This window comes from Leifsonia sp. NPDC056665 (assembly GCF_042791795.1).
Lineage (GTDB): Bacteria > Actinomycetota > Actinomycetes > Actinomycetales > Microbacteriaceae > Leifsonia.
In genome coordinates this window covers 1-109,302 of sequence record NZ_JBHTXK010000008.1, presented here as the reverse complement: position 1 = coordinate 109,302, position 109,302 = coordinate 1, and the positions used below count along the sequence as shown (strand labels likewise).

Below are 109,302 nucleotides of genomic sequence, written 5' to 3'. Positions count from 1 at the left end.
ACGGACACCGATGGTGACGGAGTTGCCGGCGCTCGCGAGGATCTCGCGCTCGATCGGGACGACCGTCGTGCCGAACTTGACGCCGCCGTCGGTGACGTCGGCGGTGAACAGGTTCATGGCCGGGGAGCCGATGAAGCCGGCGACGAAGACGTTCCTCGGCTGCGCGTACAGGTCGCGCGGGGTGCCGACCTGCTGGAGCACGCCGTCCTTGAGGACCGCGATGCGGTCGCCCATCGTCAGCGCCTCGGTCTGGTCGTGGGTGACGTAGACCGTGGTGACGCCGAGGCGGCGGGTGAGGGATGCGATCTGGGTACGGGTCTGCACGCGGAGCTTGGCGTCGAGGTTCGACAGCGGCTCGTCCATGAGGAACACCTGGGGGGAGCGGACGATCGCGCGGCCCATCGCGACGCGCTGACGCTGACCACCCGAGAGCGCCTTCGGCTTGCGGCCGAGGTAGGGCTCCAGGTCGAGCAGCTTGGCGGCCTCGAGGACGCGGGAGGCGCGCTCGTCCTTGCCGACGCCGGCGATCTTGAGCGCGAAGCCCATGTTCTCGGCGACGGTCATGTGCGGGTACAGCGCGTAGTTCTGGAACACCATCGCGATGTCGCGGTCCTTCGGCGGGACGTCGGTGACGTTGCGCTCGCCGATGAAGATGTTGCCGTCGTTGACCTCTTCGAGGCCCGCGAGCATGCGGAGGGACGTGGACTTTCCGCAGCCGGACGGGCCGACCAGGACGAGGAACTCCCCGTCTGCGATGTCGAGGTCGAGGGCGTCGACCGCGGGGCGGTTGGAACCCGGATAGAGCCGGGTCGCCTTGTCATACGTGACAGTAGCCATTTTTCTTTTGTCTCCTTCACCGGCAGGTACGTGCCGGACGATCCGTAGTGAGGAATAGACGTGGCGTCGACGTCCAAGGGCGTCGATGCCACGACCCCCATAGTAAGGCATCCGAAGCGCTGCTCTTACCACGAGTATTCGGGAGGTCGCAGCGGGCCCGTGTGCCGCACTCGGGGGCCAACCCCCAGGTGGCGCTCGGGGCGTGAGCGGGGTATGTCTGGTCTATTCCCAGACTGCCGGAATATGGTCGTCTGGTTGCGTCTGCTCACGCCACACCCGGCGGCACGTCCCCCCGCGCGCCGCATCGCCTACCCCCGAGAGCCGATTCCCCCGAGATATGAGTTCCATGAAAGACCCCGACGAGAGCCGCAGCGGCGACGTCCGCGCGGCCGCGCGGGAGAAAGCCCGACAGCTCCGCACGAGCCAGAGCCGCAGGGACCGCAGGAACAAGACCCTGCTGGCCGGCGGCATCGTGGTCGGCGTCATCGCGGTCCTGGCCATCGTCGCGGTGGTCATCATGGGCGCGATCCGTCCCACCGTCCCGGGCCCGAAGAACATGGCGAGCGACGGCGTGGTCGTCGGCTCCGGCCTCACGGTCAAGACGACCCCGGCGCTCGCGGCCGACGCGAAGCCGATCGCCAGCGCGCCGGACCCGAACGGCAGCTCCGTGGACATCCGGATCTACGCCGACTACCTGTGCAAGCTGTGCGGCGACTTCCAGCGCACGAACCTGAAGCAGCTCCAGCCGCTGGTGAAGGACGGCGCGGTCACGGTCGAGATGCACCCGGTGGCGATCTACACCAGCCACTCGGCGGGCACCCGGTACTCGCTGCGCGCCGCGAACGCCGCGGCCTGCGTCGCGAACTACTCGCCGAGGTCGTTCTGGGCGTTCAATCAGTCGCTGTTCGAGAACCAGCCCGCCGACGGCGGTCCCGGCCTCAGCGACGACCAGCTCAAGAAGATCGCGGCCGCGTCGGGCGCCTCCCCGTCGGACATCGACTCCTGCGTGGACGACGGCCGGTTCAAGACCTGGGTCGGCTCCGCCAGCGACCGCGCGCTCAGCGGCCCGATCCCGAACTCCAGCGTGAAGAAGATGACGAACGCGCTGCTCGTGCTCGTCAACGGCAAGCCGTACACCGGCTCGCTGACGAACGCGGACGACTTCAAGGCGTTCGTCCTCCAGGCGCAGGGCGACGAGTACTCCTCGACCTCCACGCCGACGCCGTCGCCGAGCGCGGGGAGCTGAGTCAGCCCTCCCGTTCGGCACCAGGGCGCCCGCCGCCCATCCTCTAGGATGGTTCGCGACGGGCGTCCCGTCAGTTTCCCGCCGACTTAGCTCAGCTGGTAGAGCACTCGCCTTGTAAGCGAGCGGTCGCGAGTTCGAACCTCGCAGTCGGCTCCGTCTCCCTCCTCTTTCGCCCGTGCGCGCTGTTCGCCGCGCTTGCCGGTCGTGGTCGTGCGCTCTATTCTGGATGTGCGAAATCCGAACCAGTCGTTCGGATATAGAACACACGATCACGACGATGTGAGGAGCCTTCCCATGCAGTTCCACCACCACGGCTATGTGTCAGGCGACCCCCACGTGCTGCCCGCGGTCGGGCCGGCCTGGTCGCCCGAGCTGCCGGAGGTCATGGACGTGCTCATCGTCGGCTCCGGGCCGGCCGGGATGGTCACGGCGGCCCAGCTCGCGCAGTTCCCGGGCGTCAGCACGCGGCTCGTGGAGCGCCGCGGCGGGCGGCTGGAGATCGGGCAGGCGGACGGCATCCAGGCGCGCAGCGTCGAGACCTTCCAGGCGTTCGGGTTCGCGGAGCGGATCACCGCCGAGGCCTACCGGATCACCGAGATGGCGTTCTGGAAGCCGGACCCGGCCGACCCCACCCGGATCGTCCGGGCCGCGCGGGCGGTCGACGACCCGACCGGGATCAGCGAGTTCCCGCACCTGCTCGTCAACCAGGCGCGCGTGCTCGACTACTTCGCCGAGTTCATGACCAACGGCCCGACGCGGATGCGGCCGGACTACGGCTGGGAGTTCTGCGGGCTCCGCGTCGAGGACGAGGGCGAGTACCCCGTCGTCGTCACGCTCGCGCGCAGCGCGGGTGAGAACGTGGGCGAGGAGCGGGTGGTCCGTGCCAAGTACGTGGTCGGCGCCGACGGCGCGCGCAGCAAGGTGCGCGAGTCGATCGGCTGCACGCTCGCGGGCGACCAGGCCAACCACGCCTGGGGCGTGATGGATGTGCTCGCGGTCACCGATTTCCCCGACATTCGCACGAAGTGCTCGATCCAGTCGGAGTACGGCAACATCCTGCTCATCCCGCGCGAGGGCGGCCACCTGTTCCGGATGTACGTGGACCTCGGCTCGGTGGCTGACGACGACCACGGCGCGGTGCGGGCGACGAGCATGGAGCAGATCATCGCGAAGGCGAACGAGATCCTGCACCCGTACACGCTCGACGTGCGCAACGTCGCCTGGCACAGCGTCTACGAGGTCGGGCACCGGCTGACCGACCGGTTCGACGACGTCCCGCTCGACGTGCTCGGGTCGCGCACCCCGCGCGTGTTCATCGCCGGGGACGCCTGCCACACGCACAGCGCCAAGGCCGGGCAGGGGATGAACGTCTCCATCCAGGACGGCTTCAACCTCGGCTGGAAGCTCGGCCACGTGCTGCAGGGCCGCAGCCCGGAGTCGCTGCTGGCGACCTACTCGGCGGAGCGGCACGTGGTCGCCAAGAACCTGATCGACTTCGACAAGGTGTGGTCGACGCTGATGGCCACGAAGCCGGAGGACCTGAAGGACCCGTCCGAGCTGGAGGACTTCTACGTGCGCACGGCGGAGTTCCCCGCGGGGTTCCTGACCGAGTACGCGCCGTCGCTGATCGTCGGGGAGCCGGAGCACCAGGAGCTCGCGACCGGCTTCCCGATCGGCAAGCGGTTCAAGTCGCCGATCGTGGAGCGGGTCTGCGACGCGAACCCGGTGCACCTCGGGCACCACGCGACGGCGGACGGGCGCTGGCGGATCTACGTGTTCGCCGACGCGGCGGCGGCGGGGGAGGGCACGCTGGTGCCGGAGTACGCGGACTGGCTCACGACCTCCGCGGAGTCTCCGCTCGCCGCGACTCCGCAGGGCAGCGACATCGACGCCTGGTTCGACGTGAAGGTCGTCTACCAGCAGGACCACACCGGCGTCGACCTCGGCCGCGTGCCGGAGGCGTTCCTGCCGCGGACCGGGCCGTTCGACCTGGTCGACTACGAGAAGGTGTACGCGACGGCGCCGGGGGACGACGTGTTCGACGCCCGCGGGATCGATCGCGGCGGCGTGATCGTCGTCGTGCGGCCGGACCAGTACGTGGCGGAGGTGCTGCCGCTGGCGGGGTACGCGGAGCTCGGGCGGTTCTTCGCGCCGATCCTGCGGGTGGAGACGGCGGAGAGGGCGGCGGCCGTCTGACGGGTGGTCGCCGGCCGGCCCAGCGCAGCTCGCCGCTCAGCGCAGCTCGGCGCTCAGCGCAGCTCGGCGGCGACGGTCGCCGCCGCCCGGCCGAGCCGCGCGCCGATCGCGGCCACGTCCCGTCCGTTCGCCACGTACACCACCGCGAGCGCGGCGAGCGGCTGGCCGTGGACGACGAGCGGAACCGCCACCGACGCCAGGCCGGGGATGACCTCGTCGTGGCTGGTCGCGAAGCCGCGTCCGCGGGCCTCCAGCGCCTCGTCGCGCGGGTGACCGTCCGGCAGCTCGCCCCACTGCGCCTCGGTGAGCACCGACTGGAGGGCGATGCCCGGCGCGCCCGTGGTGATCGGGTGCCGGCTGCCCGGCCGCTGGGCGACGGCGGCGTGCGCGTGCGATGGCTCGATGCTGACCAGGGTGACGACCTCGCCGCGGTCGAGCACGGCGAGGAAGGCGGTCATCCCGAGCTCGTTGGCGACCGCGCCGAGTTCCGGGACGGCCGCGGCCTGGAGGTCGCGGGACACGGCGCGGGCGAGGGTCGCCATGCGCGGCCCGAGCAGCGCGGCCCCGGCGGGGTTGCGGACGACGAGACCGTGATCCTCCAGCGTGCGAAGGATGCGGTAGACGATCGAGCGGTGCACGCCGAGAGCAACGGCGAGCTCGGCGATGGTGAGCGGGCGGTCGGCGTCGGCCAGCGCCTCCAGCACGCGGATGCCGCGGGAGAGCGTTTGCGAGTGCGGGGCGGGTGTGCCGGCGTCGTGCGCCTCCGGTGCGCCCGCGTCGTCAGGTGTGCTCGCCATGCGCCCATTCTTTCGCATCCCGGACGGCCCGGCGGTGGCGGCCGCGGCTCACCCCGCTGCGGCGACGAACGCCCGGGAGTACGCCCAGCGCGGCTGGCTCGTCCCCGAGCACATATAAGCGGGGACGCCTGACGTGCACGGCTGGTCGCGGGTCAGCTCCCACCAGCTCAGGCCGGCGAGCCCGTTCGCCTTCGCGTAGCGTCCCACCGTCGTGGCGTCGGTCAGCGTGAACTGCTCGCCGGTGTCGTTCAGGCCGAACATCGGGGTCACCGCGATCAGACCGAGGCGCCGGGCGTCGGTCCACGACGCGTACGCGGCCACGCCCTTCAGTTGTCCGGCGGTCGCGGTGGCGGCGTCGATCGCGGCCTTTCCCATGTCCGTCACTCCGGTGCCGTAATCCATCGTCATCAGGTTCACGGCCGAGAGCTGGACGCCCGCGGCGGTGAACTCGGAGATCGTGCGGAGGCCGCTGGCGAGCAGGCCGTACGGCATCACCGGCAGCGTGAGCGTGACCTGCAGCGGGTGGCCGGCCGCGGCGCGCTGACGCTGGAGGGCCGCGACCGCGGTGGCGCGGCGGACGTTCGACGCGGAGTCGGAGACGTCGGCGCCCTCGATGTCGAAGTCCACGCGGTCGAGCGAGAACCGCGAGACGACCGTGCTGTAGGCGGCGAGCAGCTTGGCGGGGTCGGTGCAGACCCGGGCGAGCTCGTCGTTGGCCGCGCCGCCGAAGGAGGCGACGACCCGGCCGCCGTGGGACTGGAACGCCGTGACATCGGCGAGGAAGTCCTGGCTGCCGCCGATCGTGTACGCGGTGTAACCGGCCCAGGTGGGCGAGCAGGCGCTGCTGCGGTCGGCGACGATGAACGCCGCGGTGACGGCGCGCACGCCCGCCGACGACGCGAACGAGGTGAGGTCGGCGGTGGGCCAGAGGCCCATGTCGACGTAGGGGGCGATGAAGGGGGTGGAGGAGGGGCCGGGGGTGGGGGACGGTGAGGGTGTCGGTGTCGGTGTCGGTGTCGGTGTCTGAGTCGGCGTGGGCGTAGGCGCGGGCGTCGAGGTGGCGCCTCCGTTGATCGAACACGGGAGGTTCGCGCCGACCACCCGGCAGGTGGTCGGGACCAGCGGGGCGGCCGCCGCCTTCGCCGAGGTGAGGCCGAAGGTCGCGGTCGCGCCGGGAGCGAGCGTGGACGCGTACGACGGCGCGGTCACGCTGAAGCCGTCGCTCGTGCTTGCGGCCGTGCCATCCCAGAGGGTGACCACGCCATCGGCGGTCGTGAAGGCGAGCTGCCAGGGGGACACGGTCGTCTTCGAGGTGTTGGCGACCGCGACGGACGACTGGAAGCCGGAGGTCCACTCGGAGGTGACGGTCCAGGTGACGGCGAGGCCGGCGCCGGGAGATGGGGTTGGGGTCGAAGTCGGGGTGGCGGTCGGTGTGGGCGCGGTGGTCGGCGTCGGTGTCGGAGTGGGGGTCGGCGTGGGCGAGGTCGTCCCGCCGCCCGCTCCGCCGTTCACCGCGCACGGCACGCTCGCACCGGCCGGGAGTCCGACGATCGTGCACGACGTCGGCACGATCGCCGCCGTCCCGGCGCGGGTGGCGGTCAGGCCGAACTGGGCCGAGCCTCCCGGAGCCAGGCTCGTCGCCCAGGAGGGCGCGCCGACCGTGAGCGTCCCGGCGGGGGAGGTCGTGGAGACCGCCGACCAGATGCTGACCAGGGTGTGCGGGAGGTCGAACCGCACCTGCCACGGCTTCAGCGTCGTGCTGCTCCCATTGGCGACGGTCACCGCCGACTGGAAGCCGGTGGTCCACGAGTTCGCGGTCGTCCACGTGACGTTCACCTGCGGCGTCGCGGCGGCCAGCGCGCCGGAGGTCGCGAGAGCGCCGGCGCCGAGAAGGCCCGTGACGGCCAGCGCGGCGACGAACGCCTGCCGCCGATGCGACGTGCGGCGCCCGGGGCGGAACTGCCCGAGCAGCCGGCGGACGGCCGCCTGGACTCGGTGACCGGTCGCCCGGTGGCGTGCGGGACGGGACGCTGACTCGGGCATGGCACTCCTGACGACTTACGACGGAACGGCGAAGGGAGGTACGTCAGTCACTATCGGCCATCGGGGCGGTTCGGTCAGGGAGCCACGCAGTCACCCGTCACGAGTTCACCCGGATGATCTCCTCCTGATACGGGGCCACCACATCCCCCGAGATCCGCAGGTCCAGCAACAGGAACGGCCGCTCGGCCGCCGGGCGCGCCGCCCAGCGGGTCAGCGCCTCCAGGTCCGCCGGCGTCCGCACCACGACGCCCTCCGCGCCGACCGCCGCGCCGAGGCCGGCGAAGTCGACCTCCGGGATGCGCATCGGGCCCTGGGCGAGGCCCTTCAGGCCGTAGAGGTTGACCTCCGCGCCGTAGGCGGCGTCGTTCCAGACCACGCAGAGGCCGCGGCCTCCCGCGACCCGGACCGCGGACTCCAGGTCGGCCAGCGCCATCAGGCCGCCGCCGTCGCCCGTCGTGAGCACGATCGTCGACTCCGGGTGCGCGAGCGCGGCGCCGGCGACGCTCGGGAAGCCGAGGCCGATCGACTGGTAGGCGGTGCCGACCATGATCATCCGGTCGGGGGAGGCGACCGGCCAGTACATGTTCGCCCAGCCGATGAAGTGGCCGCCGTCGGAGACGACGACGCGGTCGGCGGGCAGCAGCTCGCCGATGCGGGCCGCGGCCGTGCGGGGGTCAAGGCGGCCGTCCGCGGCCAGGCCGTCGCCGGTCGGACGCGAGCGGAGTGCCGGGAGGTCGGCCGACTCGCGCCAGCCGGACGGTGCGGCGTCGAGGGTGCGCAGCTCCTCCAGCAGCGCCTCGGCGACCACGCGGGCGTCGCCGCGCAGGTAGGCGCCGACGTTCGGGTGCGTCGCGGCGGGGGCGACATCCACCTGGATGACGCGGGTGCCGGGCGCGAACAGGTCGCCGAAGCGCATCGTGAACTGGTTGAGGGAGGCGCCGAAGACGACCGCGACGTCGGCAGAGCGGACGGCCTCCATCGCTCCCTCCGCACCGAAGCCTCCGGTCACGCCGAGGTCGTAGCGGGCGTCGGGGAACACGCCGCGGCCGAGTGCGGTGCCCGCAGTGAGGGCGCCGGTCGCGTCGGCGAGGGCGCCGAGCGCGTCGCCGGCGCCGGCGATCCAGGCGCCGTGGCCCGCGAGCAGGAACGGTCGCTCCGCGCCGGCCAGCGCCGCGGCGGCGTCCACGATCGCGCCGCGCGCGAACGGGCCGGTGGGGGCGAGAGGTGCGGGGAGGGCGGGCGTCGGCGCCTCAGGCACAGGGCCGGCCTCCCGGGTGGCGACGTCGTAGGGGATCGCGAGCACGGTGGGCACCCGGTACGTGAGCGCGTGCTCGACCGCGATGGCCGTGGTCGCTGCGGCGTCGGTGCGGCCGACCGTGTAGGTGCGCGCGCCGACCGCGCTGGCCAGCGCGATCTGGTCGACGCCCCACGGGCGCGGGCCGGAGGTCGGCTCGTCGCCGACGACGAGGACGAGCGGGATGTGCGCCTGGCGGGCCTCCGCCAGCGCGGTCAGCGTGTTGGTGAACCCGGCGCCGTAGGTGGCGGTGGCGGCGGCGAGCCTGCCGGACGCGCGGTGGTAGGCGTCGGCGGCGACGACCGCTCCGGCCTCGTGGCGCATGGCGGTGTACGGGACCCGTCCCTCGCGCTCGATGGCGTCGAGGAAGTGGGCGTTGCCGTTGCCCATCACCCCGAAGACCTGGTCGACGTGACGGGCGAGGGTGGTGGCGACGTGCGCGGAGACGGAGGGCATGACGGTGCCTTTCGAGACGGGAACGGAGGTGCGATGATCCGTATGTGTCTCGCGCGCTGCCGTTTCGCCGAGCGCGGCTTCGTGCCCATTTTTCGAGCACCGGGCCGTTGGACGGCCGGACGTCAGCAGTATATCCGCTGTCGAAAACGGCTCCGCCCGTTCGACGTCCAGGTGTTCGGCATCCACGAAAGGGAGAGACATGACCGGCTATCTGATCCTCATCTACGGCGACGAGAGCCGCTGGGACGCGCTCGACCAGGAGGGGCGCGCCGCGGTCGACGAGGCCCACCGGGCATTCAACGAGAAGGCGGGCACGGGGGTGCGCGCCGCGGGGGAGCTGCAGACGTCGTCCACGGCGACGACGGTCCGCACCGGCCCGGACGGTGAGCCACGGCCCACCGACGGGCCGTTCTCCGAGTCCAAGGAGGTCGTCGGCGGGTTCTACCTGATCGAAGCGGACAGCCAGGAGGAGGCGGTCGCGATGGCGGCCTCGCTCGCGGAGGCGCGGCAGGGGCATGGGGGGATCGAGGTCAGGCCGCTGGTGGGGCGCAGCTGACGGCTGTTGTCAGGAGGCGGGCGGCGAGAGGAGGATGCGCTCATGACGGACACAGGGATCATCGGGGTCAACACGATCGGCATTCCGGTTGCGGACCAGGACAGGGGGCTGGCGTTCTACCGGGACGTGCTGGGGTTCGAGGTGCGGGTGGACGCGCCGCTGCCGAACGGAGGGCGCTGGATCATGCTGGCGCCGCCCGGATCGGCGGTGTCGGTGTCGCTCGTGGTCGCGAGCGAGGACGTCCCGGCCGGCATCGAGACGGGCATCCGGTTCGAGAGCGCGGACGCGGGGGCCACCCACGAGGAGCTGACCCGGCGCGGGGTGGATGCGGGGGCGCTGCTGCGCTGGCCCGGCGTCCCCGCGATGTTCCAGGCGCGGGACGCCGACGGCAACCGCTTCGAGGTGGTCGAGCGCGCGAGCTGACCGCCGAAGGGCACGTTGTTGTCACTTTTCGCGCGCGGAAGTGACAACAACGTGCCCCTCGGGCGCGCGAGAGCGCGGTCAGAGGCGGGTGCGCGCGAGGCGGGCGGGGTCGAAGAGCACGTCGAGGCCGCGGATGCGGCCGCGGTCAGCGGCAAGTAACCCCTTCCACCGGCCCTCGGGCGTCCGCTGAACGGCGGGCGCCCGAGGGAGGAGAGAGCACATGAGCACGTTCGAGATCGCCGGGGACGACTTCCTCCTCGACGGCCGCCCCCACCGCATCCTGTCGGGGGCGATCCACTACTTCCGCGTCCACCCCGACGACTGGGCCGACCGCATCCGCAAGGCGCGGCTGATGGGCCTGAACACCGTCGAGACGTACGTGCCGTGGAACGCCCACGAGCCGCTGCCCGGCGAGTGGACCGCGGAGGGCGCCCTCGACCTGGGGCGCTTCCTGCGCACGGTGCAGGCGGAGGGGATGCACGCGATCGTGCGGCCCGGTCCCTACATCTGTGCGGAGTGGGACAACGGCGGACTGCCCGCGTGGCTGTTCACGGACCCGGCGGTCGGCATCCGGCGCTCGGAGCCGGTGTTCCTGGCCGCGGTCACGGCGTTCCTGGAGCGGGTGCTCGCGATCGTCAGCCCGCTGCAGGTGACGGAGGGTGGCCCGGTGCTGCTGGTGCAGGTCGAGAATGAGTACGGCGCCTACGGCGACGACAAGGACTACCTCCGGCACCTCGTGGAGGTCTTCCAGGGCGCCGGGATCACCGTCCCGCTGACGACCGTCGACCAGCCAGAGCCGGCGATGCTCGAGAACGGCTCGCTGCCCGGCCTGCTCAAGACGGCCTCCTTCGGCTCCCGCTCCCGCGAACGGCTCGCCACCCTGCGCGAGCACCAGCCGACCGGGCCGCTGATGTGCTCCGAGTTCTGGGACGGCTGGTTCGACCACTGGGGCGCCCACCACCACACGACCCCGGTCGAGCAGTCCGCCGCCGACCTGGACGAGCTGCTCGCGCTCGGCGCCTCGGTCAACATCTACATGTTCCACGGCGGCACGAACTTCGGCTTCACGAACGGCGCCAACGACAAGGGCGTCTACCAGCCGATCGTCACGAGCTACGACTACGACGCCCCGCTGGATGAGGCGGGCGAGCCCACCGAGAAGTTCTGGGCGTTCCGCGACGTGATCGCCAAGCACGCGCCGGTCCCCGTCGAGGAGCCCGTCGTGGCCGCCGCCGCGCCCGCGTTCAGCGTGCCGTTCCTCGACGCCGTCCCGCTCTTCGCGGTCGCGTCGAAGCTGGGCGACTGGCGCCACACCGACGACCTCCCGACCTTCGACGCGCTCGGCCACTATGCAGGGCTCGGGCTCTACCGCACCGAGATCGACACGACGGAGCCCGCCGTGCTGGAGTTCGGGGAGGTGCGCGACCGCGCCTACGTCTTCGTCGGCTCCACCCGGGTCGGCGTGCTCGCCCGCGACCACCACGACAGCGCGATCACCCTCTCACCGAGCCGTGGCACGCTCACCGTGCTCGTGGAGGACCAGGGCCGCGTCGACTACGGCCCCCGGATCGGCGAGCCCAAGGGTCTGATCGGCCCGGTCCGGCTGAACGGCGACGGGCTTCGGCGCTGGAGCGTCCTCCCGCTGCGCCTGCCGTCGCTGGACGCCGTGCGCGCCGAGCTCGACGCCGCGGATACCGCCGTAGAGCGCGAACCGGAGCGGCTCGCCGGGCCGGTGTTCGCGCGCGCGGTCTTCGACCTGGAGGAGCAGGGAACCCTGTTCCTCGACACCACCGGATGGGGCAAGGGCGTCGCCTGGATCAACGGCTTCAACCTCGGCCGCTACTGGACCCGCGGCCCCCAGGAGACGCTGCACGTCCCCGCGCCGGTCACCCGCGCCGGGCGCAACGAGCTCGTGATCCTGGAGCTGGAGTCCGCCGCCGACGCCGTCGCATCGTTCGTCTCCGAGCCGCGCCTCGGCCACACGGATTTCTGACGACGAAGGGCACGTAAACGCCCCTAAAACGCGGTTTCAGGGGCGTGTACGTGCCCCTCGACGGTGGTCAGGAGGGGTTGGGGTCGGGGTCGAGGTCCCGGCGGCTGCGGAGCTCCGCCTCCAGCTGCCGGATGCGATCGTCCTCGATCTCCCGTTCGAGAGCGGCGAGCTGCTCCTCCGTCGACAGCGGGCGCGCCGCCGGCGCCGCCTGATCGCGGGCGACGTACGTCCCACGCGGGCGGCGGTACCCGGCGCCGCTGTACTCCCGCCCGACTGCGAACCAGAGGACGCCGCCGATCAGCGGCAGCAGGATCACGATGAAGATCCAGGCCACCTTCGGCAGGTGCTTCACCTGGCTGCTGTCGCGCAGGATGATGTCGATCAGCGCGACGACGAAGAAGACGAGGATCAGCAGGGGGACGACGGCCATTCGCCGAGTCTAGGGGGAAGCGCTCTCACTCCCAGACCATGAAGGGCCGCAGTTCCAACTGGCCATTGCGCGCCATCGGGTGCCGGGAGGCGATCTCGACGGCCTCGTCCAGGTCCTCGACCTCCAGGATGTCGAAGCCGCAGATGACCTCCTTGGTCTCGGTGAAGGGCCCGTCGGTCACGTAGCGCTTGCCGTCGCGCACGCGGACGACGCGCGACTCGGACTGCGGCTGGAGCACCTCCCCGATGATCCGCTTGCCGCTGGCGTCGAGCGGGTCCACCCAGAGGTCGACGTCGGACTCGTCGGTCTCGGTGTCCGGCTGGGAGTCGGTGATCACGAACATCATGTACTTCATCGCGGTGGGTCCTTTCGGAATCGGTTGTCGGTTCACTCGGACGTCGAACGGAGCGGCCGCCGCTCGACATTCCGTCGCTCGAGGATGAGCCGGTACACGACGTACTCCACGGTCCCCGCCACCAGGACGGCCCCGAGCGGCTCGCTGAACCAGCCGAGATACGTCGCCGGCGTGGTCAGCCAGAGCAGGACGTAGCCGACGTAGGCGACGACGAACGCGCTCGCCGTGGCGCAGACGTGCCGCCACCAGTGGATGCCGCCCGGCCGGGCGCGGGCGAACCAGGCGTAGTGCACGGCCGCGCTCACGAAGCCCACTCCTGCGGCGGCCGGGCCGTAGAGGAAGAGCTGCGGGCTGAGCAGCTCGCGCTTGGTGTCGCTGCCCAGCTCGTAGTCGATGATGTGCAGGAAGCCGACGGCGGCGCCCGCGAGCACGCCGGTGATCAGGATGACCAGGCGCGCGTCCCTCCCGAGCAGCGGGTGGTGGTGCGCAGTCGTCACGCGCCCGACGATACTGTGCGGGCGGCGGGGGCGTCCAGCGTGCCCCCAGCGGTCGTCCGGTCTGGTTAGTGTAGCCTTACCTTACTCGAACCCCCCGCCCCGCTCCCCGGCCCGAAGGGAACCGCTGTGCCCGTGCTCGCCCCGCCGCTGACCGCTCGTCCGGCATACCGGCCGTACCGCGCGGAGGTGCTGGCGATCCGGAGGCTGAGCCCGGGCTTCGCACGCGTGAGCCTCGGCTGCGACGACTTCGAGACCTTCGGCACCGAGCGGCTGGACCAGCGGATCAAGCTGGTCTTCCCACTGCCGGACGGCAGCTTCAGCCCGCTCGACGCGGGCGACTGGTACGGCCAGTGGCGTGCGCTGCCCGAGCACCTCCGCAACCCGTTCCGTACCTACACGGTGCGCGACGTCGACCCGCACGAGCGCCGCGTCGACGTGGACTTCGTCGTGCACGGCGACGGCGGCCCGGCCGCCCGCTGGCTGGCCTCCGCAGCACAGGGGGACGAGCTCGTGGTGATCGGGCCCGACGCGCTCAGCCCGCACTCCGGCGTCGGCATCGACTGGCGGCCGGGGGAGGCCACCGAGCTGCTCCTCGCGGGCGACGAGACCGCGGCGCCGGCGATCGCCTCGATCCTGGAGGCGCTGCCACCGACGCGCAGGGCGCACGCCTTCATCGAGGTCCCGACGGCGGCCGACGCCCTCCCGCTGCGGATCGGGCGGAACGTCGAGGTCACCTGGGTGGCGCGGGACGGCGGCGAGCACGGCTGCGCCCTCCTCCCGGCCGTGACCGGCTGGCTGGCCGCGCATCCGGACGTGGTCGCGGCGGCCGCGGCAGGACGCGCGCAGCGGCTGGAGGACGTCGACGTTGACGCGGACATCCTGTGGGACAGCCCCGAGGAGGCCGCCGGCGGGTTCTACGCCTGGATCGCGGGGGAGTCGGGGGTCGTCAAGACGCTCCGCAGGCTCCTCGTGCGCGGGCACGGGATCGACCGCGGGCGCGTCGCGTTCATGGGGTACTGGCGGCTCGGGCGGGCCGAGCAGGCGTAGCCCGCTACTTGCCCGTGACCTCGGTACCCGAGAAGGTCACGGGGTAGTTGCTCAGCCAGCTCCAGTGGCTCACCGGCCAGCTCACCACGAACGCGCGGCCGACCACGTCACCCATCGGCACGAAGCCCTTGGTCGGGTCGTCCATGTGGTACCGGGAGTCCGCCGAGTTGTACCTGTTGTCGCCCATGACCCAGATCTTGCCCGCGGGCACGGTCACGTCGAACGGCTTGGCCGACACGGCCTGCTGCCCGGCCGGCAGCAGCACATACGGCTCCTTGAGCGGCACCCCGTTCACGCTCATCTGACCGAGCGCGTTGCAGCAGGTGATGTGGTCGCCGGGGAGGCCGATCAGGCGCTTCACGAGGTGCTGGTCGCTGTCCGAGGCGCCGAGGCCGACGAAGTCGAGCACGGCTCCGACGCCCTGCTGGAGGGGGTTTCCGGTCTGCGGGGCCGCCGCGGGCAGCCAGCCGCCCGGGTCCTTGAAGACGACGACATCGCCGCGCGAGAGCGGGAAGACCGACGGCTGCAGCTCGTTGACGATGATCCGGTCGTTGATCTGCAGCGTGTTCTCCATCGACCCGGAGGGGATGTAGAACGAGCGGGCGACGAACGTCTTGATCAGGAACGAGACCAGCACCGCGATGACGAAGATGACCACGACGTCGCGGAGCAGGACTTTCCAGCCGGACTTGCGGGTGGCTCGACGGGGTCGCATGGTCTCGGTGCTGTCGGTCACAAGGCTTCACGCTAGCGTGCCCAGGCTGTGAGACGCATCCGACCCCCTGACGAGGGATTGTCCTCTGGCCCGGCGCGGTGACAGGATCAGAGGACGGGCCGACCCGACACCCGTCGGGGGCCCGCGTGATCATGCGGGATGCGTTGGCGCGCTTCAAACTGCTGACACGACGCGAACCTCCGCGCCGCGGCGATCGAGGCCGCACCCGTCGCGATCCGGCCCTCCTCGCCGGGGGTTCGCCGTCGTTTCCCGGTGGGCCGGCCGGGCTCCGCGGAGGCGCTCCGGGAGGTCCGCCTCCGGACAGCCGATCGGTCCTGAGGGTGCTGGCCCACGCGGCGGCGCTGCTCCTGGCGACCGGCCTCGTGCTCGCGCCGTTGCCTGCGTCGGCCGACGACTGCCAGGGCCAGGACTGCACCACCTCGACGCCGACGCCGCCGCCCGATCCGGACGATTCACCCCCTCCGACACCCTCTCCGACCCCGACGCCCACCCCGACGCCGAAACCAACTCCCACTCCGACCCCGACCCCGACCCCCACTCCGACTCCGACGCCCACTCCGACGCCGACCCGCACTCCGACCCCGACCCCGACGCCCACCCCGACCCCCGCACCCACCCTGGCCCCGACCGACGACATCCCACTGCTCGTCCCGCCCGACCTCGGCGGCACCGTGCAGTCCGACACCGCTCAGGTCGAGCAGGCGGCCCAGCTCGCCAGCGAGCTGGCCACCGCCCAGCAGACGCTCGCCGACGCCACCACTGCAAACCTCGGCGCGCAGCGCGAGCAGGCTCAGGCGCAGGCCTCGTCCGACGCGCTCGCTGCGCAGGCGAAGGCCGCGAAGAAGAAGGCCGAGGCCTCCGCCGCCTTCGCGACGGCGCTGATCCGCGCCGCCGGTTGGAAGGGCCTCGGCTCCGACCCGCTCGCGGCGGTGCTCGGGACGAACGGCGACCTCCTCACGAAGCTCGGCGCCGTCGACCGGCTGCGCACGCTCTCCGACGACCGGGTGACCGCGCTGCGCGACGCCACGGCCGACGCCAAGGCCGCGACCAGCCTGAGCGGCCAGGCGAAGCAGGCGGCCGACGCGCTCGCCGGCATCGACGTCGACGCCAGCCAGCAGGCGGTCACGGACGCACAGGCGCAGGTCGACTCGGACTCCGCCGCCCTCGCCCAGCTCCCCACCGTGCTCACCGCGGGGACGGGCTGGCAGGCGCTCACCGTCGACCCGTCCGCCATCGCGACCGGATGGACGCTCCCCGTGCACGGCCCGATGACCGACCCGTTCGGCCCGCGGCCATCGCGCCCGGCCGGGACGGCGCCCTTCCACCCCGGCGACGACATCGGCGCGGCCTGCGGCACGACCATCGTCGCGGCCGCGTCGGGCACCATCCTCGCCGCGGGCCCGAACGGGTCGTACGGGAACTTCATCCTGATCGACCACGGCGGCGGCGTCGAGACCGCCTACGGCCACATCCGCGACGGCGGGATCGGCGTGACCATCGGCGAGCACGTCGCGGTCGGGCAGCCCATCGCTCAGGTCGGCTCGACCGGAGCCTCAACGGGCTGCCACCTGCACCTGGAAGTCCGGGTGAACGGAGTGCAAATAGATCCGTACCCCTTCCTCGCGGCCAGGGGGGTCATCGTCGGAACGATCTGAGGGGCGTACGGTTCACACCATGACGGAACTGACGGAGCTGGTGGGCTCGTGGATGCGCCGCCAGCGCTGGTACTCGACCAAGGCGTTCGAACCGAGGCTGCGGCTCCTGGGCTCCTTCGAGCTGGAGCGGGCCCCCGAGAGCGCGGACGACGGATCCCGGATCGTGACCCATTTCTTCTGCGACGACGCGCCCCGCACGCCCCGCGTGTACCAGGTGCCGCTGGTCGCCCGCGTGCGCCGGGACGGCGACCCCGCCGGATTCGTGGGGGAGGCCGGCGGCCGGTACCTCTACGACGGGCCGGTCGAGGAGGCGTACGTCGCGGCGCTCGCGGCGCTGATGACCGGAGCGGGGGCGGCGGACGGCGAGCACGCCCGCGCGGGCGGCCACACGCTCGGCGAGCGCATCCCCGTGTTGTCGTCGCGGCGGCTCTCGGCGGAGCAGTCCAATACCTCCATCGTCGCCGAGCTGAGCGACCGGCTCGCGCTCGTGAAGGTCTTCCGGGTGGTGCAGGACGGCGAGAACCCGGACATCTCCACGCTCGCGGCGCTGACCGCGGGCGGCTCGGAGCGCACCCCCGCGCTGCTCGGCTGGCTGACCGGATCGTGGCCCGCGCCCGACGGTGCTGCGGCGGCCGGAGAGCTGGCGCTGATGCAGGATTTCGTCCCCGGCGCGGAGGACGGCTGGGAGCTGGCGGTCAGCGCGGCAGAGACGGGCGAGGACTTCACCGAGCGCGCCTTCGCCCTCGGCGCAGGCACGGCCGAGCTGCACCGCCAGCTCGCGGGCGTGCTGCCGACCAAGCGTGCAGAGCCCGACGACGTGCGCGTCGCGCTCGACGGGATGTTCCAGCGGCTCACGATCACGACCACGGAGGTCCCGGAGGTCGAGACGCTGCGCGCGGCGATCGCATCGGTCTACGAGGGGGCCGCGACGGCTCCGCTGCCGGTGCTGCAGCGCATCCACGGCGACCTGCACCTGGGCCAGGTGCTGTTCTCGCCCGATCGCGGCTGGCAGTTCATCGACTTCGAGGGCGAGCCGCTGCGGCCGCTCGCCGAGCGCGCCCTCCCCGACGCGACCATGCGCGACGTGGCCGGGATGCTGCGCTCCTTCGACTACGTCGCCGGCTCGCTCGCCCGGCGCGAGGACCCGATCGACGCCTCCCGGTGGGCGGCGGACGCCAGGAAGGCGTACCTGGAGGGCTACACGAGCGTGGCCGGGGACGTCCTGGACGAGTTCGCCGGGCTCCTGGCGGCGTTCGAGCTCGACAAGGCGGTCTACGAGATCACCTACGAGGCGCGGCACCGGCCGAGCTGGATCCCCATCCCGCGCTCGGCGGTCGACCGCCTGCTGGGCGACGCGGCCGGGGTCGCGCACTGAGGCCGGCGCCGGCCCGGACGGACGGCCGCGGCGCCTGGCGTGTTACCCGCACGCCGGGCGCCGCGTAGGCGGACATCTTTGAAGCCCATGCCCGCCGTGAGCGCATTGTGCGGCGCGCGCGGTGCCGCGGGGAGACAGACCATGCCGTCTACCCCGCGGCCCGTCTAATTCGGGGCCGCGCGGAGTGCGTCAGGCCGTGGCGGCCTTCGCGCCGATCCGGTACTTCGCCCCGCGGTGGCCCTCCGGGAGCCGGTCGCCGGCGCCGTGCAGCTTGTTGCGCAGCGTCCCCTCGGCGTACGCCTCCGGGTACGCTCCGCGCTTGCGCAGCTCGGGGATGACGAACTCGACGATGTCCTCGAACGTGCCCGGTGTGATCGCGTAGGCCAGGTTGAACCCGTCCACGTCGGTCTCCTCGACCCACTCCTGGAGCTGGTCGGCGATGCTGACCGCGCCGCCCACGATGAACGGGCCGAGGCCGCCGATGACGCCGTTGCGGCCGATGTCGCGGACGGTCCACTCGCCGCCCTCCGCGTTCGGCCGCTGGAAGTTCGCGACCGCCGACTGGATGGCGTTGCTCTTGACGTTGCCGATCGGCTCGTCCAGGTCGTACTGCGACAGGTCGACGCCCATCCAGCCCGACATGAAGACCAGCGCGCCCTCGTCGTTCGTGTACTGCAGGAAGTCCTCGAACTTCGCCTGCGCCTTCTCGTCGGTCTCGTCGGTGACGATCGTGAGCAGCGTGTAGATGCGGGCGGAGTAGCGGTCGCGGCCCGCGGCCTCCAGCGCGTCGCGGAGCTTGCCGACGGTCTCCTTCAGGCCCTCCTTGGTGGAGGCCGCGACGAAGATCGCCTCGGCGTTCTCTGCCGCGAAGGAGATGCCGCGCTTGGAGGCGCCGGCCTGGTAGATCACCGGCGTTCGCTGCGGGCTCGGCTCGGAGAGGTGGATGCCGGGGACCGTGAAGTGCTTGCCCTTGTGACCGATCTCGTGCACCTTCGCCGGGTCGGTGAAGACGCCGGACTCGCGGTCGCGGATGACGGCGTCGTCCTCCCAGGAGCCCTCCCACAGCTTGTAGAGCACCTCCAGGTACTCGTCGGCGTGGTCGTAGCGGTCGTCGTGCTGGAGCTGGTCGTCGTGGCCCATGTTGCGCGCGGCCGACGGCAGGTAGCCGGTGACGACGTTCCAGCCGACCCGGCCGTTGGTCAGGTGGTCGAGCGTCGACATCCGGCGCGCGAACGGGTAGGGGTGCTCGTAGGCGGTGCCCGCGGTGACGCCGAAGCCGAGGTTCTCGGTCACCAGCGCCATCGCGGAGACCAGGAGGAGCGGGTCGTTGACCGGGACCTGCGCGCCGTGCCGGATCGCGGCCTCGTTGCTGCCGCCGTACACGTCGTAGGTGCCGAGCACGTCGGCGATGAAGATCCCGTCGAAGGTGCCGCGCTCGAGGAGTTTCGCGAGCTCGGTCCAGTAGGTGAGGTCCTTGTATCGCCAGGCCTGGTCGTCGGGGTGGCGCCACATCCCGGAGGACTGGTGGGCGACGCAGTTCATGTCGAAAGCGTTGAATCGGATCTGCCGGGTCATGCGCTCAACAATGCATGCGTTCTTCGCCGCCCGCACCCCGCCCGCCACATTCCGTAACGCCCGCCCCGCCATCGTTTCCGGAGTTGTGTACGCTCCGCCGCGGCGTGTCGCGTACACAACTCCGGAACGGATGGAGTCAGTCGCCGCGGAAGAGTGGGCGACGCTTCTGCTGGAAGGCGGCGAAGCCCTCGTGGTAGTCGTGCGTGTCGCGGAGGGCGGCCTGGGCCGCGGTCTCGGCGTCGACGGACGACCAGAGGTCGAGCGAGCCGTCGCGCAGGCCGGCGATGATGCGCTTGCTCGCCAGGTACGCCTGGGTCGCGCCGCGGGAGGCGGCGGTTGCGGCCTCCGTCACGGCGGCCTCCACTTCGTCGCCGGGCAGCGCGCGGCTGAACAGCCCGCCCGCCACGGCCTCCGCACCGGAGATCAGCTTGCCGGAGTAGATGAGGTCGAGCGCGCGGTGCGGGCCGAGCCGCGACACCAGCAGCCAGTGGCCTCCCGAGTCGAGCGCGGCGCCCAGGGCGGCGAACGGCGAGCCGACCTTGGCGTCCTCGGCGACGTAGACGACGTCCGTGGCGACCAGGAGGCCGAGGCCGACGCCGAGGGCCGCGCCGCGCGCCGCCGCGAACGTCGGCGACGGGAAGGCACTCATCCGGCGCAGCAGCGGCGTCACCAGTCCGTCGAGGTAGCCGGCCACGTCGTCCGTCGCCGGGTCGACGCCGGCGATGTCGCGGCCGGCGCAGAACGAGCGGCCCTCGCCGCGCAGCACGAGCGCGCGCACCCCGGCGACCTCGGCCTCGGCGTACGCGGCGTCCAGCGCGCGGAGGTCGTCGGGCCCGAGCGCGTTGAGCCGCTCCGGCGCGTTCAGCGTGACGTGCGCGACGTCATCCTGGATGGTGAGCTCGATCACAGCGCCTCCTCGGATTTCACATGCACTCAAACGTCATAGTCCACAGCGACCTTCTCGGTCAGCGGGTGCGACTGGCAGGTGAGCACGTAGCCCCTCTCCAGTTCCTCCGGCTCGAGCGCGTAGTTCTCGGTCATCCGCACGTCGCCGAAGAGCAGCCGCGCGCGGCAGGTGCCGCAGACGCCGCCGGTGCAGGCGAACGGGACGTCCGGCCGCACCCGCAGCGCGGCGTTGAGCACCGACTCGTTCGCGTCCACCGGGGTCGTCACTATGGAGGTCTGCCCGTCGAGCGTGAACTGGATCTCCGCTGTCTTCTCTCCCTCGTGCACGACCACCGGGTGCCCGACGTCGCCGCGAACCTCGGTAGGTTCACCAGTCGTGAACAGCTCGAAGTGGACGCTGGACCGCGGCACGTCGTACGTCTCCAGCACGTCACGGCAGAGTTGGACGAGCTCGAACGGACCGCACAGGAACCACTGGTCGACGGTGTCCGGCGGCAGCAGTGCGTCGAGGATGGTGCGCAGCCGCTCCTCGTCGATCCGGCCGGAGAGCAGCGGCGCCGACCGCTGCTCGCGGGAGAGCACATGGTGCAGGGCGAGGCGCGACGGGTAGCGGTCCTTGAGGTCGGCCAGCTCCTCCAGGAACATCACGTCGATCGCCGTGCGGTTCGTGTAGACGAGGGTGAACGAGCTGGTGTCGGAGGCCGCCAGCACGCTGGAGGCCAGCGCCATCAGCGGCGTGATGCCCGACCCGGCCGCGATCCCGGCGACGTGCACGCCGTCGAGGGCGCCGAGGTCGATCGTGAAGGTGCCCTGCGGGCTCATCACGTCGATCCGGTCGCCCGTGCGCAGTTCGCTGATCGCCCAGGTGGAGAATGCGCCGCCCAGGTCGCGCTTGATCGCGACACTGATCCGGCCGGGCGACGGTGGGCGGCAGATCGAGTAGCTGCGCCGCAGCTCCTTGCCGTCGACCGTCGCGCGGAGGGCGACGTGCTGCCCCGGCAGGTAGTCGTACTCGCCGTGCAGGTCGTCGGGGACGGCGAACGTCACCTCGACGCTCGCGGCGGTCAGCGGGCGCACCTCTGCGACCGCGAGCGTGTGGAATCGCGCACGCGCCATCAGGGGAACCTCACAGAGCCTTGAAGTGGTCGAACGGCTCGCCGCACTCGTCGCAGACGTAGAGCGCCTTGCACGCAGTTGAGCCGAAGTGGGAGACCTCCCTGGTCTTCAGCGAGCTGCAGTGCGGGCACTTGATCGCGAGAGTGAGACGGACGGGGCCGGTGCCGGGAGGCGGTGCGATGCCGTAGTCGCGCAGCGCGGCCCGGCCGTGCTCGCTGATCCAGTCGGTCGTCCAGGCCGGGGCGAGCGCGAGGCTCACCCGCACGTCGCCGAAGCCCTCGGCGGCGAGGGCGCGCACGACGTCCTCCCGGATCGTGTCCATCGCGGGGCAGCCGGAGTAGGTCGGCGTGAGCACGACGTTCACTCCGGCGTCGGTCACGGTGACCTCGCGCAGCACGCCGAGGTCGTCGATGTTCAGCACGGGGACCTCCGGGTCGAGCACGGCGGCGGCGGCGGCCCAGGCCCGGCCGGCTTCGGCCGCGTGCCCGGTCACCAGGTCGCTCCGGGGTGCGAGCGCGTGAGCACCTGCATCTCGGCGAGCAGCGGTGCGAGGTGCTCGGAGTGCCGACCTTCGCGTCCGCCGCCGGCGGCGGTGAAGGTGCTCGGGAGCTCCAGCTCGGCCTCCGCCACGATCGGCGCGACGGCAGCGTCGAACGCCTCCCGCAGCGTCGACGGCCGCGGGGCCACGCCCTCCAGCCGGTCCATCAGCGGTTCGTCGCGGAACAGCTCCGCGACGTACGGCCACAGGTCGTGGAACGCGGTCAGCGTGCGGCGCCGGGACTCGTCGGTGCCGAGTGCCAGGCGCAGCACCCACTGGTCGGCGTGATCGCAGTGGTAGGCGACCTCCTTGACCGCCTTGCCCGCGATCGCCGCGAGCACCGGGTCCTCGGAGGCACGCAGCCGCTCGTAGAGCTCGAAGAGGTAGTGGGCGGCCGCGAACTGCCGCACGATCGTGTGCGCGAAGTCGCCGTTCGGCTGCTCGAAGAGGTGCGCCGAGCGGAAGTCCTGCTCGTCGCGCCAGTAGGCCAGGTCGTCCTCCGACCGCTCGGTGGCGCTGCCGGCGTAGCGCAGCAGAGCGCGGGCGTGGCCGAGCAGGTCGAGGGCGATGTTCCCGAGCGCGACGTCCTCCTCCAGCTCGGGCGCGCGGGAGATCCACCAGCCGAGCCGTTGGGCGAGCACGAGCGAGTCGTCGCCGAGCCAGAGCGCGTACTCAGCGGCGTCGGGGGAGGCCGTGACCTCGTCGGCGACGAACTCGGCCGACAGCGTCACGGTGCTGAGCTCGACGTGGCCGTGCTGGTCGTGGTCGTGGGCGTGGTCCGTCACAGGTGCTTCACCCCTTCGCTCTCCGTGTAGTACGTGGCGTGCCGGAAGTTCTTGCCCTCCGGGGAGGTGAAGAACGCGTCCTTGGCGTCGGGGTCGCTCGTGGTGATCGCGTCGGAGCGGACCACCCAGATCGAGACGCCCTCGCCGCGCCGGGTGTAGAGGTCGCGGGCGTTGCGCACCGCGAGCTCCTCATCGGGAGCGTGCAGCGAGCCGACGTGGACGTGGCTGAGGCCGCGGGAGGCGCGCACGAAGACCTCCCACAGGGGCCAGACCTCGTGGGAGGGCTTCTGCTGGGCGCTCATGCGGCGACCTCCTGCGTGCGGGTCTTCATGGCCTTCTTCTCTGCGTACGCTGCTGCCGCCTCGCGGACCCAGGCGCCGTCCTCGTGCGCGTCGCGGCGGCGCTGCAGCCGCTGCGCGTTGCACGGGCCGTCGCCGGCGATGACGCGCTGCAGCTCGCTCCAGTCGATCTCGCCGAGGTCGTACGCCTGGCGCTCGTCGTTCCAGCGCAGGTCGGGGTCGGGGACGGTCACGCCGAGCGCCTCGGCCTGCGGCACGAGCATCCCAACGAAGCGCTGCCGCAGCTCGTCGTTGGAGAACCGCTTGATCTTCCACGCCATCGACCGCGCCGAGTTGGGGGAGTCGCCGTCCGGCGGCCCGAACATCATCAGCGACGGCCAGTACCAGCGGTTCACGGCGTCCTGCGCCATCTTCTGCTGCTCCGGGGTGCCGCGCATGAGCGTCAGCAGGATCTCGAAGCCCTGGCGCTGGTGGAAGGACTCCTCCTTGCAGATCCGCACCATCGCGCGGCCGTACGGGGCGTAGGAGCAGCGGCAGAGCGGCACCTGGTTGCAGATGGCCGCGCCGTCGACCAGCCAGCCGATCGCGCCGATGTCGGCCCAGCTCAGCGTGGGGTAGTTGAAGATCGAGGAGTACTTGGCCGCGCCGCTGATGAGCTGCTCGGTCATCTCGTCGCGCGTGATGCCGAGGGTCTGCGTCGCGGAGTAGAGGTACAGCCCGTGGCCGGCCTCGTCCTGCACCTTGGCCATCAGGATGGCCTTGCGCTTGAGGCTCGGGGCGCGGCTGATCCAGTTGGCCTCCGGCTGCATGCCGATGATCTCGGAGTGCGCGTGCTGCGACATCTGCCGGATGAGGGTGCGCCGGTAGGCGTCGGGCATCCAGTCGCGCGGCTCGATGCGGGAGTCGGCGGCGAGGAGCTGTTCGAAGAGCGCCTCGCCGGCGGCGTCGTCGTCCGTGGGGGTGGTGGCTTCCGTCGTGTTCGCCATTGAACCAAGCTCTCCCATCAATACTTACTGATCGTTCGTTCAGTATATGCGAGCCGGGTGGGTTCGTGCCACACTTGCTGAGTGACCGACACCCGGACGGCCGAGCCTGAGCCGCTGCCCTTGCGCCGTGGCCGGCCCGGCTACGACCAGCGCGGCATCCTCGAGGTCGCCGTCGCCGCCTTCAACGAGCACGGCTACGACGCGACCTCCATCGGGATGCTCGCCGAGCGCCTCGGGCTGTCCAAATCGGCGATCTACCACCACGTCGCCTCCAAGGACGAGCTGCTCGCGCTCGCCCTCGACGAGGCGCTCGACGGCCTGGAGGGCGCACTGCGCTCGGCCGAGGAGACCACCGGGACCGCCGCCGAGCGGCTGGCCCAGGTGCTCCGCGAGGCCGTGCTGGTGCTGGCGGACCGCCTCCCGTACGTCACGCTGCTGCTGCGCGTGCGCGGCAACACCGAGGTGGAGCGGGCCGCGCTGCAGCGCCGGCGCGCTTTCGACCACGCGGTCGCGGCGCTGGTGGCGGAGGCCCGGGACGAGGGCTCACTGCGGGTGGACGCCGACCCGGCCGTGGTCGCCCGCCTCCTGTTCGGCATGATCAACTCCCTCACCGAGTGGTACGACCCCGCGGGCCCGGTCCCACCCGAGGCGCTCGCGGAAACCATCCTCGCCCTCGCCCTCCGTTCCTGACGCGGTTCCTAATGCGCGAGGGGCACGTAAACGCCCCTAAAACCGCGTTTTAGGGGCGTTTACGTGCCCTTCGACGGAGGGATTACTCCTTCGCGACGAGGGTGAGGACGTCGTAGGAGGCGACGAGCTCGTCCTTCTGGTTGAGGATCCGCGCGTCCCAGCGCACCTCGCCGTACTCGTCCGTCTCGCGCGGCGTGATCTGCTTGGCCGTCAGCGCCACCCGAATGCTGTCGCCGGGGGAGACCGGCGTCAGGAACCGCAGGTTCTCCAGCCCGTAGTTGGCCAGCACGGGGCCCGGGGCCGGGTCCACGAACAGGCCGGCCGCCCACGACACCAGCAGGTAGCCGTGCGCGACCCGCCCCGGGAAGAACGGGTTGGCGGCCGCGGCCTCCTCGTCCATGTGCGCGTAGAACGTGTCGCCGGTGAACGTCGCGAAGGTCTCGATGTCGTCCAGCGTCACCCGGCGCGACTCCGACTTCACCTGGTCGCCGATTCGCAGCGTCGCGAGCGACTTGCGGAACGGGTGCGGGCCGCCGGTCTCGGCCGCGGCGCCCTCGTGCCACACACCGGTCACGGCGGTGAGGAGGTCGGGCGAGCCCTGGATCGCCGTGCGCTGCATGTGGTGCAGCACTGCGCGGATGCCGCCCAGCTCCTCGCCGCCCCCCGCGCGGCCGGGGCCGCCGTGGACCAGGTGCGGCATCGGCGAGCCGTGCCCGGTGGAGGTGCGCGCGTCGTCGCGGTCGAGCAGCAGGATGCGGCCGTTGTACGCCGCTGTCGCCATGACGAGCTCGCGGGCGAAGTCCGGGTCATGCGTGGCCGCGCTGGTCACGAGGGAGCCGCCGCCGAGCGCGACGAGCTGCGCCGCCTCAGCGGCCGAGCCGTACGGCAGCACGGCCGCGACCGGTCCGAAGGCCTCCACGGAGTGCGCCGCCGGGGTGCGGGCGTCGGCGAACCGCAGCACGATCGGGGCGACGAACGCGCCCTCCAGCTCGACACCGAGGCTGCCGTCGCCACGCCGGACGCTCGGCTGGTCGAGGCCGCCGATGGCCAGCTCGCCGCCGGCCTCCACCAGCTTCGCCACCTGGCGCAGTACCTCTGCGCGCTGCTCGCGCGAGGCGAGCGGCCCCATCGTGACGCCCTCCGCGCGCGGGTCGCCGACCACGACGCGCTCCTCGATGCGCGAGCGCACCGCGGCGAGCAGGTCGTCGACGGCCGCGGCCGGGACGATCGCGCGGCGGATCGCCGTGCACTTCTGGCCGGCCTTGGCAGTCAGCTCGACCACGAGCTGCTTGACGTAGGCGTCGAACTCGGGCGTGCCCGGCAGGGCGTCCGGCCCGAGCACCGAGGCGTTGATGGAGTCCGTCTCACTCGTGAACCGCACGCCGCCGGTCTGCACCGAGTCGTGCGCGCGCAGCCGCTCCGCCGTGGACGCCGACCCGGTGAACGCCACCAGGTCGCCCAGCCGCAGGTGGTCGAACACCCCGGGCAGGCCGCCGCAGACGAGCTGCAGCGACCCGGCCGGCAGCAGCCCGGACTCGACCAGGATGCGCACCATCGCCTCCGCGACGTACGCGGTGGGCGTCGCGGGCTTCGCGAGGGTCGGCATCCCGGCGAGGAACGAGGGCGCGAACTTCTCCAGCAGCCCCCAGACCGGGAAGTTGAACGCGTTGATCTGCACGGCGACGCCGGGAAGCCGGGTGAAGATGTGCTGCCCGAGGAAGGAGCCGTCCTTCGCCAGCGACTCGGCGGGGCCGTCCACGACGACTTGCGCGTTCGGGAGCTCGCGGCGGCCCTTCGACGAGAAGGTGAACAGGGTGCCGATGCCGCCGTCCACGTCGATCCAGGAGTCCGCCCGGGTCGCGCCGGAGCGGGCGGAGAGGTCGTAGAGCTCCTGCTTGCGCTCGGTCAGCACCTGCGCCATCCGCTTGAGCAGGACCGCGCGCTGGTGGAAGGTCAGCTCGCCGAGCGAGGCCTGACCAACCGTGCGCGCGTACTCGAGCGCGCCGGCCAGGTCGGCGCCCTCCGCGCTGACGCGGGCGACGAGCTCGCCGGTGGAGGCGTCGCGCACCTCCGCCGCGCCCTCGTCGGACGCCGGGCTCCACCACTGGTCTTGCAGGTAGCTGGGCAGACTCATGATTCAGTTCCTCCCGGGAGGGTCGGGAGCGACGGCGCTCCGCTGGTTCGGACATAGGCTGGTGCAGTGGCCGATGAAGACTGGACGATCGAGCTCGGCGAGCTCGACGAGAAGATGGGCGTGCGCATCCTGGAGCAATCCGCGGAGCGCGTCGTCGCGACGATGCCGGTGGCGGGCAACCGCCAGTCGTTCGGGCTGCTGCACGGCGGCGCCTCTGTGGCGTTCGCCGAGGCGCTCGGCTCGTGGGCGGCCGTCATCCACGCCGGCCCCGGCCGCAGCGCGGTCGGGCTCGACATCAACGCGACGCACCACCGGTCCGCGCGCAGCGGCCTCGTGACCGGCGTCGCGACGGCGATCCGGCTGGGCAGGAAGGTCACCTCGCACGAGGTGGTCCTCACCGACGAGGAGGGCAACCGGCTCTGCACTGTGCGCATCACGAACCTCATCGTGGAGGCTCCGGAGCGCGTGTGAGCGGTGCTCCGCCCGCGGCGTCGCCGTCCCACTCGTAGAAGCCGCGCCCGGACTTGCGGCCGAGCAGGCCGTCCGCGACCATCCGGCGCAGCAGCGCAGGAGGCTCGAACCGTGGCCCCAGCTCGCTCGCGAGGTACTCCGCGATGTCGAGCCGCACGTCCAGCCCGACGATGTCGGTCAGCCGCAGCGGCCCGACCGGATGCTTGTAGCCGAGGGTCATCGCGGTGTCGATGGCCTCGGGGGACGCGACGCCCTCCTCGACCATCCGCACGGCCTCCAGCCCGAGCAGCACGCCGAGGCGGGACGAGGCGAAGCCGGGGGAGTCGCGGACCACGATCGGCGTCTTGCCGAGGGCCTCCACCCAGCCGGTCGCGAGGTCGACGGCGCCCGGCGCTGTCGCCTGCCCGGCCACGACCTCCACCAGCGCGGAGGCCGGAACGGGGTTGAAGAAGTGCATGCCGAGGAAGCCGCCCGGCCGCTTCAGGACCTCGGCGAGCCCGTCGATGGACAGCGAGGAGGTGTTGCTCGCCAGCACGGCGTCGGGCTCCAGGAGCTCCTCGGCGCGGCGGAGGGCGTCGTGCTTGAGCTCGGGGAGCTCCGGCACGGCCTCCACGACGAGGAAGGCGCCGCGCAGGGCGTCCCAGGAGGTCGTGGCGATCAGTCGCTCGGGCGCAGGGGCCGTCGCGCCGCGGCGCACGCTGCCGTCGATCGCGGCCTCCACGCGCTCACGGGCGGAGGCCGCCGACGCATCATCGCGCTCAACGACCGCGACGCGGGCGCCCGCCATCAGGAACGCGTGCGCGATGCCCGCGCCCATCCGGCCGCCGCCGATCACGCCGATCTTCTCGGGAACGCCTTTCTTCCGGTCGCTCATCGCCGCCTCCGCTCCAGGAACTCCGTCATCCGGCGCTGCTTCTCCGGGGATTCGAACAGGACGGCCTGCGCCTCCCGCTCCGCCCGTGGATGGTCGCCCAGCGGCGCGCGCAGGACGCGCTTGGTGTACTGGGTCGCCAGCGGGTCGTTCTTCGCGATCCGGTCGGCGAGGGCATGCGCGCCGGCGAGCAGCTCGCCCGGTTCGAACAGGTCGTTCACGAGCCCGGCGGCCAGCGCCTCCTCGCCGTTCAGCACGCGCCCGGCCATCGTGATCTCGGCGGCGAGCGGCTCGCCGACGAGCTGCGGCAGCCGCCAGAGCGCGCCGGCCGCGGCGATGATCCCGAGCGAGGTCTCCGGGTTGCCGATCCGCAGCCGCGGCGTGCCGAGCCGGAAGTCCGCCGCGTAGGCGAGCTCGGCGCCGCCGCCCAGCGCGTAGCCGTCGAGCGCGGCGATCACCGGCATGGGCAGTTCGGCGATGCGGACGAAGATCGTCGCGTTGATTGCGCGGCGGGCGTCGGCCGCGGTGCGCTCCCGCAGCTCGGCGATATCGGCGCCGGAGGCGAACACGCCCTCCGACCCGGTGAGGATGAGGATGCGCGGGTCGCGCTCCAGGTCTTCGCACAGCGCGTGAAGGTCGTCCACCATCCGCTGGTCGATCGCGTTGCGGACCTCTGGACGGTTCAGCGTCGCGACCACGCGGTCGGCGCTCTCGGCGATCAGCAGGGTCGTCGGCTCCGTCATCACAGCGCCTCCACGATCAGGGCCGCGCCCTGGCCGACCCCGACGCACATCGTCGCCAGGCCGTACCTGGACTGCTCGCGCTCCATCCGGCCGAGCAGCGTCACCAGGATGCGCGCGCCGCTCGACCCCAGCGCGTGCCCGAGCGCGATCGCGCCGCCGTCGGCGTTCACCCGCGCGCGGCCGCTGTCGTCGTCCAGCCCCAGTCGGCGCATGCAGGCGATCGACTGAGACGCGAACGCCTCGTTGAGCTCGATGCTGCCGATGTCGCCGAGCTCCAGTCCGGCGCGGTCGAGCGCGCGGTTGGTCGCGGGGACGGGGCCGAGCCCCATCACCTCCGGCGCGACACCGGCGCTCGCCGAGGCGACGATCCTGGCGCGCGGGCGGAGGCCGTAGCGCTGCACGGCGTCGCCGCTGGCGACCACGATCGCGGACGCGCCGTCGTTCAGCGGCGACGAGTTGCCCGCCGTGACGACGCTGCCTCCCGCGACGACCGGCCGCAGCGCCGCGAGGGCGGCGGTGTCGGTGTCGCGGCGGATGCTCTCATCGGCCGTGACCTCCCCGGCGGGCGTCGTGACCGGGAGGATCTCGTCGGCGAAGCGCCCCGCGTCGGTCGCCGCAGCGGCGCGCCGGTGGCTCTCCAGCGCGAACGCGTCGGCCTCCTCCCGGCTGATCCCGTCGAGGCGCGCGACCTCCTCCGCGGTCTCCGGCATCGAGTAGGTGGCCTTGTCGCGCTCCAGGAACCGCGGGTTCGTGAACCGCCAGCCGATGGAGGTGTCGAACTGCGGCCCCGGCTTCGCCCACGGCCGCGCTGGCTTGGCCTGCACCCAGGGCGCCCGCGTCATCGACTCGACGCCGCCCGCGACGATCAGGTCGGCGTCGCCCGCGCGGATCGCCTGACCGGCGAGGGTGACGGCGCTGAGGCCGGACGCGCACAGCCGGTTGACGGTGACGCCGGGGACGCTGTCCGGGAGGCCGGCGAGCAGCGCGGCCATGCGGGCCACGTTCCGGTTGTCCTCGCCTGCCTGATTGGCGGCTCCGAGCATGACGTCGTCGAGCGCCGAGCCGTCCACTGCCGCGCGGCGCACGGCCTCTGCGACCACCAGCGCCGCGAGGTCGTCTGGACGCACGCCCGCCAATGCTCCGCCGTAGCGTCCGACCGCCGTGCGCACACCGCCGACGAGGTAGGCCTCCGCCATCGCAGCTCCTTCGAAGCGAATTACCGAACGAACGTTCAGCTAGTAAATAGTCGCAGAACCCCGACCCGCGAGCAACCGCCGCGAGCGCGAGGCGAGCTCCGCCGACGTCACGACCACCCCCAGAATCACCACAGCGCAGCCGATGGCGACCGCGGCCGGCAGCCACAGCGCAGCGACAGCGAGGGCCGCGGACAGTCCGACCGCCGGCGTCGCCCAGCGCAGCACGACCCGCCACGGGTCGCCGTACCGGCGCGCGATGACCGCGTTCGTCAAATAGAACAGCGCGATCCCGCCGCCGAGCGACACCGCCAGCGCCGGCGGCAGCGGCTCGCCCGGGTGCGCGATCCCCTCGGCGAGCGCGCCCGACAGTGCGGTGACCCCGGCCAGCAGCAGGAATGGCAGGAACGCGACCGTGTCTCTGATCGTGCGTGCGTCGCCGGCCTCCAGCAGCCGCTCCAGCCCGCTCGCCATCACATCCACGCCGTAGAGGAAGAAAGACCACGCCAGCCCCGCGGTCAGCAGCAGCCCGAGCACACCGACGAGCCCGGCGGCGAGCGTCCAGGCGCCGGACACCGCGTCCACGATGCTCAGCACCGACTCGCCCAGCACGATGATGACGAGCAGCCCGAACCGCTCCGACAGGTGCTCGACGTTCAGCCGGTCGAGCGCGATCGCCGCCCAGCTCCCGGAGGTCGCCGTCAGCAGCACGACCTCCAGGACGATCGCGACCGCCCACAGCACGTAGTTCGCGGGCGCGGGGAGGGCGATCGACACCAGCCAGAGCACGGCGGTCAGCCCGTTGTAGGCGAGGATGCGGACCCGGGAGGCCCTCCCGTTCGACCAGGAGAAGCCGATCCACACCACCAGCAGCAGCACCCGCAGCAGCGCGTTTCCTGCCGCGAACAGCCAGGCCCGGTCGCCGACCGCCTCCGGCGCCGCCACTGCGAGCGCCCCGACGGCGAACATCGCGATCAGCATCACGATCGACAGTCGCCGCGCGCTGAGCTGCGGCGACACGTCGACCACGAAGGTCAGGTTGACCCACGACCACCAGACCGACGCGAACAGAGCCACGAACACGGCGAGCGCCCCGAACGACGGCGCGGTGTGGAGTCCGTGCGCGAGCTGCCCGACCAGCGCGACGAAGACCAGGTCGAAGAACAGCTCCATCCAGTGCGCCCGCGACGGGTCCCGGTCGCCGGCGACGGGGAGCCGGGGGAGCCTGCCGCCGCTCATCCGCGCCGGCCGGCCGAGAGGAACCCGTCGACCGCTGCCCGCACGCGCTCATCGTCGGCGTACCCGCTGAGGGTGATCCCGTCGAGCGCGCTCCATGCGGCCTGGCTGCCGAGCGCGGCGGCCCGGTCGCGGTCGGAGCGGAGGCGGTTCGCCCGCACGAGTAGCGCGGCGACGGCGAGGGCGACGGCCAGCACCACCACGATGGATGCGAGGACGACGACGATGGTGCTGCTCATCGGGGACCTCCCGGCGCGGGCGGCGTCGGCGGCACAGAGCGCAGCGCGAGCAGTTCGGCGAGGAGCCCCTGCGCGAGCACGAACGTCCGCTGGGCCCGCCGGGCGAGCAGGTAGAACACGCCCCCGCTGGCCATCGTGACCGTCCCGGCGACGAGCACCCACAGCCACGCGGCGACCGGCACCGGATTCACCGCCGGATTCGACTGCAGCACCGGAACCACGAGCGACAGGATCACTCCCGACCCCGCCGCGGCCAGCGCCTTGGCCAGCGTCATCGTGTGCTCGTAGCGCCAGGTGAGCGCCACCGTAAGGCCGTCCACCGCCGCACGGTCGTCCAGCCGGGCGAGGGCCATCAGATCCCCCACCGTCAACTCCGACGCGATCCCTCCCGCCATGCCCCGAGCGTATCGACTCCCACCCCACCACGCATCACCCGCGACATTCCGCACGAATGTCGCGTTTCGTCGCCGCTTTCGCGACACTCGGCACGAATGTCCGGGCGTCAGCGGAGGTCGTGGTCCTCGAACACGAGGGACGTCTTGGTGTCCCGCACCGACGGCATGGTGGTCAGCTCCTCCAGCACCACCCGCCGCAGGTCTTCGTTGTCCCGCGCCCGCACCAGCAGAATGACGTCGAAATCGCCGCCGACCAGAGCGAAGTGCTCCACCTCCGGGATGGCGCGCAGCCGCGCGCGGAGGTCGTGCCAGGCCGCCTGCTCCACGCGCATCGTCACGTAGGCCGACGACGCGCGGCCGGAGCGACGCGGGTCGACCTTCGCCGTGAAGCCCGTGATGACGCCCTCCTCGACCAGTCGGGAGACGCGGGCGTAGGCGTTGGCCCGGGAGACGTGCGCCGCCTCCGCGACGGCGGTGATGGAGGCGCGGCCGTCGGCGCGCAGCGCGTCCACGATACGGGTGTCGATGTCGTCCATGATGGGAGACAGTTTGGCATCGATAGTGCCGCTGCGCACCCGTTCGTCTCGAAAGTCTCACACATGTGGCAAAGCGGGTCCAGCGAAGTCATCCTGAGGATCAGCGACGTCTTTCGAAGGAGAAGCGATGCACGCCGACGACCTGATGCCGGGCGACACCCCGTTGCGGCTCATCGACGAGCAGGGCTCTGGCCACCCGCACGAGCACTACGCGTTCCCGACCACCGAGCAGCTCCGCGACGGCTACGGCCGCCTCGTGCAGGGCAGGCGGCTCAACGACCAGGCCGACGCCCTGGTGCGGCAGGGCAAGCTGGCGGTGTACCCGTCCTCCCACGGCCAGGAGGCCTGCCAGGTCGCCGCGGCGATGGTGCTCGGCGAACAGGACTGGCTGTTCCCCACCTACCGCGACTCGGTCGCCGTCCTCTCCCGGGGCGTCGACCCGTTCGAGGCGTTCCTCCTGCTGCGCGGCGACTGGCACTCCGGCTACGACCCGAACGAGTACCGCGTCGCCCCGCAGGCGACCCCGCTCGCCACCCAGCTCCTGCATGCGGTCGGCTTCGCCCACGCGGCCAGGATGCGCGGCGAGGACACCGTGGTCGTCGCCCTGTGCGGCGACGGCGCCACCAGCGAGGGCGACTTCCACGAGGCGCTCAACTTCGCGGCCGTGTTCCACCTCCCCGTCGTCTTCCTCGTCCAGAACAACGGCTACGCGATCTCCGTGCCGCTCAGCCGGCAGACCGCCGCGCCGAGCCTGGCGCACAAGGGCGTCGGCTACGGGATGCGCGGGCGCCTGGTCGACGGCAACGATCTCGCCGCGCTGCTCGCGGTGCTGGGGGAGGCTGTCACCGAGGCCCGCGAGGGCGGCGGCCCCACGCTGGTGGAGGCGCTCACCTACCGGATGAAGTCGCACACCAACGCCGACGACGCCACCCGCTACCGCACCTCCGCGGAGGTCGAGCCGTGGATCGCCCGCGACCCGCTGCTGCGCCTGCGCACCTGGCTGACGGCCGAGGGCGCGCTGACCGACGACGACGACGCCGAGTTCCGCGCCCAGGCCGATCGCGTCGCCGTCGACCTCCGCACCCGGATCATGGCGGACGCCGAGCCCCAGCCGATGGACCTGTTCGAGTACGTCTACGCCGAGCCGACGCCGCAGCTCCGGGAGCAGTCCGCGCTGCTGGCCGCCGAGCTCGCCGCGGAGACCCGGGCAGCGCAGTCCCGCACCGAGGAGGTCGCCCGATGACGATCATGCACGACGCCCCCGCCGACCGTCAGCCTGAGCCCGAGCAGCCGTCCGCGCCCGCCGTCGCCACCATGACGATGGCGCAGGCCCTCAACCGCGCTCTTGCCGACTCCCTCGCGGAAGACCCGGCGGTCCTCGTCTTCGGCGAGGACGTGGGCACGCTCGGCGGCGTCTTCCGCATCACCGACGGCCTGACCAAGCGCTTCGGCGAGCAGCGCTGCTTCGACACCCCGCTGGCCGAGTCCGGCATCGTCGGCACCGCCGTCGGGATGGCCATGAACGGGATGCGCCCGGTCGTCGAGATGCAGTTCGACGCGTTCGCCTACCCGGCGTTCGAGCAGATCGTGGACCACGTCGCCAAGATGGGCAACCGCACCCGCGGCAAGGTCCGGCTGCCGATGGTCATCCGCATCCCGTTCGCTGGCGGGATCGGCGGCGTCGAGCACCACTCCGACTCGTCTGAGGCCTACTACGTGCACACGCCCGGCCTGACCGTGGTGTCGCCGGCGACGCCGCAGGACGCCTACGGCCTGCTCCGCGCCGCGATCGCCTCCCCGGACCCGGTGGTCTTCATGGAGCCGAAGAAGCTGTACTGGTCGACCGGCGAGGTCGACACGACCGCGCCGCTGCCCGAGCTGGGTCGCGCGCGCGTCGCCAGGGAGGGCACCGACGCCACCCTGATCGCCTACGGCCCGACCGTGCCGGTGGCGCTCGCCGCCGCGGAGGCCGCGGCCGAGGAGGGCCGCAGCCTGGCCGTGATCGACGTGCGCACCCTGACCCCGTTCGACGACGAGACCGTCTGCGCCGCCGTCCGTGCGACCGGCCGCGCCGTTGTCGTGGCCGAGGCGCCAGGCTTCGCCAGCGTCGCCTCCGAGATCGCCGCCCGCGTCTCCGAGCGCTGCTTCCATTACCTGGAGGCGCCGGTGCGCCGGGTGACCGGCTTCGACACCCCGTTCGCGCCGCCGAAGCTGGAGCGCTACTACCTGCCGGGCGTGGACCGCGTGCTCGACGCCGTCGACAGCCTGCAGTGGGAGGACGCATGAAGGTCTTCACGCTGCCCGACCTGGGCGAGGGACTCGCCGACGCCGAACTGGTCCACTGGCTGGTCGCGGTCGGCGACACGGTGACCGTGGACCAGCCGATCGCCGAGGTGGAGACCGCCAAGTCGGTCGTCGAGGTGCCGTCGCCGTACGCCGGCGTCGTCGCCGTCTGCCACGGCGAGGAGGGCGAGACCATCCTGGTCGGCTCTCCGTTGCTGGAGGTGCGGGAGGACGCGGAGGTGGAGTCCGCAGTGGAGTCCGCCGCGGAGACCGTCGCCGCTGCGGACGCCTCCGAGCCGGAGCGGGAACCCGAACCCGTCGCGGCCGGCTCCGGCGCCGTGCTCGTCGGCTACGGCACCACCGACCACGCCACCGCCCGCCGCCGCGGCCGCGCCTCCCAGCACGGCACGGCCGTGACCGCCGGAGCGCCGAGCCGCATCGTCCCCGTCGTGTCGCCCGTCGTCCGGGCGCTCGCGCGGACGCACAGCATCGACCTCGCCTCGCTCACGCCGAGCGGCGTGGGCGGGGTCGTCACGCGGCACGATGTGGAGGCGGCGCTCGCCGCAGCCAAGGCCACTGCACCCAGCGCGCCGGCGGCACGTCCGGCGCCCGCCGCTGCCGAGCCGGGGACCGACCCCCGCACCGGCCTCGACATCGCCTCCGTCACCCCGTTCTCCCGCCTCCGCCGCACGGTCGCCGAGACCATGACGCGCAGCCGCTCCGAGATCCCGGAGGCGACCGTCTGGGTCGACGTCGACGCCACCGAGTTGTGGGAGGCCAGGCAGACCCTCGGAAAGTCGGGCAAGCCGCCGTCGCTGCTCGCCTTCATCTCGCGGTTCGCGCTCAGCGCGCTCGCGCGGCATCCCGAGCTCGCCGGCCGGGTCACCGCCGGCGGCGACGGCATCGAGGTGTTCGCGGGGGTGAACCTCGGCTTCGCCGCCGACACCCCGCGCGGCCTGCTGGTCCCGGTGATCCGCCGCGCCGACCGGTGCAGCGTCCGCGAGCTCGACGCCGAGCTCGGCCGCCTGTCCGCCGCCGCCCGCGACGGCGTGCTGCCGCCCGCGGACCTGACCGGCTCCACCTTCACCGTGAACAACTACGGGAGTCTCGGCGTCGACGGCAGCGCCGCGATCATCAACCACCCGGAGGTCGCCATCCTCGGCATCGGCCGCGTCATCGAGCGTCCGTGGGTGGTCGAGGGGGCCGTCGTCGCGCGCCGGATCGTGCAGCTCAGCCTGGTCTTCGACCACCGCGTCACCGACGGTGGAGTGGCTGCCCGGTTCCTGCGCGAGATCGCCGACGCCATCGAGTCGCCGATCGCCTTCCTCGCCGACGAGGCGCCGGGTACGGTGAGGGCATGACCGACAAGCGCGACGAAGAACAGCCGGACGACGCCGACAAGCCCGATGCCGTGGAGCAGGGCGACGACTACGACCTCGACTTCGAGAAGGACGTCGCGCCGGAGGAGAACATCCCCTGGCTCCCGCACCCGACGCCCACCGACGGCGACGCGCCCGCTCCCTGAGCATTTGCGCACACCCCTAGGCTCGGAGGAGTGACCTCCCGCTCCTTCCCCCTCTGGCTCGCGCTCGTCTGCGCGATCGTCTGCGGGGCCGGCGTCGCCCTGCAGTCGCGCATCAACGGCGAGCTGGGGCAGCGGCTGGACGACGGGGTCACCGCCGCCGTCATCTCCTTCGGCTCCGGCCTCGTCATCCTCCTCGTCGTGATGGCCGTCGCCCCGGCCGGGCGGCGCGGCTTCGGCCGGGTCGTCGCCGCGCTGCGCACCCGCGAACTGCCCTGGTGGTACGTCGCCGGCGGCGCCGCGGGCGCGTTCCTGGTGCTGTCGCAGGGCGTCGCCGCCGCGGTGCTCGGCGTCGCGCTGTTCACGGTCGCGGTCGTGGCCGGCCAGACCGTCAGCGGACTTGTCCTCGACCGGATCGGCCTGGGCCCCGGAGGCCGGCGCCCGATCACCCCCGCGCGGCTCGCCGGAGCCCTGATCGCCCTCGGCGCCGTGACCTGGGCGGTGTCCGCGCAGCTCGGCGGCTCCGTGCCGATCTGGCTGATGCTGCTCCCGTTGATCTCGGGCCTCGGCCTCGGCTGGCAGCAGGCCGTCAACGGACAGGTGCGGGTGGTCGCCGAGAGCGCCCTGACCGCGACCTTCATCAACTTCGTCGTCGGAACGACCGTCCTTCTGGTGATCATGGCTGTCGACTGGAGTCTGCGCGGCCTCCCGAAGCCGCTGCCGACCGAGCCGTGGCTCTACCTCGGCGGCGCGATCGGCTGCGTGTTCATCGCGGCCGCCGCGCTGCTCGTCCGGATCACGGGCGTGCTGCTGCTCGGCCTCGCGACCGTCGCCGGTCAGCTCGTGACCGCGCTCCTGCTCGACGTGCTCGCGCCGAGCTCGCCCGCTCCTGTCGCGTTCTCCACCGTCGGCGGGACGCTGCTCGCCCTCGTCGCCGTCGCCGTGGCGAGCGTCCGCTGGCGCCGCACTCGAACGAACTGACAGGACACGCCGCGTGGCATGCGGGCCACGCGGCGTGTCCTGTCCGGCAGTTCGTCAGTCGAGCGTGCTGAGGAAGCGCTCGGGGTCGATGGAGGTGCGGTGCGCCTCCTTGCCGTCGTCTGGCACGCCGCCGACGTAGAGCCAGCCCAGGAGGCGCTCGTTCTTGGCGAGAGCGTGCATCCGGTGCACGGCCTTCGACCTGGTGTGGTGGCCGGTGCGCCACATGACGCCCCAGCCGGCGTCGTGGAGCAGCAGGCTCAGGAGGTGCGCGACGCCCGAAGCGACCGCGTCCTGCTCCCAGCCCGGCACCTTCTCGCTCTTCGTGCGCACCGCGACGATCGCGAGCAGCAGCGACGAGCGCAGCGGCTTGGCCGCCAGCTTCTCTGCCTCCTCGCCGGTCGCCTTGGCGTCCTTCACGAACGCGCGGCCCAGCCGGATGCGCGCGTCGCCGCGCAGCTCGATGACCCGCCACGGGTGCAGCGCCGAGTGGTCGGCGACGCGGCCGGCGGCGGCCACGAGCGGCAGCAGCTCCTCGTGGGTCGGAGCCGCGGAGGTCACGCGGGAGTACGACCGGCGCGCGGCGACCCGCTCGACGAGCTCGGACATCAGGCCTCTGGCGAGAAGTTCAGCGAGATGGAGTTCATGCAGTAGCGGTCGCCGGTCGGGGTGCCGAAGCCGTCGGGGAACACGTGGCCCAGGTGCGAGCCGCAGTTCGCGCAGCGCACCTCGGTGCGCGCCATGCCCAGGCTGTCGTCCTCGAGGAGCTGTACGGCCTCCGGCCGGATCGACTCGTAGAAGCTCGGCCAGCCGCAGCCGCTGTCGAACTTGGTGCCCGACTTGAACAGCTCCGCTCCGCACGCGGCGCAGGTGTAGAGGCCCGCGCGGCCCTCGTCGAGCAGCTCGCCGGTCCACGGCCGCTCCGTGCCCGCCTCGCGCAGCACCGCGTACTGCTCCGGGCTGAGCTCGCGGCGCCACTCCTCGTCGGTCTTCTCGAGCCCGAACCCGTTGGGCGCTGCGGCGCCCTGCGCGGCCTCGTCGTGCGATGCGCTCATCGTGCGTTCCTTTCGTCGTCCGTCTCCAGCCTAAACGGCGGAACCTGTGCGGCTGTTCCCTGTTCGGCCTGCGACCTGCCGGGCGCAAACGGGCAACGCACAGGACACCGCCCCTAGGATGAGGCGCGAGCGCGGGGAAGGGCTGACTCGAAGACGGTGAGGGGAGGCGGTGCACGTGGCGGAGGCTGCGGACCACCGGATCCCTGCGCCGGACGCGACCGGCCTGACCGACCGTGAGGCGGCCATCCTCGCGTTCGAGCGTCAGTGGTGGCGGCATGCCGGCGCCAAGGAGCAGGCCATCCGCGAGGAGTTCGGTCTCTCCGCCGCCCGGTACTATCAACTCCTCGGAGCGCTGATCGACCGACCGGAGGCGCTCAAGCACGACCCCATGCTCGTCAAGCGCCTGCTCCGGCTGCGCGAGACCCGGCTGGCAGCACGGCGATCCCGGACACTCCCGTCCGGCGACTGACACCGCGAGGAATCACCTGTAGATGGCAGAGAAGTACCCGAGAGACCGGTTCGACGACATCCCAGACGGTCTGCAGCGCGTCGGTGCGCACCGGGCTCCCCGGCCGAAGGGCCGCGGCTGGATCGCGGTCGGCTGGGCGGCGCTCGCCGTCGTCGTCCTCGTGGTGGCGGGCATCTTCGGGCTCTCGCTGGTGAGCGGCTCCATCTCCTTCCACGGCTCGCCGAACTCCCCGAGCGGCACGCCCACGCCGACCGCGACGCCCACGCCGACGATCGTCCCGACCGTCGACCCGTCGCTGACCGTGAACGTGCTGAACGGCACCACGACCTCCGGCCTCGGCGGCAAGGTCAGCGACACTCTGACGAAGGCGGGCTGGAAGGTCGGCGCCGTCGCGAACGCCGACAAGCAGGACCTCTCGCAGACGATCGTCTACTACTCCGACGCCAAGAACCAGGCGGCGGCGCTCGGGGCGGCGCAGTCGCTCCCCGGCGCGACCATCGCGCTCACGCAGGACTTCGCGGCCAGCGGCGCCGACCTGACCGTGGTCGTCGGCAGCGACTACAAGGGCTGACACCGCGTCGTTCCGCGCGTGTACGCGCGCTCATCCCTTTGTTTCACGCGTGTTTAACTTTGGGCCGATTTGGTAACGGATTGGCCAAAAGACTGGCGGAGACGGCTATTGCAAGCATTAGGATCGGGAGTCAACGCGCGGCGCTGGACCACGCGAGCGACACAGCAATGGGAGTAATGCATGGCGAACGGGACCGTGAAGTGGTTCAACGCTGAAAAGGGCTACGGATTCATCACCGTCGATGATGGGGGACAGGACGTTTTCGTTCACTACTCCGCAATCGACATGAACGGCTACAAGGTTCTCGAAGAGGGCCAGCAGGTGCAGTTCGAGGTCGGCACGGGCAACAAGGGCCCTCAGGCCGAGTCGGTGCGTCCGCTGTAGTACGCAGCGATCGGCAAGACCATATAAGAGGAGCGCCGCCCTTCGGGGCGGCGCTCCTTTCTTTATGCCCGCAGTCGGGGACCGCACTCGCCTTGCACTCCCGTGGCGCGAGTGCCAGAATCGCTTTAGCACTCCGCCTGATCGAGTGCTAACACACCGAATCTTTCGCAGACGTCCGGGAGGGACGAGAAACACATGGCAAAGATCATTGCTTTCGACGAGGAAGCGCGTCGCGGCCTCGAGCGCGGCCTCAACATCCTGGCCGACACCGTCAAGGTGACGCTGGGCCCGCGCGGTCGCAACGTCGTCCTCGAGAAGAAGTGGGGCGCTCCCACCATCACGAACGACGGCGTCTCCATCGCGAAGGAGATCGAGCTCGACGACCCGTACGAGAAGATCGGCGCTGAGCTGGTCAAGGAGGTCGCCAAGAAGACCGACGACGTCGCGGGCGACGGCACCACCACCGCGACCGTGCTCGCTCAGGCGCTCGTCAAGGAGGGCCTCCGCAACGTGGCCGCCGGCGCCGACCCCATCACGCTGAAGCGCGGCATCGAGAAGGCCGTCGCGGCCGTGACCGAGGAGCTCATCGCCAGCGCCAAGGAGGTCGAGACCAAGGCCGAGATCGCCGCCACCGCGTCCATCTCCGCCGGCGACACCACCATCGGCGAGATCATCGCCGAGGCCATCGACAAGGTCGGCAAGGAGGGCGTCGTCACCGTCGAGGAGTCGAACACCTTCGGCACCGAGCTCGAGCTGACCGAGGGCATGCGCTTCGACAAGGGCTTCCTGTCGCAGTACTTCGTCACCGACCAGGACCGCCAGGAGGCGGTGTTCGAGGACACCTACATCCTCATCGCCAACCAGAAGATCTCCTCGATCAAGGACCTGCTCCCGATCGTCGACAAGGTCATCCAGGCCAACAAGCAGCTCCTCATCATCGCCGAGGACGTCGACGGGGAGGCCCTGGCCACCCTGATCGTCAACAAGATCCGCGGCATCTTCAAGTCCGTCGCCGTCAAGGCCCCGGGCTTCGGCGACCGCCGCAAGGCCATGCTGCAGGACATCGCGATCCTCACCGGCGGCCAGGTCATCTCCGAGGAGGTCGGCCTCAAGCTCGAGAACGTCACCCTCGACCTGCTCGGCCAGGCCCGCAAGGTCGTCATCACCAAGGACGAGACCACCATCGTCGAGGGCGCGGGCGACCCCGACGCCATCGCCGGCCGCGTGGCCCAGATCCGTGGCGAGATCGAGAACACCGACTCGGACTACGACCGTGAGAAGCTCCAGGAGCGCCTCGCGAAGCTCGCCGGCGGCGTCGCCGTCATCAAGGCGGGCGCGGCCACCGAGGTCGAGCTCAAGGAGCGCAAGCACCGCATCGAGGACGCCGTCCGCAACGCGAAGGCCGCCGTCGAGGAGGGCATCGTCGCCGGTGGTGGCGTCGCCCTCATCCAGGCCGGCAAGACCGCGTTCGAGAAGCTGTCGCTGACGGGCGACGAGGCGACCGGTGCGAACATCGTCCGCGTCGCCATCGAGGCTCCGCTGAAGCAGATCGCCATCAACGCGGGCCTCGAGGCCGGCGTCGTGGTCGCCAAGGTGCGCGAGCTCCCCGTTGGTCACGGCCTCAACGCCGCGACCGGCGAGTACGTCGACATGCTGGCCTCCGGCATCAACGACCCGGTGAAGGTCACCCGCTCGGCGCTGCAGAACGCCGCGTCCATCGCGGGCCTGTTCCTCACCACCGAGGCCGTCGTCGCCGACAAGCCCGAGCGTAACGCGGCGCCGGTCGGCGACCCGGGCGCCGGCATGGACTTCTGAGTCCGTCCGACACGCAGAAGAGGGCGTCTCCCGTTCGCGGGAGGCGCCCTCTTCGCCGTTCGCGGGGTGGTCGACGCGCGGCTCCCCGCCGAGCGACGGAAATGCGCGACCTGGATGTTATATTCATGCGACGGCTCTCAGCTGGAGACCGATTCCGTCGTGGGGGAACGCTTGTGAGGATCGTCCGTCGAACCGCTGTCGCAAGCGCCCTCGCCGTCCTGTTTCTCGCCGGCTGCACGCAGCCCCCGGCATCGCACACACCCGCACCCGCTGCGACGACAGACCGTCCGGTCGCCGCAGCGACACCGGCCCCGGTGCGAACGGGACCGGTCGCCTGCGCGGACCTCGCGCGACCCGAGTCCGTCGCCGCGCTCGTCGGCGGGGAGGGGACGCTCCAGCCCCTCGCCCATCTGCAACCGGGCTTCTCGCCCGCCGGCTCTCCGTTCGGGGTCGTCAACGCGAACGGCACCGTGTGCGGGTGGGGCGGTATGGGCGTCTTGACGATCGATCACCAGGGCGACCCTCAGGTCTTCCTCGAGATCGTTCCCGGTCTGGGCGCCGAGTGGGCGGCGCTCGCCTCGGCGAGCGCCCCGTCGGCCGGCAGCCATTACGACGGGGGCGTCTCCCTCGGCGGGTCGTGCCGCTCCGGCTACTGTTCGACGAACGTCCTCGTCCGCGGTGCGTGGCTCTCGGTGCGCGCCGTGGCCGTCGGTACTGCGTCATTCACCGAGCAGGCGTTCCACGATTTCGTGCAAGGGGTCGTGACCCGCTATCTCGCGGTCCCCGCCCCGACGCCGGTCGCGACGCACGCGCTGCGCGCCTGCACCGACCCTCGGCTCGCGCAGGCCCTGACCGGTACGTTCGGGAGCGCAGCGCCGATGGATGGCGGGCGGCCGGTGTTCGACCTCGACCTGGCGTTGAGCGGCGCCGGTCTGTCGACGTCGTGCAACTTCGACGACCCGCAGAACATCCGCAGGCTCAGTGGCACGGTCGCGGTGCTGGCCGATGTCGATCCTGCCGTGTTCGCGCAGTACCGCCAGGCCGTCGACCACCCCGGGGCGACGCCCATCGATGTGTCGGGGGTGCCGGGCACGGCGACGGGGCTCATCGAACCGACGGAGGACTCGACGCGGATCGTCGTTGACGTTCTGGACGGGCGGACGTGGCTGCAGGTCTCCACGTACCAGACGGACGACACGGCCGCGGTGAGGTTGTTCGCCGCGAAGCTGATCGCGAGCGGCTGGATCGGCTGAGCCGCCGCGAGGTCGGGCGGCGTCTGCCCGCCGGAAGCGTGAGCGCCCGACACGCAGTAACGGGCGTCTTCCGTTCGCGGGCGGCGCCCTCTTCGCTGTTATCGTCGTCACGATCGGGCGGAGGCGGAGCATGGCGGCGACACGGTGGTCCGGGACGGCGGCGGTCGCCGGCCTGGCTGCCGCACTGCTCTGCCTCTCGGGATGCCAGGCGCTCGGTCTGCCTGGCGCAGCGCCGACGACCCCGCACCCGAACTCCGCGCCCGCCGTTGACATCGCGCCGCCGCTCGACTGCTCGGCCTTCACCGCGACGCCCGCGGTGGAGGCCCTGCTCGGCGCCGCCGCTCCACTGGCGACGACCCCGGCGGACGCGCTCGCGACGCCGGCCGGGCGGGGGCCGTTCGGCGCCCAGGCGGCGGGTGGCGGCTGGTGCCGCTGGGGCGACGACCCTGCGGCCTCTTCCGCGGCCACCACCGCGCCGGTGCACCTGCTCTCCGTGCAGGTCCTGCCGCGCGCCACGGCGAGCTGGCAATGGCAGGCCGTGCAGTATGCCCAGACCGCGGCGACGGGCGCCCACTACGACGGCGGCGAGTCCCGCGGCGGCGACTGCGGCCGGGCGGCATCCGGGGCAGGGAGCAGCTGCCACACGAACGTGCTGGTCGGCGACTCCTGGCTGGCGGTCGACGCCGTGAGCAGCACCTCCGCCATCGACGAGAAGGCGTTCCACGTGCTCGTTCAATCGTTCGTCCCCACCGTGGCCGCGATCGATGCGCGCGACACGACGCCCGCCCCGGTGAAGCCGCTGTCCTGCGGCGACGCCGCCTGGCTGAAGGCCGTCGCCGGCGTCTACGGGCCGACCTCGGTGGCCGTCCTCGCTCCCGCCGCGACTTTCGGACTGCCGAACGCGCTCGTCGGGGATCCGCGGGTCGCGGTCTGCGCCTACCGCGCGGCCTCGGGGGACTCGTCGCTGATCGGCACCGTCTCCGTCCTCCGCGGCGCGGCCGCCGCGTACGCGACCTATCACGGCCTCGTCGTGGACCGTGACCCGGACGCCAGCGGCGGCACGATCCAGCTCGGCAGCACCGAGCTCGCCACACTGGTCCGCCACACCGACGCGTCAGGCTCGGCGCCCGCCGAGACGGTGATCGACGCCCTGGTCGGCGACGCCTGGATCCAGTTCGCCGCGGTGTCCGGCTCCGACGACCAGGCGGCCTCGGTCGTACAGTGGGTGGCCGGCCGGCTCTGACGCGGGCCGGCCTGAATTGGATGTTATATTCATGTGAAGGCGCTCAGGTTGAGGCCGGGTCCGGCTTGGGGGAACGCCTGTGGGCATCATTCAGCGCGTCGCGTGCATGTGCGCCGCGATCGTGACCGTCATGGCCGCGCTCTCGGGGTGCGCGGGGCAGGGCTCCCGCGGCGAGGTATCGCAGGATCGCCCGATCACGTCGCCGTCGCCCGCGCCCACGCCCGCCGGGTCGATGTCCCTCGACTGCGATCGGCTGTTCGCACCGGCGGAGCTCGCCGGCCTGCTCGGCCCGGTGCACACCGCGTCCGGCTCGACCTCGGAGCAGGGACTCGCCGCGCTGGCCGACGTCGACAGGGCCGCAGCCCGCGGGCCGTTGGCACTGATCGCCGTCGGCGGCGCAGAGTGCGTGTGGACGCACGGTGACAGCCGGCTCACCGTCCAGGTGCTCCCGCACGCAGCGGACTCGTGGGCGGGACTGGCCGACGCCTACGCGCACGCGGCGGCGCCGGGAGCCGCCTACGCCGGCGGTGAGTCCCGCGGCGGCGACTGCGTCGTCTTCGAGGGTGGCGGGATGTCCTGTCACACCAACGTCCTGGTCGGCGAGGCGTGGCTCGCCGTCGAGGTGTCCTCGGTGAGCGCACAGGGTGCGACCGAGGCGTCGTTCCACGATGCCGTGCAGCGGATGCTGCCGGCCGTGGCCGAGGCCGCGGCCTCCGCTCCCGCGGCGGCGACCGGGCCCGTGCCGGCCTGCGGCGCCGACGACCTGAGACGGCAGCAGGAGCAGGCTTTCGGCCGTCCCGCCATCACGAACATGGGGGTGGAGGAGACGTTCCGGATCGAGGCGGCCGTCCTCCAGGCCGGAGCGACCGGCCTCTGCGAATTCCAGCCGAGCGCCGACGGCTCGGGAGGCTGGTTCAGCGACGCGTCCGTGCTCCGGCGCGCGTCGAACGTCTTCGAGGCGCACACCGCAGCGGCCCGCGCGGTCGATCCCGCGGCGACCACTCGCACGATCACGGTCGGGGGCCGCTCCATCCCGGTGCTGCTGTGGCACCGCACCTTCGACATCACCCCTCTGACGACCGCCGACGCGCTCATCGACGGAGCGTGGCTCCAATACCGTACGGTCGATCCGAACGACGACGGCGCCGTGGCGATGATGGCCTGGCTGGCCGGGAGGATCTGACGGGAGCGCGGGCAGCGAGCGACCGGCTCGGTCGAGGCCGGTGCGCTGTCAGGCGCCCGGTCGCTGCGGCAGAGCGCCGGCCGGCGCCAGCGGCAGCGACACCCGGAACGTCGCCCCGCCGCCGTCGGTCTCCACGACCTCCACGGTGCCGTGGTGCGCGGCGATGATGGAGGACACGATCGCCAGCCCCAGGCCGCTGCCGCCGGTCTCGCGCGCACGGGAGGTGTCGGCGCGCCAGAAGCGCTGGAAGATCTTCTCGCGGATCTGCGGCGGGATGCCGTCGCCGTGGTCGCGCACCTCGATCAGCGCGCGGTCGGTGCGGTGGTCGACCTGCACCGCGATCTCGATCGGGCTGTCCTCCGGGGTGTAGCGCAGGGCGTTGCCCATCAGGTTGGTGACCACCTGGCGGAGCTTGTTCTCCTCGCCCATCACGATCGCGGGCTCGGCCGGGGGAGCTGCGAGGACGACGTGCTCGGCCGTGGTGACCGCGATCGGGCCTGTGGTGCCCCGGCGCCCGCGGCTGCTGCGGCGCAGCCGGGCCAGCGCCGAGCCGGCGAAGGCGATCGGGCCGGTGGCGCCTGCCGGGCGGGACAGGTCCTCCGGGAAGCTCATCGGCACCGTGTCGAGGCCAGGCTCGTCCGGGTCGGCCCTGTGCTCCGCGAGCACCGGGGAAGGCGTGAGCACGGTCACCCGTCGGCCCGGCGCGCCGGCCATGGCGTCCATCGCCGCGTCCTGGGCGATGCGCACCAGGTCGACCGGATGCAGGTCGAGCGGTTTGGTCTCGTCGAGGCGCGCCAGCTCCAGCAGGTCCTCGACCAGGAGGCCCATGCGAATGGCCTCCTTCTCGATGCGCTCCATCGCCTGGGCGACGTCCTCCGGCGTCTGCAACGCGCCCATCCGGTAGAGCTCGGCGTAGCCGCGCACCGAGACGAGCGGCGTCCTCAGCTCGTGGGAGGCGTCGCCCACGAAACGGCGCATCTGGTCGATCGTGCGCGCGCGGTCGTTGAATGCGCGGTCGATGCGGTTCAGCATCGTGTTGAGGGAGCGGCTCAGGCGGCCGACCTCGGTGTTCGGGGTCGCGCCGCCGAGGCGCTGGCTGAAGTCGCCGTCGGCGATCGCGGCGGCGGTCTGCTCGACCTCCCGCAGCGGCGAGAACGTCGTCGTCACCAGCATCCGGGTGAGTCCTGCTCCGACGATGATGACGATGACGCCGAAGCCGAGGAAGATCGCCAGGAAGCTCGCCATCACGGTGTCGATCTGGCTCGTCGTGGTGGCGACGATCGCCGTGGCGAGCTCACCGGTGGCGGCGAACGTCTGCGTCGTGACGAGTGCACGGTAGGCCGTGTGCCCGTCGTTGCTGTAGATGGTGACCCCGCCGGGGCCCATCGCCTTGGCGTCCGTCAGGCTGAGCTTCTCGGGGATGGCCGGCCGGTGGGCGAACGGGATATTGCTCCAGTTCGTCTTCACCAGGTTGCCGCTGGCGTCGTACAGCGCCGCGAAGTAGTCGGACGGGCTGGAGTCCGTCGCGATCTTGTCCTTGTCCGACGACGAGCCGAACAGATACGTGTTGACGTACGTCGCCCCCGACGCCGCCGAGAGCTGCGCGTCGAGCTGGTCGATCAGCACCGGCTTCAGCATCGACATCGTCCCGATGCCGGTCACCAGCAGCCCGAGCGTCAGCATGAGCACGGTCACCCCGGTGATCTTGGTCCGGAGGGAGATCGCGTTCCAGCGGTCGAGCAGGCGTGAGTGCATCAGGCCGCCAGTCTATGCAGACGGTGCTGAGCCGAGGATGTGAGCGCCGATCACGCCTTCGCGGCCTTGAGCATGTAACCGAAGCCGCGCTTGGTCTGGATGAGCGGCTCGCTGGAGTGCGCGTCCACCTTGCGGCGCAGGTAGGAGATGTAGGACTCCACGATGCCCGCGTCGCCGTTGAAGTCGTACTCCCAGACGTGGTCGAGGATCTGCGCCTTCGACAGCACGCGGTTGGGGTTGAGCATCAGGTAGCGCAGCAGCTTGAACTCTGTCGGGCTGAGCTCGATCGGGGTGTCGCCCACGTAGACCTCGTGGGTGTCCTGGTCCATCGTGAGCTCGCCTGCGCGGATGACGGCGTCCTCGTCGGCCTGCATCGTGCGGCGCAGGATGGCCTTGATGCGGGCGACGATCTCGTCGAGGCTGAACGGCTTGGTGACGTAGTCGTCGCCGCCGACCGTGAGGCCGGTGATCTTGTCCTCGGTGTCGTCCTTGGCGGTGAGGAACAGGATGGGCGCGGTGTAGCCGGCGCCGCGGAGCCGCTTGGTGACGCCGAACCCGTTCATGTCCGGGAGCATGACGTCGAGGATGATGAGGTCTGGCTCCTCTTCGAGGACCGCGGAGATCGCCTGGGCTCCGTTGCCGACCGCGCGCACGGCGAAGCCGGCGAAACGGAGGCTGGTGGTGAGGAGATCGCGGATGTTCGGCTCGTCGTCGACGATGAGAATGCGGGGTCCTGCGTTCATGCGAAACAGTATCTGCGCGTCTGCTGAATTCTGCCTGTGAGCAGACGGTGCGCGGTGAGTGTAAGGGGCTGGCGCAGGCAGTGTGAAGAGTGGATGCTGAGGAGACCAGCGAACGGAGCACTATGTCCAATCCCACCGTGGTCATCGTCGGAGCGGGTCTCGCCGGTGCGACGACCGCCGCCGAGCTGCGGTCCCGGGGCTTCGCGGGCCGCATCATGCTCCTCGGCGCGGAGGAGCACCATCCCTACATCCGCCCGCCGCTCTCCAAGGAGTACCTGAAGGGCGAATCCGCCCTGGACGACGCGTACGTGCAGCCCGCGGACTGGTACGCGGACAACGACGTGGAGTTCCTCCCCGGGTCGCAGGCCGGCTCGTTCGACCCCGCCGCGCACGAGTTGTTCCTCGCCGGCGGAGCCAGGATCACCTACGACAGCCTGGTGCTGGCGACCGGTTCGCACGCCCGCCCGCTCGGCGTCCCCGGCAGCGGCCACGGCGCCGTCTTCTCTCTGAGAACCATCGAGGATTCGCAATGGCTCCGGGCGGCCCTTGAGGTCGGTTCGCGGCGCGTCGTCGTCGTCGGCTCGGGCTGGATCGGCATGGAGGTCGCCGCCGCGGCACGCGGCTACGGCAACGACGTGACGGTGGTCGGGCGCGCGCACGTGCCGCTCGCTCCCGCGATCGGACCGGAGCTCGGCGGGGTGTTCGAACGGCTGCACCGCGACAACGGCGTGGTGTTCCGCAACGCGGCGCAGGTGTCGGCGGTGGAGGGCGGCGACGAGCAGGTCGTCGTGCTGGCGACGGGGGAGCGCATCCCGGCCGACGTGGTGGTCGCCGGCGTCGGGGCCGCTCCGAACACGCAGGTCGCCGAGCAGTCCGGCCTCGCGCTCGACAACGGAGTGCCCACCGACGAGGCGATGCGCACCGCGGTGGAGGACGTGTACGCCGTCGGGGACGTGGCGAACCCGCTGCTGCCGGCGATCGGGCAGCGCCTGCGCAACGAGCACTGGGCCAACGCCATCGCGGGCGGCACCGTCGCCGCGCGGGCGATCGCGGGGGAGGACGCGAGCTACGACGACATCCCGTACTTCTACTCCGACCAATACGATCTGGGCATGGAGTACTCCGGCTACGCACCCCTGGCCTCCGGTGCGCGCGTCGTCTTCCGCGGCGACGTGGCGGCGCGCGAGTTCATCGCGTTCTGGCTGCGCGACGACCGCGTGGTCGCCGGGATGAACGTGAACGTGTGGGACGTGCAGGAGCACATCCAGCGCCTGATCCGCGGCCGGGAGGCCGTCGACCCCGACCGGCTGACCGACGAGAGCGTGGATCTTGCAGAGCTCTGAGACCGGCGTCGCGATGTACCTGCCCCCGCTCCGCATCCCCGTGCGCACCATCGGCGCGCGCACCTTCGACTTCTCCCGCCGTGTCGCCGTGATGGCCGTGGTGAACCGAACGCCGGACTCCTTCTTCGACCAGGGCCGCACGTTCGCCCTCGACGCCGCGGTCGCCGCCTCTTTCGACGCCGTCGCGGCCGGAGCGGACTGGGTGGACATCGGCGGCGCCCCGTTCGCGCCCGGCGTGGCGATCCCGCCCGACGAGGAGGCCGACCGGGTGCTGCCCGTCGTCGCGGAGCTGCGCGCAGGGTCCGACGTCGTGATCTCGGTCGACACCTTCCATTCGGCCGTGGCGGCCAGGGCCATCGCGGCCGGCGCGACGGTCGTCAACGACACCACCGGGCTCAGCGACCCCGACCTCGCCCGCGTCGTCGCGGACAGCGCCGCGACCCTCGTGCTCACCCACAGCCTCGCCGCGCCGCGCACCTTCTACGCGCGGCCGGCGTACGGCGACATCGCGCGGGACATCGCGGACTTCCTCCTCGAGCGGGTCGAGCGCGCGGTCGCGGCCGGGGTGCCGGAGGAGCGCATCATCCTCGATCCGGGGCACGACCTCAACAAGAACACCCTGCAATCGCTGGAGCTCACCCGCCGGCTCTCCGAGATCGCGGACCTCGGCTATCCCACGCTCGCGGCGGTCTCGAACAAGGACTTCATCGGCGAGACCCTGGACGCGCCACGCTCGGAGCGCCGGGACGGCTCGATCGCCGCTGCGGTCGTCGCGATCGTCAACGGCGCGCGCATCATCCGGATGCACGACGTGGCGGGGTCGGTGGCCGCGGCGCGGATGACGGAGGCCATCCTGGGGCTGCGCGAGCCGGCCTACCTGAAGCACAACATGGGCGACGTGAATGAGTGAAGTCGCGATCGACCGGATCTCCCCGCTCCCCGCGGAGGAGGGGATCGGGGACGCGCGCATCGCCGAGCTGTACTCCGAGGGCGCAGGGAGCCCGTGGCTGCGCGTGAACTTCGTGTCCAGCATCGACGGCGCCGCCACCCGCCAGGGCCTCTCCGCCGGGCTCTCCGACGACGCCGACCACCGGGTGTTCGACATCCTGCGCCGGCTCTGCGACGTGGTGCTGATCGGGGCGGGCACCGTGCGCGCGGAGGGCTACGGCCCGATGCGCGTGGACGAGGCCTCCCAGCGGGCGCGCCGCGACGCCGGGATGACCGCGCACCCGGTCTTCGCGATCGTGTCGGCGAGCCTCGACCTCGACCCGGCGAGCCCGATCTTCCGGGACGCGCCCGAGCGCCCGATCGTCGTCACCACCGAGCTGTCCCGGCGCGACACCCGGGAGGCGCTCGCCGAGGTGGCCGACGTCGTGGTCTGCGGCGACGAGCGCGTCGAGCCCGCCCAGCTGGTGGCGGGGCTGGTCGAGCGCGGGCTGGGCCGCATCCACTGCGAGGGCGGACCGCACCTGTTCGGCGACCTCATCGCGGCCGGGGTCGTGGACGAGCTGTGCCTGACGGTCGCCGCGACGCTGGAGGCCGGGGTCGCCTCCCGCATCTCGGCCGGGGCCGCGCCCATCCTCCCGGCGGGGATGCGGCTCGCCCACGTGCTGCAGTCGGGCGACACGCTGCTGCTGCGGTACGTGAAGCGCGCGTGAACGATCGCGTACCGGTCGACGCGGCGCTGGTCCGGCGGCTGGTCGACGCCCAGTTCCCGGCCTACCGCTCGCTGCCGGTGCGGGACGTGGAGCTGAGCGGCTGGGACAACCGCACTTTCCGGCTCGGCGAGGAGCTCAGCGTGCGCCTCCCGAGCGCGCGCGGCTACGTCGAGCAGGTCGCGAAGGAGCACGAGTGGCTGCCGCGGCTCGCGCCGCAGCTCCCGCTCCCGATCCCGGAGCCGGTCGCGCAGGGGGAGCCCGGCGAGGGCTACCCGTTCGCGTGGTCGATCTACCGGTGGCTGCCGGGCAGCCCGCTCGGACTGGCGGACGACGTGGACACCGTGGTGCTGGCGGCCGAGCTCGGCGCCTTCCTGACAGCGCTCCGGCGCGTGGACGCGACGGGCGGCCCGGCGGCCGGGAGTCACAACTTCTACCGCGGCGCGCCGCCCGGGGTCTACCGGGAGGAAGCGCTCGCGGCGATGTCCGCCGGCGCGCCGACCATCGACCCGCGGCTGGCGCGACGGATCTGGGACGCCGCGGAGGCGTCGGAATGGGAGCAGCCGGGCGTGTGGCTGCACGGCGACGCGGCCCCCGGTAACCTCCTCGTCCGGAACGCACGGCTCTCCGCCGTCATCGACTTCGGCACCTCCGGGGTCGGCGACCCGGCCTGCGACCTCGTGCCCGCCTGGACGATGTTCGACGGCGACGCCCGGCGTGCCTTCCTCGACGCGATCGGCCTGGACGCGGCGACCGAGCAGCGGGCGCGCGCGTGGGCGCTCTGGAAAGCGCTGATCACCGTCCGCGACACCCCCGACGACGCCCCGTCTCGCCGCACCCTCGCCCGCCTCGCCGCCGACCCCGGCACCTGATCCTCCGTCGAGGGGCACGTAAACGCCCCTAAAACACGCTTTTAGGGGCGTTTACGTGCCCCTCGGCGTGCTTTTCTACGCCGCTGCGAGGGCGTGGGCGTCGAGGATCGTGTACGAGTACCCCTGCTCGGCCAGGAACCGCTGACGGTTCTGCGCGAAGTCCTGGTCCACGGTGTCGCGCGACACCAGCGTGTAGAAGTTCGCCGACAGCCCCGACTGCTTCGGGCGCAGCAGCCGGCCGAGGCGCTGCGCCTCCTCCTGCCGTGAGCCGTACGAGCCGGAGACCTGGATGGCGACCGTCGCCTCCGGGAGGTCGACCGAGAAGTTCGCGACCTTGCTGACCACCAGCACCGGTGTGATGCCCTCGCGGAACTCCTGGTACAGCCGCTCGCGCTCGTCCACCGGCGTCGCGCCCGTGAGCTGCGGCGCGCCGAGCGCCTCCGCGAGCTCGTCGATCTGGTCGAGGTACTGCCCGATGACGAGGATGCGCTCGCCCGCGTGCCTGTCCACGAGCTGCCGCACGACGTCCAGCTTCGCCGGGGCCGTCGCCGCGAGGCGGTAGCGTTCGTCGTCCGCCGCCGCGGCGTAGCTCAGCCGGTCGGAGGCCGGCAGGTCGATCCGCACCTCGAAGCAGGAGGCGGGGGAGATGAAGCCCTGCGACTCGATCTCCTTCCACGGCGCGTCGAAACGCTTCGGGCCGATCAGGCTGAACACGTCCCCCTCCCGGCCGTCCTCGCGCACCAGCGTCGCGGTCAGGCCCAGGCGGCGGCGCGCCTGCAGCTCGGCCGTCAGCTTGAACACGGGCGCGGGAAGCAGGTGCACCTCGTCGTACACGACCAGGCCCCAGTCCAGCGCGTCCAGCAGCGCCAGGTGCGCGTACTCGCCCTTCCGCTTGGCGGTGAGGATCTGGTAGGTCGCGATCGTGACCGGCCGGACCTCCTTGACCTGGCCCGAGTACTCGCCGATCTCCTCCGCGGTGAGGGAGGTGCGCTTGATCAGCTCGTCCCGCCATTGCCGCGCGGACACGGTGTTGGTCACCAGGATGAGCGTGGTGGTCTTGGCCGTGGCCATCGCGCCGGCCCCGACCAGGGTCTTGCCCGCGCCGCACGGGAGCACCACGACGCCCGAGCCGCCGTCGAAGAAGTTGCTGACCGCCTTGCGCTGGTAGTCGCGCAGCGCCCAATCGCGCTCGTCCAGCTCGATCGGGTGCGGGGTGCCCGGGGTGTACCCGGCCAGGTCCTCCGCCGGCCAGCCGAGCTTGACCAGCTCCTGCTTGAGCTGGCCGCGCGCCCAGGCCTCCACGGCGAACGTCGTCTCGTCGCGGCGCTCCAGCAGCAGCGGCGCGATCCGCTTGGCGGTCGCGACCTCCAGCAGCACCGGCCGGTCGGAGGAACGCAGCACCAGAGCGCCCTCGTCGTCGCGCTCGATGACCAGGCGGCCGTAGCGGGCGACGGTCTCCGAGACGTCCACCGTCACCGTCTGCGGGATCGGGAACTTGGAGTACTTCTCCAGCGTCCCGAGCATGTCCTCGGCCGTGTGCCCGGCCGCTCGGGCGTTCCACAGGCCGAGCCGCGTGATGCGGTAGGTGTGGATGTGCTCGGGCGCGCGCTCCAGCTCGGCGAAGACGGCGAGGTCGTGCCGGGCGTCCTCGGCCGCGGGATGCGCGACTTCGAGGAGGACGGTGCGGTCGCTCTGGACGATCAAGGGGCCATCGGACATGACCGCTCAGTCTACGCTGCGCAGCCCCTTGACGCTGGAGAGCGGCAGGGTCCGCTCGATGTCGGCGGCCCGGTCGCGCCCGCGCAGCCGCCCTCCACCGATTCCGGTCGGCTCCAGGAGGTAGTCGACCAGCCGGCCGTCCGGCATCGCGACCTGCACGACCACCGTCTGCCGCGCGCGGACCGCCTGGTCGAGCTGGCGGGCGAGCCACTGCTCTCCGGTGTCCTCCTCGGCGGGGTCCGCTGAGCGCAGCCGGGCGACGAGCTCGGCGGCGGTGTCGCGCGTCGCGGCGGCCGCTGTCCGCTCCGCGATCCTCCGGCGCTGCGGGGTCACGAGCGCGCCGGAGGCGTCCTCGGCGACCACCGGGTAGCGCGCGTCGCTGAGCGCCCAGTACACGACGTCGCGCGGGAAGCGGCTGACCAGCGTCCGCTCGTCGGCACGCAGCAGGCGCAGCGACGACAGCGACTGGTCGACCGCGATCGTGCCGAGCAGCGTGGCGTCGTCCGACCGCACCACCGCCTGGCCCTCCGCGCCTGGACCGGCATCGCGCACCCGCACCCGGCCGTGGCGCTCGACGGCGTCGGCGATCAGGTAGTCGAGCGGCTGCGGCACCCCGGTGAGCGAGACCGCCGCGAGGAAGTCGTGGATGCTCGCGGCCGTCTCGCCCGCGGTCACCGCCCGGTCGATGGAGGCCGCGGAGAACCGGAACGTGGAGGCCAGCGCCCGGCTCTCCAGGTCGGCCATCGTGCGCAACCGGGCCTCCACGTCGGGCGCGAGCGGGCCAGGCGAGATGACGCTCAGATCGTGCTGCAGGTACACCTGGGACACCTCGGCCGGGAAGTGCACGACCATTGCGACGGTGGCCGCCGCGGGCCCGGCCTCCAGGAGCAGGGCTCCCGCGTCGCCGGGGAACCTGCCGGCCGTGACGCCGAGCCACTCGGCCTCCCGGACGTACTGGTCGACGCGCTGCTCGGTCTCGTCGACCGCTGCCGGGTAGAGCCAGGCGAGGTGGGCGCGCAGCGACTCGCCCCACGGCGATCGGCTCCGCGCCGTGAGAAGCGCGCGGACGTCGCCGGGGAGGCCGGCGAGCCACGCTCCGGCGAGGTCGCGCCAGCGGTCCGCCGTCGTGGAGTGCTGCCAGGCGGCGACCGCGGCGGTCGGCAGCCAGAGCCCGTCCGCGACTGCGGCCAGCCCGGCGCGGGCGGCGACGGAGAGCGCGACGGGGACGACGGCGGCGTCGACGGCCAGCGCGTCCGCGAGGCGCTTGGCTGCAGGCAGCGCGAGACCGCCCTTCTGGAGCTCGCGCGCACCCTCCCGGCCCAGCTCGGTCAGCAACTCGGACACGCCGGCGACGGCCTCGAACGCGCGCTCGGCGGCGAGCCGTTCGGACGCGGCCAGCTCGGCGGGCGTGAGCGGTTCAGGGACGGCGGGAGGCGCGGTGTCGAGCAGCGCCGCCGGCCGGGGGAGGCCGAGCGCCGGCCAGGCGGCGAGCCGCGCGGTGACGGCGTCGTAGGCGGCGGCGCCGTCGTCCGCGGGATGCAGGAGGGCGAGGGCGGCGAGCGCGTCGACGGTGGCGCGGACGGCCTCCGTCGTCGTGCCGGCGGTCGCGGGATGCCCGCCGAGCCGGGTGGTGATCCCCTCGACGGTCTGGGCGCCGTCCGCCTCGCCGAGCACCGCGAGGGTGGCGAGCCGCAGCCGGTCGAGCGGGGCGAGCGCCCGCTGAACGGACTCCGGGTCCAGCAGCGCCTCGGCCAGGTCGAAGAAGTCGGAGATGCCCGCGCGGCGCACCGGACGGGCCCGGAGCAGGGCGGCGAGCTCGTCGTCCGGAAGCGCGCGGAGCCTCGCCGCCAGAGCGAGCGTCGTCGTCATCGCGGCGGTCCGGAGGGGGAGATCAGCGTCGGTCCTTGGGCCCGGCGGCGGCTTTCGCGGCCCGGCTGCGCTGGCGGCCGGTGACGATGATGATGACGATGACCAGAACGAAGGCGATCGGGAAGGCGATGAGGGGGAAGAGGAACACCGCGGGCCACAGTCCCTGGCCCGAGCCCTGCTGCGGCATCCCGCCGAGCGCGGACCCGATCAGGATCGCTGCGATGCACAGCAACGAGACGATCACGAGCGCCGCGGCGATGTAGGAGAGGACACGCTGGAGCCGCGATGCGGGCGGTGGGGTCTGCTGGGTCACGAAATCAAGGATAATTGAGGTTGGTCATTCGATCCCCCATGTGAAGTGAGGTTCCCATGCCAACCGGCAAGGTCAAGTTCTACGACGAAGAGAAGGGCTTCGGCTTCATCGCCACCGATGACGGCCAGGAGGTCTTCCTGCACGCCTCGGCGCTGCCCGCCGGCGCCGTCGTGAAGGCGGGGTCGCGGCTCGAGTTCGGCATCGCCGACGGCAAGCGCGGCGCGCAGGCGCTGTCGGTGCGCGTGCTGGAGGCCCCTCCGAGCCTCGTGAAGATGAAGCGCAAGTCCGCGGACGACATGGCGATCATCGTCGAGGACCTCGTGAAGCTGCTCGACGGCATCGGCGCCAACCTGCGCCGCGGCAAGTACCCCGACAAGGCGCACGGCGCCAAGATCGCGGCAGTGCTGCGCCGCGTTGCGGACGATCTGGATGCCTGAGGACCAGAGCACCGAGGAGCCGACGACGCAGGAGCCGACGTCGGGCGACGAGGCGGTCGAGGTCGAGCTCGAGGAGTCGGTCGAGATCGAGTCGACCGACGCTGAGTCGATCGACGCTGAGCCGACCGACGCGGAGCCGTCTGACGGCGAGGCCGAGGTCTCCCAGCCGGCCGTCGTCGAGCTGAGCGAGGCCGAGGTCGCCGACCTCCTGGCCGCGCTCCCGCTTGCGCGGGCAGGGCTGGCGGAGATCACCCCGGAGAGCACGATCGGCGAGCCCCTCGGGCACGTCGTCGAGCCCACCGGTGCGGTCTCGCTGCAGTTCGCCGCGCTGCTGGCGGGCTACCCGGGCTGGCACTGGACCGTCACGGTCGGGCGCGCCGACGGCGACACCGAGCCGACCGTCCTGGAGGCCGAGCTGATGCCGGGCGAGGACGCCCTCCTCGCGCCCGACTGGGTGCCGTGGTCGGAGCGTCTCGCCGAGTACCAGGCCGCCCAGGAGGCGCTCGCCGCCGAGGCCGAGGCGGCGGGAGCCGAGGGCGACGACGCCGACACGGAGGACGACGCCGACGACTACGAGGACGACGACGAGTACGACGACGAGGACTCCGACGAGTCCGACCTCGACGACGACTCGGACGACGACCGCGACGTCCACGACCTCCACGCCGACGACGACCTCGACGGCGTCGACATCGACTCGGTCGATGTGGCGTTCGACGAGGACACCGACGTTGACACGGAGCTCGACCTCGCGACCGAGGAGGCCGCGGCCCTCGCGGACGACAGCGCCGAGTCCGACGACGCCGAAGCCGACGAGACGGACGCCGACGAGACGGAATCCGACGAGGGCGAGGCCGTCAGCGACTCACCGGCGCCTGCGGACGCGTCTGATGCTGAGGTAGGCGAACCCGAGCAGGCCTAGCGCGATCCCGACGACCACCGTCCAGATCCACCAGCCGCCACCGGCGGCGGCGATCGGGCCGGCGAAGACGAGCGTCGGGATCAGCGCGAGCACCCAGAGCCCGATGCCGACGAGCACCGCCCTGCGGGGGTCCGTCGGCACGGGCACCGGGTCGGGACGGCGCTCGTCGTCGCGCAGCCACAGTCGCACGATCGGTCCGTCCCTTCGTCCTCGGTCTTGCGTCCGGCTCAGCCCAGTCGCTCGACCACGTACTCGACGCAGCCGATCAGCGCGCGCACGTCGTCCGGCTCGATGGCCGTGAACGTCGCGACGCGGAGCTGGTTGCGGCCCAGCTTGCGGTACGGCTCGGTGTCGACGACGCCGTTCGCACGGAGGGTCTTGGCGACCGCCGCCGCGTCGATCCGGTCGTCGAAGTCGATCGTGACGACCACCTGCGAGCGGTGCGCGGGGTCGGCGACGAACGGGGTCGCGTACTCGACACCCTCCGCCCACGTGTAGAGCGCGCTGGAGGACTCCTTGGTGCGCGCGTCAGCCCAGGCGAGGCCGCCGTTGCCGTTCATCCACTCGATCTGGTTCTCGAGCAGCACGAGCGTCGCGACCGCCGGGGTGTTCAGCGTCTGGTTGAGGCGCGAGTTGTCGATCGCGTTCTTGATGCTGAGGAACTCCGGGATGTAGCGGCCGCTCGCCGCGATCCGCTCGACACGCTCGATGGCGGCGGGGGAGAACAGCGCGAGCCAGAGGCCGCCGTCCGAGGCGAAGTTCTTCTGCGGCGCGAAGTAGTAGACGTCCGTCTCGCTCGCGTCGAAGTCGGCGCCGCCCGCCGCGCTGGTCGCGTCGATCACGGTCAGCGCGCCGTCGTCGCCGCGCACGCGCTTCACCGGCGCCATCACGCCGGTGGAGGTCTCGTTGTGCGTCCAGGCGTAGACGTCCACGCCCGCAACGGCCTCCGCCTCGGCCCGGGATCCCGCCGGAGCCTCGATGACGTGCGGGGCCTGCAGCCACGGGGTCGTCGCCGCCTTTGCGAACTTGCCGCCGAACTCGCCGAAGACCAGGTTCTGGCTGCGCTCCTCGATGAGCGAGAACGCCGCGGCGTCCCAGAACGCGCTGGAGCCGCCGTTGCCGAGGACGACCTCGTAGCCGTCCGGGAGGCGGAACAGCTCGCCGAGCCCCGAGCGCACGCGGCCGACCAGGTCCTTCACCGGCGCCTGACGGTGGGACGTGCCGAGCAGCTCCGCGCCGGGGCCGGCCAGGTAGGCGACCTGCTCCGGACGGACCTTGGACGGGCCGCAGCCGAATCGTCCGTCGGCGGGCAGGAGGTCGGTGGGAATGGTCACGTCCGGCATAACTGAAGTGTATTGGCTGTTGAACGGGTGAGGCGGGTCCATGACGGCGTCCTACGCGGGGTGCCGTCACCTCGGCGTCGCCTGCAGCAAGTAGGCTCGTATCCGCAGAATCGCGCGGCCTGCACGGAGGGGTTCATGACCGACCTGATCGACACGACAGAGATGTACCTTCGCACCATCCTGGAGCTGGAGGAGGACAACATCGTCCCGCTGCGCGCGCGCATCTCCGAGCGTCTCGGCCACTCGGGCCCGACCGTCTCCCAGACCGTGGGCCGGATGGAGCGCGACGGCCTCGTCGTCGTCTCCGGCGACCGCCACCTGGAGCTCACCGACGACGGCCGCCGGAAGGCCGTGCACGTCATGCGCAAGCACCGCCTCGCCGAGCGCCTGCTCAGCGACGTGATCGAGCTGGAGTGGGAGTACGTGCACGAGGAGGCGTGCCGCTGGGAGCACGTCATGAGCGAGCAGGTGGAGCGCAAGCTCATCACCATGCTCGGCCACCCCACCGAGTCCCCGTACGGCAACCCCATCCCCGGGCTCGCCGAACTGGGCGCCCCTGATGCTGCCTCCACTGAGAATCTGGTCAACCTCGTCGACGTCGTGCGCGGCCCCGATTCCGAGGTGACTGCCAGGATCCGCCGCCTGGGCGAGCCGGCGCAGGTCGACCCCGAGCTGCTCCTCCAGCTCAAGCAGGCCGGTGTGTTTCCCGGCTCGACCGGCACTTTCGCTGCGGCCGGCTCGTACGTCACCGTGCAGATCGAGGGCTTCGAGGCCGGACTCGAACTCCCGAACGAGCTCGCAGCGCACATCTTCGTCGAGGCCTGATCTCCGTTACCGTTTCGTTAAAAAGTGCACGAAACGAAGTGACAAACGCCGGGTGGTCCCGTAGTCTCTTACGAGTTCGAACGGGCCAGAAGCCGGCCCAATAGGACCCCGACCGGGACGCTCCAACCCCCCTGAAGCCCGTCTCCCAGGCCGGTGAACCGAATGCCGATCGCATCGGACGGGAGCAGCTCCCTAGTGCTGCTGGAGCGCAGGAGGTTGCACTTTGGCACACTCTGGTTCGTCCGATCCTGCCCAGGACCGGACCCCTGAAGACCCGGAAACCACTGCTTCGACGACATCGATGACGTCCGCGCCCGGGTCCCACCTCGTCTCCCGGCGGTCGCTCCGCACGGCGAAGGCGCCCGTCGCAGCGGCTCCCAAGGCTGTCGCGAAGGCACCCGCCCCGGCAACGAAGGAGTCCGCCAAGCCCGTCGCGAAGCGCAAGGGCGGCTGGATCCTCAACGTCGGCGTCATCACCGTCGCGACCGGCATCATCGCGACCATGTCGCTCCCCGCCTTCGCGTTCAATCCCAATGGTGCGGACTCCGCGAGCTTCGGCCCCAGCGCCGCCGACAGCATGAAGAAGGCGCAGGCGCAGTCCGTCGCCGTCGGCCAGGGGGTCACCGCCTCCACCGTCAGCCGCGACGCCGCCACCGCGACCAGCCAGCAGCAGCTCGACTCGGTGAAGGCCGCAGCCGCCGCCACCGCGGCCGCCGAGGCCGCCCGCCAGCGTGCAGCGGTCTCCCTCGCGAACTATGCGAGCTACACGGGCCCGACGGTCTCCGACTTCCTGGCCAACCCGCCCTACCCGAGCTTCAGCCTCGCGCAGGTGTTCTCGGTGGCGAAGCAGTACATCGGCACCCCGTACGTCTACGGCGGCTCCAGCCCGAGCGGCTTCGACTGCTCCGGCTACGTCATGTACGTCTACGCCCAGTTCGGCATCTCCCTCCCGCACTCGGTGTCGGGGGAGGCCGCCCGCGGCACGAAGATCTCGATCGCCGACGCCCAGCCCGGCGACCTGATCGTGATGCCCGGCCACATCGGCTTCTACGCCGGCAACGGGAACATCATGGACGCCCCCGACTCGGGCCGCTCGATTTCCATCCGCCCGATCTGGACCAGCGACTACTACGTCGTCCGGCTCGGTATCTGACAGCCGAACCCGCGGTGAACACTGCGGTCCACGCACCAGCGATGGCGTGCCACGAATAGGTGGCGCGCCATTTCTGCGTTACTCTGATGCCCTGGCGCACTGCCAGGCAGCCGTGCAGATCGGAGCTTCCGATGGCCGAGTCGACCACCGTGCGGTCACCGAGGGTGACCACCGGGGTGGGTTGCGGCCTCAGCGCCGAGCGCGAGCTGCTGCCGCGCCAGCGCGACTTCCTCGCCTGCCGCCACCATTTCGAGGCCTGCCAGCGCCACCACGTGGCCTGCCGCCACCATGCCGCCGTCTTCCAGGGCGCTGTCCGTTCGGACAGTGCCCTTTTTGTTTCCCTGGCACCCGTTCGCCCCGTCCACCCGAAAGGACGCAGATGAAGACACTGGTCCTCAACGCCGGCTACGAGCCCCTCGCGGTCGTCTCCTTCAAACGCGCCATCGTCCTGGTGATGAATCAGAAAGCGACAGTGCTGTCGACCGACGCGGCCCACCCGGTCTGGAGCATCTCGGGCCGCTACGACCGCCCGTCGGTGATCCTGCTGACCCGGTATGTGCGCATCCCGCACGGCCGGCAGGTGCCGGTCTCCCGCCGCGGTGTGCTGCGCCGAGACAGCCACCGCTGCGGCTACTGCGGCAAGACGGCGACGACGATCGACCACGTCCTCCCACGCTCCCGCGGCGGCGCCGACAGCTGGGAGAACTTGGTGGCCTGCTGCCTCCGCTGCAACAACGTCAAAGGCGACCGCACCCCGTCCGAGATGGGCTGGACCCTGAAGCTCACCCCCCGCGCCCCGCACGACAGCTCGTGGGTGGTGCGCGGCGTGGAGGGCGGCCAGGCGGACTGGCAGGACTACCTGGCGGCCTGACGCGACGTCGTTACGCCCTCGGGTAGGCTGGAAGGGCTGGCCTCTGTAGCTCAATGGAAGAGCTGCTCCGTCCTAAGGAGAAGGTTGGGGGTTCGAGTCCCTCCAGGGGCACAATGTGGTGAGTCGGGACATATGTTCCAGATGAGTCGCGACATTGGTTACTCAGAGAGAGCCCGGCCATCGGCCGGGCTCTTTCTGTTGGTTGCGCCAGTAGCTTCGGGTGGGGTCGATGGTGTGGGGGGCACCTCACCGGTGTGTAGGGCGATGACGGTGACGGTTGTGTCGTCGAGCATCGCGAGGATGCGGGTGCCGCGGTGGTTCGCGCCGATGCCGAGGTGGTGCATGCGGCCGTTGCGCACCTCCTCTGAGGCACGGTGCGGACTGGTTGCGGTACCCAGGATCGTTGTTTCGACAGCATCCAAGCCGCCCTCACGGTAACGTGTGAGAAGCCGATGCAGATGCTCGGCAGCGGCAGCGGCCGCGGAAACGGTGAGCTGCTTGGACACGACCTTCAACATGGCGACCCGGTTCTTCGACACGAGAGCGACTGTCGCCTATGACGCGACTCACGTGACACCCATCAACTGTCACCTACGTCGTTAACCCAGACACCTCCAGGGGCACATTTTATGCCGGGAATTCTGATCAGAAACGATTTCCGACGAGCCAGAATCGTGCGTTTGCGATTGGCCCTCAAGATGACTGGCTGGCGCACTAATGTTGTCTTCCCGGCGGTGCAACTCACGTCTATCCCACGAACCGGCTCTCACCGACTGCTTCTCGAGCTACTCGATTACCTGCGGCAGTTCGGCATTCCAAGTTGACCTCGGTGAGCGCGCTCGATACGACGTGCTTCTCTGCCGCGTCGAACGCCTCGGCGAAATGGACCTGCCACTTGTCCCAACTCTGGCAAGGTCCCAGCCGCTAGTGCCACGCCGACCTCATGATCTGGTAGGTCACCCTATCAAAGGAAGCACGAGCGCATCCGGTGCCTCCGGAACTAGACTTGTTACTTCCAATGTCAAAGCATGCGTCGGCATCTCGAACAACAAGCTTCGGCTTCCTTTCCGCCTCTTATGCGTTCTCTCTAGGCAGGAAGCGCATTCGACCATGCCGTGCACTCAAGCTGCAAAGGGATTCCAGATAGGAAGCAGGCAGCGCTCGATCGCCCTTTTGAGCGCTAGAAAATCCACCTTGCGTGAGGATTTGCCTGATCCGCGCTTCCGACTTGGCTGGGTTCCCTGGCCATAACATCGGCGCGCCGTTGCTTGAGCCAGACGCAGCTGACCGCTGCAAGTTCTCCGCGATGAGGGAATCGGCGTAGGCCGAGAAGTCGAGTCGCTCGATCGCCGCTTTGTCGAGCGATTGGACGAGTTGATGTCCTGCTTCAATAATCGAAGCAACTTCCTTGAACCGCGGCGGTTTTCCGTTGTCGGCCTCCTTGATGGCGCTTCGTATGTCCATACCTCGGTGTCTTTCGCGGATGGACTCAGCACGGGCCACAAGTCTCGCGGCAACCTGCCGATCTAGGGAGGAGCTAGCGGCGGAGTGGACCATTCTGTTCCGCCAGTGGATCCCGAGCCGTACCACGTCAAGCTCGACCGTGTCCACAACGCCGAGCTCCTTCGCCACCTCGCGGAGGCGAACCGCGCTCCCCGACAGTTTCGAGATGCGGTCCTTCGATAGGGAATCAAAGAGGTCGGGAAGGTCGAAGAGGGTATTTCGGTATCGGTCTACCATGTCGCTCGTCCAGCTCAGCGAGGTCTTGAGCGCATACTCTCGGCTCCTCGCGGCAGAGCTGCGGGCGTCTCTAGGGCTCCAGGAAGTGGAGAACTCCGGCTTGAGCACCGCGGTGCCATCCGCCACCGCATCCAAACCAACCAGCACCGTGATCAGGAAGTGGTTGTTGTGGCCGGAGTTCGTCTTGAATTCGCGGCGCCCTCGCGTGGCGCTCAAAGTAAGCGGTGAGTCAAACACGTACGCCGGCTCGGTTCGAACGAGCATCTCCTGCTTTAAAGACCCACTGTCGGGGTGATGAAGGCAGGCGCCTTACCGATTAGACCATCGGCGCAGCATGAGGGTACCGTCCGCTCGTTCTCTCCAAGCGGCAGTCGCCCCGCAAGCCGAAACTTGTTTTGGAATCAGTTCAATTCGTAAGATCTCCGAGTGAATTCCTCGACCTGATCCCACCTTGTGTCGTCGCTAACGCGCAGCTCGAGGTCGCCCGTGCCGAAGTGTCCGATCTTAGAAACGTCGCGACTAAATGAGTCTTCGAGCTGAACGGAGTGAGGGTCCAATTTCAGATAGATGAGCAGGTTGCCCGAGGACGGATGTACCTCCACGCAAGCGAAGTTCTTCAGCCGGCGGAAGGCGAAATAGAGTGATCGCTCGTTCTTTACGACATCGTCGCCGAGCGACAGCGCGAACTGCTCGAATCGCTTGTAAAGAGCCGAAAGCGCAGTATCCGCCTGCGCGAGGAGGTGGGCGACTCCCTTTGACCTCGTGCGCCCAGGCTGAATCGTAGATGTGCTTCGTATGGGTCCTGCTAGCCGACCGGGGGCCGCGTCGGCACTCACTGACGTGACAAGCTCGATCGCGAGCAGCCCTGACCCAAAGTCCCGGTATCGGACGAGCTCTACATTTCGGTTAATCTGACGCACCGCGTGTTCGTCGTACCGGGTGAAGTCGTTCGCGACACAGATCAGTCGCGGCGCTGACCAATCGATGGCTTCTGCGACGTTTGCGCCGAGTATCTTCAGCACCAGGAGTTGAAACTCTGCACGATGGTCCATCAACCAGTCCAGATAGAAGAGCCCTTGGTTGATGACGTTCTCGTTGGTCGTACGCTTGTACTCGAATGACCGGTGAGCCGTTTTCGTCGAGACCAAGGGAATCGATTCGCCCTCGATGGACTTTGCCGGTTGAGTACTCGGTCGCAAGGAATCGGACGGCGAACATCGTCGACATGTTCTGCTCGATTACGACCTGTAGGTCGCGTTCGAGCGCCACCGTCCCGGAGGCGAGTTCCACAGCCTTCCCTGCATCAAGCCGGAAGAGTTTTAGATCACTCACGAGGCTCGGTCAACTTCCGTGGCAGCTTCGCGCAGCTTTTCATAGAGGCCGGCGCGCAGCAGTATCCTCGCTAGCTGGTTGAGATCTTCGAGCTGAAGGACGGCGTTGCTGGCTCGTTCGAGGCCTTCCCCAGCGGTGTAGCGGATTTCGTCGAGTTGGGCCGGGATCGTCGGTGAGCTGGCGAAGTCGGCTTCGGTGTTCGACATTGCCTGGGCTTGTAGTCGAGGGTTGTTCACGGTGTGGCGGAAGAAGGACTCGAAGGCGGTCACCTGGTCTTCCTCCGCAAGCCCGGACCCGCTGAAGAGTTCGTTTATCTGGGAGATGATCTCGCTCAGCCACCCGTACTTCGTTTCCCGTGCCTGACCGGAACCGGCGCTGGCGAGCCCAGTCAATTCCCCAGCTTGTCCGGACCTGAGGTTCAGGCTGCGGGCGTCTTGGCGGCGGAGTCGGTAGTGGGTCAGCACGACGTCGTCAAGGTTGAGAACGCGGGCGTCGTCGGTGTCGTTCTCGATGACATTTCGGTAGACGCGGAGGAAGATCGCCCATTTTTCGACCCGGGTGTCGCCGTAGTTGATGATCTGAGAAAGGAAGTCGTACGCGCGCACGAACGCGTTGACGGTGCCGCGAAAGTCTTGCAACCGGGCGAGTTCGAGATCATCGTCCGCCTCTTCGGCGGCGCGCCACCGGTCCCAGAACACGTCGCGGGAGGCCTTCACGCGCGAGTAGAGGGTGTTGTGGCTGTTCTTGGTCAGCCATGCTTCGACGACTTGATCGACGTCGTGCTCGTCGATGATGTGCATGCCTTCGAGCTTGCCCAGCATGTCGTGGATAACGTCCGGGTCGGACGGGGTCTCGAGTTGCGCGTCCTCGTAGTACACCTGAAACGCTTCCAGGATGTCGGCAGGGTCGTTGACGAAGTCAACGATGTACGTGTTCTCCTTGCCCGGGATCACCCTGTTCAAACGGGAGAGCGTCTGCACTGCCGTGATGCCCGAGAGTTTCTTGTCGACGTACATGCCGACCAGCAATGGTTGGTCAAAGCCGGTCTGGAATTTATTCGCGACAATCATGACCTGGTACGTGTCGCCTGCGAATGCCTTTTCCAACGATCGGCCGAACAGACCCGGATTCAAGTTGGTTTCGGTGAACTCCTCCGGTCCAGAGTCTGGATCCAGCACGCTACCGGAGAACGCCACCAGGGTGCCAAGATTCTCGGCAAGCTCGTGCTCGGCCAGGTATTCGTCGATGGCCAGCTTGTACCGCACCGCTTCCTTCCGTGAGGCGGTGACCACCATCGCCTTCGCTCGGCCGCCGAGCTCGGATTGCACGTTCGCGCGGAAGTGCTCAACGATGACTGCGACCTTCTGCGCGATGTTGTACGGGTGCAACCGCACCCAACGCATCAGCTCACTATTCGCCTTCTGCTTGTCCACTTCCACATCGCCGCTCTCGGTCTTCGCGTGCGCGACGTTGAAGGCGAGGTCGTACGGCATGTAGTTCTTCAGCACGTCGAGGATGAAGCCTTCTTCGATCGCCTGCTTCATCGAATACAGGTCGAACGGGCCGGGCTGCCCGGTCGAAGGATCGGGGCGACCGAACAGCTCGAGCGTCTTGCCCTTCGGGGTGGCAGTAAACGCAAGGAACGAGATCGTGCCAACACCGACCTTGCGTGCCATCAGGTCCGTCAGGACATCCTCGGCGTCGACCTCGCCGTCATCGGACTCCGTGGCGCCGGCAGTCAGCAACTGCTTGAGCGATGCGGCCGCCTCTCCCGACTGGGACGAGTGCGCTTCGTCGGCAATGACCGCGTACTTCTTGCCGCTCAGGGTCTCGTTGCCGGCGATCGCGTCGAGCGAGTGCGGGAAGGTCTGCAACGTCACGCCGATGATCTGCTTGCTCGCAACTAGCGCCTCCGTGAGCTGCTTGGACTTGGACGCGTCGCCGCCGTTGGTGATCGGCTGGAACACACCGGGCGCCGTTTCGAGCTGCTCCACCGCACGACGCAACTGACCGTCCAGCACCTGGCGGTCGGAGACGACGATCACCCCGTCGAAGACCTTCGAGCCGTCCTCGCGATGCAGCGATGCCATCCGGTGCGCAGCCCACGCGATCGAGTCCGTCTTGCCCGACCCGGCGGAGTGCTGGATCAGGTAGTTGTGGCCTGGGCCTTCAGCGCGGGCAGCCATCTCGAGTTTGGTGACAGCGCGCCACTGGTGATACCTGGGGAACCGCAGCGACCTCGCGTAACTGATAGCGCCAGTAATCGGGTCCTGACGCTCCTCGAACCGGTAATGCACGAAGCGGCCAAGGATGTCCAACCAGGTGTCCCGCTGGAGGGTCACCTCCCAGAAGTACGCGGTCGGACTTGTGCCGGGGATCGGGGGGTTACCGGCGCCGTTGTTGCGCCCGCGGTTGAAAGGCAGGAAGAAGGTATTCGCTCCGTCGAGCTTGGTTGTCATATAGACGAGCTCGTTCGACACCACGAAATGCACGAGCGCGCCGCGACCGAACTCCAGCAACGGCTCGCCTGTGGGATGCCGATCCTGTGCATATTGCTTGAGCGCCGCCTTCGCGTTCTGCGTCAGATCCGTCTTCAACTCCACCGTCGCCACGGGGATGCCATTAAGGAACAACACAAGGTCCAGACGATTCCCGTTGCGACTCGAATACTCGACCTGCCGCATCACCCGTAACCGGTTCGCACCATAGCGGGCCTGCGTCGCCTCGTTGAACAATGTGGCCGGACTGCCCTGGAACAGGTTGAACTTCGCAGGTGTCACCGCCACCGACCGCTTGAGGATGTTAAGGGTTCCGCCAGAGTTCATCGGGTCCGTCGACGCAACTTTCGCCACTCGGTCGAGCAGACGTTCGACCGATTGGGAGCGTTGTGAGCCCGACGCATCGGGCTTCACGACCTTTGCGAACTCCTCGGGCTGCGTCTCGCTCAGCCAGTCGAGAAGGTCGGCAGGGAAGATAGCGCGCTGACGGTCATAGCCGTCGTCGTTTGGCGAGTAGAGCCAACCGTGCGCTGCCAGATGCTCGCAAAGCTCCGCCTCAAACGCATCTTCGTGCTGAACTCCCATTGGTTGCGCTCCCCTCGAGTACGTCAATCTTTCCGGTGACCGCGGCGGATATGAGGGCCGCCCTTCGCTCGCGTAACAACGCAATTGCCTCTCGCGCATCTGCGACCGATGCATCGATCTCGGCCGTTGCTGTGTCGAGGTACGCCGCAATGTCCTCTTGTTCTGTTATCGGAGGAATGCCAATTCGCTCATCGAAGTAGCTGCCTTGGTCAAGGTTTTGTATTCCAGTCGACTGTTTGATCGAACGCTGCGTGAGTCGCGCGGCGTAGAAGAATCTGTGAACGTAAGACCAGTATTTTGGGTGTTGCCCGGACCCCAGAACGATGCGAGCCACGAAATTGGAACAGATGGCTGGAGCGGACTTGTCGTAGAGGACGACGAATCCGACAGGCGACTTTTCGCCGCCGCCGGACTTTTCCAGCAACAAGTCGCCTTCGTGAAGAATCCTGCCCACGCGCTCACTCGGCAGCACGGACCTGTATGTAACGTTGTCGTCGCGGACTCGTTGAGACGGACGATCGAAATCGGCCACTCGCACGCACCGAATGTCGAATGCAGTGCCGGGCTCGCCTCCCCACACCCCGTTTCTGCTTGAGCGAACAGCATCGCGGAGGCGTCCCAGCCGCCAATGAGCGGGCATCTGCGGAAGCCACGCGATGCCGGTTTGCTTCAATAGCGCGTCTCGGTCGAGGCCTCTGGTCACGGCGCTGCTAATAGTCGCGTCGCGGCGCTCACTTAGAACGCGGATCAGTTCTTCTTGGTCCTCAATGAACGCGTCGATCTCGGCCGTCTCGCGGTCGAGAAAATCCGCGATCGCTCTTTGCTCCGCGATCGGGGGAAGGGGTAGTCCAACGGACTTGATGTGCTGAAGGTTCAACCCGTCCCGCAGATCACCGCCGGCGAGATTGCGAATAGAAGCGTAGTTCGCTGCGAGCCAGTACTGGACAAAACGATATTCGACAGCTGATGTGGGGACGACCGCTGCCAGGGACTGGTTGAGGGTCGTCTCCAATTCGACGCGGGCCGCCATGCCCTTGGTTCGTCCCTGTCCGGCGAGAGCCATAACAATTGAACGAGGCGGAACCCACCGAGTGCTGCTGCCCGCCAAAGCGAGTGGGGTAATGAGCTCAGAGGGCTCGGTAATAACCCAGTCGTTCACGGATCCTGAATTGAGCCACGGGATAGTGCCACCTTCCCAATAGGTAGGGTTTCCGCGGTCTGGAGTGCCGCCAGCATAAACAGTCGCGATTCGGCCGATCGTCGATTCGCTCCAGTGTTCTGGGAGTTCAGGCGCCCAAGCTAGCTTGCTCGTACGGAGCCGTCCATACGGTTGCAACCCTGTCATGCGCGAACGTTTTCCAGACGACTGCGGATTCGACCCAAGACAGCCTCCAGGTCCGCATCGATTTCAGCAAGCGGGCGCGGTGAAACGTATTCATAGAAGTGGCGGGTGAATGGGATTTCCGCGCCCTCCTTCGTCTTCGAGCTGTCAATCCAAGCGTCTGGGGCGAACGGGCGAACTTCCCGGTCGAAGTACTCGTATGCGTCCTCACCCCACGGAACGTTCTCGGTATCACGCAACATGCTGTCGGACTCGGGTCGACCCTTGAGGTCGGCGCAGACGTCTGCTGTTTCGTCTTGCGCGCTCAATGCGGAGAGGAGAGCCTTTTGTACGGGCGCTCCGAAGAGGAGGTCGGCGGCGGCGAACGCTCGTTTGAGTTCCGCTTGGAACTCGAGGCGGTTCTTCCAAACCCGAGTCTCACCGATGCTTTCGAGGGCGAGGCGGAGGTGCTCCTTTTCGATGTCGCTAAGTTTGCTGACTGCCTTCTCCTCAAACACGGCGGCGACGCGGTCCGCGGTGACGGCGAAGTTCTGTCGAAGTGGCCGCTCGACGGTGATCGTCCGGTAAAGGAAGGCTTCCCGATCGAAGATCTTCGAACCCTGTGCTTCGGTGAAATTCCCGTAGAGGCGGACGATGCCTTCGATGTCGGCGCGGCTGAGTTCGTTGCGTTTCGAGCCGAGGCCCTTACGCATCTTTTGAGACATCTTGCTTGCGTCAATCAGCTGCACTTTGCCGGCCCGGGCCGGGTGCTTGTCGGTGGTGAGGACCCAGATGTAGGTGGCGATGCCGGTGTTGTAGAACATGTCGGATGGAAGAGCGATGATCGCTTCGAGGTAGTCGCGCTCGAGGATCCACTTGCGGATATTTGACTCACCAGAACCAGCGCCCCCGGTGAAGAGTGGGCTGCCGTTGAGAACAATTGCTGCGCGTCCGCCCGCAGAGTCGGCGCTCTTTGGCCGCATTTTGGAGATCAGGTGCAGCAGAAACAGCATTGATCCGTCGGACACGCGCGGCAGCCCTGGGCCGAAGCGCCCGGCGAACCCGCGCAGGTTGTGTTCCTCAGTGACGTGCTTTTGCTGCTTCTTCCAGTCCACACCGAACGGGGGATTGGAGAGGCAGTAGTTGAATGTCGCGCCCTGGTGTCCGTCGTTGAGGAGGGTGTCGCCGAAGACGATCGCGTCCACCGACTGGCCTTTCACGGTCATATCGGCCTTGCAGATGGCGTACGACTGTGGATTGATTTCCTGCCCGGCCAGAGTGAGTGTCGCGGTTGGGTTCATCGCTCGAATGTGATCTTCCGCCACCGACAACATGCCCCCGGTGCCGGCGGTGGGGTCGTAGATGGAGCGGACGACGTTCGGCTTCGACAATGCATCGGCGTCGGGGGCGAGGAGGATGTCGACCATCAGTTCGATCACGTCACGCGGGGTGAAGTGTTCACCGGCGGTTTCGTTCGAGGCTTCCGCGAACTTGCGGATCAGCTCTTCGAAGATGTGCCCCATCTCTTCGTTGGGTACAGCTTGGGGGGATAGGTCCACCTCGGCGAAGCGCTGGGCCACCAGGAACAGCAGCCCGGCGTCGGCGAGCTCGGCGAACCGGTCGCTGATCTTGTACTTGTCGAAGATGTCTTTGACGTTCTCAGAGAACCCGCCGACATAATCGAGCAGGTTATCGGTGATGTTCTCCGGGTCGCCAAGGACCGACCGAAGGTCGTAGCGGGAGGTATTGAAGAACGAGTAGTGGTGTCCCGCACGGGCCTTCAGCAGGGCCGGACGAACAGGGACGTCCTTCGCACGTGCGTCATCGACCACTTCCAGTACCTGCGATTTGTTCGGCGCGAGGACCGCATCCAGTCGGCGTAGCACTGTGAACGGCAGGATGATGTCCCCGTACTGGTGTGCTTTGAAGCTACCTCGCAGAAGATCCGCGATTGACCAGATGAACGTTGCGTGGTTGTTGCTCAAGCTCGGGAAGCCTTCCAGTAAGTTGCCTTGCCTCCCTAGTTTGGCAACGCTCCAGTAGACACGGTATCGCCCCTTCGGGGCTGGCAGCCCGTTGGGATGAGTCCATGGTGCTGCCGACTTGATGTGGCTGGCAGACGTAAATCCAAGGTGGCAGTCCCTGGTGGGCGCTCGGGTCGACTACTGCTCTGCCCATGCTTGGCGGACAAGCCGCTCGAAGAAGTCAGTTCGGGCCACCTCAGCATCCACTTGTGCCCTGCGAGAGGCCTCCGCGCGAAATGCTTCTCTGGCGGTAGCCACCGAGGAACGAGTCTTGAAACCAGGGGGATCGAACCCGCCTTCTCTCGCGGCTTCGACGTATCGCCGAAGTTGCGAAGCTTTGAGAGCGCGCCAACGAGTACTCCATTCTTCTTGGTCGTCCGCCAAGAGAATTGGTTCGCTGGGTAACACACGGCCAGCGACCAGGGCCAGAAGAAGAGTTTGGTTCGCTTCGGAAGCTGGCCGGAGTTGCTCGGCCGTCTTCGCTCGATGGCATGCATTGCAAAGAAGCTGGAGATTGTCCGCCTCGTTCGAGTTACCAGATATGTGGTCGACATCGGTGCCATCCTGTCCACACGTCTGGCACTTGCCACCGGCTCGATTCACGACCTGCTCGCGTGTACGCGAGTTCACCTGCCGCCCCAGGGCGCGATAGCCGCCGATCAGTAGGAAGGCGTTCCGAGTGCCGATGGCTTCCTTTACGGCCGGATCGTTGATCCGGTCGTCTCGGAACACGCCTCGCAGGTAGCGGACCTGTCCTGCGATCTCGCTGCACCAGTTGCTGCAGAAGAGTGCGTCTTCCAGCTCGGGTAGCTCGACGAGGCAGTTTGCGCAGTGGTCGTTGACGAAGTATCGCGCGTGCGGAACGTCAACGACGAACGGGTGCGGTCCCATGTGGCGAAGGTAGCGGAACGAGAACCGACTCACAACGAGCGCCCGTCGATTTAGCAGTAACGAGACCTTCGCCCACGGTCACCGGGCGAGTTGCAATCACCAATCTGACGGATAACGATCACCTGTAGCCACACTATCGCTTCCGTCCGCTAAACGCTTCACCTGCTCATCGACATCGGCGTGAAGGTCTAGATGTCAGACCGGCAACCGGCCGCTCCTGGTATTTCCTAATGGAAACCGTCGAGCAACCACGTCAGGAGGACATGGTCGAGCGGCTGCGCAAGCGCGGCGTCGACGGCACCCGTGTGCCCATAATCGACCCGCACCGGCCACGATCGCCCGCGCGTTGAGTCCGTGGCGCGTCGGCGCTGCCGGGTAACCTCAGATCTCGGGCACTCGGGACGGGAGAACAGTGAGCGACGCTGCCGAACAGCAATACGACCACGTTGACGGCGGTTGTGCCGACTCAGGCACCGCGGATGTGAATCCGGGTACTGCGTTGGTCGAGATCGCACCGGGTCAGGCACTCGTTTTCGGGGAGGTGCCCGACGGAGTGGATCTCGTCCCGTTCAGGCTGATCTCCTCCGCCGACCAACGCTCTATCGCGAATGCGTTCGCAGCGTCCAGCACGATCCTGAACGTGGGCGCACAGGCGGCGAACGCATTGGCGCAAGCCCAGGGACTCGTGCGGCTCGCCCCCGAAACCTTGAGGGCTCTTCAAGCCGGTGCCGAGCCGATCAAGAGCGGCGGCTATTACCTGGGAACCCTGCGCGTGGGCCACCAGTTCTCCAACTCGGTCCGATGGCTGCCGGCCACGGCGCCGACGGTGGCCAGCGTCCTGGCAAGCGTCGGACCCGCTGTCGCCATGATCGCAATCCAAATGCAGCTCAATGAGGTGTCTTCGCTCGTCCGCCAGAACATGGCGCTCACGGAGTCCGTGCTCAAGTCGGTCCGCAACGAGCAATGGGCGGAGCTCACCGGTCTCGAGCATGCTGTGACGAAGGCGCTGACAGAGGCGACCAACGTCGGTGAAGTCTCCCCGTTGATCTGGGAGAACGTCGCCGGCTACGAGGCGGCGCTCAGGAAGCAACGCGACCTCTTCCGACGCAATACGCAGACCCGTGCGGCCGAGCTGTCGAAGCTGAGCGAGCACCAGGAACGTCGCCAGTACATCGAGAAGAACGGTGAGGCGCTCCTGCTCGATCTTCACTGTCTGGTCGTGGCTCACAAGTCATGGTTCGAGTATCAGGCAATTCGTGCCGGTCGTGCGCGTCTGGATGCTGCGAACAATCCGGCCGACGCCAGACTGCTAGAAGCGATCGTCGACAGCGCGAAGGCCGAGCACGACAAGGTCGTTGACGAGATGACGACGATTCTAGGCTCGGTTCACCGTGAGTTGGCCATCCTGGCAGAGCTCCCAGGAAAGCGGACCATCCCGTTCACAGGTGCACGCCGAAGCGCCGGCGAGGTCGCGAAGATGGCACAACAGCTTCTCGGTGCGGTGGAGAAACTGTCTGATTCGATCCACCTGGAACCGGCTCCTGTCGCGCGACCGGATGTCGTGCTCGTGGACAATGACGAAGAGCTGGACCAAGACCTCAGGATCGTACGTTGGCATCTTTCCGGTGAGGAGCGGCTAATCGCTATCTGTACCGCACATGGATCGACTGACGGCGCGCTCGAGCAATTCGGCAACAAAGTCGGGCGCCGGATGGATTCTGTCGCTGCCGCTGTCGAGGCGACCTTCCGCCGCCAGGACATCCTGGAAGCGGCCAATACGGGATACGAGCAAGGGGATCTCATCGTTGCGGTGACGGATGCGCGAGTACTACTCGCGAACCGTAACGAGTTCCACACCAGAGGCGTGCTTCGGCGGTCGATTCCGAACACGGACATCCGCTACGTGCGTTACCACGACGAGCTTTCAGATGGCCGCAGAGGAGTGGACCTCATCACAACCAGCGAGAACTTCACGTGGCGCTTCGCCAAACGATCGGGCTCAGATGAGGCCATCAGGGCTTTGGCCTCGGTTCTGGCTGAGCGGATGAACATCCCCGAGGCCGAGCGCACCGCCCTCTCGTTGGCTGAGCTGACTAGTGCATCTGGTGTCAAGCAACGGGTGAAATAACCTAGGCCTTATCGCTTGGTCTGCGGGCTGGCTTCAGAGTTTGAGATAACCAACCCCGTGCAAATGGCGCCTAATGGCGCAACCGAAGCTTTCAATCGAGTTGGCCGATCTTCAGAGGCCGAAGCCGAGATGCCGGAATATGCCAATCTCGGCCCAAATGCGCCTCTTACTGGGTGTGTCGAGCTGGCCGGTGTTGCGGCAAAGCTGCCGGCTCAGACGCGGGGAATGCAATTCCCGTCAATGCGACCTTCCGCGATGCAGCCCGGGTCTCTGGCGGTTACTTGTACGATCGTGAAGCGTTGTTATTTCGGCTTGAGGCAGACAAGGGGATCGCGTGTCGACGGTAGGCGGCGTTGATCGGTCTGAGCAGCGACGGCTTGCTCGGGAGCAGAACGAAAAGCTAGATTTTGCGACCGGCATAGAGGCTGAGCGGCGCTTTCTCAAGTATCGCGATAATGATCCGTTTCCTGATGTCCCACCAGCCCTGCTGAACAGCGCCGACATCGCGGATTATGTGTCTGCAACCGGCATGATCGAACCATTCCATCCGGACGGTCTGAAGACGGCCAGCTACGAGGTCGCGTTGCTGGGCCGATGGTTCTACATGGATGAGGACGGCAAGCGACAGGAGGGAGTCCTCGAGAAGGACGAGGTTTTTGAGCTTCCGCCTAACAGCATCGCTTTCATGTCAGTCGAGCCCTACTTCCGGCTTCCGGACTACATCGCATTGCGGCATAACCTCAAGATTGATCACATCTACAAAGGTCTTCTAGTAGGGACCGGGCCGCTCATCGATCCTGGGTTCACAGGAAGAATCGGTCTTCCCCTTCACAACCTGACGGAGAACACTTACCAGCTGAAAGGCGGCCAGGGGATCATCTGGGTTGAATTCACCAAGCTGAGCCCCAGTACGGCGTGGGCCCAAGCTTCCCCCCCGCAGACTCGTCGGGGGGCGTACACGAGCTTCCCTGTTGAGAAGACTGCCGGAAAGAAGGTCGACGAATACGTAAGGGACGCTGTGGGGCTAAACAACGTGCCCCAAAGCAGTTCGGCAGTTATCTCGACTCGATCGAAGAAGGCTCATCGCGTCGCGAAGAATACGCGCACGGAAGTCAGGAGAACTCAGATCTGGGGTTCTGTGGCCATCGCGGCGATTTTCATTGGTCTGGCATCCATACTCGTGGGTGTAATCATCAATGAGGCGAGCCTCGCGCGTGAAGTCCAGCAACTGCAGGACGATGTGGCCCACAGAGCAACTACCGCACCAGTGGCCCCGATCACAACTCAGCCGCCCATAGCTCCTACCCCTGCGCAACCGCAGAGCGTTACACCGACACCGTGACGAGCTAACTACTGCGCGGCATAACCTTTGCAGATACCTCGTCATCAACGCGGTCACGCCCGACAAGCGACCTGTCGTCGAATCCAACGAAATCAACACGACGGCCAATAGATTCCTCAACGCGCTCGAGGAAGTTGGCCACCCTAGACGTGGATTCTTGAGAGTCAAATGAGGTTACATAGTCGACATGATTCAGCACTAGGTGCGTCGGCTGATTGGCATAGATTGCTCGCTTCACGATTTCGGGGTCAAATTCGCCTACCCGACGCACCCTATGGGTTACGGTTGTGCGCTCGATCAATTCTGGTCGGCCGATACGCTCGCCCAGCACCTGCCAAGAAGTCTCGCCGGACAACGAGCCGCTCCGGCCTGCCACTCTGATTGGATACGCTCTCGCCACCAATACGATCTCGTCGACCACCAACGGACTAAGCCCCGTTTCTGAGAGGAAACCGGCCGCGGTTGTGTCTCGGCTCGTTGCGAAATCGCCTTCCATACCGTGTAAGACCGAAAGTCCATATCCTTGGGTGCCTTCGATCACAACTCTCTGAGACGACGAGATGTCGTGAAGAAGGGGAAGGGTGTCGCCGAGGAATTCTTGAAGTTCTGGGACGTCCGAGGCTCTAGTCAACGAGCCATCTCGACGGACGCGGCGAGCTACGGCCGCACCAGTTCCAGAGGCGGTGCTGCCGATCCGATTGGTCAGACCCGAAGATATTTCTTCTGCTATGTCCGCATCAGTTACTACGGCTGCGCGAGGGTCAATTACAACCTTGGAAGAATCTACCGCAGATCGTGTGAGCTCCTCGAGAAGGATGCGCACGTTTATGTAGGCTCCAGGCGGCAGGATCGCGAGCGTTTCCGGAAGGAGAATCGAGGTGGGCAGTTGTTTGAAAATGACCGGCTCATCGTTCCAGATCACAGTGTGTCCACTGTTCGGCCCGCCGATCCGTACCGCCGCTGCAGCTCGATGCCGCCGCGCCCACTCAAGCGCGACCTTGCCCTTGCCCTCGCTGCCGTACTGGGCTCCGACAATGATCGAGACTGGCATCAGGCAGCGCTCCTCTTGCTAAGTCGGCTTGCGAACATCTTCAGATCGTACAGGGAACCACTGTTGTCGAATACGAGCGTCGCGCGCTCTCGAAGAAACCCCAGGTGAGCCTCGGAAGTGTCTATCTCAGCCTTTTCAAACTCTGCACTGCTGCCCTCTCTGGTGCCCCAGCGTTTAGCCCTTAGTGTTCGCGGGGCATCGACGAAGACGCTCGTGAGGTGGGAGCCTGAGCGTTCAATTGCGAACGCCAGGTCCTCTGGATAACGCACTCCGTCAACTACAGCCCTGTCAGCATTGGCGATCCGCGCGTACACCCGTTCGTTCAGACTGCGCTGTCCTCCGGACCGATGCAGAGCTGCCCCAGCACTCGCCAGTGTCGCACGTGCGGAAGACCGCATGTCCTCGGCGAGCACCTCGCTATAGCGAATTCGGGCTAGTCCGCATTCTTCTAGGAGGTAAGCGAGGGTCGATTTTCCTGCCGCGACCGGACCGGACAGCGTGATGATATGAGGCGTGGGCCAACGAGTGGTCGCTGGCACAATGAGGAAGCCCTCGGCATCATTCCCTAGCGGCTCGTAGTGATCTGCCCAGAACGCTTGGCCAACGATCGCGCTGCTCACTGCATCAATCTCGTCGTGGATCACCGGACGATCCAAAAAACTCGGCGCAAGTCCATAGTCGAGCAGGCTGAGTTTGAGTGCGGGCAAACTCATACCCTTGCGAGGCATACCCAGGATGTCCTGCATCGCACCCGGAAAGCTCTCGATGACCGGGATGCCCCGGGCACGGAGTTCGCCCGCAAGCCGAATGCCCCGGGCCGTTAGGCCCTGCATGCTCCGAATAAGGGCGGGGTAGGTGTTGACTCCTCGACCTCGCAACTCGCGCTCGGCATGACGCGTGATGCCGTACTCCTCTCGCGTCGGATCGTCGTCATCGACCCGAAGCCGGCCGGTGGGGAGCGACAGCGGGGCATCTATGGAGACAAGTGTCGGCTTTGCGGCGATTGTCTTATCGAGGATCTCTTCGTCGGTGCTCAGGGCCGAAGTTTCGACCTCTGCACCCGCCAGGAGAGCCCACCCTGTGTGACGGGCCGGACCGCCCGAAAGATCGATGCCGACGACACGAAGGTTTGGATCGATCTGAAGGGAGCCCAACTGCAGCCTCGGCCGAAAGTCCCCCGCGAAAGGCAATAGGACATCGTGGTCGGGCCGCTCGGTCATCCAGCGGTCGAACGGAACAGCATGCCAACTAGCGGACAGGGCAGGATCGAGGCGCTCCACCATGTGCCGTAGGAGAATTTTCAGGCCCTCGACGTCGGCATGGTTGTATTCAATGAGCTCAAGCAGAGCAGCAGCATCTCCGCGCTGATATCTGAACCAAAGCGCAGGAGCCAGCTCCCCAGCTATGCCGCGCACCTTGCGCGATCGAGCAAGCCCCAACTGTTGCTCGATCTTCTTTTGACCCCCAACGAGACCGACTCGCTGTCCTAGATGACGGAGGTCGACATGAACGGAAGGCAGCCTTAGGTCCGGTAACGCATTCTTGAGAAAGGGGACGTCGAAATGGGAGCCGTTGTACGTGACAAGGATCGGATCTGTTTCGAGTTCCTTTACCAGCTCCGACATCCCGGGCAATCCGACGTTGGTCGTCATGATTCCATAGGCATCCTCGCGTGCCCAGCCGATGAGCGTGAGCTGATGATAGATTCGGCTTAGCCCGGTTGTTTCAATGTCCAGGAATAGGACCCGTTCCGGAAACGCGGTGGCCAGGCGCCAATACTCTCTTCGAGGTAGCCGGGTAGCGAAATATTCTACGTTTCTCGCTTGCAACTCGAAATAGGCTTGATCGATAGCGGCGAGGGTAGCCGGTCGGTGGATCGGCGGGATCCGAGTGAAGACTCTTCTCACGTCCAGCCACGACTTCGCCCCGGCCGCTTGAAGTTCCTTCTCTCTTCGCGGGCTAATGCCCGGTAAGAACGTAAGCATCCGCGTCAGGGCGGCCTCCCGAGGCGGGATTGTCGGTGAAGACGATGAAAGGCCAACCGCCCCGTCGCGGGCAGGATCCCAATCGCCTAGGTCTAGAGCGTCAGGATTCCTCCCCATATAAAGCATGGTAGTCATTTTGCCGGCGCGCTCCTGGATATTGCAGAGCCTGTCTGCCGGGGACCCTCTCCGCGGGCCGCCACAGACGCGAGCCGCTACGTGCGTGACATTTCATGTCATATCTGGATACATCACAATAGCCGCGTCCGACTGTCACCGATGTCTTGATACATCACACGACTGCCAAGTCGAAAGACGGTCAAATTTGCCCACAATTTGCCCACAATCGGGTGAGATCCTATGAGATCGTAGTCATCTCTAGGAGGTCAAAAGGCGCATAATTCCGCGGATTTTGGGCCCTCCCCAACGGTCATTAAAGGGTTGTCGCAGTTTTCGAGTCCCTCCAGGGGCATGCTGGGCGCGGCAAGCGTGCTGAAGGATAGAGGCGTGAATCGTTGCGAGCAACCATGGGATTCCTCCGCTCCCGAGGAGCCACTCCTCGGTGGTGACGTCACCGTGGGCGTGGTCCGTTCGGGCGACACCGTGCGCCGGCCGCGCAGCGCCTCCTCCGAGCGGGTGCGGGCGTTGCTCACGCATCTCGAGCGGGTGGGCTTCGCCGGTGCGCCGCGCTTCCTCGGCGTCGATGATCGTGACCGAGACGTCATCACGTTCATGGAGGGTGAGGTCGCCGGCCGCCCCGCACCGGAGTGGGTGGCTTCGGACGACCGGGCGATGAGCGTCGCCAGGCTCCTCCGCTCGTACCATGACGCGGTGGCGTCGTTCGGCGTCCCGGCGGTCTTCGACGATGCTGCTCCGACCCCGCCGGAGGGTGCGCCGGAGCCCGTGCCTATGCCTCTGGAACTCATCGGCCACCGGGATGTGACGCTGGAGAACGTCGTCTTCCGGGACGGTGTCGCATCCGCGTTGATCGACTTCGACCTCGCGAGACCGTCCTCCCGGGTCGAGGACGTCTGTAACATGCTGCAGTGGTGGGCGCCGTGGCAGCCGGTGGGGGATCGCGCCGAAGTCCTGAAGGGCGTGGACGCGTTCGCCCGTGCGGCGAAGATGCTTGATGCGTACGGGCTGGACGCGGGCTTGCGGCCGAGGCTCGTGCCGGTGGCGCGAAACGCGGCCGAGCGCACATGGCACACGATGAAGCTGCGAGCGGAGCGTGACGGCGGCGGTTGGCGCCGCATGTGGGAGGAAGGCGTCGGCGACGCGATCCGGCGGCGGCAGTCGTGGCTGCAGGAGAACGAAGAGGCTCTGGTCAGGGCGGTCATGTGACGCAGGGAGCGAATGCGTCCCGTGCGGTCACATTGCTGGTTCGAGACGCATCTGCTCACCGTCTAGCCGACCAACGCGCCGAAGAGCCATAATCGCACCGAGAGCGACGAATTCACTGCGGAGGACCTTGTCGATGGTCGCGGCGTTCGTCTTTCAATACCTGCCCTGCTGCTCCGCTGCGGCTCCCTCCTCTTGACCCACGCTCGCGCCTCGCGCGCACACCCCTGGAAAGCAACACCCGTCACGAGAGGGCCATCATCATGGCTGTCACCGACCGACCCCCCGACACCGCAGTCCGCCCCTTCACCGTCGAGATCCCTCAGGAGGACATCGACGACCTCAAGCGCCGCATCCGGAACACGCGCTTCCCCGAGAAGGAGACCGTCGACGACACGTCCCAGGGAGTCCGGCTGGAGGTGATGCAGGCGCTCGCGGCGTACTGGCTCGAGCAGCACGACTGGCGGAAGGTCGAGGCTCGTCTGAATGCGCTCCCGCAGTTCGTCACCCGGATCGACGGCGTGGATATCCACTTCATCCATGTGCGGTCGAAGCACGAGGGCGCCCTTCCGATGATCGTCACGCACGGGTGGCCGGGCTCGATCATCGAGCAGCTCAAGATCGTCGGGCCGCTGACCGATCCGACCGCGTACGGGGCCGACGCCTCGGATGCGTTCGACCTCGTCATCCCGTCGCTCCCGGGGCACGGTTTCTCTGGGAAGCCCGACAAGGCCGGATGGGACCCGATCAGGATTGCGCGCGCGTGGGCTGAGCTCATGCCCCGTCTCGGGTATGACCGCTACGTCGCGCAGGGCGGTGACTGGGGGAATGCCGTCACCGAACAGCTCGCGCTGCTCCGACCTCCGGGGCTGATCGGCATCCACACGAACATGCCCGCGACCGTTCCGGACAGCATCCAGGCGGCGCTGGACGCTCACGAGGAGCCGCCGGCCGACCTGACGACCGAGGAACGGGGCGCGTGGGACCAGCTCGCATTCTTCTACGCGCACGGTCTCGGTTACGCCCAAGAGATGGCCGGCCGACCCCAGACCCTCTACGCTCTCGCGGACTCGCCGGTGGGACTGGCCGCCTGGATGCTCGACCACGACGCCGCGAGCTACGACCTGATCGCGCGGGTCTTCCTGGGTGGGTCGGAGGGGCTCAGCCGGGACGACGTCCTGGATAACGTCGACCTCTACTGGTTCACCAACACGGCCGTCTCCTCTGCGCGGCTCTACTGGGAGAGCAAGCTGGCGTTCTTCGCTCCGAAGGGTGTGCAGCTTCCGACCGGGGTCAGCGTCTTCCCGGACGAGATCTACGCCGCACCGCGGAGCTGGGCTGAGCAGGCGTACCCGAATCTGATCCACTTCAACCGCCTCGACCGTGGCACGCACTTCGCCGCGTGGGAGCAGCCCGCGCTGTTCTCGGAGGAGGTCCGCGCGACGTTCAGGTCGCTGCGGTGACCACGCCGCTCCAGGCGACCGCTCAGGTGGAGGCCGGCGACCTGAGCGTCGGCCTCGCCGAGCGGGGTCCGTCCGACGGCCCGGCGGTGCTGCTGCTGCACGGGTGGCCGTACTCGATCGACAGCTTCAGCGCCTCCGCGAGCATCCTCGCCGACCGCGGCTTCCGCGTGCTGGTCCCGCACCTGCGGGGGTACGGGACGACACGGTTCTTGTCGGCGGACACCCCACGGAACGGTCAGCCGGCCGCGCTCGCCGCCGATGCCATCGCGCTGCTCGACGCGCTGGAGGTCGCCGACGCGGTCGTCGCCGGCTTCGACTGGGGAGCGCGGACAGCCAACGTGCTCGCCGCGCTGTGGCCGCAGCGCTGTCGTGCCCACGTCGCGGTCAGCGGATATCTGCTCAGCAGCCAGGCCGCCAACGCGCAGCCGCTGCCTCCCGCGGCCGAGCTGGCCTGGTGGTACCAGTTCTACTTCGCGACCCGCCGAGGGGAGCGGGGATACGACGCGAACCGTACGGACTTCGCCCGCCTGATCTGGCGGACCGCATCGCCGGAGTGGGAGTTCGGCGAGGAGGAGTTCCAACGCAGCGCCGCCGCACTGCAGAATCCCGACCACGTGCAGATCGTGATCCACAACTACCGCTGGCGGCTAGGTCTCGCAGAAGGCGAGGCCCGGTTCGACGAGACGGAACGGCGCCTGGCCGAGCGGCCGCCGATCGGCGTGCCGACGATCACGCTCGAGGGCGACAGCAACGGCGCCGCCCATCCCGACCCCGCCGCGTATCGGGATCGGTTCACCGGCCCGTACGAGCACCGCACCCTGACCGGCGGTATCGGCCACGACCTCCCGCAGGAGGCGCCGGAGGAGTTCGCGCAGGCCGTCATCGACGCCGAGCGGATGGCCCGGGACGCAGGGAACGACGCGCACGCGACGGAGGCGCCCCATGTCTCTTGACGCGCGGAACGGACGCTTCCGGTCCGTCGCCCATCGCCTCGTCGACACGATCGATGCGCTTCCCGACGAGGGCCGGCTCGCGCCGTTCACCCGCGCCACGGGCTGGCTGAACTCCGAACCGCTCACACCCCAGGCGCTGCGCGGCCGGGTGGTGCTCGTGAGCTTCTGGACGTACACGTGCGTCAATTGGCTTCGGACGCTGCCGTACCTCCGTGCATGGCACGCGAAGTACGCGGCCGCGGGGCTGACCATCGTCGGGGTGCACACGCCGGAGTTCGGGTTCGAGCACGACCATGCCAACGTCGCGGCGCGCGTTCAGGCGCTCGGGGTGGAGTACCCCGTGGCGTTGGACGACGACTTCGGGGTGTGGGGCGACTTCGCCAACAACTACTGGCCGGCCGTCTACCTCGCGGACACATCCGGCCGCGTCCGCTACCACCACTTCGGTGAGGGCGACTACGAGATGACCGAGATGGCCATCCAGCAACTGCTGATGGCCGCCGGTGCGCCCGAGCTGGATCTTGGTCTGGTGCAGCCCGAGGCGCGGGGGCTGGAGGTGGCTGCGGACTGGGCCTCCCTGCGCTCGCCGGAGACCTACCTGGGTTACCGACAGAGCAGTGGCTTCGAATCCGAGAGCGCCGACCGCTATGACCGCGTCTTCGAGTACGTCCTCCACAGCGATCTGCCGAGGAACCGCTGGGACCTGCACGGTGAGTGGGTGCAGACCCCGGACGCCGCAGTGTGCAGGCAGCCAGGCGGCCGTGTCGCATACGCATTCCACGCCCGCGACGTGAATCTGGTGATGGGCGGCCCCGTCGAAGGCGGCCCCATCGGATTTCGCGTGCTCATCGACGGGCAGCCGCCCGGGGAGGCCTGCGGCACGGACGTCGACAGTCGAGGGCGCGGCGTGGTCGACCGGCAGGACACGTACCAGTTGATTCGAACGCGGGATGCGATCGGCGATCGGCTGTTCGAAATCGAGTTCGACCAGGCGGGGGTCGGGGGGTACTGCTTCACCTTCGGGTAACAGAGCAACAATGTGAGGACTGGACATGACCATCATCGATGAGGCGCTGAGCGCCATCGCAGCGAACGCCGCCGACTACGATTCGCGCAACGGTGCGCCGCCGGCGCCGAAGATCGCGATCGTCACCTGCGCGGACCCCCGGCTGAGCGGCATCGTGAGGATGCTCGGCCTGGCCGATGCCGACGTCGACCTGATCAGAAACGTGGGCACGGTGATCGACGACGACTCCGTCCGGTCGCTCATCGTCTCCACCCGGCTCCTCGGCACCAAGGAGATCATGATCATCAATCACAACGACTGCGGGATGTCGAAGTTCTCCGACCAGGAACTGGAGGCCCGGCTGCGCACCGAGACGGGAGCGACGCCGATCGCACCGGCCCGGTTCTACAGTTTCACCGACGTGGAGCAGAACACGAAGGAACAGGTCGCCAAGGTGAAGACCCATCCGTGGATCTCATCCGACATCCCCGTCAGAGGATTCGTCTTCGACGTCAACACCGGTCGGCTCAGCGAAGTCGTCCCGGACTGACGCCGTCGCGGCTGAGGAGGTACCACAATGCCGAGTCCCGCGATGGACGACCTGCTCGAGTTGCTCCACGATCGCCAGCGGGCTGCAGCCGGCCAACCGGCCGAGACGGTGGCGGAGACGCGTGCGGGGTTCGCCCCCGCCGGCCTTGTGCATCCGATACCGGACGACGTGCGGGTGACCGCGGTCGCGGCAGGCGGAGTGGAGGCGCATTGGCTGGATGCTCCGGGAGTCGACGCGGGCCGCGTCCTCGTTTTCCTGCACGGCGGGGGCTTCCAACTCGGGTCGCTCGCCAGCGACGGAGAGCTCGCCGCCCGATTGGGCCGGCCCGGCCGGATGCGGGTGCTGTTCCCGGAGTACCGGCTGGCGCCGGAGCATCCCTTCCCCGCGGCGATCGACGACGTCCTCGCGGTCTGGCGGTGGCTCCGAGACGAACAGGGAGTGGACGCCGACTCGATCGCAGTCGTCGGCGACTCCGCGGGCGGCGGCCTCACCGTCGCCCTGCTCGTCGCCACCCGTGATGCCGGGGGAGAGCTGCCTGCTGCCGTCGTTTTGATGTCCCCGACCGTCGACCTGACGAGCTCCGGGTCGTCGATGACGGACCGTGTCGATCAGGATCCGATCTCGACTCCCGATCTGCTCCGCCAGCTGGCGTCCGACTACCTCGCCGGGGCCGACCCGACGACGCCGCTCGCCTCGCCGCTGTTCGCGTCGCTGGCCGGCTTGCCCCCGATGCTCGTGCAGGTCGGGACGGCCGATCTGCTGTTCAGCGACGCCGAGCGACTGACGAAGGCCGCGGCCGCCGCCGGTGTCGACGTTCGACTGGAGGTCGGCGAGGGGCTGCCGCACGTGTATCAGCTCATGCTCGGCACCCCGGAGGCAGCCGACGCGACAGAGCGGATCGGAGAATTCTTGCGCGAGAGGGTGCGGTGATTCCGCCCGTCACGGTGTCGGTCGGAATCGCAGTGCTGTCACCCCTGACCGGAACTCCTGCCGATCCACGAGCTCGAGCCGGATGCTCTCGCGCAGGCCGGCGAGCAGCGTCGGCCCGTGGCCGGCGAGGACCGGCTGCACGACGAAGACGTATTCGTCGATCAGGCCCAGATTCGCCAGCGCGAGGGGGAGCGTCACGCCGCCGACGAACAGACCCTCGCCTGGCTCCTGCTTGAGTCGTTCGACCGCGTCCCTCAGGTCGCCTCGCAGCAGTTCGGCGTTCCAATCGACCGCGGTCAGCGTGCTCGACACCACGTGCTTCCTCGCCCCGTCGATGGCCTCGGCGAACGGGAGCTGCGTCTCATCCATCCACTCGGGCCACGTGCCGGTGGCCGGCCGTCGCCACGCGGACTCCATCATCTGGTAGGTCACCCGCCCGAAGATCAGGGCGTCGGCCCGCTCCATCTCGGCGGTCCAGTAGCGCATCGAGTCCTCGTCGGGCGGGAGGCCCGCCTCGTGGTGGACGCAGCCGTCGAGCGTGACGTTGATGGCGTAGCGGAGGGGTCGCATCTCGTTCCTTTCGAAAGCCGCGGGTGGGCTCAGTCCTGGGGAGGCCGGCGCAGGCGCTTGAGGTCGGTGCGGCGCTTCTTCGCCTCCAGCCGCCGTTGCTTGGCGCCGCGGCTCGGGCGGGTCGGGCGGCGTGGGGGCGCGGGCGGCTGGAGGGCGTCGGCCACGAGTTCGGCCAGCCGGAGGCGCGCGGCCTCCCTGTTGCGCAGTTGGGCGCGGTGCTCGGATGCCGCGATCGTCAGCACTCCGTCGACGATGCGGCCGCTCAGGCGGTCGAGCAGCCGCTCCCGCTGGGCCGTTGAGAGGACGGCGGAGGCCGCAACGTCCCAGACGAGCTCCACGCGGGAGTCAGCGGTGTTCACGCCCTGCCCGCCGGGACCGGACGACCGCGAGAACCGCCAGGACAGCTCGGACTCGGGGATGGTGAGTCCGGAGTCGACGCGGAGGCCGGGGCGGTGGACGGTGGGCATGGGTCCATCATCCTCTTAGTGGCGATTGCGCCGAACGGGTCAGCGCAGCGCGCGAAGGTACCGCCGTCGCGCCACGACCTGGGCGACGCGCAGCAGCGGATGCAGGATGCGCCACGGCTGCTGCGGAGCCGGACGGGTGAGCGAGCGGACGGTCAGCACGATGTCGCCGTCAGCCGCGTCGCGATGAACGACGAAGGCCTCCTCGCCGTCGACCGGGTGCCCGGGCAGCGTCCGATACGCGAAACCCACCCGGTCGTGGTCCTCGATGACGGCGACGACCTCGACCGGCTCGACGATGGTCACGCCGAGCACGCGCACGCGGATCCGCTCGCGCTGGCCTACGCGCACCGGAGCGTGGGAGTCGACCAGGAAACCGCTGCGCGTCTTCACCCGCCAGCGGAGGATGTCCTCGGCCGCGCGGTGCCAGTGCTCCTGGCCGCGGCCGATGACGGCGGAGATCTCGGAGCGGCGGAACGCCGGGTCGCTCGGCGCCCAGGTGGGCGCTTCGGGCATCGTCACGCTCACACTCTAGGGCGCGGGTTCTCAGTCGGCCTGCAACCCCGCGCAGACGATCTCCGCCAGCGCCGTGAGGTCCTCAGGCCGCGTCTCGACGGCCCCGTCGTCCAGCGGCGGCGTCGTCACGATCGCCCCCCACGCCAACGCCGCAGCACGCAGCCGCTTCCCCCCGACCGGGATGCGCAGACTCCCCGCCAGCACCTTCTCGATCGTCGCGTGCAGTGCGCGCCGGTGCGCGGCCAGCTTGGCCTTGACCTCCGGGTGCGAGTGCTGTTCGCGCCAGACGATCACGCGGAGCACGTCGGAGTCGGCCTGCACGCGGAAAAGCTTCTGGCTCAGGTTCAGCAGCGACCTGACCGGGTTGCCGGGTTCGATCAGGGGGTCCGGGTCGATCCGGCCGGGGCCGAGGCGTTCGGCGACCAGGGACGCGAGGATGTCCTTCTTGGAGGGGAAGTAGTAGAACAGGAGGCCCTTGGGGACCGCCGCTGCTTGGGCGATGGCGGAGGTCGCGGTCGCGTCGAAGCCGCGTTCGGCGAAGAGGGTCTCTGCCGCGTCGAGGATCCGGGTGCGCGCTTCCGTCGGCTGTTCCACAGGTGCCCTTCCACTGGTGCGCGAGGGGCCGGAGACCGACCCCTCGCGCACGGTCGATCTAGTGAGTCGCCTGCGGGTGATGCATCTTCATCGCCGGTTGCACGGCCAGGAGGCCGGCGGCCAGGGCGACGACTCCCGCGATCCAGGATGTCCAGGAGGCTGCGGCGTTGGAGGTGTAGTTGCCCACCCACGGCGAGACGATGAGCAGGACGCCGAGAGCGACGTGGATCCACTCCATCGAGACGAGGCCGGGCATCGCCAGGCTCCACGCTCCGGCCGCGACCAGCAGCACACCGAGGACGAGCATGATCGGCAAGGACGCGCCCGTGTGGGCGATCCAGATCGTCGACAATGCGACATAGAGACCGGCGGCGACGGCCACCCAGTCCTGCCAGCGAGTCCACTTCTTCATCGACACCAACATCCCTTCGTCAGTTGGCTCCCGATCTGGGGGTCATATCTGATTTTAGAATTGATTGACCGCCCGGTCAATGCACGATTCTGACGATGGTCGCGGCCGGTTCGGCAGGTCAGCCTTGGCCCTGATCCCAGAGCCGCCAGCCCGCCTTCGTGAGGCGGTAGCAGAATGACCATCCTTCGGTCCCGCCGTTGTCGGTGCCGTCGAGGCCGGTGTCGGTGGTGATCGAGTACCCCATGCACTCGCCGTCGTCTCCGGAGCGGCCCAGGAATTTGTACGCGAGCAGCTTCGGACCGTCGCACCACGCCGTCGTGTTCGCGGTCGTGAGGGCGCGGGTCATGCCGCAGTCGTTGTGCTGGGCGGCCTCCATGTAGGCCTGCGCCGTCGAGGACAGCGTGGCGTCGGGGCCGGGGACTGGATGGCGCGGGAGCGGTGCGTTCGATGGCGGGTTCATGAGCACGAACGCCGCGGCGAGCATTCCGCCCAGGCCGGCGAGGATCGCGAGGGCGATCAGGGGAGCCTTCCACGCCGGATGCGTCATGATGCGAACCTAGGGCCTTCGCTCCGAACGCGGAACGAGACCGCGCCGTGCCGGGCCGGCGGGATGCTGGATCAACTCAGGCCGTAGCCGTCGGCGCGACCCGCGGCCCGGAGCGCTGACGAGCGTGCTTCGAGCCCGGACCACAGGCCGGAGACCCCGAACTCGGCGATGCCCGCGGTCCGCAGGATCACGTCCTCGCCGGCGAGCAGCGAGGCGAGCTGCTCCATGCCGGGATTGTGGCCGACCAGGATCAGCGTGCGGACGTCGGCCGGCGCCTCCCGCACGATGGCGAGGAGCTGGTCGGCGGAGGCCGCGTACACGCGCTCGTCGAAGAGCACGGGAGGCGCGGGAGCGAGCTCGGCGGACACCAGCTCCCACGTCTCGCGAGCGCGGACGGCGGGCGACACGATGGCGAGGTCGATCACGCCGGCGCGACTCGCGAGCCAGCGACCCGCGAGGGGAGCCTGCGCGTGACCACGATCGGCCAGCGGACGGTCGACGTCGGGGAGCGCGCCGGACCAGTCGGATTTGGCGTGGCGCAGCAGGATGAGGGTGCGCTCGGAGGTTGTCACCCTGCCAGTGTGGCGCACGATCGGGTGGCTTGGCATCGCCCGTCACCCTCGAGCGCGAACGACCAGCACGCTCGTGGTGACCTCCTCCACCATCGCCTCGCCCCGAAGCGGCTCGAGCAGCAGCCTCAGCTCCTCCACCCTGGTGAGCTTGTCGGCGCCCAGCGCGCTGCCCAGATGTCCGATCACCCAGTCCACCGTGACCGGGTACGACGCCGTCCAGGTCAGCACCTCGGTGGCGAGCCCCAGCTCCGTCGCCATCGCACGGCGCTCCTCCAGCGCCGACGAATCCGTGCGGCAGTTGCCCGTCACCGGCCCGTACAGCGACTCGAGCGCCTCCCGCACCGTCCGCTGCCACGCCGCGGGACCGAGCCACAGCGGCGGGCCCTGCGTCACGACGGCGACCGCGCCGCCGGGGCGCAGCAGCGACGCCGCGGTCCGCAGCGTCGAGCGCTCGTCCATCCAGTGGAGGGCGTTCCCGATCGTCACGAGACCGACCGGGGCCGCGAACGGGACCGCCAGCACCGGCAGGTCCCGGTCGTCGCCGAGCACGCACACGACCCGCTCGGCGTGACGGGCACGCAAGCCCGCGAGCATGTCCGGCTCCGGGTCGATCGCGACCACGGCGGCGCAGTGCTCCGCGAGGGGCACCGCGAGCTGGCCGGTGCCGCAGCCGAGGTCCAGGGCGATGTCGCCGGCGCGCAGGCCGACCGCCGCGACGAGCCGGTCGGCCTGGTCGGCGGGAAGGTCGCGGCGGAACTCGGCGTAGTACTGGGCGGTGGTGCCGGCGAAGTCGCTTCTCACGACTCGTCGAGCACGTCGCGGAGCCGGGCGGCGAACTCCCGGGGCTTGCCCGGGTAGCCGGAGTCCTCGGCAGCGAAACCGCCGTGGTGGCTGGGGAAGACGACGGGCGAGGTCCCGAGCAGGCCGGCCAGGGCGGTGGAGGTGCGGCCGGTGAAGACGCCCTCCGACTCCTCGCCGACGGCGACCACGACGCGGGTCGGGGCGGCCTTCAGCGCGTCGATGTCGGGGCGGTAGCCGGTGATCGCGACCGAGCGTTGCGAGAGGAGGGGATCGGTGCGGTCGCCGTTGTCGGCGGTGGGCATCCCGAACATCGCGGGGTCGGGTGCGGGGAGGGCGAAGTAGTCGGCCGTGAACTCGCCGCGCCACGAGGTCATCATCACGAACGCAGCCATGCCCGCCCCGAAGCCGTTGGCGTCGTAGGCGGCGTGCACCGCGTCGAGGCCGCGCTCGGCAGCCTCCGCGTCGGGGAGGACGCCGGGCAGCGGGGGCTCGTGCGCGACGAGGGTGCGCACGTCCCCGGGATGGGCGGTCACCAGGGCGAGCGCGGTCACGGCGCCGCCGCTGCTCGCGAACAGGTCGACGGGGCCTGCCCCGAGCGCCTCGATGACGGCGTGGACGTCCTCCGCCTGCGTCGTGGGGGTGTTGGTCACCTCGCCGTCGCTGCGCGTGCTCCGGCCGAGGCCGCGCGGGTCGTAGGTGACCACGACGCGGTCGGGGAGGTAGGAGGCCAGGGCGCGGAAGCCGCTCGCGTCCATCGGCTGGCCGATCATGACGAGCGGGGGATGGCCTCCGTCGCCGGCCTGCGCGTCGGCGACGTCGTAGACGATCTCGGCTCCGGGCGTTGGGATGGTGCGCGTTTCCATGACGGACTCGTCTCGGTCGGCGAACGGGTGATGGTGTGGATCGTACGCGCTGGGCCACGCCCCGGCCACCCGCGGCCGCACCGATGGAGCGCACCCGGGGACGCCGCCCGCCCGAGGATGAGCGCCTCCGTCTACCCGAGAATTGGGGCGGCCGCCAGGCTTCGAGTTCGCTGATCCAGGGCGTCCATCACAGGTCGCCGACCTACTCTTCATCGAGAGGTGGGGGAGACCGAACGAGACAGGAAACGATCATGGGTGCAGCGATTACCCCCATCAGGAGGCCCGCGCCCGTCGCGCACGTCGAGACGATCCAGGGCTCCGGCGACAGCCGCACGATCAGCGTCCGGTGCTGGTGCCCGATCGGTCACGACCACACGTACGCGGAGTGGGTGGCGCTGTTCGGGCGGTCCCAGTACGACGTCCGCTGACAACCTGCGCTGACGATCCGCGCGCGGCGCGCTCTCACCAGGGCGCGACGGTTCCGTCCCACGAGAACAGCTGACCGGTCGGTCCGTCGTCGGGCAGCGTCGCGAGCCGCACGGCGCCCTCCGCCGCCTCGGCCGGGTCGCCGCCCAGGCCCGCGGCGCGCGGGTTGAGATTGGTGGCGCGCAGGCCGGGCGCCAGGGCGTTGACCTTGATCCCGTCGGCCGCGAGGGCGTGCGAGTAGAAGATGGTCAGACCGTCGAGCGCGGCCTTCGACGACCGGTAGGCGGCGCCGCGGCCGGACGAGGCGGCGACGTGGTCGAACTGCGGGTTCGGCCCGGTGCTCCACGTGAGCGAGCCGGTGCCGCTGGAGATGTTGACGATCCGGGGATGCGCGGAGCCGCGCAGCGCCGGGAGGAACGCGTTCGTGACGGCGACCACACCGAACACGTTGGTCTCGTAGGTGCGCCGGAACACGTCCACGTCCACGTCGGTGATGACCTCCGCGATGTCGAGCGAGATGCCGGCGTTGTTGATCAGCACGTCCAGGGCCGGCACGGCCGCGGCGGCGGCGGCCACGCTGTCGGCGTCCGTGACGTCGAGCGGGAGGACCGTGCCGCCGACCTCGGCGGCGGCCTGTTCGCCGCGCGCACGGTCGCGGGCGCCGAGCAGGACGTTCCAGCCCTGCGCGGCGAGCTGGCGGGCGATCTCCTTCCCGATTCCGCTGGTGGCTCCGGTGACGAGTGCAGTGGGGGCGGTGGTGTTCACGCCCTCCATCCTGCGCCGGTGGTCGCGACAGAACCAGGCCCGGGGAGTACCACCTTGGGCATGTCGGCCTCCCACGACAGCGGCTCGATGAACAATTGCCGCTTGCCGCCGACGGCGTCCCAGGCGTGGAACGCGATCAGGTCGGCGCCGTCGTCCAGCCGCAGCACCGAGTTGTGGCCGGGGCCGAGGAGGCCGGTGAGCTGCGTGCTCAGCACGTCGGCGGCCTCCCGCACCTCGTGGGTCCACGGGCCGAGCGGATGCTGCGCTGTCGCCACCGAGACGCCGTAGCCGTCGCCCTCCCAGCGGCCGCCGGAGAAGAACAGGTGGTACCGATCACCGCGGCGCACGACGGTCGGGCCCTCCAGCGTGTGCCAGTCGAAGGTGCGGCCGTACATCGTGCGGTCGCGCTCGAAGAGCTGCCAGTCGGCGTCCGGCGCGAGCACCGCGACCGGTTCCGAGCCGGGACGCGTGAGGGCGTCGAGGCGCATGACCGCGAGGTGCGTGCCGGGCCGGGCGCCGGTGAGCACGTCGCGCGCGAAGAACAGGTACCAGCTGCCGTCCACGTCCCGGAACGGGTGCGCGTCGATCGCGAACGACTCGTCCGGGGTGAGGTTCACGCCCTGGTCGACGAACGGGCCGCGCGGGGAGTCGGCCCGGGCGACGCGCAGGTGGTGGCCGGCGATGCCGTGGCCGACGGAGAAGAACATCCAGTAGGCGCCGTCGGCCGCCACGACCTCCGGCGCCCAGTAGGCATCGCCGAGCGCGGGGTCCAGGCGCTCCAGGACGCCGCCGGCGCTCGTCCAGTGGACGAGGTCGGGGGAGCGGAGGGCCTCGAACGCGTGCGTCTCCGTGCCGTCGAGCACCCGGTCGTCGCCGGAGCCGTAGGCGATGAACTCGCCGCCGAAACGGGCGAGGAACGGGTCGGCGAAGTAGCCCTCGTAGACCGGCTCAGCTCGCGAGCTCATCGGCGACCTCCATCCCGCCGCGGTCGGCCGCGGACTCGGCGGCCAGCCGTGCGTAGAGCTCTGCCGCGGCGGTGGGCACGCGGGCCAGCCGGCCGTCCTCCTGCTCGTCCAGCCGGATGACGCCCATGCGCCGCAGGAAGGGCGTCTTCGCGCGCCGCCCGTCCTCCGCGCCGTCGCCGGAGTGCTGGCGGGCGGCGACGATGTCGTCGTCCACCACGAACTCCTCGACGTTGCGGCCGCCGGACGCGTACGACCAGTCCACGAAGTCGAAGACCGGCCACCAGGTGTAGCCGCGGATGTCCAGGCCCTCCGCGCGCAGCTCCCCGATCGAGCGGACCGAGTCGTCCAGCCACGCGGACCGGAGCTCGTCGTCGCCCTCGATGCTCGTCTCGGTGATCAGCATCGGGAGGCCGTACCGGGCGGAGAACGCGCGGAGGCTGTCGGCGAGGCCGTCGCTCCAGCGGTTGGTCGCCACCTGCGCCACCTCGTCGTCGCGCTGCACGAGGGTGCGCGGGGAGAGGTCGGGGTAGTAGTTGACGCCCAGCAGGTCGACGGTCGGCGGGGCGACCGTCAGGCGCTCCAGCCGCTCGGGGGCCGCGCCCTGCTCCAGCAGCCAGGCGTGCAGCGGGTGGGACGGGTCGACGCGGCCGAGCAGGAGGTCGGTCGGCAGCATCCCCACCGACTCCAGCAGCGCCGCGTGCTCGGCGAGCCCGGCGTCGTCCGCGCTGTACTGGGAGGTCGCCTCCACGTGCACGACGACCGCGTCCGGGTTCGCGGCGCGGACGGCGCGGATGGTCGCCGCCATTCCCTCCACGACCCCGAGGGTCACCGCGGTCCAGCCGTCCCACCCGGTGAGCGACGGCGGCCACACGCCGCGCAGGCCGCAGAACGACGCGGTGGTGAGCGGCTCGTTGAGGGGCGTCACGTGATCCACGATGCCGCGGTAGCGCGCGGCGAACGCGCCCGCGAACTCCGCGACGGTCTGCGGATAGCGCGCGTCGGCGAACGACGCCCGCAGCCAGGTGGGCGTGCCGTAGTGCACGAGGTCCGCGATCACAGTCAGCCCGAGCTCGGCGGCTGCGTACGTCAGCCGCTCGTCCAGCATCGACCAGTCGAACACCCCCGGCGCGGTGTGGACGAGCGGCCAGTTCACGCCGTAGCGCAGGACGGTCGCGCCCAGGTCGCGGACCGCCAGGAGGTCGTCCCGCCAGTTGCCGGTGTGGTCGGTGAGGTCGTACTCGTCCAGGTCCGCCATCGCGAAGTGCTCCGGCGGGTAGACGCAGGTGTCCTCGATCCCGGCCGCCCAGGCGAACTCGCCCGGCCCCAGCCCCGCGCCGGTCACTTGAGCCCCGTCGTGGCGACGCCGGCCACGAAGTACTTCTGCGCGAAGAAGAACGCGACGGCGATCGGGATGAGCGAGATGGTGGCGCCCGCGAGCAGCACGGCGTGGTCGGTGACGTGCTGGCCGCCGAACAGGGTGAGCCCCGCGGGCAGCGTGAGCATGTTCGGGTCGCTGGTGACCACGAGCGGCCAGAGCAGGTCGTTCCACAGGTTCATGAAGTTGAGGATCGCGACGGTCGCGATGGCGGGCCTGGCCAGCGGCAGGATGATCTTCCAGTAGATGCGGAAGTGCCCGGCGCCGTCGATCCGGGCGGCCTCGTCCAGCTCGGTGGGGATGCTGATGAAGAACTGCCGGAACAGGAAGATGCCGAAGGCGCTCGTCGCGCGCGGCACGATCAGGCCCTGGTAGGTGTTCAGCCAGCCGAAGTGGAACAGCTCGATGAACACCGGGATCAGCGTCACCTGGAACGGCACCATCAGCGTGGCGATCACCAGGATGAAGGCGAGGTTCCTGCCGCGGAACTTCAGCCGGGCCAGCGCGTAGGCGCACAGCGAGTCGAACAGCAGCGTCGCGACCGTGGTCACGCCCGCGAAGAGGAACGTGTTGCCGAGCAGCCGCAGGAACGGCAGCTGCTCCCACACGCCGAGGTAGCCGTGCAGCGTGATCGAGGTCGGGAACAGCGAGGCCGGGTTGCCGAACAGGTCGCTCTCGCTGCGGAACGATCCGGACACCATCCAGATGAACGGCACGATCGCGAAGAGCAGGCCGATCCCCAGGAAGATCCATTTGGACGAGGCGGCCAGCGCTGTCACAGCGCCGGGGCGTCGCACGCGGACACCGGTTTCAGTCGACATCGTTGTACCTGAACAATCTGAGCTGGAGGAGCGAGAGGAGCATGATGAGCGCGAAGAGGACCCACGAGATCGCCGACGCGTAGCCGGTCTGGTAGTTCACGAACCCGTCGCGGTAGATGAGGTTCACGAGGCTGTCCGTGCGGAACACCGGGCCGCCGTCGGTCATCACGTAGACCAGGTCGAACACCTGCAGCGACTGGATGGTGAGGATCATCGTCGCGAACAGCAGGGTCGGCCGCACGCTCGGGATGGTGATGAAGAGAGTGAGCTGCCGGTTGTCCGCGCCGTCGAGGCGGGCAGCCTCGTAGCGCTCGGCCGGCACGGCCTTCAAAGCGGCGACGAACAGGATCATGGCGAAGCCGACGCTGCGCCACACGGCCACGAAGATGACGCTCGGCAGCGCGAGGGAGGTCGACGTCAGCCAGGCGACCGGCTGGAGTCCGAGGAGCTGGGTGAGGCCGCCGACGAGGCCGATGTTCGGGTCGAGCAGGAACTTCCAGACCAGGCCGATGGTGACGAACGACACGATCGTGGGGAAGAAGAACACCGAGCGCACGACCCGGGTGATCAGGTTCTCCTTCAGCAGCAGCAGCGCTGAGCCGAAGCCGAGGGTGACCTGGAGGACCACGGCGAACGCGGAGAAGACCAGGGTGACGCCGAGGGCGTTCCAGAACTGCGGGTCCTGGAAGAGCTTGATGTAGTTGCCGAACCCGAGGAACGTCTGGGTCGACGCCCCGATCGTCCAGTCGAAGAAGCTGTAGTACAGCGTCTGCAGGATCGGGAACAGGACGAAGACGCCCAGGATGATCAGGCTCGGCGCCATGAACAGCCAGGCCGGCTGGAACCGGCGCCGGCGGCGGCGCGGCCCCGCGTCGCCGCGCGGGCTCCGCCGCACCGGCGACTCGGTGCGGGGGAGGGGACCCGCCCCGTCCCGCGCGGGGCGGGACAGGGCGGGCTCGGTGGTGTGGGTGCTCACTACTTGCTGCACCCGGTCAGGCTGTCGATCGTCTTGGCGGCGTCGGCGGTGGCGGAGGCGACAGAGGTCCCGCGGGTGATCTGCCCGATCAGCGGCACGTAAGCGTTGGCGTCGACCTGCGTCGCGTTGGTGACGTGCGGCAGGTAGAGCCGCGAGTCCGGGACCTGCGAGGTGAAGATCGACACAGTCGGGTCGGCCTTCAGCTTGGCGTCGTCGGCGAGGTCGGTGCGCAGCGGCGGGAAGCCGGTCTGCAGCGAGAACTTCTGCTGCTCGGTCTTGCTCGTCCAGTAGGCGAGGAACTCCTGCGCCTCCTGCGGGTGCTTCGTCTTGGCCGAGATCGCGAGCGGGGCGGTGGCGCCGAGCGTCACGCTCGAGCCGTCGACGCCGACCGGGATCTTCGCGATGCCGAGGTCGATCCCCGCGGCCTTGTAGCCGGGAGCGGCCCACGGTCCGTTGATCTCCATCGCGGCCTTGCCGGCGGAGAACAGCGAGTCGGCCTGGGCGCCGGTCTGCCCGACGGGGGAGATCTTGTCCTGGACGACCAGGTCGCTCCACGTCGACAGACTCTTCTGGCCCGCACTGGTCTGGACGACGCTGCAGCCCTTCGCATCGACGATGTCGCCGCCCTCCAGCCACTGCAGGATGGGCCACATCTGGATGGTCTGGTTGTCGGCGAGGGACAGGCCGTACTGCGTCTGGCCGCCGTTGATCGTCAGCTTCTTGGCGTCGGCCTGGAGCTCGGCGACCGTGGTCGGGGCGTCGGCGATTCCGGCCGCGGCGAACGCCTTCTTGTTGTAGTACAGGCTGAGCGTGGCGAAGTTCGCGGGGACGGCGTAGAGCTTGCCGTCGTAGGTGAACTCCTTCACGGTTCCGGGCGCGAGCTTGTCGGTGTTGATCTTCGTGTCGCCCGAGCCGGTGTTCGTGATGGCGAGGACCGAGTTGGTCTTCACGTACTGGGCGATCGCGTTCGGGTCGCTGGAGGGCGCCGCGATGTCGGGGCCCTGCCCGGTCAGCCACGCGGACGGCAGCTTCTGGGCGATGGTGTCCCAGGGCTGCACGTTCATGGTGACGTGGATGTTCGGGTGCGAGGCGTTGAAGTCCTTGACGATGGTGTCGTAGCCGGGACGGTCGCCGCCGGTGAAACCGGTCCAGACGGTGAGGTCGACCTTGCCGCCGGAGGTGCCGGACGTGCCGGAGCAGGCGGTGAGCGCCAGCATCGACGCGGCCACACCGGCTACGACGACGAGGGATCTGCGGATTTTCATCGAGTGTTCTCCTTTGAGCAGTGCAGATGAGGGGAGGGGGCGGTGCTGTGGGTGGGGTGGAGAGGGGATGGTGCGGTGGGGCCGGGTGAAGCGATGAAGCGGTGAAGCGATGAAGTGGTGAAGCGGGTGGAGCGGTATCCGAGGGTGGGTCAGGGGGAGGGGAGCGGGTCAGGTGGCATCCGGGCAGCCGCACGAGCGGCGCGGCACGAAGGTGACGGCGAGCTCCTCGTGCGCGGGCCCGTCGAACCGGCCCTCCACGAGATCGAACAGCCGTTCGGTGGCGCGGCGGGCCATCTCCTCGGCGGGCACGGCGATGGTCGTGATGCCGGGAGTGGTCACGCGGGCGAGCCCGAAGTCGTCGAAGCCGACGATCGAGATGTCCTCCGGCACGCGGAGCCCGGCCCGCTTGAGCTCCTGGAGGCCGCCGAACGCCATGTCGTCGTTGGCGAAGACGATGCCGTCGACCTCCCGGTCGTCCGCCAGCGCCGCGACGACCGCGGCGGCGCCGGACTCCTCGTTGAACTCGCCGCGGACGACCTGCGCGTCGGCGTCGAGGCGGCGCGAGCGCACGGCGGCGAGGAAGCCCTCCCGCCGGTCGAGGCCGGTCTGGTGGTCGAGCGGGCCGGTCACGTGCACGAGCCGGCGGCGGCCGTGCACGTCGATCAGGTGCTCGGTCAGCGTGCGGGTGGCGGCGACGTCGTCGATGCCGATGCTGACCGAGCCGGGGAGGTACGGGAAGTTGCCGATCAGCACGACAGGGAGGCCGGAGGCGACGAGCTCCTCGACGTGGAAGTCGTCCACCGCCGAGCTGGTGACGATCGCGCCGTCCGCGCTGCGGGAGCGCACGACGCGCTCGTAGGCGGCGACGCCGTTCTCGGCGTCGGAGTTGGTGGAGACGATCACCTGGCTGTCGTGCGCGTTGGCGGCGTCGGACACCCCGGTGAGCACGTGCATGAAGTAGCTGTGCCCGAAGACGTGCTGGGAGGTGTTCGGCACGATGAGCGCGACCGCGCCGGCCCGCTGGTTGCGGAGCGCCCGGCCGGCCGAGCTGGGGACGTAGCCGAGCTCCTGCGCCGCCTGTCGCACGGCGGCCTTGGTCTTGGAGCTGATCCGGGCGTGGTCGGCGAGCGCCATCGAGGCGGCGGATGACGTGATGCCGACGCGCTCGGCGACGTCCTTCAGGGTGACGGCCGAACGTGCGTCCCGGGTCTTCGGCATCGGTGCCTCCGTGTCGTTCGCTGGTCTCGTGGGAGCGGATGCTCAAACGATGAAGCAGTTGTTCAAACGATAAAGCACTCACTTGAACGATGAAGCATGATCTGACTGTGTGTTCGTGATCGCTTTATCGATTGAGCATCGGGCGATTCGCTGAATCGAATGGATGCTCAATCGATAAAGCACACCATAGATCGAAGCCGCACGAAAACGCAAGAAGAATTTTCGGGCAGGGCTGATAGCGGCCGTGCTAACGTTCTTCCGATCGTGATCCGAACGCAGGAGGTGAGACCCATGAACGCAGTATCCGCAATGGGTGCTCCCCTGCAGTGCACGATCGCGCGACGCCGGTAGCCGTCGCTGGAGCGCCCGAAGGCATCTTCGCGAAAGGCACTCCCATGAACGCACACACTTCTTCTCCCTCCCGCGCGCTCGTCCTCCACGGCGGCGGCTCCTCCGGCAACGCCTGGGAGCTCGGCGTGGTCGCCGGCCTCCTCGACGGCGGGGTGGACGCCACCCGCGCCGACCTGATCGTCGGCACGTCGGCCGGATCGACCGCCGCCGCCCAGATCACGAGCGCGCCGCCCGGCGAGCTGTTCGCCAGCATCCTCACCGCCCCGACAGCGCCGCGCCCCGGCGCGGGCGCCCCCGGTGGAGGCCGACCCAGTGGAGGCCGACCAGGCGGGGAGGGCGTCGCGCGCGGCGTCGCCGGCTCCGTCTCCAGCCAGCTGGAGGTCACCGCCCGCATCATCGCCGAGTCATCCGACGCCGCCGACATGCGCCGCCGGATGGGCGCGTGGGCGATCGGGCTCGCCGACGGCGCCGCCCCTGAGCGTCAGCCGCAGTGGCGCGCGACCGTCGCCTCCCGGCTGCCGAGCCAGGATTGGCCGGAGCAGAACGTCGTCATCACGGCGGTCGACGCGCGCACCGGCGAGGGCGTGACCTTCGACCGTGACAGCGGCGTCGCGCTGACGGACGCAGTCGCCGCGAGCTGCTCCAGCGGCTTCGCCTACGCCCTCGGCGGCGAGCAGTACATCGACGGCGGCTACCGGCGCAACGAGAACGCCGACCTGGCGGCCGGCTACGGGCGCGTGCTCGTGCTGTCACCGTTCGGCGGCCGCACCCGGCATCCGCTGGAGTGGGGATCGCAGCTCGCGGCGCAGGTGGACGAGCTCCGTGCGGGCGGCAGCCTGGTCGAGACGATCATGCCCGACCAGGCGTCCCTCGACGCGTTCGGGGACAGCATGATGGACCTTTCGCGCAGGCCGGTGTCCGCCCAGGCGGGCTACGACCAGGGGAGGGCGGCGGCCGCAGGGCTCAGCGGGTTCTGGGACGGCCAAGCCTGAACGCACCCGTGGCCGCCGATCGACCGATCGGCGGCCACGCTCGCGGCCGGGCGGCCTCCGTCACGGCGTCGGGGTCACGGCGCTCAGATCGTCCACCGACATGGTCACCGGCGCGTTCGCGACCCCGCCCGACAGATACCCGGTGATCGCCAGCCCGCCGGCCGCCTGCAGCGCCGCCGTCGAGTCCGTCACCGAGCGCTGCCAGGCCGTCGGCTCCGTGGTGCCGTCGAGCCAGGCCTTCGTCTGCACGAGCGTCGGGTTGGTCCCGACCACCTGCAGGCGGATGTCGAGCTTCTGCCCGGCCGCGTAGGTGAGGCCCGCCACGGCGACCGAGGGCTGCACGACGACCTCGTTCGCGCCGTTCTGGTCGACCCGCGTGATCTGGATGGTGACCTTGCCCGCGGAGGAGACGATCACCTTCGAGGTGTAGCCGCCGGCCGTCGCGATCCGCCTGCCCTGGATGGTCAGGTAGACGTTGCCGGACGATGGGACCTTGTCCAGTGCGACCGACAGGCGGAGGTCCGTCGCGGTCGACGAGACGCCGGGCAGCCGGGTCGTGCCGCCGTTGCCCGCGGGGAGCTGGATCAGGCCCGCGCTGCCGTTGACGGAGTACAGCGATCCCGACCCCGACACCGACCACGCGCCGCCGGTCGGGGCCGTGCCCCAGCCTCCGGTCACCGTGCGGGTGAACGAGTCGGCCGCCAGCACGTTCGGCGGCGGTGGCGGGTTGGTCGCCGTGATCGTGGTCGTCGCCGTCCCCGTCGCTCCGCCGTCATCCGTCACCGTCAGCCGCACCGGATACGTGCCCGCCGCCGCATAGGTGTGGCTCGGAGTGCTGCCGGTGCCGGTCGTCCCGTCGCCGAAGTCCCACGCGAACGAGGTCACCATCCCGTCGGGGTCGTTGGAGCCCGTCCCGTCGAACGCGCAGGTGAGGTTGGTGCACGTGGAGGCGATGACCGCGTTGGGAGGCTGATTGCCGCCCCCGGTCGGCGGCCCGATGGTGAACTGGTCGCTGAAGTTCGCGCCGGCGGTCCTCACGTAGGACGCGTTGAGCTGGGTCGCGGTCGCCGTGACGTCCATCAGCCCGAAGAGCGGCGCCGCCGAGCTGCCGTAGGTCGAGGCGAAGTAGCCCGCCTCGGTGTCCGCGGGATTGATGTCGTAGTTGTCGTTGCCGCCGGTCCCGACCGTGGCGAAGACGGTCCCCGCTCCTTTGACGAGCGTGTTGCCCGGGTTGGCCACGCACGCCGCGGTGTAGGTGCCGGGGGTGATCGTCGGACAGGTGGCCCCCGTCGCGAGCTGCTTGGTGCGCTGATAGAGGTGCTCGTGCCCGGTCAGCACGAGGTCGACCCGCTTGGAGACCAGCAGGTTCATGATGTCGGGGCCCGCCTCGCAGGTGTACTGGCCCATCGAGAGGCACGGCTTGTGCATCCCGACGACCACCCACGGGATGCCCGCCGAGCGGGCGCCGTCGATCGCGGCGGAGGTCCAGTTGTAGTGGTCCGTCCCGGCCGCGTAGGTCCACATGCCGTCCGAGAACGGCAGGCCGGGCGAGATCATGATGAACCGGATCAGCGGCGACCCCTGCGGCACGTCGACGTAGTACTGCCGTCCGTAGGTCCCGACCGCGCCGGGGAGCTGGTTGGGCAGGCACGCGGAGAAGTCGTTGATGTTCCCGTTCTGCCCGCTGCTCTCGTGGTTGCCGGACACGAGCTCGAACGGGAACCCGGCGCCGACGGTCTGGGTGACGAAGTCGCACCACGCCTGCTCCTGCCCCGTGGCCGCGTACGACATGTCGCCGACCGCGAGATGCAGGTCGGGGTTGAGCGCCTTGATCTCGGAGAGGACGGTCTGGGTGTTCGCGTTCGCGGCGTAGTCGCCCGCCGCGGTGAACTGGATGCTGGCCTGCCCCGGCACGATCCCCTCGACGCTCTGCGGTGCTCCGAACGCGACGAGGGCGACGGCTGCGGACACCCCGAGTGCGGCGAGAATTCTGCTCCTGGGCATCGCTGGCCCTCCCCGGCCCGTTCTGGTCCGGGCCTTCGCGGGCCAGGGTAGCGCCGGGCGGGCGGGCGAGGGGAGTAGAACGTGAGGATTTGTCGCGGGGAGGGATGCGCGCCCGCGGCACGGCGCGGCCGGACAGTAGAGTCGTCAGCGTGAGTTCGCAGACGGAGCCGCACACCCACGACGTCGCCCTCGCCGGCGGCGGCCCGACCGGGATGATGCTCGCCGCCGAGCTGCGCCTGCGCGGCGTCGACGCCGTCGTCCTGGAGCGGGAGGTCACGCGCAGCCCGCTCGTCCGGTCGCTCGGGCTGCACCCGCGCAGCGTCGAGATCCTCGACACGCGCGGGCTGCTGGAGCGCTTCCTCGCGCTGGGCCGGCGGTATCCCGACGGGGTCGGGCGGTTCGCCGGGATCGTGCCGCCGCGGCCGGTGGAGCTGGACAGCGCGCACGCCTACCTCCTCGGCATTCCGTAGACCGTCACCGACCGGCTGCTGGAGGAGCACGCCGTCGAGCTGGGCGCGCAGGTGCGGCGCGGGGCCGAGCTGGTCGGCTTTGAGCAGGACGAGGCCGGCGTCACGGTCGAGCTCGCGGACGGCGAGCGGCTGCGGTCGCGGTGGCTGGTGGGCTGTGACGGCGGCCGCAGCCTGGTGCGGCGGCTGCTCGGCGTCGGCTTCGCGGGCGAGCCGGCCCGCACCGAGTGGCTGCTCGGGGAGGTCGAGGTGACCATGCCCGCGGAGGAGGTCGCAGCGATCTCCGAGGAGATCCGCAAGACGCACAGGGGGTTCGGCATCGGCCCGGCCGCTGACGGGCTGTTCCGCGCGGTCGTGCCCGCGGCCTCCGTCGCCGAGGACCGCACGGTGCTGCCGACGCTCGACGAGTTCCGCGCGCAGCTCCGCGCCTACGCGGGCACCGACTTCGGCGCGCACTCGCCCCGGGCGCTGTCGCGGTTCACCGACGCCACCCGGCTCGCGGACCGCTACCGGGACGGTCGCGTCCTGATCGCCGGGGACGCCGCGCACGTGCACCCGCCGCTCGGCGGCCAGGGACTGAACCTCGGCATCCAGGACGCCTTCAACCTGGGCTGGAAGCTCGCGGCGGAGGTCGGCGGACGCGCGCCGGACGGCCTCCTGGACAGCTACGAGGCCGAACGGCGGGCGGTCGCGGAGCAGGTGCTCACCCTCACCCGGGCGCAGAGTGTGCTCATCGACCCGGAGCCCGGCCCGCAGGCCGTGCGGCGGCTGCTCACCGAGCTGATGGAGGTCGACGGAGTCGGCCGCTACCTCGCCGAGCAGGTCAGCGGCCTCGGCATCCGCTACGACCTCGGCGCCGGTCCGGACCTCCTCGGCCGGCGGCTCCGCGACCTCCCGCTGCCGGACGGCCGGCTCTACGAACGGCTGCGCGACGGCCGCGGGCTCCTGCTCGACCGCACGGGACTGCTGACCACCGCGGGCTGGGACGACCGGATCGGTGCGGTCGCGGACGCGGACCTCCCGATCGGCGTGCCGGCGCTGCTGCTCCGACCGGATGGGTACGTCGCCTGGGTGGGCGACGAGCAGGCGGAGCTGGCCGAGGCGCTGCTGCGCTGGCTCGGCCCGCGCGCCTAGCCCGCGGCCCAGCGCGATCCGGCGTGGCGCCGGTCGCGGAATCCCGCGCCGTGCCCATAGGATGTGCCGGAGCGACAGGACGCGCACAAGTGGGTGCGCGAGGGGGAGCCGGGGGTCGGCGTCGCAGAAGGCCGGGCCATGAGCTTCCGCACACGTCTCGTTTCCATCGTCGGGCTGGCCGCGGTCGCCGCGGCGGTGACCGTCGCCGGGGTGGTGGCGCCGCCCGCGTCCGCCGACGACACCCTCCACCCGCTCGCGGCGATCGGGTCCATCGAGTCCATCGCGGTCGAGTACACCGATGGCGACGACCGCCCGGGCCTGCACATCGTCGGCTGGGCGGGCGACCTCAACCAGCCGGGATCGAACGGCGACGCCTCCGAGCCTGTGGGCCTCGAGCTCTACCTCCCGGGGGCGGGAGGGTCCAAAACGACGCTCGCCTGGGCCGAGAACTGGCTGTTCGACTACCCGCGGCCCGACATCGCGGCCCGCTATGGGTTGGGGCCGAACCAGGGCTTCGAGGTGCACGCCCTCGCGCCGCAGACGGGCCCCGTCACCGTCTGCCTCCGCCTCTACAGCTTCTACACCTACCCCGAGAGCACGAGCGGGCTGTCCTGCGCCACCGTGAACGTCCCGGCGGCGCGCCCGGCGTACCACCCGGTCCTCACCGGAGCGGCCAGGGTGGGCTCGACACTCTCCGTCGCCCTGTCCTCCCCGAGCGGCGGGTCCGACAGCTACTCGTGGGGGAGCTACCAAACCGTGGGGACGAGCGCCCCGAACCCGCACAACTGGTGGAATCCCGGCCCGGCCGGCACCTCGTTCACGACCACTCTCGACCTCATCGGGCACTCCGTCCACGCGCTGGTCAGGACCGTCCTCCCGGGGATCGTGATCGAGCAGTCGTCGGCGGACCTCCAGGTCACGGCGCCGATCCTCAGCTCGGAGCGGGTCGCCTCCACCGACCGGTACGCGACCTCCGTCGCGGCGTCGCAGAAGGCCCACCCGGACGGGTCGGCGGCCGTGCCCGTCGCCTACATCGCGTCGGGAGGTGACTTCCCCGACGCCCTCTCGGCCGGCGCCGCCGCTGCGAAGCTGCACGGGACGCTGCTGCTGACGCCGCCGAGCGGCCTCGACACGCGCGTCGCCGCCGAGCTCGTCCGCCTCCATCCGGCGAGGATCGTCGTGGTGGGCGGGACAATGGCCCTGTCCGACCAGGTCGTCACCGACCTGAGGGCGCTGCCGTTCGCCACCACCGTGGACCGCATCTCCGGCGCCGACCGCTACGCGGTCTCCCGGCAGGTCGTGGCCGACGCCTTCGGCGCCAGCATCCCGGACCTCTACCTGGTGACCGGGGCGGCGTTCCCCGACGCGCTCGCCGCAGCCGCGGCCGCCGCCTCCACCGGGCGCGCCGTCCTGCTCACGGACGGCAGAGCCGGCGCGCTCGACCCGGGGACGGCCACGGCCCTGCAGAACTGGGGGACGACGCACGTCACCATCGTGGGCGGGCCGGCGAGCGTCTCGACCGGCATCGAGAGCAGCCTCGGCGGCGCCGGGATCGCGGTGACCCGTGCGGCCGGAGCAGACCGGTTCGGCACCGCCGCCGCGCTCGCCCGCACCTTCGTCTCGCACACCGCGTACTTCGTCAACGGGCTCATGTTCCCCGACGCCCTCTCGACGGCGGTCCTCGCCGCGAGCCAGCCGGGACCGCTCCTCCTGACCCTCGGCTACTGCGCCCCCACGGCGTCGTTCTCCGGGTTCGTGGACAGCCATGCGACGCACGCCGTGATCGTCGGCGGCCCGGCGGTGCAGGACTACCAGGTCCTCGACTACGGCTGCTGAGCAGGGAGGTCCCCAGCCGACGATCCCGGCCGACGCTCCTAGCCGCACGCGCCGCGGAGGCACTAGGTTCGGCCCGTGGACCTCCGACTGAACGACACCCGCGCCGTCGTCACCGGCGCCAGCCGCGGCATCGGGCTGGCCGCCGCCCGCGCCCTCCTCGACGAAGGGGCGACCGTGATCGGCGTCGCGCGCACCCCGACCGACGAGTCCCGGGCGCTGGAGGCCTCGGCCGGCTTCCGATTCCACCCCGCCGACCTCTCCGACCCGGACGGGATCGCGCGGTTCCGCGACGAGCTGGCCGGCGACGGAGGCCGGGTCGACGTCCTCGTCAACAACGTCGGCTCCGCGCCGCCGCGGCCCGGCGGGTTCGCCTCCATCACCGACGACGACTGGCTGCGCACCTACGAGCTGAACGCGCTCGCCGCGGTGCGCGTCACGCGCGCGCTGCTCGACCTGATCCCCGACGGCGGCGCGGTCGTGAACGTCGTGAGCGAGAACGCGATCCTCGCTGACCCGCTGGTGATGGACTACAGCGCGGCCAAGGCGGCGCTGCTGAGCTTCACGAAGTCGCTCTCGAAGGAGCTCGGGCCGCGCGGGATCCGGGTGAACTCGGTCAGCCCGGGTCCGGTCGCCACGGCGCTCTGGCTGGGCGCGGGCGGCGTCGCCCAGACGGTGTCGGCGGCCGGCGGCGGCACCCCGGAGGAGGTGCGGCACGGCGCGGAGCAGGCGATGGTCACCGGCCGCTTCACGACGCCGGAGGAGGTGGGCGCGCTGGTGGCGATGCTCGCGAGTCCCGTCCTCGGCAACCTGACCGGGTCGGACGTGGTGATCGACGGCGGGATGCGGCCGACGATGTGACGCGCGCCGCACCCCGAACTGGGGGCCGCCGCGCGATCGATTTCCGCAGGACCGCTGTGCCAGGCTGTCCAGCGCGCGCCACGGTGGCGCGCGAAGGGGGAACCAGCGTGACCGACGCGACCGACGACCGAGTCCAGCCTGCTCCGGAGGGCGCCGAGCCGTCCGTGCCCGCTCCTGTCGAAGGCGCGTCCTCTGCTGCGTCCGAGCCGTTCACGGCGTCCGATCCCTTCACGGCATCCGATCCCTTCGCGACGTTCGCGCCTGCGCACCAGCCCTTCACCCAGTCCGAGCGGGTGGGCCGCGGCATCGCGCTCGCGCTGCTCATCATCCCGGCCGGCGTCATCGTCTGGACTGTCCTCTGGAACGTCGGCTTCATCGCCTCGATCGTCACGTGGGGTGTCGCGTTCGGAACCGTCTGGCTCTACCGGGTCGGGTCGAAGGCGCGGGTCACCCGCGGGGCGTTCTGGGGCATCATCGCCATCGTCGCCGTGACCATCGTGCTGTCGCTGCTCGCCGGGATCTTCACCGACCTCGTCGCCGCCCTGAAGATCCCGCTCGGCGACGCCCTCACCGATGGCCGGGTGTGGAGCCTGTTCTGGGACAACCTGTTCACCAACGGGGACATGTGGCAGTCCTACCTGCCCTCGGTGCTGCTGGCCCTGCTGTTCGCCGTCCTCGGCTGCTTCACCACGCTCCGCCGTGCCTCCAGGGAGTCGCGCGCCTAGTCCCGACCGTCACGCGCCTCACCCCGCAAGCGCAGCGGAGTCGAAATACGTCTCGTTGAAGTGGGCGAGCGCCTCGCCCCAGGTGCCCCCGGCGTCCTCGATCGCCCGCGCCTCGTCCAACGCGGCCACAGTCGCGAGCGGGACGGCCAGTCCGTGCTCGGCCAGGTCGAGCACGGACTCGACCGGCTGGCCGGGGTCGTCCGTCTCGACGGTGGCGAGGTGCTCGTAGACGTCGGGCGCCAGCTCACGCAGCGCCTCGCCGATCAGGTCGCCGCGCTGCGTCCCCTCGGCGTCCCAGGTGAACCGGACCAGACCGTCGGCCGGGAACGCGTAGCGATGCCGTTCCCCGGCCGCGGCGACTGCGTGGTCGAGGGCGGCGCGCACAGCGGCGGGGGCGATGATGTCCGTCATAAGGCTCTCCTTCGTGGCGTCGTTGTCAGCGTGTTCGGGCCTTGGTGCACCGCCGACGGGCGGCGGGTTCCGTGATTCTGGCACGAGCGGACCACCCCCAGGAAGGGGGCAATCGGGAATGTCGGGAAATTCTGGGCGAACAGTTGCTGACATCCCAGGTCCCGGAGGTCTCCAGGTTGGCGCTGGGGAAGCCGCGAGTGGATGGACGCGGTGTCGATCCGCGCCCGGACATTGGACGCGGTGTCGATTCTGACGACGCGCCCGCGCGCCTACCATCCTAGACATGAGCGCCATCGTCGACGAAGACCGGACCCGGGTTCACCCCGCAGAGGGAACGCACACCGGTGCACCCCTCGGGCTCGGCGGCGCGCTCGGGATCGGCGGACTCGGCGGCGGCTTCCGCAGCGACGCCGACGTCGTCATCCTCGGCTACGACTGAGCGCGGCCACACCCGGGCGACGGGGTCAGGAGACCTCGTCCATCGTCGCCGACACCCCGTGCAGCAGCTCGCCCGGCCGGCACTCCAGCACGTCCGCGAGGTGCACGAGATTCAGCACGGAGGGCATGATCGTGCCCCGCTCGATCCGCCAGAGCGTGTGCTCCTGGAGCTCGGCGCGCCGGGCCAGCTCTTCGAGCGTGAAGAGCAGCCGTTCCCGCCGTCCGCGGATGTTCTCGCCGATCCGGTCGGCGATCGCGTTACTTTCCGAGTGCACGCGATGAATGCTAACAAGCCCGCGGAGAGTAGCCTGGCAGTGCCGTGCGCTCGATCGAGCGTTCGGAGAAGACGACGAAGGAAGAAAACGATGGCTACAGGCACCGTCAAATGGTTCAACGCAGAGAAGGGGTTCGGGTTCATCGCCCCGGATGACGGCAGTGCCGACGTCTTCGCCCACTTCAGCGAGATCTCCTCGCAGGGTTACCGCACGCTGGAGGAGAACCAGAAGGTCGAGTACGACCTGACCCAGGGGCCGAAGGGGATGCAGGCCTCCAACATCCGCCCGCTCTGACAGCAGTCAGACTGAGATATCCGGCGTCCCGCTGAGCGGGAAGCCGGGAGATGGCCCGGCCTGCCACAGGCCGGGCCATCGCCCACCGGGAACGCAGTACAGCCGCCCGTCCCCATACGGTTCGGCCTGCCATCCGGTTGCTTAGTGCACACATTATGCGTGCCCTACCGGTTGTCAACCGGCTTGCGGCGCCGATTTCAGCGGACCTCGGCCTCCAGCGCCAAGATCGCCTCCGCCACGGCGGCGGGGTTCTCCAATGCAGTGAAGTGACCGCCGTGCGTCAGTCTCGCGAACGAGCGGATGTCGGCGTAGCTCTTCTCGGCCAGTGAGCGCGGGTACCCGGACTCGTGGGTCTGGACGAGGATGCTCGCCGGCGCCTGCACGACCGGGTGGAGGTCGTCGTCGTCCGGCGACTCGCAGTAGGGCCGGAAGCTCGTGCCGATCGAGCGGGTGACCCAGTAGACCATGACGTTCGTGAGGATCTCGTCCGGGTCGAACGCCGCCAGGCGGTCGCCGTCGCTCCAGGCCGCGACCTTCTCGGCGATCCACGCCAGCAGGCCGCTGGGGGAGTCGACCAGCGCCGCCGCGAGCGTGTCGGGCCTGGTGCCCATCTGGTGCGCGTACCCGGACTCGGCGGAGGTCGCGACCGACGCGAGGAAGGCCCGCTCGGCGTCGTCGAGCTCCACGCCGGGCCGGCTGCGCCCGGAGAACGACGCGTGGCTGGCCACGATGCCCGCGACCGCGGGGTGCGCGCCGGCGAGCCAGTCGCTCACGCCCGCACCGACGTCCTCCCCGTAGGTCAGGTAGCGCTCGTAGCCGAGGTGGGTGGTCATGAGCGCATCCCACCGGTCGGCGACGGCGGCGGAGGAGTACCCGGACGGCAGGACTCCGGAGAAGCCGTAGCCCGGCAGGGAGGGCACCACGACGTCCAGCTCGCCGTCGAGCGCGTCGACCAGCGGCAGCATGGCGGCGAACGAGTACGGCCAGCCGTGCGTGACCACGACCGGGAGCCGGCCGGGCCGGCGTCCGCGGGCGACGACGACGTGGACATCGCAGCCGTCGATCGGCACGACGAACTGCTCGAAGCGGTTCAGCCGCCGCTCGGCCTCCCGCCAGTCGTACTCTTTGCGCCACCGCTCGATGAGGCCGCCCAGCACCTCGGGCGGGATGCCGTTGGACCAGTCCGGCCCCGGCGTCCTCCCGGGCAGGATGGTCGCCCGCAGTCGGCTGTCGAGGTCGGCGAGGACGGTGTCGGGCACGGCGATCCGGAACGGCTCCATGCGCCAACGCTAGGGTGCGCCCCCGACGCCCGGCCAGGCCCGGCCGGCGCTCCCGGCGTTAGGCTGATCGCATGGCCGACGACAGCCTGCGCCCCGAGCCCGACGCCAAGGTGGAGGCCGCGCGCTACCGCCTGCGCCGCGAGGCCGAGGCGCGCGGCGAGGAGGTCGAGGAGGTCAACGCCGGCCAGCCGACGATGGACCAGCGCTCGCACGTGATCGAGAACGCGATCCAGCAGGCGATCCGGCGCGGCGACTTCGACGACCTCCCCGGCGCCGGCAAGCCGCTGCCCGGGCTCACCGGAACGCACGACCCGGACTGGTGGATCCGCCGCAAGATCGAGCGCGAGCAGCTCACCGGCCTCGGGCCGCCCGCCCTCACGCTGCGCACCGAGCACACCGAGTTCGAGGCGACGCTCGACCGGCTCGCCTCCGAGCGGGCGGTGCGCGACCACGTGGCCGACTTCAACCGCCGGGTCGTGAACGCCCGGCGGCAGCTCCAGGGCGGGCCTCCCGTCGTCACGCCGACCCGCGACGCCGACGAGGAGGTGGCGCGCTGGACCGAGCGCCGCGACGCGCGCCTCCGGGACGCCGAGGCGAACCGGCGTGCGGAGGCGGAGGCGCAGGCGGCGCTCAGCCGGCGCGAGCGGCGGCGGCTCCGAAAGGCCCGCTGACCGCGAGCCCCCCTCTCTGCGAGCCCTCTCTCCGCGAACCAGGGGACGCAACAC

At 69.7% G+C, this 109,302-nt stretch carries 109 protein-coding genes, 3 tRNA genes and 1 pseudogene (1 of these 113 only partly in view); 51 read left to right on the top strand and 62 right to left on the bottom strand.

Annotated elements, in window-relative coordinates:
• Positions 1-837, bottom strand: the 5' portion of a protein-coding gene (locus tag ACFQ9V_RS10270) for an ABC transporter ATP-binding protein (RefSeq protein WP_382459061.1). It extends 258 nt beyond the left edge of the window; only the first 837 of its 1,095 coding nucleotides appear in the window; its start codon is at positions 835-837; its stop codon lies beyond the left edge, outside the window.
• Positions 838-1,183: 346 nt separating this feature from the next.
• On the opposite strand from ACFQ9V_RS10270, the gene ACFQ9V_RS10265 reads away from it, so the two are divergent.
• From ACFQ9V_RS10265 to ACFQ9V_RS10255, 3 genes are all read left to right on the top strand, one after another.
• Positions 1,184-2,083 (top strand): DsbA family protein, encoded by a 900-nt coding sequence (locus ACFQ9V_RS10265; protein WP_382459060.1) that lies wholly within the window; start codon positions 1,184-1,186, stop codon positions 2,081-2,083.
• An 80-nt stretch (positions 2,084-2,163) separates the two neighbouring features.
• Positions 2,164-2,236, top strand: a tRNA-Thr gene (locus ACFQ9V_RS10260).
• A 141-nt stretch (positions 2,237-2,377) separates the two neighbouring features.
• Positions 2,378-4,279 carry an FAD-binding monooxygenase gene (locus tag ACFQ9V_RS10255; protein WP_382459059.1) on the top strand — a complete coding sequence of 634 codons (1,902 nt, stop codon included), beginning with the start codon at positions 2,378-2,380 and terminating at the stop codon, positions 4,277-4,279.
• Positions 4,280-4,332: 53 nt separating this feature from the next.
• Here ACFQ9V_RS10255 and ACFQ9V_RS10250 read toward each other — a convergent pair whose 3' ends face one another.
• The 3 genes from ACFQ9V_RS10250 to ACFQ9V_RS10240 form a co-directional block, all read right to left on the bottom strand.
• Positions 4,333-5,076 (bottom strand): IclR family transcriptional regulator, encoded by a 744-nt coding sequence (locus ACFQ9V_RS10250; protein WP_382459058.1) that lies wholly within the window; start codon positions 5,074-5,076, stop codon positions 4,333-4,335.
• A 48-nt stretch (positions 5,077-5,124) separates the two neighbouring features.
• Positions 5,125-7,119, bottom strand: a complete 1,995-nt coding sequence (locus ACFQ9V_RS10245; RefSeq protein ID WP_382459057.1) for a cellulose binding domain-containing protein — start codon at positions 7,117-7,119, stop codon at positions 5,125-5,127.
• A 97-nt stretch (positions 7,120-7,216) separates the two neighbouring features.
• Positions 7,217-8,869 carry a thiamine pyrophosphate-binding protein gene (locus tag ACFQ9V_RS10240; RefSeq protein WP_382459056.1) on the bottom strand — a complete coding sequence of 551 codons (1,653 nt, stop codon included), beginning with the start codon at positions 8,867-8,869 and terminating at the stop codon, positions 7,217-7,219.
• 199 nt (positions 8,870-9,068) lie between these two features.
• Between ACFQ9V_RS10240 and ACFQ9V_RS10235 the strand changes: the two genes are divergently transcribed.
• The 3 genes from ACFQ9V_RS10235 (at position 9,069) to ACFQ9V_RS10225 (ending at position 11,841) form a co-directional block, all read left to right on the top strand.
• Entirely contained in the window at positions 9,069-9,425 is a 357-nt protein-coding gene (locus ACFQ9V_RS10235) for a YciI family protein (protein WP_382459055.1), read from the top strand.
• A 42-nt stretch (positions 9,426-9,467) separates the two neighbouring features.
• The gene (locus ACFQ9V_RS10230; RefSeq protein WP_382459054.1) at positions 9,468-9,848 is read left to right on the top strand and encodes a VOC family protein; all 381 of its coding nucleotides are present in this window, start codon (positions 9,468-9,470) and stop codon (positions 9,846-9,848) included.
• 220 nt (positions 9,849-10,068) lie between these two features.
• On the top strand, positions 10,069-11,841 hold the full coding sequence (locus tag ACFQ9V_RS10225; protein WP_382459053.1) for a beta-galactosidase family protein: 1,773 nt from the start codon (positions 10,069-10,071) through the stop codon (positions 11,839-11,841).
• A 67-nt stretch (positions 11,842-11,908) separates the two neighbouring features.
• Here the strand turns inward: ACFQ9V_RS10225 and ACFQ9V_RS10220 are convergent, their stop codons facing one another.
• The 3 genes from ACFQ9V_RS10220 to ACFQ9V_RS10210 are packed head-to-tail and all read right to left on the bottom strand — an operon-like array spanning position 11,909 to position 13,123.
• A complete protein-coding gene (locus ACFQ9V_RS10220) occupies positions 11,909-12,271 on the bottom strand; it encodes a PLD nuclease N-terminal domain-containing protein (RefSeq protein ID WP_382459052.1) in 363 nt (120 codons plus the stop codon).
• A 25-nt stretch (positions 12,272-12,296) separates the two neighbouring features.
• On the bottom strand, positions 12,297-12,626 hold the full coding sequence (locus ACFQ9V_RS10215) for a YciI family protein (protein WP_382459051.1): 330 nt from the start codon (positions 12,624-12,626) through the stop codon (positions 12,297-12,299).
• Positions 12,627-12,658: 32 nt separating this feature from the next.
• Complete coding sequence (locus ACFQ9V_RS10210; RefSeq protein ID WP_382459050.1) at positions 12,659-13,123, bottom strand: hypothetical protein; 465 nt, start codon at positions 13,121-13,123, stop codon at positions 12,659-12,661.
• A 126-nt stretch (positions 13,124-13,249) separates the two neighbouring features.
• Here ACFQ9V_RS10210 and ACFQ9V_RS10205 point away from each other — a divergent pair, with 126 nt between their 5' ends.
• On the top strand, positions 13,250-14,170 hold the full coding sequence (locus tag ACFQ9V_RS10205) for a siderophore-interacting protein (protein ID WP_382459049.1): 921 nt from the start codon (positions 13,250-13,252) through the stop codon (positions 14,168-14,170).
• Positions 14,171-14,174: 4 nt separating this feature from the next.
• Here ACFQ9V_RS10205 and lepB read toward each other — a convergent pair whose 3' ends face one another.
• Entirely contained in the window at positions 14,175-14,885 is a 711-nt protein-coding gene (gene lepB / locus ACFQ9V_RS10200) for a signal peptidase I (protein ID WP_382459100.1), read from the bottom strand.
• 341 nt (positions 14,886-15,226) lie between these two features.
• Between lepB and ACFQ9V_RS10195 the strand changes: the two genes are divergently transcribed.
• Together ACFQ9V_RS10195 and ACFQ9V_RS10190 are read left to right on the top strand one after the other, a co-directional pair.
• A complete protein-coding gene (locus ACFQ9V_RS10195; protein WP_382459048.1) occupies positions 15,227-16,561 on the top strand; it encodes a M23 family metallopeptidase in 1,335 nt (444 codons plus the stop codon).
• A 19-nt stretch (positions 16,562-16,580) separates the two neighbouring features.
• On the top strand, positions 16,581-17,936 hold the full coding sequence (locus ACFQ9V_RS10190) for a hypothetical protein (RefSeq protein WP_382459047.1): 1,356 nt from the start codon (positions 16,581-16,583) through the stop codon (positions 17,934-17,936).
• A gap of 189 nt (positions 17,937-18,125) precedes the next feature.
• On the opposite strand, the gene ACFQ9V_RS10185 is transcribed toward ACFQ9V_RS10190, so the two are convergent.
• The 7 genes from ACFQ9V_RS10185 to paaA all read right to left on the bottom strand — a co-directional run bounded on the left by ACFQ9V_RS10185 (position 18,126) and on the right by paaA (position 24,141).
• Positions 18,126-19,511, bottom strand: coding sequence for an LLM class flavin-dependent oxidoreductase (locus ACFQ9V_RS10185; protein WP_382459046.1), 1,386 nt, complete (start codon positions 19,509-19,511; stop codon positions 18,126-18,128).
• 136 nt (positions 19,512-19,647) lie between these two features.
• Entirely contained in the window at positions 19,648-20,418 is a 771-nt protein-coding gene (locus ACFQ9V_RS10180) for an enoyl-CoA hydratase/isomerase family protein (protein WP_382459045.1), read from the bottom strand.
• A gap of 26 nt (positions 20,419-20,444) precedes the next feature.
• The gene (paaE, locus tag ACFQ9V_RS10175; protein ID WP_382459044.1) at positions 20,445-21,533 is read right to left on the bottom strand and encodes a 1,2-phenylacetyl-CoA epoxidase subunit PaaE; all 1,089 of its coding nucleotides are present in this window, start codon (positions 21,531-21,533) and stop codon (positions 20,445-20,447) included.
• A 10-nt stretch (positions 21,534-21,543) separates the two neighbouring features.
• On the bottom strand, positions 21,544-22,026 hold the full coding sequence (gene paaD, locus ACFQ9V_RS10170; RefSeq protein WP_382459043.1) for a 1,2-phenylacetyl-CoA epoxidase subunit PaaD: 483 nt from the start codon (positions 22,024-22,026) through the stop codon (positions 21,544-21,546).
• Positions 22,023-22,856 (bottom strand): 1,2-phenylacetyl-CoA epoxidase subunit PaaC, encoded by an 834-nt coding sequence (gene paaC, locus ACFQ9V_RS10165; RefSeq protein WP_382459042.1) that lies wholly within the window; start codon positions 22,854-22,856, stop codon positions 22,023-22,025. Before paaC ends, paaD begins: the two co-directional genes overlap by 4 nt.
• Complete coding sequence (paaB, locus tag ACFQ9V_RS10160; RefSeq protein WP_382459041.1) at positions 22,853-23,158, bottom strand: 1,2-phenylacetyl-CoA epoxidase subunit PaaB; 306 nt, start codon at positions 23,156-23,158, stop codon at positions 22,853-22,855. Before paaB ends, paaC begins: the two co-directional genes overlap by 4 nt.
• Entirely contained in the window at positions 23,155-24,141 is a 987-nt protein-coding gene (gene paaA / locus ACFQ9V_RS10155) for a 1,2-phenylacetyl-CoA epoxidase subunit PaaA (protein ID WP_382459040.1), read from the bottom strand. The genes paaB and paaA overlap by 4 nt, the downstream gene beginning before the upstream one ends.
• 81 nt (positions 24,142-24,222) lie before the next feature.
• Here paaA and ACFQ9V_RS10150 point away from each other — a divergent pair, with 81 nt between their 5' ends.
• A complete protein-coding gene (locus tag ACFQ9V_RS10150) occupies positions 24,223-24,831 on the top strand; it encodes a TetR/AcrR family transcriptional regulator (RefSeq protein ID WP_382459039.1) in 609 nt (202 codons plus the stop codon).
• A gap of 82 nt (positions 24,832-24,913) precedes the next feature.
• Here ACFQ9V_RS10150 and paaZ read toward each other — a convergent pair whose 3' ends face one another.
• Complete coding sequence (gene paaZ, locus ACFQ9V_RS10145; protein ID WP_382459038.1) at positions 24,914-26,965, bottom strand: phenylacetic acid degradation bifunctional protein PaaZ; 2,052 nt, start codon at positions 26,963-26,965, stop codon at positions 24,914-24,916.
• A gap of 66 nt (positions 26,966-27,031) precedes the next feature.
• Here paaZ and ACFQ9V_RS10140 point away from each other — a divergent pair, with 66 nt between their 5' ends.
• Positions 27,032-27,436: a PaaI family thioesterase gene (locus ACFQ9V_RS10140; RefSeq protein ID WP_382459037.1), complete on the top strand. Its 405-nt coding sequence runs from the start codon at positions 27,032-27,034 to the stop codon at positions 27,434-27,436.
• Here ACFQ9V_RS10140 and ACFQ9V_RS10135 read toward each other — a convergent pair.
• The 7 genes from ACFQ9V_RS10135 to ACFQ9V_RS10105 all read right to left on the bottom strand — a co-directional run bounded on the left by ACFQ9V_RS10135 (position 27,408) and on the right by ACFQ9V_RS10105 (position 32,649).
• Positions 27,408-28,310: a 3-hydroxyacyl-CoA dehydrogenase family protein gene (locus ACFQ9V_RS10135; protein ID WP_382459036.1), complete on the bottom strand. Its 903-nt coding sequence runs from the start codon at positions 28,308-28,310 to the stop codon at positions 27,408-27,410. The two genes, ACFQ9V_RS10140 and ACFQ9V_RS10135, sit on opposite strands and share 29 nt — an antisense overlap.
• Positions 28,307-29,050, bottom strand: coding sequence for an enoyl-CoA hydratase/isomerase family protein (locus tag ACFQ9V_RS10130; protein WP_382459035.1), 744 nt, complete (start codon positions 29,048-29,050; stop codon positions 28,307-28,309). Before ACFQ9V_RS10130 ends, ACFQ9V_RS10135 begins: the two co-directional genes overlap by 4 nt.
• Positions 29,050-30,246, bottom strand: coding sequence for a thiolase family protein (locus ACFQ9V_RS10125; RefSeq protein ID WP_382459034.1), 1,197 nt, complete (start codon positions 30,244-30,246; stop codon positions 29,050-29,052). Before ACFQ9V_RS10125 ends, ACFQ9V_RS10130 begins: the two co-directional genes overlap by 1 nt.
• Positions 30,247-30,285: 39 nt before the next feature.
• Entirely contained in the window at positions 30,286-31,482 is a 1,197-nt protein-coding gene (locus ACFQ9V_RS10120; RefSeq protein WP_382459033.1) for a low temperature requirement protein A, read from the bottom strand.
• Positions 31,479-31,718, bottom strand: coding sequence for a hypothetical protein (locus ACFQ9V_RS10115; protein WP_382459032.1), 240 nt, complete (start codon positions 31,716-31,718; stop codon positions 31,479-31,481). Before ACFQ9V_RS10115 ends, ACFQ9V_RS10120 begins: the two co-directional genes overlap by 4 nt.
• Positions 31,715-32,113, bottom strand: a complete 399-nt coding sequence (locus tag ACFQ9V_RS10110; protein ID WP_382459031.1) for a hypothetical protein — start codon at positions 32,111-32,113, stop codon at positions 31,715-31,717. Before ACFQ9V_RS10110 ends, ACFQ9V_RS10115 begins: the two co-directional genes overlap by 4 nt.
• A gap of 107 nt (positions 32,114-32,220) precedes the next feature.
• Positions 32,221-32,649 (bottom strand): Lrp/AsnC family transcriptional regulator, encoded by a 429-nt coding sequence (locus ACFQ9V_RS10105; RefSeq protein ID WP_370054419.1) that lies wholly within the window; start codon positions 32,647-32,649, stop codon positions 32,221-32,223.
• 127 nt (positions 32,650-32,776) lie between these two features.
• Here ACFQ9V_RS10105 and pdhA point away from each other — a divergent pair, with 127 nt between their 5' ends.
• The 5 genes from pdhA to ACFQ9V_RS10080 are packed head-to-tail and all read left to right on the top strand — an operon-like array spanning position 32,777 to position 37,435.
• Positions 32,777-33,892, top strand: coding sequence for a pyruvate dehydrogenase (acetyl-transferring) E1 component subunit alpha (gene pdhA / locus ACFQ9V_RS10100; RefSeq protein ID WP_382459030.1), 1,116 nt, complete (start codon positions 32,777-32,779; stop codon positions 33,890-33,892).
• Positions 33,889-34,935, top strand: coding sequence for an alpha-ketoacid dehydrogenase subunit beta (locus ACFQ9V_RS10095; protein WP_370054417.1), 1,047 nt, complete (start codon positions 33,889-33,891; stop codon positions 34,933-34,935). Before pdhA ends, ACFQ9V_RS10095 begins: the two co-directional genes overlap by 4 nt.
• Positions 34,932-36,293 carry a dihydrolipoamide acetyltransferase family protein gene (locus tag ACFQ9V_RS10090; RefSeq protein WP_382459029.1) on the top strand — a complete coding sequence of 454 codons (1,362 nt, stop codon included), beginning with the start codon at positions 34,932-34,934 and terminating at the stop codon, positions 36,291-36,293. The genes ACFQ9V_RS10095 and ACFQ9V_RS10090 overlap by 4 nt, the downstream gene beginning before the upstream one ends.
• Positions 36,290-36,457, top strand: coding sequence for a hypothetical protein (locus tag ACFQ9V_RS10085; RefSeq protein ID WP_382459028.1), 168 nt, complete (start codon positions 36,290-36,292; stop codon positions 36,455-36,457). Before ACFQ9V_RS10090 ends, ACFQ9V_RS10085 begins: the two co-directional genes overlap by 4 nt.
• Before the next feature lie 30 nt (positions 36,458-36,487).
• Positions 36,488-37,435, top strand: coding sequence for a DMT family transporter (locus tag ACFQ9V_RS10080; protein WP_382459027.1), 948 nt, complete (start codon positions 36,488-36,490; stop codon positions 37,433-37,435).
• Between the two features lie 54 nt (positions 37,436-37,489).
• On the opposite strand, the gene ACFQ9V_RS10075 is transcribed toward ACFQ9V_RS10080, so the two are convergent.
• A complete protein-coding gene (locus ACFQ9V_RS10075) occupies positions 37,490-38,041 on the bottom strand; it encodes a nitroreductase family protein (RefSeq protein ID WP_382459026.1) in 552 nt (183 codons plus the stop codon).
• On the bottom strand, positions 38,041-38,487 hold the full coding sequence (msrB, locus tag ACFQ9V_RS10070) for a peptide-methionine (R)-S-oxide reductase MsrB (protein ID WP_382459025.1): 447 nt from the start codon (positions 38,485-38,487) through the stop codon (positions 38,041-38,043). Before msrB ends, ACFQ9V_RS10075 begins: the two co-directional genes overlap by 1 nt.
• A 169-nt stretch (positions 38,488-38,656) precedes the next feature.
• Here msrB and ACFQ9V_RS10065 point away from each other — a divergent pair, with 169 nt between their 5' ends.
• The 7 genes from ACFQ9V_RS10065 (at position 38,657) to ACFQ9V_RS10035 (ending at position 45,405) form a co-directional block, all read left to right on the top strand.
• Positions 38,657-38,956, top strand: a complete 300-nt coding sequence (locus ACFQ9V_RS10065) for a DUF3263 domain-containing protein (protein WP_179605206.1) — start codon at positions 38,657-38,659, stop codon at positions 38,954-38,956.
• A 22-nt stretch (positions 38,957-38,978) separates the two neighbouring features.
• Entirely contained in the window at positions 38,979-39,527 is a 549-nt protein-coding gene (locus ACFQ9V_RS10060) for a LytR C-terminal domain-containing protein (RefSeq protein WP_382459024.1), read from the top strand.
• A 180-nt stretch (positions 39,528-39,707) separates the two neighbouring features.
• Entirely contained in the window at positions 39,708-39,911 is a 204-nt protein-coding gene (locus ACFQ9V_RS10055; protein ID WP_382459023.1) for a cold-shock protein, read from the top strand.
• A gap of 195 nt (positions 39,912-40,106) precedes the next feature.
• Complete coding sequence (gene groL, locus ACFQ9V_RS10050; RefSeq protein WP_382459022.1) at positions 40,107-41,726, top strand: chaperonin GroEL; 1,620 nt, start codon at positions 40,107-40,109, stop codon at positions 41,724-41,726.
• A gap of 314 nt (positions 41,727-42,040) precedes the next feature.
• Complete coding sequence (locus ACFQ9V_RS10045) at positions 42,041-42,979, top strand: hypothetical protein (RefSeq protein WP_382459021.1); 939 nt, start codon at positions 42,041-42,043, stop codon at positions 42,977-42,979.
• Between the two features lie 130 nt (positions 42,980-43,109).
• Positions 43,110-44,222 carry a hypothetical protein gene (locus tag ACFQ9V_RS10040; RefSeq protein WP_382459020.1) on the top strand — a complete coding sequence of 371 codons (1,113 nt, stop codon included), beginning with the start codon at positions 43,110-43,112 and terminating at the stop codon, positions 44,220-44,222.
• A 79-nt stretch (positions 44,223-44,301) separates the two neighbouring features.
• Entirely contained in the window at positions 44,302-45,405 is a 1,104-nt protein-coding gene (locus tag ACFQ9V_RS10035; protein ID WP_382459019.1) for a hypothetical protein, read from the top strand.
• 48 nt (positions 45,406-45,453) lie between these two features.
• Here ACFQ9V_RS10035 and ACFQ9V_RS10030 read toward each other — a convergent pair whose 3' ends face one another.
• Both ACFQ9V_RS10030 and ACFQ9V_RS10025 read right to left on the bottom strand, forming a co-directional pair.
• Positions 45,454-47,160, bottom strand: coding sequence for an ATP-binding protein (locus ACFQ9V_RS10030; RefSeq protein ID WP_382459018.1), 1,707 nt, complete (start codon positions 47,158-47,160; stop codon positions 45,454-45,456).
• Positions 47,161-47,210: 50 nt separating this feature from the next.
• Positions 47,211-47,903 (bottom strand): response regulator transcription factor, encoded by a 693-nt coding sequence (locus tag ACFQ9V_RS10025; protein ID WP_179605211.1) that lies wholly within the window; start codon positions 47,901-47,903, stop codon positions 47,211-47,213.
• A gap of 122 nt (positions 47,904-48,025) precedes the next feature.
• Between ACFQ9V_RS10025 and ACFQ9V_RS10020 the strand changes: the two genes are divergently transcribed.
• Genes ACFQ9V_RS10020 through ACFQ9V_RS10005 form a run of 4 tightly spaced genes read left to right on the top strand, consistent with a single transcriptional unit; the run spans position 48,026 to position 51,773 of the window.
• Positions 48,026-49,246, top strand: coding sequence for an NAD(P)/FAD-dependent oxidoreductase (locus ACFQ9V_RS10020; protein ID WP_382459017.1), 1,221 nt, complete (start codon positions 48,026-48,028; stop codon positions 49,244-49,246).
• 13 nt (positions 49,247-49,259) lie between these two features.
• Positions 49,260-50,156 carry a dihydropteroate synthase gene (gene folP, locus ACFQ9V_RS10015; protein WP_382459099.1) on the top strand — a complete coding sequence of 299 codons (897 nt, stop codon included), beginning with the start codon at positions 49,260-49,262 and terminating at the stop codon, positions 50,154-50,156.
• On the top strand, positions 50,149-50,904 hold the full coding sequence (locus ACFQ9V_RS10010) for a pyrimidine reductase family protein (protein WP_382459016.1): 756 nt from the start codon (positions 50,149-50,151) through the stop codon (positions 50,902-50,904). Before folP ends, ACFQ9V_RS10010 begins: the two co-directional genes overlap by 8 nt.
• Complete coding sequence (locus ACFQ9V_RS10005) at positions 50,901-51,773, top strand: aminoglycoside phosphotransferase family protein (RefSeq protein ID WP_382459015.1); 873 nt, start codon at positions 50,901-50,903, stop codon at positions 51,771-51,773. Before ACFQ9V_RS10010 ends, ACFQ9V_RS10005 begins: the two co-directional genes overlap by 4 nt.
• Before the next feature lie 75 nt (positions 51,774-51,848).
• Here ACFQ9V_RS10005 and ACFQ9V_RS10000 read toward each other — a convergent pair whose 3' ends face one another.
• From ACFQ9V_RS10000 to ACFQ9V_RS09990, 3 genes are read right to left on the bottom strand one after another with little or no spacing between them, the layout of a single operon-like run.
• Positions 51,849-53,492 (bottom strand): DNA repair helicase XPB, encoded by a 1,644-nt coding sequence (locus ACFQ9V_RS10000; RefSeq protein ID WP_382459014.1) that lies wholly within the window; start codon positions 53,490-53,492, stop codon positions 51,849-51,851.
• Between the two features lie 6 nt (positions 53,493-53,498).
• On the bottom strand, positions 53,499-55,361 hold the full coding sequence (locus ACFQ9V_RS09995) for a helicase-associated domain-containing protein (protein WP_382459013.1): 1,863 nt from the start codon (positions 55,359-55,361) through the stop codon (positions 53,499-53,501).
• A 22-nt stretch (positions 55,362-55,383) separates the two neighbouring features.
• On the bottom strand, positions 55,384-55,674 hold the full coding sequence (locus ACFQ9V_RS09990) for a hypothetical protein (RefSeq protein ID WP_382459012.1): 291 nt from the start codon (positions 55,672-55,674) through the stop codon (positions 55,384-55,386).
• A 56-nt stretch (positions 55,675-55,730) separates the two neighbouring features.
• Here ACFQ9V_RS09990 and ACFQ9V_RS09985 point away from each other — a divergent pair, with 56 nt between their 5' ends.
• Positions 55,731-56,111, top strand: coding sequence for a cold-shock protein (locus tag ACFQ9V_RS09985; protein WP_185276707.1), 381 nt, complete (start codon positions 55,731-55,733; stop codon positions 56,109-56,111).
• A complete protein-coding gene (locus tag ACFQ9V_RS09980) occupies positions 56,104-57,033 on the top strand; it encodes a DUF3027 domain-containing protein (protein ID WP_382459011.1) in 930 nt (309 codons plus the stop codon). The genes ACFQ9V_RS09985 and ACFQ9V_RS09980 overlap by 8 nt, the downstream gene beginning before the upstream one ends.
• On the opposite strand, the gene ACFQ9V_RS09975 is transcribed toward ACFQ9V_RS09980, so the two are convergent.
• Positions 56,977-57,222 carry a DUF2530 domain-containing protein gene (locus ACFQ9V_RS09975; protein ID WP_382459010.1) on the bottom strand — a complete coding sequence of 82 codons (246 nt, stop codon included), beginning with the start codon at positions 57,220-57,222 and terminating at the stop codon, positions 56,977-56,979. The two genes, ACFQ9V_RS09980 and ACFQ9V_RS09975, sit on opposite strands and share 57 nt — an antisense overlap.
• A gap of 38 nt (positions 57,223-57,260) precedes the next feature.
• On the bottom strand, positions 57,261-58,376 hold the full coding sequence (gene serC, locus ACFQ9V_RS09970; protein ID WP_382459009.1) for a phosphoserine transaminase: 1,116 nt from the start codon (positions 58,374-58,376) through the stop codon (positions 57,261-57,263).
• A gap of 135 nt (positions 58,377-58,511) precedes the next feature.
• On the opposite strand from serC, the gene ACFQ9V_RS09965 reads away from it, so the two are divergent.
• The 5 genes from ACFQ9V_RS09965 to ACFQ9V_RS09945 all read left to right on the top strand — a co-directional run bounded on the left by ACFQ9V_RS09965 (position 58,512) and on the right by ACFQ9V_RS09945 (position 61,336).
• Positions 58,512-59,201, top strand: a complete 690-nt coding sequence (locus tag ACFQ9V_RS09965) for a metal-dependent transcriptional regulator (RefSeq protein WP_370054398.1) — start codon at positions 58,512-58,514, stop codon at positions 59,199-59,201.
• 301 nt (positions 59,202-59,502) lie between these two features.
• On the top strand, positions 59,503-60,354 hold the full coding sequence (locus ACFQ9V_RS09960; protein WP_382459008.1) for a C40 family peptidase: 852 nt from the start codon (positions 59,503-59,505) through the stop codon (positions 60,352-60,354).
• 131 nt (positions 60,355-60,485) lie between these two features.
• Positions 60,486-60,737, top strand: a complete 252-nt coding sequence (locus ACFQ9V_RS09955; protein WP_382459007.1) for a hypothetical protein — start codon at positions 60,486-60,488, stop codon at positions 60,735-60,737.
• Positions 60,734-61,225, top strand: a complete 492-nt coding sequence (locus ACFQ9V_RS09950) for an HNH endonuclease (protein ID WP_382459006.1) — start codon at positions 60,734-60,736, stop codon at positions 61,223-61,225. The genes ACFQ9V_RS09955 and ACFQ9V_RS09950 overlap by 4 nt, the downstream gene beginning before the upstream one ends.
• 39 nt (positions 61,226-61,264) lie before the next feature.
• Positions 61,265-61,336, top strand: a tRNA-Arg gene (locus ACFQ9V_RS09945).
• Positions 61,337-61,383: 47 nt separating this feature from the next.
• Here ACFQ9V_RS09945 and ACFQ9V_RS09940 read toward each other — a convergent pair.
• From ACFQ9V_RS09940 to ACFQ9V_RS09905, 8 genes are all read right to left on the bottom strand, one after another.
• Positions 61,384-61,764, bottom strand: a complete 381-nt coding sequence (locus ACFQ9V_RS09940; protein ID WP_382459005.1) for a hypothetical protein — start codon at positions 61,762-61,764, stop codon at positions 61,384-61,386.
• 535 nt (positions 61,765-62,299) lie between these two features.
• Positions 62,300-63,229, bottom strand: a complete 930-nt coding sequence (locus ACFQ9V_RS09935) for a hypothetical protein (protein WP_382459004.1) — start codon at positions 63,227-63,229, stop codon at positions 62,300-62,302.
• A tRNA-OTHER gene (locus tag ACFQ9V_RS09930) sits at positions 63,204-63,296 on the bottom strand. Before ACFQ9V_RS09930 ends, ACFQ9V_RS09935 begins: the two co-directional genes overlap by 26 nt.
• Before the next feature lie 70 nt (positions 63,297-63,366).
• Positions 63,367-64,113 carry a DUF5655 domain-containing protein gene (locus ACFQ9V_RS09925; RefSeq protein ID WP_382459003.1) on the bottom strand — a complete coding sequence of 249 codons (747 nt, stop codon included), beginning with the start codon at positions 64,111-64,113 and terminating at the stop codon, positions 63,367-63,369.
• Positions 64,114-64,293: 180 nt separating this feature from the next.
• Entirely contained in the window at positions 64,294-67,380 is a 3,087-nt protein-coding gene (locus ACFQ9V_RS09920) for a type I restriction endonuclease subunit R (RefSeq protein ID WP_382459002.1), read from the bottom strand.
• Positions 67,352-68,725, bottom strand: a complete 1,374-nt coding sequence (locus tag ACFQ9V_RS09915; RefSeq protein WP_382459001.1) for a restriction endonuclease subunit S — start codon at positions 68,723-68,725, stop codon at positions 67,352-67,354. The genes ACFQ9V_RS09920 and ACFQ9V_RS09915 overlap by 29 nt, the downstream gene beginning before the upstream one ends.
• A complete protein-coding gene (locus ACFQ9V_RS09910) occupies positions 68,722-70,686 on the bottom strand; it encodes an N-6 DNA methylase (protein ID WP_382459000.1) in 1,965 nt (654 codons plus the stop codon). Before ACFQ9V_RS09910 ends, ACFQ9V_RS09915 begins: the two co-directional genes overlap by 4 nt.
• Positions 70,687-70,863: 177 nt before the next feature.
• The gene (locus ACFQ9V_RS09905; protein WP_382458999.1) at positions 70,864-71,616 is read right to left on the bottom strand and encodes an HNH endonuclease; all 753 of its coding nucleotides are present in this window, start codon (positions 71,614-71,616) and stop codon (positions 70,864-70,866) included.
• Positions 71,617-72,028: 412 nt separating this feature from the next.
• On the opposite strand from ACFQ9V_RS09905, the gene ACFQ9V_RS09900 reads away from it, so the two are divergent.
• Positions 72,029-73,744 (top strand): hypothetical protein, encoded by a 1,716-nt coding sequence (locus ACFQ9V_RS09900; protein ID WP_382458998.1) that lies wholly within the window; start codon positions 72,029-72,031, stop codon positions 73,742-73,744.
• 334 nt (positions 73,745-74,078) lie between these two features.
• The gene (locus ACFQ9V_RS09895; RefSeq protein ID WP_382458997.1) at positions 74,079-75,086 is read left to right on the top strand and encodes a hypothetical protein; all 1,008 of its coding nucleotides are present in this window, start codon (positions 74,079-74,081) and stop codon (positions 75,084-75,086) included.
• A 4-nt stretch (positions 75,087-75,090) separates the two neighbouring features.
• On the opposite strand, the gene ACFQ9V_RS09890 is transcribed toward ACFQ9V_RS09895, so the two are convergent.
• Both ACFQ9V_RS09890 and ACFQ9V_RS09885 read right to left on the bottom strand, forming a co-directional pair.
• Entirely contained in the window at positions 75,091-76,137 is a 1,047-nt protein-coding gene (locus ACFQ9V_RS09890) for an adenylosuccinate synthetase (RefSeq protein WP_382458996.1), read from the bottom strand.
• Positions 76,137-78,044 carry a ribonuclease H-like domain-containing protein gene (locus ACFQ9V_RS09885; protein ID WP_382458995.1) on the bottom strand — a complete coding sequence of 636 codons (1,908 nt, stop codon included), beginning with the start codon at positions 78,042-78,044 and terminating at the stop codon, positions 76,137-76,139. Before ACFQ9V_RS09885 ends, ACFQ9V_RS09890 begins: the two co-directional genes overlap by 1 nt.
• A 582-nt stretch (positions 78,045-78,626) precedes the next feature.
• Between ACFQ9V_RS09885 and ACFQ9V_RS09880 the strand changes: the two genes are divergently transcribed.
• From ACFQ9V_RS09880 to ACFQ9V_RS09855, 6 genes are all read left to right on the top strand, one after another.
• Entirely contained in the window at positions 78,627-79,463 is an 837-nt protein-coding gene (locus ACFQ9V_RS09880) for a phosphotransferase (protein WP_382458994.1), read from the top strand.
• A 260-nt stretch (positions 79,464-79,723) separates the two neighbouring features.
• On the top strand, positions 79,724-80,923 hold the full coding sequence (locus ACFQ9V_RS09875; RefSeq protein ID WP_382458993.1) for an epoxide hydrolase family protein: 1,200 nt from the start codon (positions 79,724-79,726) through the stop codon (positions 80,921-80,923).
• Positions 80,920-81,876 carry an alpha/beta fold hydrolase gene (locus ACFQ9V_RS09870; RefSeq protein ID WP_382458992.1) on the top strand — a complete coding sequence of 319 codons (957 nt, stop codon included), beginning with the start codon at positions 80,920-80,922 and terminating at the stop codon, positions 81,874-81,876. The genes ACFQ9V_RS09875 and ACFQ9V_RS09870 overlap by 4 nt, the downstream gene beginning before the upstream one ends.
• Complete coding sequence (locus ACFQ9V_RS09865; RefSeq protein WP_382458991.1) at positions 81,866-82,903, top strand: redoxin domain-containing protein; 1,038 nt, start codon at positions 81,866-81,868, stop codon at positions 82,901-82,903. The genes ACFQ9V_RS09870 and ACFQ9V_RS09865 overlap by 11 nt, the downstream gene beginning before the upstream one ends.
• A 25-nt stretch (positions 82,904-82,928) precedes the next feature.
• The gene (locus ACFQ9V_RS09860; RefSeq protein ID WP_382458990.1) at positions 82,929-83,432 is read left to right on the top strand and encodes a beta-class carbonic anhydrase; all 504 of its coding nucleotides are present in this window, start codon (positions 82,929-82,931) and stop codon (positions 83,430-83,432) included.
• 27 nt (positions 83,433-83,459) lie between these two features.
• Positions 83,460-84,362, top strand: coding sequence for an alpha/beta hydrolase (locus ACFQ9V_RS09855; RefSeq protein ID WP_382458989.1), 903 nt, complete (start codon positions 83,460-83,462; stop codon positions 84,360-84,362).
• 9 nt (positions 84,363-84,371) lie between these two features.
• Here ACFQ9V_RS09855 and ACFQ9V_RS09850 read toward each other — a convergent pair whose 3' ends face one another.
• From ACFQ9V_RS09850 to ACFQ9V_RS09810, 9 genes are all read right to left on the bottom strand, one after another.
• Positions 84,372-84,932, bottom strand: coding sequence for a dihydrofolate reductase family protein (locus ACFQ9V_RS09850; protein ID WP_382458988.1), 561 nt, complete (start codon positions 84,930-84,932; stop codon positions 84,372-84,374).
• A 29-nt stretch (positions 84,933-84,961) separates the two neighbouring features.
• Entirely contained in the window at positions 84,962-85,399 is a 438-nt protein-coding gene (arfB, locus tag ACFQ9V_RS09845; RefSeq protein ID WP_382458987.1) for an alternative ribosome rescue aminoacyl-tRNA hydrolase ArfB, read from the bottom strand.
• Between the two features lie 39 nt (positions 85,400-85,438).
• Entirely contained in the window at positions 85,439-85,912 is a 474-nt protein-coding gene (locus ACFQ9V_RS09840; RefSeq protein WP_382459098.1) for a DUF1990 family protein, read from the bottom strand.
• Positions 85,913-85,942: 30 nt separating this feature from the next.
• Positions 85,943-86,506 (bottom strand): TetR/AcrR family transcriptional regulator, encoded by a 564-nt coding sequence (locus tag ACFQ9V_RS09835; RefSeq protein WP_382458986.1) that lies wholly within the window; start codon positions 86,504-86,506, stop codon positions 85,943-85,945.
• Between the two features lie 58 nt (positions 86,507-86,564).
• The gene (locus ACFQ9V_RS09830) at positions 86,565-86,918 is read right to left on the bottom strand and encodes an SPW repeat protein (protein WP_382458985.1); all 354 of its coding nucleotides are present in this window, start codon (positions 86,916-86,918) and stop codon (positions 86,565-86,567) included.
• Between the two features lie 118 nt (positions 86,919-87,036).
• Positions 87,037-87,465, bottom strand: coding sequence for a hypothetical protein (locus ACFQ9V_RS09825; protein ID WP_382458984.1), 429 nt, complete (start codon positions 87,463-87,465; stop codon positions 87,037-87,039).
• Between the two features lie 71 nt (positions 87,466-87,536).
• On the bottom strand, positions 87,537-88,037 hold the full coding sequence (locus tag ACFQ9V_RS09820) for a SixA phosphatase family protein (RefSeq protein WP_382458983.1): 501 nt from the start codon (positions 88,035-88,037) through the stop codon (positions 87,537-87,539).
• A 42-nt stretch (positions 88,038-88,079) separates the two neighbouring features.
• Positions 88,080-88,838, bottom strand: coding sequence for a class I SAM-dependent methyltransferase (locus ACFQ9V_RS09815; RefSeq protein ID WP_382458982.1), 759 nt, complete (start codon positions 88,836-88,838; stop codon positions 88,080-88,082).
• On the bottom strand, positions 88,835-89,701 hold the full coding sequence (locus ACFQ9V_RS09810; protein ID WP_382458981.1) for an alpha/beta fold hydrolase: 867 nt from the start codon (positions 89,699-89,701) through the stop codon (positions 88,835-88,837). Before ACFQ9V_RS09810 ends, ACFQ9V_RS09815 begins: the two co-directional genes overlap by 4 nt.
• Positions 89,702-89,952: 251 nt before the next feature.
• On the opposite strand from ACFQ9V_RS09810, the gene ACFQ9V_RS09805 reads away from it, so the two are divergent.
• Positions 89,953-90,129 carry a hypothetical protein gene (locus ACFQ9V_RS09805; protein WP_370054360.1) on the top strand — a complete coding sequence of 59 codons (177 nt, stop codon included), beginning with the start codon at positions 89,953-89,955 and terminating at the stop codon, positions 90,127-90,129.
• Between the two features lie 34 nt (positions 90,130-90,163).
• On the opposite strand, the gene ACFQ9V_RS09800 is transcribed toward ACFQ9V_RS09805, so the two are convergent.
• The 7 genes from ACFQ9V_RS09800 to ACFQ9V_RS09770 all read right to left on the bottom strand — a co-directional run bounded on the left by ACFQ9V_RS09800 (position 90,164) and on the right by ACFQ9V_RS09770 (position 97,512).
• Positions 90,164-90,892, bottom strand: a complete 729-nt coding sequence (locus ACFQ9V_RS09800) for an SDR family NAD(P)-dependent oxidoreductase (RefSeq protein ID WP_382458980.1) — start codon at positions 90,890-90,892, stop codon at positions 90,164-90,166.
• Positions 90,889-91,857, bottom strand: a complete 969-nt coding sequence (locus ACFQ9V_RS09795; protein ID WP_382458979.1) for a glycoside hydrolase family 43 protein — start codon at positions 91,855-91,857, stop codon at positions 90,889-90,891. Before ACFQ9V_RS09795 ends, ACFQ9V_RS09800 begins: the two co-directional genes overlap by 4 nt.
• On the bottom strand, positions 91,841-93,199 hold the full coding sequence (locus ACFQ9V_RS09790) for a family 1 glycosylhydrolase (RefSeq protein WP_382458978.1): 1,359 nt from the start codon (positions 93,197-93,199) through the stop codon (positions 91,841-91,843). Before ACFQ9V_RS09790 ends, ACFQ9V_RS09795 begins: the two co-directional genes overlap by 17 nt.
• A complete protein-coding gene (locus ACFQ9V_RS09785) occupies positions 93,196-94,053 on the bottom strand; it encodes a carbohydrate ABC transporter permease (RefSeq protein WP_382458977.1) in 858 nt (285 codons plus the stop codon). Before ACFQ9V_RS09785 ends, ACFQ9V_RS09790 begins: the two co-directional genes overlap by 4 nt.
• Positions 94,043-95,029, bottom strand: a complete 987-nt coding sequence (locus ACFQ9V_RS09780; RefSeq protein ID WP_382458976.1) for a carbohydrate ABC transporter permease — start codon at positions 95,027-95,029, stop codon at positions 94,043-94,045. The genes ACFQ9V_RS09785 and ACFQ9V_RS09780 overlap by 11 nt, the downstream gene beginning before the upstream one ends.
• A complete protein-coding gene (locus tag ACFQ9V_RS09775) occupies positions 95,029-96,294 on the bottom strand; it encodes an ABC transporter substrate-binding protein (protein ID WP_382458975.1) in 1,266 nt (421 codons plus the stop codon). Before ACFQ9V_RS09775 ends, ACFQ9V_RS09780 begins: the two co-directional genes overlap by 1 nt.
• Positions 96,295-96,462: 168 nt before the next feature.
• Positions 96,463-97,512: a LacI family DNA-binding transcriptional regulator gene (locus tag ACFQ9V_RS09770; RefSeq protein WP_382458974.1), complete on the bottom strand. Its 1,050-nt coding sequence runs from the start codon at positions 97,510-97,512 to the stop codon at positions 96,463-96,465.
• Positions 97,513-97,907: 395 nt separating this feature from the next.
• On the opposite strand from ACFQ9V_RS09770, the gene ACFQ9V_RS09765 reads away from it, so the two are divergent.
• On the top strand, positions 97,908-98,855 hold the full coding sequence (locus tag ACFQ9V_RS09765) for a patatin-like phospholipase family protein (RefSeq protein WP_382458973.1): 948 nt from the start codon (positions 97,908-97,910) through the stop codon (positions 98,853-98,855).
• A 60-nt stretch (positions 98,856-98,915) separates the two neighbouring features.
• On the opposite strand, the gene ACFQ9V_RS09760 is transcribed toward ACFQ9V_RS09765, so the two are convergent.
• Complete coding sequence (locus ACFQ9V_RS09760) at positions 98,916-100,859, bottom strand: PKD domain-containing protein (RefSeq protein WP_382458972.1); 1,944 nt, start codon at positions 100,857-100,859, stop codon at positions 98,916-98,918.
• A gap of 212 nt (positions 100,860-101,071) precedes the next feature.
• Between ACFQ9V_RS09760 and ACFQ9V_RS09755 the strand changes: the two are divergent.
• The 4 genes and pseudogenes from ACFQ9V_RS09755 to ACFQ9V_RS09740 all read left to right on the top strand — a co-directional run bounded on the left by ACFQ9V_RS09755 (position 101,072) and on the right by ACFQ9V_RS09740 (position 105,879).
• A pseudogene (locus ACFQ9V_RS09755) lies at positions 101,072-102,460 on the top strand (FAD-dependent monooxygenase).
• A gap of 138 nt (positions 102,461-102,598) precedes the next feature.
• Positions 102,599-104,296, top strand: a complete 1,698-nt coding sequence (locus tag ACFQ9V_RS09750) for a cell wall-binding repeat-containing protein (RefSeq protein ID WP_382458971.1) — start codon at positions 102,599-102,601, stop codon at positions 104,294-104,296.
• 75 nt (positions 104,297-104,371) lie between these two features.
• On the top strand, positions 104,372-105,154 hold the full coding sequence (locus tag ACFQ9V_RS09745) for an SDR family NAD(P)-dependent oxidoreductase (RefSeq protein WP_382458970.1): 783 nt from the start codon (positions 104,372-104,374) through the stop codon (positions 105,152-105,154).
• Between the two features lie 107 nt (positions 105,155-105,261).
• Positions 105,262-105,879, top strand: a complete 618-nt coding sequence (locus ACFQ9V_RS09740; protein ID WP_382458969.1) for a hypothetical protein — start codon at positions 105,262-105,264, stop codon at positions 105,877-105,879.
• 18 nt (positions 105,880-105,897) lie between these two features.
• Here ACFQ9V_RS09740 and ACFQ9V_RS09735 read toward each other — a convergent pair whose 3' ends face one another.
• Entirely contained in the window at positions 105,898-106,290 is a 393-nt protein-coding gene (locus ACFQ9V_RS09735; RefSeq protein WP_382458968.1) for a hypothetical protein, read from the bottom strand.
• 283 nt (positions 106,291-106,573) lie between these two features.
• On the opposite strand from ACFQ9V_RS09735, the gene ACFQ9V_RS09730 reads away from it, so the two are divergent.
• Entirely contained in the window at positions 106,574-106,729 is a 156-nt protein-coding gene (locus ACFQ9V_RS09730; RefSeq protein WP_370054347.1) for a hypothetical protein, read from the top strand.
• Between the two features lie 25 nt (positions 106,730-106,754).
• On the opposite strand, the gene ACFQ9V_RS09725 is transcribed toward ACFQ9V_RS09730, so the two are convergent.
• A complete protein-coding gene (locus ACFQ9V_RS09725; RefSeq protein ID WP_382458967.1) occupies positions 106,755-107,003 on the bottom strand; it encodes a helix-turn-helix domain-containing protein in 249 nt (82 codons plus the stop codon).
• A gap of 90 nt (positions 107,004-107,093) precedes the next feature.
• On the opposite strand from ACFQ9V_RS09725, the gene ACFQ9V_RS09720 reads away from it, so the two are divergent.
• Positions 107,094-107,297, top strand: a complete 204-nt coding sequence (locus ACFQ9V_RS09720) for a cold-shock protein (RefSeq protein ID WP_382458966.1) — start codon at positions 107,094-107,096, stop codon at positions 107,295-107,297.
• A gap of 197 nt (positions 107,298-107,494) precedes the next feature.
• Here the strand turns inward: ACFQ9V_RS09720 and ACFQ9V_RS09715 are convergent, their stop codons facing one another.
• Complete coding sequence (locus ACFQ9V_RS09715) at positions 107,495-108,577, bottom strand: epoxide hydrolase family protein (protein ID WP_382458965.1); 1,083 nt, start codon at positions 108,575-108,577, stop codon at positions 107,495-107,497.
• Positions 108,578-108,648: 71 nt separating this feature from the next.
• On the opposite strand from ACFQ9V_RS09715, the gene ACFQ9V_RS09710 reads away from it, so the two are divergent.
• Entirely contained in the window at positions 108,649-109,248 is a 600-nt protein-coding gene (locus ACFQ9V_RS09710; protein WP_382458964.1) for a DUF1992 domain-containing protein, read from the top strand.
• Positions 109,249-109,302 lie beyond the last annotated feature (54 nt).

Excerpts from the sequence above, each read along its gene's own strand:
- ACFQ9V_RS10265 (WP_382459060.1), top strand. The coding sequence starts at position 1,184 with ATGAAAGACCCCGACGAGAGCCGCAGCGGCGACGTCCGCGCGGCCGCG.
- ACFQ9V_RS10255 (WP_382459059.1), top strand. The coding sequence starts at position 2,378 with ATGCAGTTCCACCACCACGGCTATGTGTCAGGCGACCCCCACGTGCTG.
- ACFQ9V_RS10250 (WP_382459058.1), bottom strand. The coding sequence starts at position 5,076 with ATGGCGAGCACACCTGACGACGCGGGCGCACCGGAGGCGCACGACGCC.
- ACFQ9V_RS10245 (WP_382459057.1), bottom strand. The coding sequence starts at position 7,119 with ATGCCCGAGTCAGCGTCCCGTCCCGCACGCCACCGGGCGACCGGTCAC.
- ACFQ9V_RS10240 (WP_382459056.1), bottom strand. The coding sequence starts at position 8,869 with ATGCCCTCCGTCTCCGCGCACGTCGCCACCACCCTCGCCCGTCACGTC.
- ACFQ9V_RS10235 (WP_382459055.1), top strand. The coding sequence starts at position 9,069 with ATGACCGGCTATCTGATCCTCATCTACGGCGACGAGAGCCGCTGGGAC.
- ACFQ9V_RS10230 (WP_382459054.1), top strand. The coding sequence starts at position 9,468 with ATGACGGACACAGGGATCATCGGGGTCAACACGATCGGCATTCCGGTT.
- ACFQ9V_RS10225 (WP_382459053.1), top strand. The coding sequence starts at position 10,069 with ATGAGCACGTTCGAGATCGCCGGGGACGACTTCCTCCTCGACGGCCGC.
- ACFQ9V_RS10220 (WP_382459052.1), bottom strand. The coding sequence starts at position 12,271 with ATGGCCGTCGTCCCCCTGCTGATCCTCGTCTTCTTCGTCGTCGCGCTG.
- ACFQ9V_RS10215 (WP_382459051.1), bottom strand. The coding sequence starts at position 12,626 with ATGAAGTACATGATGTTCGTGATCACCGACTCCCAGCCGGACACCGAG.
- lepB (WP_382459100.1), bottom strand. The coding sequence starts at position 14,885 with ATGCGACCCCGTCGAGCCACCCGCAAGTCCGGCTGGAAAGTCCTGCTC.
- ACFQ9V_RS10190 (WP_382459047.1), top strand. The coding sequence starts at position 16,581 with ATGACGGAACTGACGGAGCTGGTGGGCTCGTGGATGCGCCGCCAGCGC.
- ACFQ9V_RS10185 (WP_382459046.1), bottom strand. The coding sequence starts at position 19,511 with ATGACCCGGCAGATCCGATTCAACGCTTTCGACATGAACTGCGTCGCC.
- paaE (WP_382459044.1), bottom strand. The coding sequence starts at position 21,533 with ATGGCGCGTGCGCGATTCCACACGCTCGCGGTCGCAGAGGTGCGCCCG.
- paaB (WP_382459041.1), bottom strand. The coding sequence starts at position 23,158 with ATGAGCGCCCAGCAGAAGCCCTCCCACGAGGTCTGGCCCCTGTGGGAG.
- paaA (WP_382459040.1), bottom strand. The coding sequence starts at position 24,141 with ATGGCGAACACGACGGAAGCCACCACCCCCACGGACGACGACGCCGCC.
- paaZ (WP_382459038.1), bottom strand. The coding sequence starts at position 26,965 with ATGAGTCTGCCCAGCTACCTGCAAGACCAGTGGTGGAGCCCGGCGTCC.
- ACFQ9V_RS10135 (WP_382459036.1), bottom strand. The coding sequence starts at position 28,310 with ATGAGCGACCGGAAGAAAGGCGTTCCCGAGAAGATCGGCGTGATCGGC.
- ACFQ9V_RS10130 (WP_382459035.1), bottom strand. The coding sequence starts at position 29,050 with ATGACGGAGCCGACGACCCTGCTGATCGCCGAGAGCGCCGACCGCGTG.
- ACFQ9V_RS10125 (WP_382459034.1), bottom strand. The coding sequence starts at position 30,246 with ATGGCGGAGGCCTACCTCGTCGGCGGTGTGCGCACGGCGGTCGGACGC.
- ACFQ9V_RS10120 (WP_382459033.1), bottom strand. The coding sequence starts at position 31,482 with ATGAGCGGCGGCAGGCTCCCCCGGCTCCCCGTCGCCGGCGACCGGGAC.
- ACFQ9V_RS10115 (WP_382459032.1), bottom strand. The coding sequence starts at position 31,718 with ATGAGCAGCACCATCGTCGTCGTCCTCGCATCCATCGTGGTGGTGCTG.
- ACFQ9V_RS10110 (WP_382459031.1), bottom strand. The coding sequence starts at position 32,113 with ATGGCGGGAGGGATCGCGTCGGAGTTGACGGTGGGGGATCTGATGGCC.
- ACFQ9V_RS10105 (WP_370054419.1), bottom strand. The coding sequence starts at position 32,649 with ATGGACGACATCGACACCCGTATCGTGGACGCGCTGCGCGCCGACGGC.
- pdhA (WP_382459030.1), top strand. The coding sequence starts at position 32,777 with ATGCACGCCGACGACCTGATGCCGGGCGACACCCCGTTGCGGCTCATC.
- ACFQ9V_RS10095 (WP_370054417.1), top strand. The coding sequence starts at position 33,889 with ATGACGATCATGCACGACGCCCCCGCCGACCGTCAGCCTGAGCCCGAG.
- ACFQ9V_RS10090 (WP_382459029.1), top strand. The coding sequence starts at position 34,932 with ATGAAGGTCTTCACGCTGCCCGACCTGGGCGAGGGACTCGCCGACGCC.
- ACFQ9V_RS10085 (WP_382459028.1), top strand. The coding sequence starts at position 36,290 with ATGACCGACAAGCGCGACGAAGAACAGCCGGACGACGCCGACAAGCCC.
- ACFQ9V_RS10075 (WP_382459026.1), bottom strand. The coding sequence starts at position 38,041 with ATGTCCGAGCTCGTCGAGCGGGTCGCCGCGCGCCGGTCGTACTCCCGC.
- msrB (WP_382459025.1), bottom strand. The coding sequence starts at position 38,487 with ATGAGCGCATCGCACGACGAGGCCGCGCAGGGCGCCGCAGCGCCCAAC.
- ACFQ9V_RS10060 (WP_382459024.1), top strand. The coding sequence starts at position 38,979 with ATGGCAGAGAAGTACCCGAGAGACCGGTTCGACGACATCCCAGACGGT.
- ACFQ9V_RS10055 (WP_382459023.1), top strand. The coding sequence starts at position 39,708 with ATGGCGAACGGGACCGTGAAGTGGTTCAACGCTGAAAAGGGCTACGGA.
- groL (WP_382459022.1), top strand. The coding sequence starts at position 40,107 with ATGGCAAAGATCATTGCTTTCGACGAGGAAGCGCGTCGCGGCCTCGAG.
- ACFQ9V_RS10040 (WP_382459020.1), top strand. The coding sequence starts at position 43,110 with ATGGCGGCGACACGGTGGTCCGGGACGGCGGCGGTCGCCGGCCTGGCT.
- ACFQ9V_RS10030 (WP_382459018.1), bottom strand. The coding sequence starts at position 47,160 with ATGCACTCACGCCTGCTCGACCGCTGGAACGCGATCTCCCTCCGGACC.
- ACFQ9V_RS10025 (WP_179605211.1), bottom strand. The coding sequence starts at position 47,903 with ATGAACGCAGGACCCCGCATTCTCATCGTCGACGACGAGCCGAACATC.
- ACFQ9V_RS10020 (WP_382459017.1), top strand. The coding sequence starts at position 48,026 with ATGTCCAATCCCACCGTGGTCATCGTCGGAGCGGGTCTCGCCGGTGCG.
- folP (WP_382459099.1), top strand. The coding sequence starts at position 49,260 with ATGTACCTGCCCCCGCTCCGCATCCCCGTGCGCACCATCGGCGCGCGC.
- ACFQ9V_RS10010 (WP_382459016.1), top strand. The coding sequence starts at position 50,149 with ATGAGTGAAGTCGCGATCGACCGGATCTCCCCGCTCCCCGCGGAGGAG.
- ACFQ9V_RS10000 (WP_382459014.1), bottom strand. The coding sequence starts at position 53,492 with ATGTCCGATGGCCCCTTGATCGTCCAGAGCGACCGCACCGTCCTCCTC.
- ACFQ9V_RS09995 (WP_382459013.1), bottom strand. The coding sequence starts at position 55,361 with ATGACGACGACGCTCGCTCTGGCGGCGAGGCTCCGCGCGCTTCCGGAC.
- ACFQ9V_RS09985 (WP_185276707.1), top strand. The coding sequence starts at position 55,731 with ATGCCAACCGGCAAGGTCAAGTTCTACGACGAAGAGAAGGGCTTCGGC.
- ACFQ9V_RS09980 (WP_382459011.1), top strand. The coding sequence starts at position 56,104 with ATGCCTGAGGACCAGAGCACCGAGGAGCCGACGACGCAGGAGCCGACG.
- serC (WP_382459009.1), bottom strand. The coding sequence starts at position 58,376 with ATGCCGGACGTGACCATTCCCACCGACCTCCTGCCCGCCGACGGACGA.
- ACFQ9V_RS09965 (WP_370054398.1), top strand. The coding sequence starts at position 58,512 with ATGACCGACCTGATCGACACGACAGAGATGTACCTTCGCACCATCCTG.
- ACFQ9V_RS09960 (WP_382459008.1), top strand. The coding sequence starts at position 59,503 with ATGACGTCCGCGCCCGGGTCCCACCTCGTCTCCCGGCGGTCGCTCCGC.
- ACFQ9V_RS09955 (WP_382459007.1), top strand. The coding sequence starts at position 60,486 with ATGGCCGAGTCGACCACCGTGCGGTCACCGAGGGTGACCACCGGGGTG.
- ACFQ9V_RS09950 (WP_382459006.1), top strand. The coding sequence starts at position 60,734 with ATGAAGACACTGGTCCTCAACGCCGGCTACGAGCCCCTCGCGGTCGTC.
- ACFQ9V_RS09935 (WP_382459004.1), bottom strand. The coding sequence starts at position 63,229 with ATGCTCGTTCGAACCGAGCCGGCGTACGTGTTTGACTCACCGCTTACT.
- ACFQ9V_RS09920 (WP_382459002.1), bottom strand. The coding sequence starts at position 67,380 with ATGGGAGTTCAGCACGAAGATGCGTTTGAGGCGGAGCTTTGCGAGCAT.
- ACFQ9V_RS09915 (WP_382459001.1), bottom strand. The coding sequence starts at position 68,725 with ATGACAGGGTTGCAACCGTATGGACGGCTCCGTACGAGCAAGCTAGCT.
- ACFQ9V_RS09905 (WP_382458999.1), bottom strand. The coding sequence starts at position 71,616 with ATGGGACCGCACCCGTTCGTCGTTGACGTTCCGCACGCGCGATACTTC.
- ACFQ9V_RS09890 (WP_382458996.1), bottom strand. The coding sequence starts at position 76,137 with ATGCCAGTCTCGATCATTGTCGGAGCCCAGTACGGCAGCGAGGGCAAG.
- ACFQ9V_RS09875 (WP_382458993.1), top strand. The coding sequence starts at position 79,724 with ATGGCTGTCACCGACCGACCCCCCGACACCGCAGTCCGCCCCTTCACC.
- ACFQ9V_RS09865 (WP_382458991.1), top strand. The coding sequence starts at position 81,866 with ATGTCTCTTGACGCGCGGAACGGACGCTTCCGGTCCGTCGCCCATCGC.
- ACFQ9V_RS09860 (WP_382458990.1), top strand. The coding sequence starts at position 82,929 with ATGACCATCATCGATGAGGCGCTGAGCGCCATCGCAGCGAACGCCGCC.
- ACFQ9V_RS09855 (WP_382458989.1), top strand. The coding sequence starts at position 83,460 with ATGCCGAGTCCCGCGATGGACGACCTGCTCGAGTTGCTCCACGATCGC.
- ACFQ9V_RS09850 (WP_382458988.1), bottom strand. The coding sequence starts at position 84,932 with ATGCGACCCCTCCGCTACGCCATCAACGTCACGCTCGACGGCTGCGTC.
- arfB (WP_382458987.1), bottom strand. The coding sequence starts at position 85,399 with ATGCCCACCGTCCACCGCCCCGGCCTCCGCGTCGACTCCGGACTCACC.
- ACFQ9V_RS09840 (WP_382459098.1), bottom strand. The coding sequence starts at position 85,912 with ATGCCCGAAGCGCCCACCTGGGCGCCGAGCGACCCGGCGTTCCGCCGC.
- ACFQ9V_RS09830 (WP_382458985.1), bottom strand. The coding sequence starts at position 86,918 with ATGAAGAAGTGGACTCGCTGGCAGGACTGGGTGGCCGTCGCCGCCGGT.
- ACFQ9V_RS09825 (WP_382458984.1), bottom strand. The coding sequence starts at position 87,465 with ATGACGCATCCGGCGTGGAAGGCTCCCCTGATCGCCCTCGCGATCCTC.
- ACFQ9V_RS09810 (WP_382458981.1), bottom strand. The coding sequence starts at position 89,701 with ATGGAAACGCGCACCATCCCAACGCCCGGAGCCGAGATCGTCTACGAC.
- ACFQ9V_RS09805 (WP_370054360.1), top strand. The coding sequence starts at position 89,953 with ATGGGTGCAGCGATTACCCCCATCAGGAGGCCCGCGCCCGTCGCGCAC.
- ACFQ9V_RS09795 (WP_382458979.1), bottom strand. The coding sequence starts at position 91,857 with ATGAGCTCGCGAGCTGAGCCGGTCTACGAGGGCTACTTCGCCGACCCG.
- ACFQ9V_RS09785 (WP_382458977.1), bottom strand. The coding sequence starts at position 94,053 with ATGTCGACTGAAACCGGTGTCCGCGTGCGACGCCCCGGCGCTGTGACA.
- ACFQ9V_RS09775 (WP_382458975.1), bottom strand. The coding sequence starts at position 96,294 with ATGAAAATCCGCAGATCCCTCGTCGTCGTAGCCGGTGTGGCCGCGTCG.
- ACFQ9V_RS09770 (WP_382458974.1), bottom strand. The coding sequence starts at position 97,512 with ATGCCGAAGACCCGGGACGCACGTTCGGCCGTCACCCTGAAGGACGTC.
- ACFQ9V_RS09765 (WP_382458973.1), top strand. The coding sequence starts at position 97,908 with ATGAACGCACACACTTCTTCTCCCTCCCGCGCGCTCGTCCTCCACGGC.
- ACFQ9V_RS09760 (WP_382458972.1), bottom strand. The coding sequence starts at position 100,859 with ATGCCCAGGAGCAGAATTCTCGCCGCACTCGGGGTGTCCGCAGCCGTC.
- ACFQ9V_RS09750 (WP_382458971.1), top strand. The coding sequence starts at position 102,599 with ATGAGCTTCCGCACACGTCTCGTTTCCATCGTCGGGCTGGCCGCGGTC.
- ACFQ9V_RS09735 (WP_382458968.1), bottom strand. The coding sequence starts at position 106,290 with ATGACGGACATCATCGCCCCCGCCGCTGTGCGCGCCGCCCTCGACCAC.
- ACFQ9V_RS09730 (WP_370054347.1), top strand. The coding sequence starts at position 106,574 with ATGAGCGCCATCGTCGACGAAGACCGGACCCGGGTTCACCCCGCAGAG.
- ACFQ9V_RS09720 (WP_382458966.1), top strand. The coding sequence starts at position 107,094 with ATGGCTACAGGCACCGTCAAATGGTTCAACGCAGAGAAGGGGTTCGGG.
- ACFQ9V_RS09715 (WP_382458965.1), bottom strand. The coding sequence starts at position 108,577 with ATGGAGCCGTTCCGGATCGCCGTGCCCGACACCGTCCTCGCCGACCTC.
- ACFQ9V_RS09710 (WP_382458964.1), top strand. The coding sequence starts at position 108,649 with ATGGCCGACGACAGCCTGCGCCCCGAGCCCGACGCCAAGGTGGAGGCC.